The following is a 114,716-nucleotide window of genomic DNA, read 5'->3' as shown; positions in this document are numbered from 1 at the left end:
CGCCTCACCGAGGCGGCGGGCGGATCCGAGCGGCTGCACGCCTGGTTCACCGCGCACTGGGAGGACGGGGAACAGGGGGAGGCGGAATGGCAGGCGTATCTGAGCGGCCAGTACGTCTGTCTGCGCACGGTGACGCCGACGCACATACGGCGCAAGGACGAGCTGACGGCGGAGATCACCGGGGCGCTGGCCTCGGCGAGGGCCGGAACGGCGGACGGAACCGCAGACGGAATCTCGGCCGGATCGGCGGACGGGTCCTGCCCCTCCCCCGGATGGCGTGCCGCGCTCCACGCGCGCGTGGACGAGCTCGACGCGCTGGAGCCGGCGTTCACGGCGTACGACCGGCTTCGTTTCGGCGGCCCCACCTCCCGGGACACCTGCGTGGACGCGCCGCGCGCCCTTTTTCCGCGCGGCGGCCCGGCAGCCTGAGAACACAGGCCGCCGGGCCGCCGTCGGACCTCGCCGTCAGGCTCCCACGTACGCCGCCAGGTGCTCGCCCGTGAGCGTCGACCGCGCGGCCACCAGGTCGGCGGGGGTCCCCTCGAAGACGATCTTGCCGCCGTCGTGACCGGCGCCGGGGCCGAGGTCGATGATCCAGTCGGCGTGGGCCATCACCGCCTGGTGGTGCTCGACGACGATGACCGACTTGCCGGAGTCCACGAGCCGGTCGAGCAGGCCGAGCAGCTGCTCGACATCGGCGAGGTGCAGACCGGTGGTCGGCTCGTCGAGGATGTAGACGCCGCCCTTCTCGCCCATGTTCGTGGCCAGCTTGAGCCGCTGGCGTTCGCCGCCGGACAGCGTGGTGAGCGGCTGGCCGAGGCTGAGGTAGCCGAGACCGACGTCCGCGAGACGCGTGAGGATGCGCTGGGCGGCCGGGGTGCTCGCCTCGCCCGAGCCGAAGAACTCCACGGCCTCGGTCACGGACATCGCGAGCACCTGGCTGATGTCACGGCCGCCGAGGAGGTATTCGAGCACGGCGGCCTGGAACCGCTTGCCCTCGCAGTCCTCGCAGGTCGAGGAGACGCCGGCCATGATGCCGAGGTCGGTGTAGATGACGCCCGCGCCGTTGCAGGTGGGGCAGGCGCCCTCGGAGTTGGCGCTGAACAATGCGGGCTTCACGCCGTTGGCCTTGGCGAAGGCCTTGCGGATCGGGTCGAGCAGTCCGGTGTACGTCGCCGGGTTGCTGCGGCGCGAGCCCCGGATGGGGCTCTGGTCGATGGACACGACGTCGTCGCTCGCGGGAATCGAGCCGTGCACCAGCGAGCTCTTGCCGGAGCCGGCCACGCCGGTGACGACGGCGAGTACCCCGAGCGGGATGTCGACGTCGACGTCGCGCAGGTTGTGGGTCGTCGCCCCGCGGATCTCCAGCATGCCGGTGGGCTCCCGCACGCCGTCCTTGACGGAGGCCCGGTCGTCGAAGTGCCGGCCGGTGACGGTGCCGCCGGTCCGCAGCCCGTCCACGGTGCCCTCGAAACAGACGGTGCCGCCCTCCGTACCGGCGCCGGGGCCGAGGTCGACGACGTGGTCCGCGATCGCGATGGTCTCCGGCTTGTGCTCCACGACGAGGACGGTGTTGCCCTTGTCCCGCAGTTGCAGGAGCAGTTCGTTCATCCGCTGGATGTCGTGCGGGTGCAGTCCGACGGTGGGCTCGTCGAAGACGTACGTGACGTCGGTGAGCGAGGAGCCGAGGTGGCGGATCATCTTGACGCGCTGCGCCTCGCCCCCGGACAGCGTGCCGGCGGGCCGGTCGAGGGAGAGATAGCCGAGACCGATCTCCACGAAGGAGTCCAGGGTCAGCTGGAGCGCGGTGAGCAGCGGCGCGACGGAGGGCTCCTTCAGACCGCGGACCCACTTGGCGAGGTCGCTGATCTGCATGGCGCAGGCGTCGGCGATGCTGATCCGCTTGATCTTCGACGACCTGGCGCCCTCTGCGAGTCGGGTGCCGTCGCACTCGGGGCAGGTGGTGAAGGTGACGGCCCGCTCCACGAAGGCCCGGATGTGGGGCTGCATGCCCTCCTTGTCCTTGGCCAGAAAGGACTTCTGGATCCGCGGGATGAGCCCCTCGTACGTCATGTTGATGCCCGCGATCTTCATGCGGGTGGGCTCGTGGTGGAGGAAGGCCAGGAGTTCCTTCTTCGTGTACTTGCGGATCGGCTTGGCCGGGTCGACGAGGCCGGATTCGCTGTAGAGGCGGTAGTTCCAGCCGCCGGGCGTGTAGCCGGGGATGGTCAGGGCGCCCTCGTCGAGCGACTTGGAGTCGTCGTAGAGCTGGGTGAGGTCGATGTCGGAGACCGCGCCCCGGCCCTCGCAGTGGGGGCACATGCCGCCGGTGCGGTTGAAGGTCGCCTTGACGGTCTTCTTGTCGCCGCGCTCGACCGTGATGGCGCCGCGCGCCGTGACCGAGGGGACGTTGAAGGCGTACGCGCTGGGCGGGCCGATGTGCGGCTTGCCGAGCCGGCTGAAGAGGATTCGGAGCATCGCGTTGGCGTCGGTGGCGGTGCCGACGGTGGAGCGGGGGTCGGCCCCCATCCGCTGCTGGTCGACGATGATCGCGGTCGTCAGGCCGTCGAGCACGTCGACCTCGGGCCGCGCCAGGGTCGGCATGAAGCCCTGGACGAAGGCGCTGTACGTCTCGTTGATCAGCCGCTGGGACTCGGCGGCGATCGTGTCGAAGACGAGCGAGCTCTTGCCCGAGCCGGAGACGCCCGTGAACACCGTGAGCCGGCGCTTCGGGATCTCGATGCTGACGTCCTTGAGGTTGTTCTCCCGCGCGCCGTGCACACGGATCAGATCGTGCCGGTCGGCCGGGTGCGGCTGCTTGTCCGCCCTGGGGGCCTTGCTCATCGTCTCTCCAGCTGTCGCGCGGGGCCGAAAAACGGACCGGCGCGGTGCGTCGTGAGCGACGGCGGCCGTATCGCGAGGTCCATGGCAGCCACGCTAGCGGCGGCCGGATGCGAACGCTTCTCACATCCTGATCGAATGATCCCTGCCGAACGATCATGACCGCCCTGATCGACGGCCCTGCTCGACGGCCCTGATCAGGCTCCCGGGAGGCCCTCAAGGGTCTGCCGCGACGCCGGGCGGGTTCCGGCCACATAGTGCTCGGCCGCCTGGACGGCCTCGCGGGCGGTCCGCTCCCCCATCAGCACGCACAGCGTGTACGCCGTGTCCTCGAAGCGCCGGCGCGCCGACAGGTCGCACGGCCTGGCCAGCACGGTCCGCTCCTGGGCGCGGTAGTGCCGGAGCAGCCGGTCGACCGTGTTCCTGTCGGGCAGCAGCATCGCGTCCTCCTTCTCCTGAGTCGCTCCATACTCCCGGTCGTCGGCCACACTCGCGACCGGCACGGACACGCTGTGTGACGGCCGGGTGATCGGGACGCCTCCGGAGTGCGGTTCCGACGCCGATGGCGGAGGGTCGGAGACATGAACCCGAGCGAGATTTCGCGGGTGGTCGTCACCGGCGCCACCGGCAACGTGGGCACCAGTCTGGTACGGCTCCTGGCGCGCGAGCCGCGCGTCGGCTCGGTCCTGGGTCTCGCCCGGCGCCGGCCGGGACTCGAACTGCCCGGGGTGGAGTGGGCCGAGGTGGACCTGTCCCGGGAGGGGGACGAGCCGCTGCTCGCGCGGCACGTGGCCGACGCGGACGCGGTGGTGCACCTGGCCTGGCGGTTCGGGCCGACCCACGACCCGGTGGAGACGTGGCGGACCAATGTCCTGGGCGCGGTGCGTGTCTTCAAGGCGGTCGCGGCGGCGCGGGTGCCGGTTCTGGTGCACGCCTCCTCGGTGGGGGCGTACTCGCCGGGCCCGGCCGGCGGTGCCCCGGTGTCCGAGGCGTGGCCGACGCACGGCTGGCCGGGTGCGGCGTACACGCGGGAGAAGGCGTATCTGGAGCGGGTCCTTGACACCTTCGAGCGGGACCATCCGCTGATCCGGGTGGTACGGATGCGTCCGGCGTTCCTCTTCAAGGAGGAGTCGGCGAGCGGACAGCGCCGGATCTTCGCGGGGCGCTTCTTCCCCGGGCAGCTGATGCGGCCCGACCTGCTGCCGCTGCTCCCGGAGTTCGACGGGCTCCGCTTCCAGGTCCTGCACACCGAGGACGCGGCGGACGCCTACGGGCAGGCCCTGCTGCGGGACGTCCGTGGCGCGTTCAACCTGGCCGCGGAGCCGGTGATCGACGGCGCGGTCCTGGGCGAACTCCTCGACGCCAAGCCCGTGCGGGTGCCGGCGGGCGCGGTGCGGGGCGCGCTGTCGGCGGCCTGGCGCCTGAGGCTGGCCTCCGCGTCCCCCGGTCTCTTCGACGCGCTGCGGCACATGCCGCTGCTCGCGACGGAGCGGGCCCGGAAGGACCTGGGCTGGGAGCCGTCGAGAAGTTCCCTGGAGGCCCTGGAGGCGTTCCTGCGCGGCGTGCGTACGGGTGCGGGCGACGACACGGGCCCGCTGGCGGGCCATCGCATCGGCTGACCGGGGTGGCCAGGAGACCGCTCCCGGGCCACCCCGTGTCTCATCCGGTGGTCCGCCGCCCGCGCGCCGCCCGTCAGTCGGTCGGGCCGGACCAGTCGACGAGGCGGATGCCCGCGCCCGCGGCCTCGCGGCCCCGGCAGTGGGTGCGGTGGCGGCGCAGGATGCCGTCGATGTCGAGTCGGTGGGCGAACTCGGGGCGCGCGGCGAGACGTCGGGCGTAGGCCCAGAGGGCCGGGTAGCCGGCGACGCGGTCCATCGCGGCGGCGTCCAGGTGCCAGCGGTGGACGGTGTCGAGCTGGACCAGGGTGACCCAGACCTGCACATCGGCCGCGGTGGGCGCGTCGCCGAGCACGTACGGGTGGCGGGCGAGGCGGCGTTCCAGGGAGCCGAGGGCCGCGAAGAGGACCGTGAGGGGATCGTGGTGGGCGGCCTCGCCGTCGAGTCCGAGCTCACCGGCGCGCTGGGCGGCCCGGTTGATGCTCCGCTCGCACAGGTCGGCGATCGCCTCTATCTCGCCGCGGTGCTCCTCCGGCAGCAGCTCGGGGCCTTCGCCGCGGAAGCGGAGGGCGAGGTCCCGCAGGATGTCGGGGACGTGTGTGCTGACGATCCGTCCGGTCCAGCCGTCGCTGAGGACGGGCGCCGCGGCCGGCCCGTCGTAGAGGTGCGCGCTCGCCTCGTACAGCGGGCGGAGGGCGGCGTACCCGCCGTCGGGCGTGTCGGGGCTCTCGGGCAGTACGGAGAGCGGGAGCGTGTCGTCGAGTCCGAGCAGGCTGTGGGTCAGGGCGATGCTCAGACAGCCGGGGTCGTACGGGGCGACGTGGAGGCGGTAGCGGTGCGGTACGGCGTAGTGGCCGCTGTGCACGTCGCGGCCGATCCGGCCCCGGAAGGCGGGCACGGCAGAGGCGGGCAGCAGCGAGGAGGGGACGACGGACATGCTTCTCCCTTGAGGGTGCTCGGTGCTGGGTCCGGGCGGCGCTCGGCGCGGCGCCGGCCGCGGCAGCGCGACCACGGCACCGGCCCCACGAGGCCCGGAGGCAGCAGAGGTACGGGAAGAGGAGGAGAGGGGCGCGGCACTGCGCCCGCGGGGGCGACGCCCCCTCGGCGAACAGACCCTCAGCGGGTGGGCTGAACCACCCGGCGATGCCCGCGACTCGCCGCGCTGCAGACCCGCAGCAGGTCGATGTGGCGGCGGGAGGTGAGGGGCAGGGAGCGCGGGAGGGGTGCGGCGAGTGGCGTGTCGCGTCGACCGCTGCGTCCCATGGTTCCCTACCTGTTCGCTCGGTTTCCCCGTCCTGAGTGTCCGACCGGCCCAGGATGACGTCAAGGGTGCGGTACGGGCCACCTCCGGCAAGCGTGCGGAATAATGCGCGCATGCGCATTTCAGCCAGGGCCGACTACGCGGTGCGTGCCGCCCTCCAGCTCGCCGCCGCCCAGGACGCGGGTCCGCTGAAGGCCGAGGCCATCGCCGAGGGCCAGGGCATCTCGCACAAGTTCCTCGAAGGCATCCTCGGGGACATGCGCAAGGGCGGTCTCGTACAGAGCCAGCGCGGCGGCAACGGCGGTTACTGGCTGGCCAGGCCCGCGGAGTCGATCTCGGTCGCGGAGGTCATCCGCTGCGTGGAGGGACCCCTGGTCTCGGTCCGCGGGGAGCGTCCGCCGGACCTGTCGTACACCGGTCCGGCCGAGTCGTTGCTCACCCTCTGGATCGCGCTCCGGGCGGGCGTCCGCGAGGTGCTCGGGGTGTCGCTCGCGGAGGTGGCGGCGGCCCAGCTGCCCGACACGATCGTCGCGCTCGCGGACGATCCGGAGGCCTGGACCAACCCCTGAGCCCTGGGGTCAACCCCTCGCGACCTGCGCCGAAGTGACTCTTTCTCACTTTTCGAGACGGCCTTGTCCAGCTTACGGACGCCCCTTGGGGCGACGGCCTCCCCTCTGCCACTATCCCTACTATTCCAGTGGGGATACTAGGAACCATGTGAGGTGACGTGAGTACGCCGAGGAAATCGCCGAAGAGACCCGCGATACGCACCACCTCCGCACCGGCCGCCGGCCCTGTCGCACGACCCGCCGAACGGCCCGGCGAAAGCCCGGTCGACCGGCCCGCCGACGATGCGATCTGGCCCCGCGTCACCCGCGAACTCGCCGACGACCTCGCCGTCGACGCCCTCGCCAGGGACCGGGCGGGCAAGGAGCCGTTCGACGAGGTCGCCCGGCTCCAGGAGGCCGGCCTTCCCGCCCTCCTGACGGCCCCGGGCCCGAACCGGCGGGGCGCCGAATGGCAGGCGGCGTGTGCGGTCGTACGGGAGATCTCCGCCGCCGACAGCTCGGTCGGCGAACTCCTCGCCCACCACTACGCCCTGTCCTGGAGCAGCCGCTTCTTCGGCGGCCCCGCACGGGACCCGGGCACCACCCTCGCGAACGGCCACCCCCTCGACGTACGCACCACCGAGGAACGCTGGCTGCTCGCCGGGGGCGTCGAGACACCGCGCCTGGAGACGGGCGCCGGCCTCACGCTGACCCCCGCCGACTCCGGCGGCGGCTGGATCCTCGACGGGACCCGTACCTTCGCGTCCGCCGTGACGGTCGCCGACCGGCTCGTCGTCGGGGCCCGCCCCGGCGGCAGCGGCGACCTCTTCGTCGTCCTGGTGGACCCGGCCGAACCCGGGGTGTTCACCGACGCCGGGACGGAACGGGTCGGCCAGCGGCTCGCCGGCGCGGGCACCGTCACCTTCGACCGGGTCCCCGTGGCGCCCGAGGACGTCCTGGGCGCGCTCCCCCACGACGAGCACGCCGTCGCCCCCTTCTCCACCCTCGCCCCGCTCGTCCTGCGACTGCTCCTGGTCCACGTCGGGCTCGGCATCGCCGAGGGTGCGCTCGCCGAGGCCAGGGACATCAGCCGCGCCGGTCACGCCGGACCGGCACCGGCGGATCGCTCCGGCGGCGCCTCCGACGGCTCCGTACCGGCCGGCGCCGGGGACGACCCGTACCTCCTGCTCGCGTACGGGGAACTGGCGACGGCCGCGCACGCCGCCGCCGCCGTGGTGGAGCGGGCGACCGACGCGCTGACCCACGGCCTGCTCGCCGCCTGGTCGCTCGGCGTGGAGGAGCGCGCCGACATCGCCGTCCTGGTGGCCGCCGCCGAGACCGTCGCCGGCCGCGCGGCCGTGCACATCACCACCCGCATCCTCGAACTCGTCGACGGAACGGCGGGCGCCGACGCACGCGCCGGAGGCCCCGGCTTCGACCGCTTCTGGCGCAACGCCCGCGCGCTCACCGCCCCCACCCAGGCGGCCCACCGGCTCCGCGACATCGGCGACCACTACCTCAACGGCACCCACGCGCGGCTGACCCTGCTGGCCTGACGGAGGGGCCCACCCCGGCCGGATCGACAGGACACCCCCGGGAGGACGAAGGGACGGACGGACCGGCATGTCGGGACGTCCGGCCCTCTCGTGGGGCGGCCGAAGGGCCCAAGCTGGGAGGTGCGGGGTCCGGCCGTCCGGCGGGCCCGACACGGCAACCCACGGAGGCAGCCTGATGAGTCGTGAGATCGTCGCAGGAGTGGACGGATCGCCCGAGAGCCTCGCCGCGGCGGACTGGGCCGCCCGCGAGGCGCTCCACCGGGACCTCCCGCTACGGCTCGCGCACGCGTGGCGCTGGGAACCGCTCGACCTCCCCCTGGTCCAGGACCGCGCGAGCCAGGAACGCGCCGCGGACGCGGTCCTGCGCGAGGCGGAGGCCACGATCGCCCGGCGCCATCCGAAGCTCACCCTCACCGCCGAGGTGCTGGGCGACACGCCGGTCGCCGCGCTCCTCGGCACCGAGGAGCGGGCCGAGATGCTCGTCATCGGCTCGCGCGGGCACGGGGCCGTCGCCGGGTTCCTGCTCGGCTCGTACGGCCAGCAGATCATCGCCGATGCCACCCGCCCCGTGGTGGCCGTCCGCTCCCGCGACGGCGATCCGGCCGAACCGCCCACCGGGCACGTGCTCGTCGGGCAGCTCGGCAGCCCGGAGGACAGCGCCGCCGCCCTGGGCTTCGCCTTCGCGACCGCCGCCGCGCGCGGGGCGTCCCTGCGGGCCGTGCGCGCCTGGAGCCTGCCGGCCCTCTACGCGTACAGCCCGGCCTCGATGCGGCTCGCCGACGAGGCCGGCGGGCTGGTCCCGTACGAGGAGAAGGCGCTGCGCGAGGCCCTCGCGCCCTGGCGCGAGCGCTACCCGGACGTGTCGGTCACCGAGCACGTCGAGTTGGGCAGCGCCGGCCAGGTGCTGCTCTCCGCCTCGGGGGCCGCCCAGCTCCTCGTGGTCGGCCGGCGGGCCAAGCGGGGTGCCGTCGGACCGCGCATCGGGTCCGTGGCGCACGCGGCCCTGCATCTCGCGCCCTGTCCGGTGGCGGTCGTCCCCCAGGGCTGAAAGGGTGCGAAACGGGTTGACGCGCGAGGTTGACGCGTCACGTTGACGAGGAGTGTCGGGATGGCCGGGGCCGGACAGTGTTACCGCCGTCGCCCCGGTGGCTCTCCCCAGCGCCGGACCGTTCGGCGACCACGGCGAGAGAGCGGAGCTCCATGCGGCACCACGACCGTCCCGGTCACCCCGGCAACCCCGAACACACCCCGCACCCGCACGATGCCGTACGGGACTTCACGGCGGATCCCGCAGCGGCGGACGATCCCGCGACGGCGGACGCTCGCGCGGCGGCGGACGTCTCCGCGGCGCGCACGGGCGGGCGGCACCGCAAGGGCGGCGGAGCGAGACCGCGCGCCGCGCGCCGGCCGTCCTTCCGGACCGCCGTCACCGTCGCCGGGTCCGCGGCCGCCGTCCTGACGGTGGCCACCGGGATGTACGTCGCCTCCCTCGGGACCGGTGGCACGACCGCCGCCCCCTCGGTCGCCGAGCCGGTCGTGTCGCTGCGTTCCACCACCACCGGCGGGGGCGCGGCCGCCACGCCGGAGACCGTACGGACGGCAGGGAGCGTACGGGAGGCGGGGAGTGTACGGGAGGTGGAGGCCGTACGGGTGGCCAGGCCGACGCCCTCGGGCCCGTCGGCGCCCTCGACCGCCGCCACGCCCGCACCCCGTGCGGCGGGGACGGCACCGGTCGGCTCCGCACCGGCGGGGCCCCGGCCCGAGACACCTCCGAAGGCGGAGTCGGAGCGGCAGCACGAGCCCCGTCCCGAACAGGCCCCGGACCAGCCGCGACCGGCACGGCCCCAAGGGCGGCAGCAGGGGCAGCCGGGTGCGGCCCCCGTGGCGGAGGCACCGGCGGGAAAGGCCGCGCGGTTCGTCCAGGACGTCATCGCGCTCGCCAACACCGAGCGGGAGAAGGCCGGTTGCGGCCCGCTGCACTCCGAGAGCCATCTGCGGTCCGCCGCCCAGGGCCACGCCGACGACATGGCCGCCCGCGACTACTACGAGCACGACAACCCGGAGGGCGGCGACGCGGGCGACCGGATGACCGGCGCCGGGTACACATGGTCGACCTGGGGGGAGAACATCCACCGCGGGCCGAAGACCCCGGCCCGGGCGATGGAGGACTGGATGGACAGTCCCGGCCACCGGGCGAACATCCTCAACTGCTCGTTCAAGGACATCGGCGTCGGGGTGACGCTGACGGCCAACGGCCCTTGGTGGGTGCAGAACTTCGGTGCGCGGCGCTGAGCCGCCGACCCGGCCGTCAGGAGGCGGGAGCGGCGAGCTTCTGCACCCAGATCGTGCCGCCGGGACCGGGCGCCGACGCCACTCCGGTGTCCCGGTACCGGCAGTCGAGCATGTTCTCCTCGTGCATCGACCCGTCCGTCCAGTCGTCGACCACGGACGCCGGGTCGGCCGTACCCTGGTCCAGGTTCTCCGCCCAGGCGCTCCAGGCGTAACCGGCGGCGGTGATCCGGGTGTCCGCGAACTCGCCCTCGGGACTGGCGTGTCCGAAGTAGCCGCGCGCGGCCATGTCACGGGCGTAGCCGCGGGCCGCCTCGGTGAGCCGGGGGTCGATGCGCAGCGGGGCGCAACCCGCCTCCGCCCGCAGCCGGTTGACGAGGCCGGTCACCCGCTCCTCACCCGTGGGTGCCGGCGTGGGGCGCGGGGTGCGGCGTGGGGTCGGGGGCGTGGTCGTCGGCGTGACGGTGCGGGTGGGGGTCGGCGACGCCGGGGGCGTCGTCGGGGCGGGGGTCGCCGGAGGCGCGGCGACCGGGCTGCCCGGCGCCATGCGCGCGCGTGGCTCCTGGGGTACGAGGAGGACCACGGCGCCGAGGACGGCGACGGCCGCGGCTCCGGCGGCTCCGGCCCGGCGCAGGGGTGTCCACCGGGAGACGCTTTCGGACACGGCCGTGTCCGGAGCGGTCCCGTCCGACCCGGGCGTGTGGGACCCGGCCGGGTCGGAGGCGGCCGGGCTCGGGGCGGCCGTGTCCGGGATGGTTGATTCCGGAACGGCCGTGTCGGACGCCACCGTGTCGAAGGCGACGGGATCGCCGGTGGGACCGTGCGTCAGCCCGATCACCAGCGGCGGTACGAGGCCGAGGCCGACGAGCAGCCCTTCGACGGGGGCGAGGCCACTGCGGCCGGTGACCCTCGCCGTACAGACGGCGCAGGTCCGTACGTGGCGGGCGACGCGTTTGCGCCAGAGCGGGGAGGGGCGGCCGTCCCAGGCCGTGACGGTCTCCGCGAGGTCGGGGCAGATCGGCAGGGCGTCGAGGGCGCGGACGACGGCGCGGCCGGTCTCCAGGCGTTCCTTCATCCGCTGGACGCGGACGGCGGCGTGCTGCGGGGATATCCCGCCGAGGCCCTCGGCGAGCTCGGCGCGGGTCAGCTCGCCCGCGGCCTCCAGCCACCACAGGGCGAGCAGCTCGCGGTCGTCCTCGTCGAGCCAGCGGGTCGCGCGGGCCACGTCGCGGCGCTGCCCCGACAGGCCGAGCCGGATGATGGTGACCTCGGTGAAGTCGCCGGCGGCCGGGTCGGCGAGGCCGGCGGCCCGGTCGAGTCCGGGCACGGGTGCCTGCTGGCGTTCGCGCCAGCGGCGGCGGATCCCGTTCATGGCGATGGCGACGAGCCAGGACCGGAATCGGGCCGGGTCGCGGAGGCCCGTCAGGCCGTCGAGGGCGCGGACCATCGTCTCCTGGACGATGTCGTCGGTGTCGGCATGGCCGTCGAGCGCCCGGCCGACGATGTTGTGGACGAGCGGCAGGTAGGCGCGGACCAGCGCGTCCCTGGCGTGCGCGTCACCGGCCCTGGCGGCCTCCACCAGCGCGGTGGTGCGGCGCTCGTCGCTGTGCATGGATCTGCTCCCTCATCCCTGGTGCGAGTCCCCCGTGGTTCGGAGACCCGTGGGCGAGGGAGGGATAACACTTATCGGTGATCGACGCCGACGTCCATCACACCGGTGGTACGGGCAGGGTCGGGACCGTGGCCCCGTTCCCCTCCCGGACGGCTGCCACGACGGCGTCGTGCAGATCGCGGCTCTCCTCCTCCGACGCGCACGGAACGGGACTGCCCGACATGGTGAACCAGTCGGACGCGCCGCTGTACTGCACGGCCACGCGTGCCTCGTTGTCGGCCCAGGTCGTGTGCACGGTCAGATCGCCCGTGACGACTCCGGCCTCGACGGTCAGCACCCCACCTCGCCCGGTGTAGACACCGGCGGTCGTCCAAGATGCCCAGCTCATCCATCCAGGTTCACACCCGGACGGCGGATGCGCCACCGACGGGACCGCCCCGGTCGGAAGAGTTCCGTCCGGGGCGGCGCCACGCGTGTGCTCGACGGGGCGTGGGAGGCGGGGGCCTCCCGTGCCGCGTCAGGCGAGGGAGGCGACGGCCTCGTTGAAGGTGGCGGACGGGCGCATCACGGCCGCGGCCTTGGCCGGGTCGGGCTGGTAGTAGCCGCCGATCTCGGCCGGGGAGCCCTGGACGGCGACGAGCTCGTCGACGATCTTCTGCTCGTTGGCGGCGAGGGTCTCGGCCAGCGGCGCGAAGGCCTTGGCCAGCTCCGCGTCCTCGGTCTGGGCGGCCAGCTCCTGGGCCCAGTACAGGGCCAGGTAGAAGTGGCTGCCGCGGTTGTCGATACCACCGAGGCGACGGGTCGGCGACTTGTCCTCGTTGAGGAAGGTGCCGGTGGCGCGGTCGAGGGTGTCGGCGAGGACCTGGGCGCGGGAGTTGTCCGTGGAGGTCGCGAGGTGCTCGAAGCTGGCGGCCAGCGCGAAGAACTCGCCGAGGCTGTCCCAGCGGAGGTAGTTCTCCTTGACGAGCTGCTGGACGTGCTTCGGGGCGGAGCCGCCGGCGCCGGTCTCGAAGAGGCCGCCGCCCGCCATCAGCGGGACGACCGACAGCATCTTGGCGCTGGTGCCCAGCTCCAGGATGGGGAAGAGGTCGGTCAGGTAGTCACGGAGGACGTTGCCGGTGACGGAGATGGTGTCCTCGCCGCGGCGGATGCGCTCCAGGGAGAACGTCGTCGCCTCGACCGGGGACAGCACCTTGATGTCCAGGCCCTCGGTGTCGTGCTCCGGCAGGTACTGCTTGACCTTGGCGATCAGCTGGGCGTCGTGGGCGCGGTTCTCGTCCAGCCAGAAGACGGCCGGGGCGCCGGTGGCGCGGGCGCGGGTGACGGCGAGCTTGACCCAGTCCTGGATGGGCAGGTCCTTGGTCTGGCAGGCGCGGAAGATGTCGCCCTCGGCGACCTCCTGCTCCAGGACGACGTTGCCCTCGGAGTCGACGAGGCGGACGGTGCCGGCCTGGGCCATCTCGAAGGTCTTGTCGTGCGAGCCGTACTCCTCGGCCTTCTGCGCCATGAGGCCGACGTTCGGGACGGAGCCCATGGTCGACGGGTCGAAGGCGCCGTTGGCGCGGCAGTCCTCGATGACGGCCTGGTACACGCCGGAGTAGCTGTGGTCCGGGAGGACCGCGAGGGTGTCGGCCTCCTGGCCGTCCGGGCCCCACATGTGGCCGGAGGTGCGGATCATGGCCGGCATCGAGGCGTCGACGATGACGTCGGACGGCACGTGCAGGTTGGTGATGCCCTTGTCGGAGTCGACCATCGCCAGGGCGGGGCCCGCGGCGAGCTCGGCCTCGAAGGAGGCCTTGATCTCGGCGCCCTGCGGGAGGGAGTCCAGGCCCTTCAGGACGCCGCCGAGGCCGTCGTTCGGGGAGAGGCCGGCACCGGCGAGCACCTCGCCGTACGTGGCGAAGGTCTCGGGGAAGAAGGCGCGGACGACGTGGCCGAAGACGATCGGGTCGGAGACCTTCATCATCGTGGCCTTGAGGTGCACGGAGAAGAGCACGTTCTCGGCCTTGGCGCGGGCTACCTGCTCGCCGAGGAAGGTGCGCAGGGCGGCGGCGCGCATGACGGCGGCGTCGACGACCTCGCCGGCGATGACCTTCAGCGGCTCGCGGAGCTCGCTGGTGGTGCCGTCGGCGGCGGTGAACTCGAAGCGGAGGGTGTCGTCCTTGGTGACGACGGCGGACTTCTCCGTGGAGGCGAAGTCGTTCTCACCCATGGTCGCGACATTGGTCTTGGACTCGGGGGTCCAGGCGCCCATGCGGTGGGGGTGGTTCTTGGCGTAGTTCTTGACCGAGCCGGGCGCGCGGCGGTCGGAGTTGCCCTCGCGCAGGACCGGGTTGACGGCCGAGCCCTTGATCTTGTCGTAACGGGCGCGGACGTCCTTGTCCTGGTCCGTCTGCGGGTCGTCCGGGTAGTCCGGGAGGGCGTAGCCCTGCGCCTGGAGCTCGGCGACCGCGGCCTTGAGCTGCGGGATGGACGCCGAGACGTTCGGCAGCTTGATGATGTTGGCGCCCGGCGTCTTGGCCAGGTCACCGAGCTCGGCGAGGGCGTCGGCGATGCGCTGGCCCTCCTCCAGGAACTCGGGGAAGACGGCGATGATGCGGCCCGCGAGGGAGATGTCCCGCGTCTCGACCGTGACGCCGGCCTGCGAGGCATACGCCTGGATCACGGGCAGGAACGAGTACGTCGCCAGGGCAGGCGCCTCGTCAGTGTGGGTGTAGATGATGGTCGAGTCAGTCACCGGGTGCTCCGCTCCACGTCTGCGTATGCGAGATTGCTCGACATCAAGATATCTCGTGATCGAGGTCCTCGGTGAAGGGCCCCATGAGCTCGCCGTCCCCGGGCGCTCCGGCGGCCTCGACGAAGGGCCCGCCGAGCCGGTACGGAGTGGGGGCGCCCTCGACGTCGACGCGGCGCAGCAGACCGAGCAGGGCGAGGCCGACGGCGGCGACCACGCCCGCGGCGAGGGCCTGGCCGCAGCGGTGCGCGAGCCTGAGCTCGGCCGGGTCGTAGGGGGCGGCGCTCGGCAGGGCGAGGGTGTCCCCGAGGAGCCAGAGGCCCACGCCGAGGCCGCCGGCGGCGAGCAGGGCGAGCGGCACGGTCACCGGGAGGCCGGGGAGGGCGGGCCCCCGTCGGGCGCCGGGGCGCACCTTGTCCTTGCGGGCGAGGACGGCGAGGAGGCCGCAGAAGACGGCGAGGACCACCAGGGCGGCGGCGATGGCGTCACCGGGCCGGTGCTGGCCGGCGGCGATGGTGTACGCGCCGACGCCGACGGCCCAGAGCGTGGCGGCGCCGACGGCGACGCTGCGCAGCCGGTAGGGGACGACGAGGGCCAGCCCGAAGGCGATGCCGAGGGCGAGCGTGGTCTGGGCGCTGGGGAAGCCGGTGGACATGAGCCCGCCGGCGTCGGCGAGCCGGGGGCGCGGTGCGTACCGCTGGAGGAGGCCGGTGAGGGCGAGGGCGGTGACGACCGCGCCGGCGGCGAGGCCGGTGAGGGCGTACCGCTTGCGTATCAGGCCGGCGGCGAGCACCAGGACGCAGCCGAGGACCAGGGAGAGGGTGGTGAGTCCGGCGAGCGAGGGGTGCTCGCGGAGCACGGTGGTGGCGGCGGCGTCGGCGCGCCGGCCGGTCATGGCCGCGTCACCCCAGCGACGGCCGGTCGCGGTGAGCACGAGGCCCGCGTAGACGACGGTGAGCAGGAGTACGGCCCCGAGGCAGCCACGCCGGGTCCGGGTGCGGACTCGGGTGCTGAACGATCCGGCGGCCTCGCCTGCCACGGCGGCGTACCACCAGGTGTCACCGGTCTCCAGCGGCCTCGGGGAGCCGCCCGCGCGGGGCCTGTCGTAAGAAGCCATGCCCCGATTCGAACCCACGCGCGGCGGCCCCGCCCGCTGGACGCACCCGAACGAAACGCGTCGGGGACGGTTCGGCGGGGCGGGCCCGGACGGCGGCGCGGGTGGACGGCCGGGGGACCGCTCGGCTCACCGGTCCGGGCTCGGGCGCGGGCAGCCGCTCAGGGGTCCGGGCTCCGGCGCGTCGCGACCGCTCACCGGTCCGGGCTCGGGCGTTGGGCGACGGTCGCGAGGACGAGTCCGCCGAGCAGGGCGAGCACCGTGACGACTCCGAGGACGTAGCGGGCCTCGCGCTCACCGAGGAGCTGTCCGACCGCCTGGGCGCCGAAGGCCACCGCCATCACCAGCTGCGCCCAGCCGAAGAGCTCGGTCCGGTGGACGCGGCGCCGCTGGAACGGCAGGATCCAGCCGGTCCGGATCGCCGCCACGCCTCCGGCGACGAGCAGCACCCCGAGCACGCTCGGCACGAGCAGGAACCACGGCATGTTCCACCCCCTGAACTCCCGGAGGGCGCCCGGTGGCCACCCGGAGTGGCCCGATCATGCCACAGCGAAATGACGGGAACCCGTACGGTCGTGGCGCCTGGTCCCGTACAGCGTGAACGCCGTGTTCACCAGGGCCACGTGACTGAGCGCCTGCGGCATGTTGCCCAACTGACGGCTCGTCACCGGGTCCCATTCCTCGGCGAGCAGGCCGACGTCGTTGCGGACGTCGAGGACCCGCTCGAAGACCCCGCGGGCCTCGTCGGCGCGGCCGGTCATGGCGAGCGCGTCGGCGTACCAGAACGTGCAGGCGACGAAGGCTCCTTCGGTGCCGCCGAGGTCGTCGAGATCATGCGTTCCGCCGTCCCGCACGTCGCCGTAGCGGCGGAGGAATCCATGGTCGTCGAGCCGGGCCATCGCCCGGACGGTGCCGAGTACGCGGGCGTCGTCGGCGGGGAGGAAGCCGAGCCGGGGGATCAACAGGGCGGTGGCGTCGACCTGGTGACTTCCGTAGTACTGGGTGAAGGACTGCTGTTCGTCGCTCCAGCCCCGGGCGCAGACGTCCGCGCGCAGCTCGTTGCGCAGGGCCTGCCAGTGCCTGAGCGAACCGCGGAGTCCGGCGACCCGGGCGAGGCGGACGGCGCGGTCGGCGCCGACCCAGGCCATGACCTTGGAGTGGACGAAGTGGCGGCGCGGGCCCCGGACTTCCCAGATGCCCTCGTCCGGTTCCTGCCAGCGTTTGCCGAGGTACTCCAGGAGCGAGGCGACCAGCGCCCAGTCGGGGGCGTCGAGGGCGACTCCGGCCCGGACGGCCGAGTAGACGGTGTTGAGCACCTCGCCGTAGATGTCGAGCTGGAACTGGTCGACGGCCGCGTTGCCGAATCTGACGGGGCGCGAGTTCTCGTAGCCCGGGAGCCAGTCGGCGTACGTCTCGGGCAACTGCCGCTGGCCCTGTACCCCGTACAGCGGCTGGAGGTCGGCGGGGTCGCCGGCGACGGCGCGGACGAGCCAGTCCTTCCAGGCGAGCGCCTCTCTGCGATAGCCGCCGCGCAGCAGGCAGGAGAGGGTGAACGTGGAGTCACGCAGCCAGCAGAAGCGGTAGTCCCAGTTGCGCTGCCCGCCGAGGGACTCGGGGAGGGAGGCGGTGGCCGCGGCGACGATACCGCCGGTGGGGGCGTAGGTGAGGGCCTTGAGGGTGAGCAGGGAGCGGATGACCGCCTCGCGCGTCGGCCCCTCGTAACGGAGGTCGGCGGCCCAGTCGTTCCAGAGGGCGAGGGTACGGGTGAGGGCGGCGTCGATGTCGGCGGGCGGGGTGGCCGGGGGCGCGGGGGTGTGCGAGGGACGCCAGCCGAGGACGAAGGAGACGCGACGGCCGGCGGTGACGGTGAAGTCGACGGTGGTGCGGTCCGGGGTGACGACGGGCTCGACGCCGGGCTCGCAGGAGAGGTACGCGGCGTCGGGTCCGGCGACCCAGGCGACGGTACGGCGGTCCACCGAGCGGATCCAGGGCACGATGCTGCCGTGGTGGAAGCGGACCCTCAACTCGCTGCGTACGTCGACGCGTCCGGCGATTCCCTCGACCACGCGGACGATGCGCGGGGCGTCCTCGCTCGGGGAGCGCAGGGGCATGAAGTCGGTGACGCGGACGGTTCCGGTGAGGGATTCCCAGATGGTGTCGAGGACGAGGGTGTCGCCCCGGTAACTCCTGCGCGTGCAGCGGGTCCTGCCGACGGGGGCGAGGAGCCAGCGGCCGTGCCCCGGATCGCCCAGCAGGGCCGCCAGGCACGCGGGCGAGTCGAAGCGCGGCGCGCACCACCAGTCGACGGACCCGTCGGTCCCCACGAGCGCCGCGGTCTCCAGGTCACCGACGAGGGCGTAGTCCTCAATTCGCCCTGCCATGACGGGATTGTATGCCTGATCGAATTCCGGCGCAGAGGGGCGAGGAATAGTTTCCTGGAGTTCCGCATATCTTTCCCGAGTTCTTGACGGCATCGTCTCCGGCGCAGGATCCTGAAGTACGCGGGTTTTCCGCGCGGGAGGCCGTACCTATGAGTAGCGATTCGCATCCCCTGCGCCGTTCGACCGACCGCGCACCCGGTTCCGGCACGCGTACGGTGAGCCTCGTCCTCACGGTCCGCCCCGGCGGCGGGGACCCGCGGCCGGCGCTCGATCTGCTCCTCGATCAAGTGCCGTCGAGCGTGGGGGACGTGGTCCTGGTCGGCGGCCCGCCCGGTGAGCGGCGGGCGCGCAAGGGGCTCACCGTGCGCGGGCTCGGCTCCTGGGACTCCTCGCGCGGCGACATTCCGCACGCGGGTCTGCTCGCGGCGACCGGCGATCTGGTCGTGCTGATGAACGCCGACGGGAGCATGTCGCCGCACGAGATCCCGCACTATCTGCACTACCTGGAAAGCGGTTACGACTTCGTCAAGGGATCACGCTTCATCGCGGGCGGGGATTTCGCCGACTATCCGCTCTCGCGACGGCTCGGACATCGCGCGCTGCTGCGGGTCGCGCACCGGATGTACGGCCAGCACCTCACCGATCTCTGGTACGGGTTCTGTGCGTTCCGGCGCTCCTTCGTGGACCTCCTCGACCTGCGCGAGGACGGGGTCGAGCTGGGCGCCGAGCTGGTCACGCACGCCCTGCACTACGGCCTGCGCGTCGCCGAGGTGCCCAGTCTCGAACGGCCGCGGCTCCACGAGCCGGTCCGCCTCCGCACGATCCGCGACGGCACGCGGATCCTCGGCACGCTCCTCGACGAGCGGCCGCACAACGCCCTGTCGCGGCTGGCGCACCGGCGGCGCCCGCGCGCCGCCCGCACCTCCTCCGGTTGACGAACCACCCGCAAGGGTGCTAACGGTGGAAAGAGCACTATTTCAGGACAGACCCTCGGCAGGGTCGGTTGCCGGAAGAGGTACGTCGTGGCCTCCAGCCAGTTCGACCGATCGCCGGTGGCATCCGCACCGCATCCTCTGCGACGGATGACCGACTGGCCGCTCGCCGACGCCCGGCGCCGCTCGCTCTGCCGCCCCGCGCACCGCCCGACCGCCCACCCCGCACGCCGGGCGGCCGACCGGATCACCGCCGCCGCCCCGCCGCCACGGAGCCGGGCGTGCAGGCCGCGAGGAACGGCCCGCCGGCGACGCGCCCGTACGACCCACACCCGCACGCGCACCGCGCGGCGAAGCCGCGGCTCCGACGGTCCGGCCGGGTCGTCCGAACCAGCACCAGCGGGGGCCGGCGAACCCCCACCGGCCGGCGCCTGCGAGCCGCACCGACGACGTGAAGCGCGTCACCCCCGACCCACCCCCGCCCTGATCCCCCGCGCGCCCGTGCGCCCCGCGCCCCGCGCCTTGCCCCGAGGAGGCGAGGCGTGATGGCCACCGCCCGCGCCCACGCACCGCTCCCCCATCGGCTCGTCCGCCCGCCGGTGGAGCTCGAACTGCTCATCCCGGCCTACAACGAGCAGCGCAGGCTGCCCTCGACCGTGGCCGCCACGGTCGACTTCCTGGCCGGACGGCCCTGGTCGTCGGCGGTCGTCGTGGTCGACAACAACAGCGCCGACGGCACCCTCGACGCCCTGGAGCGCTTCGCCGACCCCCCCGTCCCGGTCCACGCCATCGGGTGCAGCGACCAGGGCAAGGGCGCGGCGGTCCGGCGCGGCATCGAGACCTCCTCCGCCCGCTTCATCGGCTTCGCCGACGCCGACAACGCCACCCCCGTCGAGACCCTGGACCGCGTGATGGAGCTGCTCCGGGCGGGCCACGGCGCGGTCATCGCCTCGCGCCACGCACCGGGCGCCCGGCTCGACGTGGAGCAGTCGGCCCTGCGGCGCGGCGGCGGCCTGCTGTTCCGTTCGCTCGCGCATCTGTCGCTGCCCGGGGTCGCCGACACCCAGTGCGGGTTCAAGTTCTTCTGCGGTCCGCTCGCCCGCGCGATCGCGCGTGACTGCCACATCGACGGCTTCGCCTTCGACGTGGAACTGCTCGCCCATGTCGTACGGGCCGGGCGGGACGTCGTGGAGGTGCCGGTGGTCTGGCACGACGTACCCGGCTCGACGTTCTCGGCACGGCGCGACGGACTGCGCTCGATGGCCGATCTCCTGCGCATCTCGCTGGCCCGGTGATGATCATGACCGCACTCGACCGGCTCGCCCGTACCGACCTCGCCTTCCTCAACTGGCGCGACCCCACGCACCCCGACGCGGGCGGGGCCGAGGCGTACTGCTGGGAGATCGCCCGGCGGTTCGCGGCGGCCGGAGCCCACGTCACCCTCGTCTCGTCGCGGTACCCCGGCTCGCGTGCCCGGGAGTACCGCGACGGGATCCGCGTCGTGCGCGCCGGCGGCACGTTCGGCGTGTACGCCGCCGCCGCGGCGCACCTGCTGCGGAACCGTCACGCGTACGACGCCGTGGTCGACTTCCAGAACGGGATCCCGTTCTTCTCACCGCTGTTCACACCCCGGTGGACCGCGGACCTCTGCGTCATCCACCACGTCCACCAGCACCAGTTCGACACCCGGTTCCGGTGGCCGATGAACACCGTCGGCCGGGTCCTGGAGAAGCAGGTCAGCCGACGCGTCTACCGGGGCCGGCCCGTGGTGGTCGTCTCGCCCTCCACCCGCGAGGGCACCCGGCGGGAACTCGGCTTCGGCAATCCGATCTACATCGTGCCCAACGGGCGCCCCCGCCCCCGGCTCACGGGTCCCGCCGGGCGGCGCTCGGCCACCCCGGCGCTCACCGTCGTCAGCCGGCTGGTGCCGCAGAAGCGGGTCGACCTGATCCTCCGGGCCCTGCCGGCGCTGCTGCGCCGCCTGCCGGAGCTGCGCGTCGACCTGTGCGGGGACGGCCCCGAGGGCGATGCGCTGCGCAAGCTCGCCGCCGGTCTCGGCATCGGCTCCGCCGTCGAGTTCCACGGACACGTCTCCGACGAGCGCAAGCAGGAGCTGTTCCACCGGGCGTGGCTGACGGTCGTTCCGTCGGTCGCCGAGGGCTGGGGCCTCGCCGTCATCGAGGCGAACACCGTCGGCACCCCCGCGCTCGCCTTCGACGTGCCGGGGCTGCGGGACGCGATCCGCCCGGGCGTCAACGGGTGGCTGCTCGATCCGGACGCGGATCTGGCGGCCGGTATCGCCGCGGCCTTCGACGCGCTGTCCAGCCCCGAGGCGCGGGCCCGCACCGCGGCCCGCTGCCGTGCCTGGGCCGCCGCCTTCTCCTGGGACGCCAGCGCCGAACGGCTCGCCCAGGTCGTCGTGGAGGACCTCCAGCGCATCCACCGGCACCGGCGCTCGCGCCGCTCGGCCAGCGACCTGTCCGTCATCACGCGCTTCACGTCCCCCGACCCCGAGTCCACCGAACGGGCGGTCCGCCGCGCCCTGCGGCAGACCGACGCCTGGCAGCGGAACGGCGACGCCTTCCGGCTGCTGCTCCACGGCTGCGACGAGGTGCGGGCGTTGAGCGCGCTGCGTCGCCTCGACGTCGCCGAGGCCGACATCGTCCTGGCGAACGGCCACGACGTCCTGCTCGGCGCGGCGGAGCCCGGCGAAGGGTCCGCCCGCGGTCCGGACCCCGGGCGGCCGTCATGATCTCCGCCGCGCGCGTCGCCGAGCGGTCGCACGTCCACCAGGACGAGGTCACCGCCGTCCACGGCGCGCGCTGGATCGCGACCGCGGTGGTCGTGGTCGGCGCGGTGAACTACGCGTACACCCTGATCCTCACCCGGCTCCTCGACGTCTCCGGGTACGCGACCTTCGCCGCCGGTCAGGGACTGGTCGTGTGCACGGCAGCGGTCGCCGTGGTCACCGTGCCCTGGATGCTGGCCCAGGCCCTCGCCCGGGCCGGCTCGGACGCCGAACGCGGTGAGGCGGTCCGCTTCGCCATGGTCACGGCCGTCGTGGGCGGAACCGTCGCCGCGATCGCGGTGGGCTGTGTGGCGATGGAGTTCGCGGGCACCCTGACGACGCTCGCCATCGCGGGCTCGACCCTGGCCATCTACGTCACCCGGGTCAGCGTGGGCTGGCTCCAGGGCACCGAGCGGCTGCGGACCCTCGCGGTCCTCACCGCCGTCGAGGCCCTGCTCAAGTTCGGCGTGGGCCTCTTCTTCGTGTCGGCGCTGGGGCTCGGCGAGACGGGAGCCCTCGCCGCCTTCGGCGTCGCCGTACTGCCGTACGTGTTCTTCTGGCCGAACCGGTTCCGCAACGAGCCGCGCCGGCCGTGGCGCGCGGTCAGCGCCGACCGGGACCTGTGGCGGCGGGCGTCCGGCGTCGCCTCGCTCCAGGGCGTGGTGGCACTGATCGCCTCCGTGGACATCGTCCTCGTCGCGATGCTGCCGACCGACCGTGCGGCGGCGGCCAGTTACCAGGCGGCGGTCATGCTGGGCCGGGTCCCGCTGTTCCTGGCCGGGGCCGTCTCGATCGCCTTCCTGCCCGCGCTCTCGCGACGCCGGGCGGGCGACCCGCTGACCGCGAGCGCGCTGCGGATGTATCTGACCGTGGCGCTGCCCCTGACGGTGGTGGCCGCGACGGTGCCGAACGCGCTCATCACCGAGGTCTTCCCCTCCGGCTACTCGATGGTCTCCACGCTGATGGCCTGCACGGCGACGGCGGGCCTCGCGCTCGGCGCGCTCGCCCTCCTCGTGACCTTCGCCCAGGCCGTCAACGACTATGCGTGCCTGCGCACGCTGCTCGTGGGACTCGGTCTGTACGTGACCGCCCTGGCGTCCGGCTGGGCGACCGGCGGCGTGCTCGGCATGGCGATCGGCGGGCTGTGCGGAACGGTCGCCGCACTGGTCCTGCTGGCCGTGCGGCACTCCCGCCGGCACGGGTTCGGGGTCGCCGATCGGCCGTTCGGCCGGGTGGTGCTGCCCCTGCTCGCACTGGCCGCGGGCCTCGCGCTGCTCCGCCCGTTCACCTACGTGTGGTTCGCCGCAGCGCTGGTGGTCACCACGGTGGCCCTGTGGCGGTTCTTCGGACGGCGGCGGACACCCGTACTCGAGACCGGACCCGCCGGAGGGCCCGGGGACGAACCCGGGGACGGACCCGGGGACGGCCCTGGTGACGGCCCTGGTGACGGCCCTGGTGACGGGCCCGTGGCAAGGCCCGAGAAAGCGCCCCTGAACGGCGGGACCGGTACGGCTCCGGAGGCAGAGCCCGTACCGGAGCGGCGGGAGCCGTCGCCCGCCGAGGCTCGAGGGACCCGGGCCGCGGTCCACGACGAGCGCGCCGTGAACCTTCTCGTCGACGCCGTGTGGCGGGGTCGGGTCCGGCCTGCCGCAGACGAGGAGCTCCTCGGTGCGCTGGCCGCGGCCCGGCGCAACCAGGTCGAGGGCAGGCTGGCCCGCGCGTACCCCCGTCAGCTCGCGGCCACGCTCACCGAGGTGGAGAGCGCGACCGGGCTGTTCCGGCGGAACCTCGTCGAGTCCACGGACCGGCTGCGGGCGGCGGGCATCCCCACTGTCCTGATCAAGGCCGATCTGGCGGGGGACTACGTGTACGGCAACTTCGACCTGGTGGTGCCCCCGGGGCGGCTGCGGGCCGCCCAGGCCGCGCTCGACGGCTGGTACGCGCATCGCACGACGTACTGGCTGGAGCGCTCGACGAAGGTGCTCCTGGAACCCCCGAAGGGCCCGGCGGCCCATCTGCACGGTTCGGTCTCGTGGTTCGGTGTTCCGGTGGTGCCGACCGACCGGCTCTTCGCCCGCGCCGAACACGTCGCGCGGCCCGAAACCGCGAACGGGCACCTGAACGGCTCCCCTGACAGGCACCCGCGCGACGCCGCGGACGGAGGCACCGACGGCTACGCCTGGCTGACCCCGTGTCCCTCCGACCGGCTGCGGATCTGGCTGGCGCACGCCCTCTTCCAGAACCTGACCCTGGACCTCTCCGAACTCCTCGCCCTGCGCTCGCTCCTCCACCCCGACGTCGTGGCGGAGGCCCGTCACGAGGCCGCCCGCGAGGGCTGGTCCGCGGGCGGCCGGCAGGCGCTCACCACCGCCGTCGAGGCGATGGCACGGCTCGACCGGGGCGAGCACGTCCCGCTGCCGCTGCCGCTCCCGGTGGCGACCTCGCTCCGGGTGGGGGCCGAGCACTCGGGCCACCTCCTCGGCGAGGGCCGGCTGCGGGCCGCGACCCGCGAAGCGTCCCTGCGGGTGCCCCTCGTGGTGACCAAGAGACTGCGGAGGCGAGTGCCATGACGAGCTCGCACGGCCCCCTCCTGGTCGCCGTGTCCGGACCGGACGGGGCGGGCAAGTCCTCGCTGGTCGGCCGGCTTGCGGCACTGCTCGACGAGCGCGGGCTCACCGTCGTCACCCTGCACTGCTACGGCTGCTTCCTGTGCCGCGGTTTCCCGGTCCCCCCCAAGGCGAGGGAGACGGGACCGGGCGGGGACGGGTGGGCACGGCGCGCCACGGATCCCAAGCGCCGGGGATCCCGGCTGCGCCGTGCCCACGCGTTCCTGGACGCGGGCGAACTCGCCGCCCGGATCGCGGTCGCCGGAGTGCGGGCCCGCAGGCGCGCACGGGGCGGTGAGTCCGTGGTCCTCACGGACCGGGGGCCGCTCGACGGCCTGGTGAAGTTCGACCTGCCGACCCGCTCGGCCGCGGCGTCCGTGTTCCGCCGGATCGCCGACCGCTACGGACTGACCCTGCTCGTGGAGACCGGGCCCGCCACCCTGCGGAACCGCGGCTGGGAGGAGATCGCCGGTCCCCCGACCGTCTGGTGGGCCCGCTACCGGAGCTGGTCCCAGCGGCTGCCGCGGCTCGCGCGGATCGACGGCGAACGGTCGCAGGCCCTGATCGCCGGTGAGGCGCTCGACCGGATCCTGGACGTCGTTCGGGACCGGGAGCGGATCCGGCGCACGACCCTGCGGCGCCGGCACGTGGTGGTGTCCATCTACGACGATGCGGAGAACCCCGCCTACCGGGGCGGTGGCGCACTGGTCGTCGGCAAGGTGGCCCGCCGGCTCGCCGAGGACTTCCGGGTGACCGTCGTCACGGCCGGCCGCGACGCCGGCAGCGAGGAACGCGACGGCATCCGCTACGTCCGGCTGCCGGTCTGCCGGGCCGGCCCGCGCGCCGGCCAGCTGCTGTTCCTGACGCTGCTGCCGTTCGTCGCCCGCCGCATCCGCCACGACCTGTGGCTGGAGAGCTTCACTCCCCCGTTCTCGACGAGCTTCCTGCCCCTGACGACGGACGCCCCCGTCATCGGCATCGACCAGGGCCGCAGCGCCGAGGCCCTGTGGCGGCGCTACCACATCCCCTTCTTCCTGGTCGAGCGGCTCGGGCTGCGCTGCTACCGGCACATCGTGGTGATGAACGCGGCCGACGGATCGGAGATCCGGCGGCTCAGCCCCAGGGCCGACGTCCAGGTCATCGCCAACGGGGTCGAGCAGCGGGTCCTCGACGAGAACCGGCTGGGCGGCGGGCAGTTCATCCTGTTCCTCGGACGCATCGACACCTGGGTCAAGGGCCTCGACCTGCTCCTCAGCGCGTACGAGAGCGCCGCGCCGCCGCTTGAGCTGCTCATCGCGGGCAGCGGTACCCCGGCCGAGGAACGCCGGCTCGCCGCGCTCGTGGCCGCCCACGGCCGCGGACCGAAGCCCCGGATCCACTGGGTCGGATACGCCGAGGGCGACCGCAAGCGCCAGCTCCTGCGCGACTGCGCCTTCCTGGTGGTGCCGTCCCGCCACGAGACCTTCGGTCTGGTGGCCCTCGAAGGCATGGCGTGCGGCAAGCCCGTCCTCCACTTCGATCTGCCCGCGCTGCGCTGGATGCGCGACGGCGGCGACGTGGCCGTGCCGCCGTTCGACGTGGCGGCCTTCGGCCGGCGGATGAACGAGCTGGCCACGGACGCGGCGCTGCGCCACCGGTTGGGGCGGCGCTCCGGGATCGCCGCCCAGCACTACACGTGGGACGAGATGACGGGCCGCTATCTGGCCCTGGCCCACCGGCTTCTGGACAGTCCCGCCCCCGCACGGCGGCCGAGGAAGAGGGGTGCGTCATGGCAGTCGACCCGCTGACCGGGTTCGTCCGGACGGTCGTCGGTTCGGACGTCCCGATCCTGGTGCTCTCGCCGCACCTGGACGACGCCGTCCTGTCCTGTGGCGGGCTGCTCGGATGGGCCGGGCGCCGGGCACCGGTGACGGTCGCCTCCCTGTTCACGGAGGCCGCGCCGCCGCCGCACACCCTGTCGGCCCGCCAGTACCTGAAGCAGACCGGCGCCGAGGACGCCGCGGAACTCTACGCCGAGCGACGGGCCGAGGACCTGCGGGTCCTGGAGCGGCTCGACGTCGGGTGGCGCCACATCGGACTGGTCGACGGGCTCTTCCGGCGGCTGCCGCGGCCCCGCCCGGGCACCGGTCGGCTGACCGGGCTGCTGCCCGAACTGGCCCATGTGTACCCGACGTACCGGCTGCACCTGTCCCGGGGCCGGGTCTCCCCGTACGACGACGAGACGCTCCGCGCCGTGGGCGAGACGATCGACGCCCTGCTGCCCGGCACCGACGGCGGCCTGGTCCTCGCCCCGCTGGGCGTGGGCGGGCACGCCGACCACGTCCTCGTCCGCACCGCGGCCGAGCGGTGCGGACGCCCGGTCGTGTACTACAGCGACTTCCCGTACAACCAGCACGCCGATCCCGACGCCCGGTTCACCGCCCGGCACGGTCTGGTCGCCCGCGACTGGGAGCGCGGAATCGACCGGAAGGCCGAGCTGATCCGGGGCTACGGGACCCAGGCCGACGCCTTGTTCCCCGAGGGCCGCGTCCCCAGGACACCCGAGGTCTACCTCCTCCCCGAGACGGCGGACGCGACGGTCCGCCCCCGGCCGAAGCACCCGGCACCGACGCGCGAGGTCCGAGGGATCCGTGCCCCGAGGGGTGTGTCGTGACGATCCCGCGCACCGCTCCCTCGTCCGCCCGGACCGACCCGGCCACGGCTGTCGCGCCCTCGCCGGCGCGTCGGCGCATCCGGCTCGGCTCGGTGCCGACCGCGGTGTACGCGGCCGCCGCGGCGCTGCTCACCGTGACCCTCCGACTGGTGGAGATCAGCCGGGCGGGCGACCTGTTCATCGACGAGCCGATCTACCGGCAGCTCGGGGAGAGCGCCGCGGCGGGCGGTTTCCCCCGCACCGACGAGGGCCTGTTCTTCCTGCACCCGCCCGGCTACTTCTACGTGGAGGCCGGCTGGACCAAGCTCGTCGGGGAGCACTCCGACATCATCGCGGGCGTGCACTCCTCACGGGTGCTCAACGCGCTCCTGGCCGGGGTCACCGCGGCCCTCGTCGTCTTCCTGGTCGCCCGGGTGCGGTCGCGCGGCGCCGGCGCGGTCGCCGGTCTGGTGTTCGCCCTGGACCAGTTCTGCATCCGGCAGAACAACCGGGTGCTCCTGGAGACCGGGACGATGGTGTGGATCCTCGCGGGCTATCTGGTCCTGGTGGGTCTCACCCGCGCCGAACCGCCGCCCCGGCCACGGGCCCGGGCACTGCTCGCCGGGGTGTTCTTCGGTCTTGCGATCCTGACGAAGGACCACGCGGTGCTGATCACCGTGCTGCCGCTGCTCGCCGCCCTGCTGCTCGGCTGGGGTCCGCCCCGCAGGCTCGTCGCCCTCACCACCGGGGTGACCGCCCTCTCGTACGTCGTCTACGTGGCGCTCCTGGCCGGGTTCGGGCACTTCGACGAGTTCTGGGAGGCCAAGACGTCCGGCGTCCGCCGGCTCCTCGGAGTCGTCCAGGAGACCGGCTTCAACGCGGAGGGCACGCCCTCGCTCTCTGGCCGGCTCCTCGCCGAACTCCCGGGGTACGCGGGCACGTACCTGCTCCTCGCCCTCACCCCGGTGGCGCTCTTCCTGCTGCTGCGCCGCAAGGAGCCGGTGTACCGGCTGCTCGCGCTCTTCCACGCCTCGGCGATCGTCACCCTCGGGTACGCGCTCGGCGTGGGCACGCTGGAGGAGCAGGCGCTGTACCTGCTGTTCGTGCCCAACCTGGTGGCGCTCGCGGTCACCGTGCCGATGCCGTCCCGGAGCCGGCCCGGACTCCGCCTGGCGGCCTGGGCCGCCCTCGTCGCCGTGGTCGCCGCCCCCGCCGCGGTGTACGCCCGCGACCGATGGACCCCCGACGACGGCTTCGACCGCCTGCGCGCCCATCTGCTCACCCAGGTACCGGCGGGCAGCGGGATCGTCACGGTGGACGGGCAGCGGACGCGCGGTGTCACCAACTGGGCGCTGAACGACACCTACCGGCTCGGGCACTGGGCGACCCCCGAGGAGCAGGCGGTGAACGACGCCCGGTACGTGATCGTGCCGTGGCGGGTCATCGAGCAGGGATACGGGCGGTACTCGCTCGCCGAGGTGGAGCGGCTCACGGAGGGGCTGCGGCCGGTGTTCGCGTTCGACGGTCCCACCTACGGCACGCTCGCCCTGTACCGCCTGCCGCCGCCGCTGCCCGGACCGAGCGTGACCGCGCTCGCGGTGCCCGGATCGACGGTGAACGGCCCGCTGCTGCCGGCCCCGCAAGCGCCTCCGGCGGAGCGTGGCGACGGCACCTCCGTGACGGGAGCGGGCGATGCGCCACGGTGAGCGACGCCCCCGTGTCCTCCTCCTGACCAGCAGCCCGCTGGACGGGGCGGAAGGGTGTGACGTGCGGCTCGCCACCGACGTCCTCGGAGCCCTGCCCGACGTCGACTTCGTCTGGTTCTCCCAGTGGCCGGGCCGCCGGCAGCCCCCGCCGGGGCGCGGCCGGCCTGTCCGCATCCTCTCCCGCGACGGTGTGCCGCACGTTCCCGAGCGGGTGCAGTCCGCCCTCTTCGGCGCGTTCCTGGCCCGCCGGGTCGACCTGGTGCACGCCTTCCTCACCGTCGGCCGTACCTTCCCGGCCTTCTCGTGGCTGCGCCCGCTGCTGCTCGGGAGGCGGCCGGTCGTCCACACCGTGCCCGGAGTGATGGACACCCGCTTCCTGAAGCGCGTCCGGCCGCTGGGGACGACGGTCGCCCTGTCGGAGTCCATGGCACGACGGCTGCGGGCCGCGGACTTCAAGGACGTACGGGTGATCCCGCCCATGATCGGCCTGGACGAGTGGCCGTACCTGCCGCGCCCCAAGGGTTTCCCGGTGGTGCTGTTCGCGGGGCACCACGATCTGCACGGCGGTGCGGAGACGGCGATCGACGCGGCGGCGGAGGCCGTACGGACGGGGGCGAGGTTCCACCTCGTGCTGGCGATGCGCGGGCGGCCGGGGCAGGACAACGCGATGCTCGACGAGGCGCTGCGGGAGCGGGCCGGGGCGGCGGGGCTCACCGACTTCGAGGTGCGCGGGTACGTCGAGGACATGCACACGCTGCTCGCCGGCGTCCATGTGCTGCTGTTCCCGCCGGCCGTCCTCGGCGGCAAGGCCGATATCCCGCTGACCGTCCTGCAGGCGCTCGCCTCGGGGCGGCCGGCGATCCTCAGCGACCTCCCCCAGTTCGCCGACTTCGGGCACGCGGTGCTGCGGGCCCCGGCGGGCGACGCGCGCCGCACCGGGCAGCAGCTGGCCTGGCTGCTCGACCAGCCGCGCTCCTGGGACGTGCTCGCCGACCGGGGCCGGGCGCTCGTGGAGGACCACTTCGGTCCCGAGCGGTTCGCGGCCCGGTACGGGGCCCTGTACCGGGAGCTGCTGTCGTGACGGCACGGTGGTGGACCGGATCCCCCGGTGTGCCGGTCGTGGCGGCGGTGCTCGCGGTCCTCGTGCTGCTCGTCGGGGCGTTCGGTGTGCTGCGGAGCGCGCCGAACGACCCGGAGCCGGAGCCGTACTGGTACGGCACCCTGCAGACCGATCCGGACCGGGCGGTCACGGAGTACGAGCACGGCATCCGGGTCGCCCATCTCCAGATCGACTGGAGCAGGTTGGAGCCCGAGCAGGGGGTGTACGACGAGGAGTACGCGCGCGAGGTGCGGGAGCAGCTCGACGTCTTCCGGGAGGCGGGGCTGCGGGTGGAGGCGGGGCTCGGCCTCAATCATCCGCCGCCGTGGCTGCCGGACTCCTTTCCGGAGTCGGTCTATGTGAACCAGTTCGGCGACCGGTCCACCGGCGTCCCGAACATCGTCTTCAGCGAACCCGTGCGGGAGCACGTCACCGAGTACGCACGCGCGGTGGACCGGCTGATCGGCCTGGAGAACTTCTGGGCGGTCCGGGTCGGCGTCAACGAGACCGGCGAGTTCGCCTATCCGACGCCGCTGTCGGAGAGCGACGGTCCCGCCGAGTTCTGGGCATACGACAGCCACGCCCAGGCGAGCAGCCCGTACCCGGGGTGGCGGCCCGGCGAGGCCACGTACCACGGGAAGCCGTTCACCCGGGAGCAGGTGGCCCGGTGGTTCGACTGGTACGTCGGGGCCCTGGCCGGGGCAGTGAACTGGCAGCTCGACCTGTACACCTCGCTCGGGTACGAGGGGGCGCTCAAGATCCTCGTCCCGGGGGCCGGCTTCTACCCCTCCGACCTGCGGGCGGCCGTCGACGCCCGGCTCGTCGACACCCCGGCGATCAGGCTCGTCGCGCGCGGCGCCGGGTTCTTCCTGACGCTCCCTCTGGTCGAGCACCGGGACTCGGTACGGATCGTCACCACCGCCCTGGTGGACGGGACGGGCGACCCGGACGACAACGGCTGCGCGCCCGCCGACGCGCGGACGGACGTCGCCGCCCCGGACGACGCGCTGGTGCGCGACTGGTCCTCGGCGCGCTGGGTGGTGGCGGTGGCCAGGAGCGCGGGCTTCGACCGGCTGACCGGGGAGAGCGCCGGGCCCCAGGTGTCCCCGTACCGGCCGGGGGTGACGGAGACGGCGTACCGGCAGATGGCGTCCTGCGGTCTCGAGGGCATCATGTGGGCCTTCGACCGGCAGTTGTACGACGGGACACCGGGTTCCTCCCTCGAGGAGTACGCGGAGACGATCCGGCGTCACCCCTGAGACGCCGGTGCGCCGGTCGCGGTGGCGGGCCGCTCCGCGGTGAGGAGCAGGATGCCGGTGTCCCCGTACTCGGGCAGGGTGAGGTCCTTGGCGACCCGGGCGATCCGCAGACCGGTGGTACGAGGCGCGAAGACGGCCCGCAGGGCGGCTTCGTCGACCGGGCAGGCGGGCCAGACCGGTCCCGCGCCGATGCGGTAGCTCGGCATGCGTTCCATGAACGCGGCGAGGAGCCGTCCGCCGGGGCGGACCGCGTGGACGAAGGCGTCGCAGAACAGGGTGAACTCCTCGGCGTCCTCGGTGATGCTCTCGGCGACGAAGTTCATCGAGGCGAGGTCGTACGTGCCGGGCACCAGGTCGTCGACGGTGCCGGGCACGACCCGCACCGGACGCAGCGCCTCCGTAATGCTCTCGGGGAGGGCGGGGTCGAGGGAGCGGCACAGGGCGTAGAAGGGCTGCCAGCTGGCGTCGGGGCTTCGGTCGAGCTGGTGGCGCAGATAGCGGAGGTTGGCGGCGCTGGGTTCGAGCGCGTCGATCCGGCGGCTCGCGGCGCCCGCGAGCATCAGGGGGTAGAGGTTGGGGCCCGCGCCGAGTTCGAGGGTGCGGGCCAGGCTGCCGGGGGCGCAGTGCCGGTAGACGGCGGCGTGGTGGTGGATGACGCCGATGTCGCAGGGGTGGAGCCGGCGGTAGTTCTCGGCGAGGTAGTCGGTGACGGGCCAGGCGTCCCAGTCGGCGTCCCGGTTGCGGCGCACCTGGGTCGTGCCCATCACGGCGGCTCCGGTGTCCGGCCGGCCGTGACGGCGGAGGGGCGTGCGGCGCCGGCCGGTTGCAGGGGGAAGCGTGCGGCGAGCCGGGTGAGCGCCGTGCAGAGTTCCTCGATCTCCTCGTCGGTGTTGGCGGCGGTGATCTGGACGCGGAAGCCGACCCGGTCGCGCGGGACGAGCGGGTAGGAGGCGAGTGTCACGTAGATGCCGTGCTCCCAGAGGAAGGCCGCGACCTGGTCGAGGTCGTCGGCGTCGGCGAGCGGGATCTCGATGATCGGCAGTCCGTCGGTGTTGGGGGTGGCGATGCCGAGCGCACGGACGTGTTCGAGCACGCGGGCCGTCTTGCGGTAGAGACCGGCGCGGATCTCGTCCCCGCGCGCGTCGTTGACGTCGAGTCCGGCCAGGGCGGTGGCGAGCGAGGCCGTCGGCGAGGGGCCGGAGTAGAGGTACGGGGCCGCCGCCACCTTGAGATGGTCCTTGAGCCACTTCGGGACGGCGAGGAAGGCGAGCAGTGAGGAGAACGCCTTGGAGAAGCCGCCGACCAGGACCAGGTCGTCGTAGGTCTCGCCGAGGTGGCGGACGATGCTGTTGCCGCGCGAGCCGTAGGGGCTGGTCTCGCCGGGCCGCCGTTCTCCGATGACCCCGAAGCCGTGGGCGTCGTCGATGTACAGCAGGGCGCCGTTCTCGCGGGAGACCCGGGCCAGGGTGGGGAGGTCGGGGAAGTTGCCGGTCATGCTGTTGACGCCGTCCATGCAGATGAGGCGGTTCGCGTCGGCGGGGGCGCCGCGCAGCAGCGCCTCCAGCTCGTCGGGCCGTTCGGCGTGGAAGCGGTGGATCTCGGCACCCTGGCCGCGGGCGGCGACGCAGCCGTCGTACACGGTGCGGTGGGCCTGTGCCTCGACGAAGACCTGTCCGGTGCCGGCGAGGAGCGGGATCACCGACTGGTGGATGAGGGTGATGGTGGGCAGCAGCAGGGTGTCGGAGGCGCCGAGGAGTTCGGTGAGCCGCTCCTCGATCCGGGGGTAGAGCCGCGGGCTGCCGATGAGCCGGGACCAGCTGGGGTGGGTGCCCCAGCGCCTGACCTCCGGCTCGATCGCCTCGATGACCGTCGGGTCGAGGTCGAGGCCCAGGTAGTTGCAGGAGGCGAAGTCGATGAGCCAGTCATCGCCGACCCGGATGCGGCGGCCGTCGATCTCGTCGATGACTGCGTCGCACATGCGGCTGGTCCGGTGGAGGTGTTCGAGGTCGCGCCAGCGTGACGCGCGCGGGGGGTGTCCCGCCCGGGCCGCGGGGCGGACGGCGGGCCGGGCGGGCGGACGCTCGCCGGACGGCGGGGCGTGGTTCAGATAGGACTCGGCCTGATGGGCGGTCATGGGGCGGGCGAAGAGATAGCCCTGCCCGTAGCGGCAGCCCATGTCGGCGAGGAGCGCCCGCTGTTCCTCGTTCTCGATGCCCTCGGCGACGACCTGGAGGCCGAGGACGTCGGCGATGCGCACGATGCCCTCCACGAGCGCCACCTGCTGGGGGTCGGTCGTGATGCTGTCGATGAAGGACTTGTCGACCTTCAGGACGTCGATGGGGAACTCGCGGAGGTAGCTGAGCGAGGAGAACCCGGTGCCGAAGTCGTCGATGGCGATGGAGACGCCCAGGTCCTTCAGGGCGGCCATGGTGGTCCTGATCTGGGCGTCCCTGCGCATCAGGACGGTCTCGGTGAGCTCCAGGACGAGGGAGCCGGGCGCGAGCCCGGAGGAGCGGAGGGTGCGGCGTACGCCTTCGAGGAATCCCGGGTCGCGGAACTGGCGAGCGGAGACGTTGACGCTGGCGTACAGCGGGGCCTTGCGGGGGCGGGCGCGCTGCCAGCGGGCGATGTCGAGCGCCGCGTGTTCGAGGACCCAGGCGCCGAGCGGCATGATGTGGCCGCTCTCCTCGGCCAGGGCGATGAACTGGTCCGGCGGGACCATGCCGCGGCGGGCGTGCGGCCAGCGGATGAGCGCTTCGAGGCCGGCCGGCGCACCGTCGCGCACCTCGACGATCGGCTGGTAGCGCAGGGCGAACGCCTTGTCGGCGATGGCCGTGTCCATGCCCGCCTGGAGTTCGTGCCGGGCGACGAGCCGGGAGTGGAACTCGGGGTGGAAGAGCCGCCAGCGCTTCTTGCCGGCCGCCTTGGCCGCGTACAGGGCGAGGTCGGCGTGGCCGAGGAGTTCCTCGGCGTGGGCGCTGTCGAGGACGGTCGCGATGCCGACGCTGGTCGACACGGAGACGGCTCCGTCGGTGAGGTGGAAGGGCTGGCTCAGGGTGTGCACGATCTCCGCCGCGAGGGTCTCGGCGTCGCGGGGTTCGCGCGCGCCCTCGATGAGGACGGCGAACTCGTCGCCGCCGAGCCGGGCCGCGGTGTCGGTGAGCCGCAGGACGGAGGTGAGGCGGCGGGCGACGGCGACCAGGAGTTCGTCGCCGACGGAGTGCCCCATGGTGTCGTTGACGACCTTGAAGTCGTCGAGGTCGACGAAGAGCATGCAGGTCAGGGTGGATTCGCGGCGTCCCCTGAGCAGGGCACGCTCGACCCGTTCGAGGAGCAGGACGCGGTTGGGGAGCCCGGTGAGGGAGTCGTGGAAGGCCCGGTGGGTCAGCTCGCGTTCCAGTTTCCGCTGTTCGGTCACGTCGCGGAGGGTGAGGACGAGGCCGTGCACGGTGTGTTCGTCGCGCAGGTTGCTGCAGCGGACCTCCACCTCCAGGTCGGCCTGCCCGCCGTGGAGGAGCTTCCAGTCGTCCCGGGCGTCGACGGCGGCGCGGGTGCGCGCGTCGGCCAGGACGCGCAGGGCGGAGGCCGTGTCGGCGGGGGCGACGAGGTCGGTGAGGGGGGTGCCGGGGAGCAGGGAGCGGCCGAACATGGACTCGGCGGAGGGGCTCGCGTACCGGACGGTGTCGTCGTCGTCGACGATGAGGATGACGTCCGATGTGTTGTGCACGAGGGTACGGAAGTAGGCCTCGCTGGTACGGCGGTTGACCTCCTCGCTGAGGGCGAAGCGTTCGAGGGCGAGGGCCGCCTGGGAGGCGAGGGACTGGGCCGGGCCGGAGATCTCGGCGAGCTTCTTCTCCGGACCGGCGATGAGCAGGACGCCGAGCAGCGGTTCGGGGCCCGCCGGGGCCTGGAGTTCCAGGGGGCAGAGCAGCGCGAAGGTCTCGGGGACGAGCTCCGCGGCGACGGCGGGGTCGAGCCGGGACACGGGGAGGAGCCGGGTGCCGTCGGAGACGGTGTCGGGCCAGGCGGTCCCCGGGGACTGCTGGGTCTCGTCGCCGGCGGGACGGGTCGGATCGGTGGGGGGTCGGGCCGGGCCGGTGGGGGGTGGGGCCGGGCCGGTCGGGGGTCGGGCCGGGCCGGCCTCGGAGGCGGTGGGACGCCCGTTCCCGCCCGACTCGTTCGCGGGCGGGGTGGAGTCGTCCGCCGTCGGCGTCGACGCGTTCGGCGCCCGGGGTGCCGAGGTCGAGGGCCGGGTCAGGTCGTCCGTGCGGCAGCTCCACGGGTGGCCGGCGGTGGCCACGCCGCTCAGGCCGCCCCGGCGGTCCCGGGTGAGCAGGAGGACCCGATGCCCGGTGCCGGGGCCGAAGAGGGTGGCGGACGCCGTCTCCACGGCTCCGGCGACCTCGCGGGGGCTCAGGGCGGCGACGAGGGAGGCGGCGGCGATCCGGAGGCTGCGTTCGCGCGCCTCGGCCTTGCCGTGGTCGTTCATCATGCCCCAGAGCCGGGCGAGGACCAGCAGGAACATCAGCGCCGAGAAGATCGCGATGACGGCGATGTCCTGGTCCCGGTCGTGCCGCAGCGACTGGAACAGCAGCAGGGCGGGGGCGACGAGCGAGGCACCCGCGAGCAGGGCGAGCCGTCGCTCGGCCACGTGCGGCGCGGGTTCGGGCGCGCGCTCGGTGAGCCCGGTCATGGAGGGGTGGAGGGCGGCGAGGCCCCAGGCGGTGAAGAAGACGACCCAGCCGAGGTCCCAGGGGGTGCCGACCTGCCAGGTGCCGCGCAGCTGGAGCGTGCCGTAGATGACGTCGGAGGCGAGGATGCCGCAGGTGCCGAGGGTGAGGAGCTGCACGGACCTGGATCTGAGGCCGCCGGGAACGAGCAGCCGGGCCAGCATGGCGAGCATCAGGACGTCGCCGAGGGGATAGGCGATGGAGATGGCCTTCTCGATCCAGCTCATGTCCTCGCTCCTGGCCAGCGGGGTGATGAGGTTGACCCAGGAGAGCAGGGCGAGGCCCGAGGTGAGGATCAGCGCGTCGAGGACGACGCCGAGGTCGCGGCCGACGGCCCGGTAGCGGATGAAGCCGAACAGGCCGATGGCGAACAGCGGGTACGTGGCCAGGTACAGGGCGTCGGCGACGGAGGGGAACGGCCTGGTCTGACCGAAGAAGGCCTCCAGGGCGTTGTACGCGGTGTCGCCGCCCACGAAGGCGAGGTTGGCGGCGGCCAGCACCAGCCAGGGCCAGCGCCGGGACGGCTTGTGGAGGTGGACGCCGACGAGGATCGCGGCGACGCCGCCGAGACCGATGAGTGCCCACAGCACGGTGTGCCGGGCGGGGAACTGCAGGTAGGCGGCCGTCAGCGCGGCCACGATCACGAGGTACAGCAGGGTCCAACGGCGCAGAGCCCCGGTCGCTGTGAACGGCCGGTTCGGCTGGCGCAGCGACATCGTCGACCGCCCCCTTGCCGGGTCGGACGGACGCCGTCGGGAGCGCCCTGTTCGCGGATGGACCCCGTACGGTGTCCATTCTCCGGGGCGCCCGGGGCACCTGCATCTCGGAGCCGAGCACGTGGGGACCGGAGCGCGGACGGGAGCGGGGTGGCCCGGCGTGAGGAGGAGGCGGGCGGCCGGAGGGACTCCGCGTCAGGAGGAGGCGCGGACCACGAGTTCCGTCGGGAGAATCCGGCGGGGCTGCTCGTCCGGCTCGCTGGGCTCGGCGATCTCCTGGAGCAGCAGCCGGGCCATGGTGCGGCCCATCTCCTCGATGGGCTGCCGGACGCTCGTGAGCGGCGGGTCCATGTGCCGGGCGACGGCCGAGTCGTCGACGCCGACGAGCGCCACGTCCTCGGGGACCCGGCGGCCGGCCTCGCGCAGGACGCCGCGCGCGCCCGCGGCCATGACGTCGGAGGCGGCGAACACGGCGTCCAGGTCCGGCCTGCGGTCCAGGAGTTGACGCATGGCGCGCCGCCCGCCCTCCTCGGTGAAGTCGCCGGTGGCGACGAGCCCGTCGTCGGCGGCGAGTCCGGCCTCCGCCAGGCCCTCCCGGTAGCCGTCGAGACGGCAGCGGGCCACGTACATGTCGAGCGGTCCGGTGATCGTGGCGACGGCGCGGCGGCCGCGCGAGGCGAGATGGGCGGCGGCGGTCCGGCCGGCGCCGGTGTTGTCGGAGTCGACGAAGGCGACGCGCTCGTCCTCGGTGCGACGGCCGTTGAGGACGGCGGGCAGGCCGAGGGCGCGGACCTGGTCGGGCAGGGGGTCGGAGGCGTGCACGGAGACGAGGAGGACGCCGTCGACGCGCTGGGCGGCGAGGTACTGCTCGAAACGCTGCCGCTCCTGCTCGCTGCGGACCAGGGTGAGCAGCAACTGCTTGTCGGCGTCGGCGAGTTCGCTGCTGACGCCGCGGATGATGTCGAGGAAGTACGGCTCCGCGAAGAGCCGGGCCTCGGTCTCGGGGATGACGAGCGCGACGGCGTCGGTCCGGCTGCCCGCCAGGGCGCGGGCGGCCCGGTTGGGTACGTAGCCGAGCTCGGCGACGGCCCGCTCGACGGCGGCCTTGGCCTGTTCGCTCACCCGGGGGGAGCCGTTGATGACCCGGGAGACGGTGCCGCGGCCGACTCCGGCCCTGGCCGCGACCTCCTCAAGGGTGGGCCTGCCGGTCTGCCGCCCGCTCACCGCCATGTGCGCTTCTCCCCTCGGGCCGCCGCCCCGCCTGCGTGTGCACGCGAACCTATCAGGCGGGGCGGGGCCGTCCCGGGGCCGCCGCGGACGGGCTCGGGGCACGCCGCCCCGGGCCGCCGGGAACGGCTCGGCCGGCCGCTCCGGGAAGCGCTCGGGCGGCGGTCGGGGGACGCTCAGGCGCCGCCGGTCGGGGCAAGCTCCGCCATGGCGCCCCAGCCCTGCTGCGGGACCTCGACGTTGATGATCTCGGGGGTGGTGGCGATGGCTCCGGCCATGGCCTCCAGACCGGCCGTGAAGTGCGGGGAGGCGACGTGGGCCGCGCCCGCCGCGGCGTCCGCGAAGGCCTCCAGGAGGACGAAGACGTTCGGGTCGTCGACGCTGCGGGACCAGTCGAAGAAGAGGTTGCCGGGCTCCGCGCGGGTGGCGCGGGTGAAGTCGGCGACCAGGTCGAGCCAGCGGTCGGCGTGGTCGGGGCGGGCGGTGAAACGAACGGCGATGAAGATCATGCGACAAGCCTGCGGCGCCCCGGCCGGCGCGGCCAGTCGGTCCGGTCAGGATTCCGGCAGGGCCGGAAACTCCGGTACGGCGCGGGTGAGCGCCGCCCGGATCTCGCCCTGGCGCCGCCCGAAGTCGGCGGTCGACAGGGAGACGGACAGGGCGTGCACGATGCCGTCGCCGCGCTCGGGCAGCGCCACGGCGAGACAGGTGTACGCGAGGTCCGCCTCGCCCACGGACACGGCGATGCCCTGCCCGCGCACCCGGTCGACCTCGGCCTCGAAGCGCTCGGCGCTGGTGATCGTCCGCTCGGTGAATCGGGCCATCCCGTGCTCCGCGAGATAGCGGCGGCGCAGCGGGCGCGGCAGCGCGGCGAGCAGGGCCTTGCCGTGGGCGGTCGCGTGGGCGCGCTGTTCGGGGCCCGGCGCGAAGGGGTGGGCGGCGTCGGTGACCGGGGCGGTGGTGTCGACGACGGTGATCAGGCCGTCGCGGTAGGCGGTGTGGTACGCCTCCGCGCCCGTGGCCCGCCGCAGCCGGCCGAGGAGCTCGCCGGTGCCGGCGCCGAGCCCGTGGTGCCGCTGGTGAGAGCGGTGCAGGGCCGGGACGCGGGGCCCGGGGGCGTACCCCTCGGCGGTGCGGACGAGGTAGCCGCGCGCGAGCAGGGGCCCGGTGAGGTGGTAGACGGTCGAGAGGGCGCAGCCTAGGTGCCTGGCCAGCGCCTTCGCCCCGACGGGCCGGTCGGCGTCGGCGACGGCGTCGAGGACGGCGAGGGCCCGGTCGACGGACTGGGGCCCGGGGCTCGGGGGCGGGGCAGGCATCGGTCCAGCTTAGGCGGGCGGGGCGGGGTGCGGCTGCCGGGCGCCCCGGCGCGGGACGCTCCGTGCCCGCCCCCCCCGGGGGCTCTCCGCGCCGACTCTCCGTACCGCCTCCGCTCCTCTCCGTATCCCCGCAGGTCAAACCCCCCTTATGTGCATAAGACACTCTTTCGGCGTACCGTCGAGTGTTCCCCTGATCCTCGACGCCACGGGAGAGCGCGTGCCCCGCTCCACGACCCACCATGCCCCGACGCCCCGCGAGGGGCGCCGTCCGCGTCTCCGGACGGCGGCGATCGCGACAGGCGTGGTCGCCGTCGCCGCGGGCGGGCTGTACGTGGCGGGGCTCGTCGCCACCGGCGACGACATATCCGCCGGCACCCGCGTCGGCGGCGTCGACATCGGCGGCATGAGCCGCACCGACGCCGAGGCGAAGCTGGCGGCCGAGGCACCGGTCGCGTGGAGCGCGCCGATACCCGTGCGGGTCGGCGGCAGCGCCTCGACCGTGACACCGGCGACCGCCGGCCTCACCGTGGACCTGGCGAAGACCGCCGAGCTGGCGGCCGATCCCTCCCGCGACCCGTTCACCGTCATCGGGCGGCTCTTCTCGTCCGGCGACCGGGAGATCCAGCCGGTCCTCGCGTACGACGCGGGCAAGGCGAACGCCGCCGTGGCCGAGCTCGCCAAGAAGAACGACCGCACGGTGCGCGAGGGGTCTGTGGCCTTCCGCGAGGGCAAGGCCGTCGCGACCCGTCCCGTCGCCGGCCAGAAGCTGGACACGGGCAAGGCCGTCGAGACCCTGCGCGCCGCCTACCCCGCCGCCACCGGCGCCTCGCCCGTCACGCTCCCCGTCGCCGTGACCGAGCCGAAGCTGGCCGCGGCCGAGGTGACCCGCTTCCTCGACACGTACGCGAAGCCCGCCGTCTCGGGACCCGTGACGCTCACGGCGGGCGCGGACCGGCTGCGGATCTCCGCCGCGACACTCGGCGACCACCTCACCGTGAAGAACGAGAACGGCCGGCTGACCGCCGCCCTCGACGCCGAGGCGCTGCTGCGCGACCCGGACGTGGCGGACCCGATCTCCTCCCTGACGGGCGCGCCCGTCGAGGCGACCCTCGGCGTGCGGGACGGCAGGGTCGTCGTCGAGTCGGAGGGCAGGCCGGGGCACGAGGTGACCGCGAAGGCCCTCGGCGACGCGGTGCGCCCGCTGCTGACCCGGTCGGGAGCCGCCGCGCGTACCGCCGACGTGGCCACGACGGTCACGCAGCCCGAGCTGACGTCCGGCTCCCTGGCGCGTCTCGGGATCACCGAGCAGATGTCGACGTACACGGTGAACTTCCCGGCCGCTCCGTACCGGACGACGAACATCGGCCGGGCCGCCGAGCTCATCAACGGTTCGATCGTGCAGCCGGGCGAGGTGTGGAGCTTCAACAAGACGGTCGGCGAGCGCACCCCGGACAACGGCTTCGTGGACGGCACGATGATCCTGGACGGCCAGTACCGCTCGGCGCCCGGCGGCGGTGTGTCGGCGATGGCCACCACCATGTTCAACGCCATGTTCTTCGCCGGGGTGAAGCCCGTCGAGTACGGCGCCCACTCCTTCTACATCGAGCGCTACCCGGCGGGCCGTGAGGCGACCGTCGCCTGGGGGCAGCTCGACCTGAAGTTCCGCAACGACTCCGGGAAGCCGATCTACATCAAGGCGGGCGCGACGGACTCGTCCGTCACCGTGAGCTTCCTCGGGACGAAGAAGTACGACTCCGTGGAGGCGGTCGCCGGGGAGCGCACCAACCTCACGGAGCCGAAGAAGGCCGAGGGCACCGGCAAGGCCTGTGTGCCGCAGCCGCCGCTGGAGGGTTTCGACATCTCGGTCGACCGGGTCTTCAAGAACGACGGCGCCGAGGTCAAGCGGGAGACCTTCAAGACCCACTACACCCCGCGCGACGAGGTCACCTGCAAGCCGGTCGACGAGCCCGACAAGGAGACGGACGCCAGGTGACCGGCGTACGGCCGGTGGGGAGACGGACGGCCGGAAGGGTGTCTTCCCGTACGTCCGGGGCATGACTCCGGAGCACGGCCCACCAGGCCAGGGCCGCCCTCAACCGTCCGGAGGCCCGCCTTGGCGCAGCGCAGCGACCCCTTCGAGCGGCTCCTCTCTGACGCCGTGCGCGCGGGCGTCTGCCCCGGCATGGCGTGGGCCGTGGGCGACGCCCGTACGACCCTGTCGGCGGGGGCCGTCGGTCTGCTCGACCCGGCGCGGCCGGATGAACCGATGCGCCACGACACGCTGTTCGACGTGGCGAGCCTCACCAAGATCCTGGCCGTCTGGGCCGTGATCGGGACCCTCGTCGACGCCGGGAAGCTCGACCTGACGGCCCCGCTGGGCAGTTACTGGCCCGAGGCGGCGGCGCGGCCGCTCGCCGATGTGACGGCACATCACCTCCTCACCCACACCGCCGGCATGCCGCTCCGTGCCAACCTCCGGCACCTCTACGGCTCCGATCCGCAGGACGTGCGGGACGGCGTCCTCGCCGAACGGCTCCGGCACCGGCCCGGGGAGGCCGTCGCGTACACCGACCGGGCGGCCCTGATCCTCGGCTACCTCGCCGAGCACCTCACCCGCCGTCCGCTCCCCCGGCTCGCCGAGGAGCGGATCTGGACGCCGCTCGGGATGGCGGAGACCCGGTACGGTCCGCTGCCCGCCGCACTCAGGGAGCGGTGCGCGCCCACCGAGTACGACGAGGAGAGCGGCCGGCACCTCAAGGGCACCGTCCACGACTTCTCGGCCAGGCTGCTCGGCGGCGCCTGCGGGATCGCGGGGGTCTTCACGACCACCGGCGACGTCGGACGGTTCCTCCGCCACCTCCTCGCCCCGGTGCCCGACACCTTCTCCGCCGAGTGGACGGCCGGCTCGCTCCGCGTGCACACCGGCGACCTCGAACCACCTCGCGGCCTGTTCTGGCACCCGGCGCCGGGCACGGAACCCGCGGCCGGCGTCTGGTCCCACTTCGGCTTCACCGGCACGGGCATGTGGGTCTCGCCGACCCGGGACCGCTGGGCGGCCCTCCTCACCAATCGCCTCCACCTGACCCGGGACCCCGGTCCCCTGGCCCGCGTCAGGGAGGTGTTCCGGGCCCTCGCCTTCCCGTGACCGCGCCACGCGCCTCGCCACGCGTCCGACCACGCGTCCGGCCGCGCCGTCACCGAGCAGGTCGTGAGCTTCGACACCCCTCTGATGGAGCAAACAGACCGGGGGTTACCATATGAGCGCCGCCTAGCTCGAAAGATAAACTTGTGACTGTCAATGACGACTCGTTCACCAGCTGGAAGAACCGCGAGGAGATCGCGGAGTCGATGATCCCGATCATCGGGAAGCTGCACCGGGAGCAGGACATCACCGTCCTGGTCCACAGCCGCTCCCTGGTGAACAAGTCGGTGGTCAGCATCCTCAAGACCCACCGGTTCGCCCGCCAGATCGCCGGCGAGGAGCTGTCGGTCACCGAGACGCTTCCGTTCCTCCAGACGCTCACCACCCTCGATCTCGGCCCGTCCCAGATCGACATCGGCATGCTGGCCGCCGAGTACAAGACCGACAACCGCGGTCTCACGGTGGAGGAGTTCACCGCCGAGGCCGTCGCCGGCGCCACCGGTGAGAACAAGATCGAGCGCCGCGACGGACGCGACGTCGTCCTCTACGGCTTCGGCCGCATCGGCCGCCTCGTCGCCCGCCTCCTCATCGAGAAGGCCGGCTCGGGCAACGGTCTGCGCCTGCGCGCGATCGTCGTCCGCGGCGGTGGCGAGCAGGACCTGGTGAAGCGTGCGTCGCTGCTGCGCCGCGACTCGATCCACGGCCAGTTCCAGGGCACGATCACCGTCGACGAGGCGAACAGCACCATCGTCGCCAACGGCAACACCATCAAGGTGATCTACGCCAACGACCCCTCCGAGGTCGACTACACGGCGTACGGCATCGAGAACGCCATCCTCATCGACAACACCGGCAAGTGGCGCGACCGCGAGGGCCTGTCGAAGCACCTGCGCCCCGGCATCGACAAGGTCGTCCTGACCGCGCCCGGCAAGGGTGACGTGCCGAACATCGTGCACGGCGTCAACCACGACACGATCAAGCCGGACGAGCAGATCCTCTCCTGCGCCTCCTGCACCACCAACGCGATCGTGCCGCCGCTGAAGGCGATGGACGACGAGTACGGCGTGCTGCGCGGTCACGTGGAGACGGTCCACTCGTTCACGAACGACCAGAACCTCCTGGACAACTACCACAAGGCGGACCGCCGCGGCCGTTCCGCGCCGCTCAACATGGTGATCACCGAGACCGGTGCCGCGTCGGCCGTCGCGAAGGCGCTGCCGGAGCTCAAGGCCCCGATCACGGGCAGCTCGATCCGCGTCCCCGTCCCGGACGTCTCGATCGCCATCCTGAGCCTGCGCCTGGGCCGCGAGACCACCCGCGACGAGGTCCTCGAGTACCTCCGCGACGTCTCGCTGCACTCGCCGCTGAAGCGTCAGATCGACTTCACCACGGCCCCCGACGCGGTCTCGATGGACTTCGTGGGCTCGCGCCACGCGTCGATCGTCGACGCCGGCGCGACCAAGGTCGACGGCGACAACGCGATCCTCTACCTGTGGTACGACAACGAGTTCGGCTACTCGTGCCAGGTCATCCGGGTCGTCCAGCACGTCTCCGGCGTGGAGTACCCGACCTTCCCGGCCCCGGCGGTCTGATCCCCACCCGCCCACCGGCACGGCGGCGCGCCGCACTTCCTCCGGGAGGTGCGGCGCGCCGCCGTCTGCCGTCCCCCTTCCAGCCACGCCGCGCGAACCGACCGCCGCCGCCCGGCGTCCCTCCCCGCATGGACACGTTCACGCACGGGATACGCCAGCTCCTGCGGTTCGCGGTACTGGAGGCGCGGTGCTGCGCCTTCGCGGTCGCGCTCGTCGGGGGGATCGCCGTCTCGTCCCTGCTGCCCGAGCTGCCGGTCGCCCGCTACGACCTGCTGTTGCTGTACGGGATCGGCCTCACCGTCGTGGCCTGGAAGGTCGGGTGGGACACCGGGCGGGACATCGCGGTGATCGCCGCCTGCCACGCCACCGGCCTGCTCTTCGAGTTGGTCAAGGTACGGATGGGCTCGTGGAGTTATCCGGAGGAGGCGCTGACGAAGGTCGGCGGGGTGCCGCTGTACGGCGGATTCCTGTACGCGGCGCTCGGCAGTTACGTCTGCCGGGCCCGGCGCCTGTTCGACCTGCGGCTGACGGGCTACCGGCCGCGCGCGACGGCCGCGCTCGCCGCCGCCGTGTACGTGAACTTCTTCAGCCACCACTGGCTGCCCGACGCCCGCTGGGCCCTGGCGGCACTGCTTCTCGTGGCGACGGCGGGGACCTGGGTGCGGTTCCGGGTGGGCGACCGGGACCACCGGATGCCACTGGCCCTGTCGTTCGTCCTGATCGGTTTCTTCCTCTGGGTCGCGGAGAACGCGGCCACGTACGTCGGCGCCTGGAGCTATCCGGACCAGCTGGACGGCTGGCAGCCGGTGTCCCTCGCCAAGTTCGGGGCATGGGCGCTGCTGATGACGGTCACGTTCGTCCTCGCGATGTCTTCCCGTTCGGCGCGACACGAGAATTGAGGCAATTCCTCGCACGGGCGCAGGGGACGTGGTACAGTCGACAGCAGTTGCAGTCGTGGTTCCCAAAGAAACTTACAAGTGCCTTTGACGATTCGACATCGTCAGGCACTTTCTGTGTTTTCGGTGCAGTTTTCCGGACGGGGCAATCATCACGGCGACTCCGGGTTCCGCACAGTGCGGACCCCTGGGCTACGCCCCGAAGGAGATTTGACATGGCTAACGGCACCGTGAAGTGGTTCAACGCTGAAAAGGGCTTCGGCTTCATCGAGCAGGAGGGTGGCGGCCCGGACGTCTTCGCCCACTACTCCAACATCGCCACCTCTGGCTTCCGTGAGCTCCAGGAAGGCCAGAAGGTGACCTTCGACGTCACGCAGGGCCAGAAGGGCCCCCAGGCGGAGAACATCCTCCCCGCCTGACGTTGACACGTCCGACGCAGCCGGTGTCCTCACCCGTGTGGTGAGGGCTCCGGCTCGTCGCATTTTCCAGGCTTTTTCATATATTCCCGGGCTTTTCACCGGCCGGTCGCCGATTTCATCCCCTCGGCGTGGCCGGATCCGCACGCCCGTGGCATTCGGTACGTTCCAGTAATTCATCGGGCCCGCGGCCCCTCGCGAATTCCTCGAAGCGCACCGTTTCGAGGAGGACCCATGAACAACGCGAACAGCGCACCCCGTACGGACCGACGCGGCGCCCCCGCCAAGGACGAATGGGCGGCACTGCCCGCCGGCACCCCGTCCCTGCCGCCCGCCGCCACCTTCGCCGAGCTCGATCTGCCGGCCGAGGTCCACGACGTCCTCACCGGGCTCGGCGTCGACACGCCGTTCCCGATCCAGTCCGCGACCCTGCCCGACGCCCTCGCGGGCCGTGACGTCCTGGGGCGCGGGCGCACCGGATCCGGCAAGACCCTCGCCTTCGGCCTGCCCCTGCTGGTCCGTATCGCCGGCCGGCGCGCCGATGCCCGTAAGCCGCTCGCGCTCGTCCTCGTGCCCACGCGCGAACTGGCCCAGCAGGTCACGGACGCCCTCGACCCGTTCGCCCGGGCCCTCAAGCTGCGCCTGGCCACCGTCGTCGGCGGCATGTCGATCGGCCGGCAGGCCACGGCGCTGCGCGACGGGGCCGAAGTCCTGATCGCCACGCCGGGCCGGCTCATGGACCTCGTCGAGCGCAAGGACTGCCGACTGGACCGGGTGGGCGCGACCGTCCTCGACGAGGCCGACCAGATGGCCGACATGGGCTTCATGCCGCAGGTCACCGAGCTCCTCGACCTGGTGCCCGCAGGAGGCCAGCGGTTGCTGTTCTCCGCCACGCTCGACCGCAACGTCGACCTCCTGGTCGAGCGGTACCTCTCGGACCCGGTCGTCCACTCCGTCGACCCGTCGGCGGCGACCGTCTCCACGATGGACCACCACGTGCTCCACGTGCACGGCGCCGACAAGTTCGCCACCGCCACGGAGATCGCCGCCCGCGACGGGCGGGTCATCATGTTCCTGGCGACCAAGGCGGCCGTCGACCGCTTCACCAAGCACCTCCTCGGCAGCGGCGTGCGCGCCGCCGCGCTGCACGGCGGCAAGTCCCAGCCGCTGCGGACCCGCACCCTGGACCGCTTCAGGTCCGGCGAGGTCCCGGTCCTCGTCGCCACCAACGTGGCGGCGCGCGGCATCCACGTCGACGAGCTCGACCTCGTCGTCAACGTCGACCCGCCCGCCGACCACAAGGACTATCTGCACCGCGGCGGACGCACCGCGCGCGCCGGCGAGTCCGGGGTCGTCGTCACCCTGGTCACCACCGACGAGCGGCGCGAGGTGGCCCGTCTGATGGCGGACGCGGGCATCCGCCCCAGCGTCACCCAGGTCCGCTCGGGCGAGGCCGCGCTGAGCCGCATCACCGGCGCCCGTACCCCCTCGGGCGTGCCCGTCGACGGCGCCGCGCCCAGCCAGGAGGGCACCAAGCGCGGCGGGGCGGCCTTCCGCGGCATGGGCACCGTCCCCGGCCGACCGGGCCGTGCCAAGAACGAGTCCCGCAAGGCCGCCGACGCCCGCAAGACGGCCGAGGCGAGGCAGGCGGCCCGCATCCGCCGCGGCAAGTAGGCCGTCCCTCGGGGCCTGCGGGCCCCGCGGTGGGGCGGCTACCGTCCGGGTGACACCACCCCGGCGGCCGCGACAGCGACGGCCGCCCGGTGCGCCGCCTCCCGCACACCAGAGGAGACCCCGTGAGGGACAACGACCCGTGGGACACGATCCGTTCGCTCGCCGCGCTGTTCTCGGAGTTCGACGCCGAGCGGGGGCTCGCGGCGGAGGAGCAGTGGACGCTGCAGGTGCTCAAGCTCGCGGAGGAGGTGGGCGAGGCCGCGCAGGCCGTCATCGGGGTCCGGGCGGCGAACCCGCGCAAGGGCCGCAGCCACGACTGGGAGCAGGTGCAGGAGGAGGTGGTCGACGCCGTGATCACCGGCATGGTCGCCCTCGCCCGGATGCGCCCCGACGACGCACCCGAGTTCTTCGCCTCCGTACTCGCCCGGAAGTCGGCCAGGTTCCTGCCGCGTACGGACCCGCACCCGCACGACGGCGACCCCGTGGTCACGTCGCGTTGAGCGCCACCGTCGGGTGGAGGCGCGAGGCGCGGATCGCCGGGTAGAGGCCGGCGATCACCCCGATCAGGAGGGTGGCGGCGAGGCCCCCCGCGAGGGACCAGGGCGGGACGACCGCCGTCCAGTCCTGGACCCGAGCGAAGCCGTACGTCGCCGCCGCCCCGAGCAGCGCGCCCGTCGCCCCGCCCAGGGCGGACAACAGCAGTGACTCGGTGAGGAACTGCAGCCGGATCGCGTTGCGGGTCGCGCCCAGGGAGCGGCGCAGGCCGATCTCCTGACGGCGCTCCAGGACGGAGATGACCATGGTGTTGGCGACGCCGACACCGCCGACCAGGAGCGCCACCGCGCCCAGGCCCAGCATCAGGGTCGTCAGGCCCTTGTCGGTGGCCGCCTTGGCGGCGAGCGCGTCGGAGGGACGGGAGACCTTGACGCCCGCCTCGCCGCCGGGGCTGATCGTGCGGGCCAGGATCGCCCGTACGTCCTCCACCGAGGCGTCCGTGGAGCGCTCGAAGATCGTGGTCGGGTGACCGTCGAAGCCGAAGTGACGCTCGGCGGCGGGGAATCCGACCATCGCCACCCGGTCGAGGTTCGGGACCAGTTCGAGCGGCTTCAGGATGCCGACGACGACCACTCGGGTGTCGTTCATCATGATCGTCTCGCCGGTGCGGGTGATGCCGAGCCGGTCGGCGGCCACCGCTCCGAGGACCGTGACCGGGAGCCGTTCGCCGGCCGGGTCCAGCCAGGCGCCCTTGTCGACCTCGCCGCCGAGCGCGGCCAGGAGGTCGGTGCGGACCGCCTGGGTGGTGACGCCGGCGGTGCGCTCCTCGGGGACCAGATCGCTGCGGCGGATCCGGGCGTCGACATCGCCTGTTCCGGTGGCGTGCCGGACGGGGCCGATGCGCTCGACCATCGCGACCGCGTTCTTGGGGAGTTTGATCTCCTTGCCCAGGGCGTCCTTGCCCGCCTCGGCGGTCAGGAGGTTGGTGCCGAGCCGGTCGAGCCGGGCCATCAGGTCCGCCCGGCTGGACTCGGAGAGGCCGACGACCGCGACCATGGTCGCGATGCCGATGGCGATGCCGAGCGCCGACAGCACCACGCGCGCGCGGCGCGCGCGGAGACCGACCGAGCCGACCCGGAGGACGTCGCCGGCGGACAGACGCGAGGGCTTGAGGGTGCCTTTCACGGCGCGGCTCCTTCTCCGGGAAGGACACGGTGCTCGTCCGAAAGGACACCGTGCTCGTCCGAGACGATCTCGCCGTCCTTGAAGCGGACCCGGCGCGGCAGCGAGTCCGCGATCTCGTTGTCGTGGGTGATGACGCAGATCGTGGTGCCCGCGGCGTTCAGCTCGTGCAGCAGCTCCATGACGATCTCCCCCGAGGCGGTGTCGAGGGCGCCGGTGGGCTCGTCCGCGAGCAGCAGCCGGGGCTCCCCCACCAGCGCGCGGGCGATGGCCACGCGCTGCTTCTCGCCGCCGGACAGCTCGTTCGGCGTGTGGGAGTGGCGGTGACCGAGGCGTACCCGGTCCAGCGCCGCCCGCGCCCGCGCCCGGCGTTCCCGCAGCGGCACGCCCGCGTACAGCAGCCCGTCGGCGACGTTGTCGACGGCGTCACGTCCCGCCGCGAGGTGGAAGTGCTGGAACACGAAGCCGATGTGGCGGGCGCGGAGTGCGGAGAGGCGGTTGTCGGAGAGTGCGGACACGTCGTGGCCGGCGATCCGGACGGTGCCACTGGTGGGCTTGTCGAGGGTGCCCATGACGTGGAGCATCGTGGACTTGCCGGACCCGGAGGGGCCGACGACGGCGAGCAGTTCACCTGCGCCGACGGTGAGGTTCACGCCGCGCAGGGCGTGGACACCCCCGGGGTACGACTTGGTGGCGTCCCGCAGTTCCACGACGGGGGCGGGTGCCGCGGGTTTCCCGGCGGGGGCCGGGGCGGGCCTGGTACGGGCCCGGGCATCCTCGGCGCGGGCTGCGGCGGTCCTGGTGCGGTCCGGGGTCATGAGGCCGCCATTCCGACCTTCAGGCCTTCCTTCACGTCCGGGCCGCTGACCTCGATCTGCCCGTCGGCGGTCATGCCCGTCTCCACCCGTATCGTCCTCGTGGTGGTGCCCTGGACGATCTGGAGGCCGTAACCGCCGTTCTCACCGCGCAGGGCGAGGACCGCCTCGACGGGCACCACGAGGACTCCTCTGCGGGCCTCGCTGACGAACTTCACGGCGGCCGACGCCTTGGCGTCCTCGCCGGACGCCGCACGCGCCCCGTCGTCGAGGACGACCTCGACGACGATGCCCTCCTGCGACACGGCACCGTCCCCGGAACCGGTCTCCTCGGGGCGTACGGTGCCGGCGACCCGCCCGGCCACGGTCTTCCCGCTGGGCAGTGTGACCTCGACCTTGGTGCCGGCGGCGGTGAGCGCGCCGTCGGTCTGGTCCAGGTGGGCCCTGACGACGGGTTTGGTGGAGGCGATGGTCAGGACGGCCTCGCCGGGGCCGACCTGGTCGGCGAGCGCGGCGTCGACGGAGACCACCTTGACCTGGCCGGGCTGGAAGACGACGTCTCCTCTGCCGACCTTTCCGGTGGGCTCGCGGTTCAGGGACTTCTGCCACTGCTTGACCGCTGTCTCGGTGTCCTCGTCGTAGCGGGTGTCGACGTAGACCCCGGCTCCGTACCCCAGGTCGCGCAGGTTGCGCTCCAGTTGGAGTACGTCGCTGCCCCGGTCGCCGGTCTTCATCTCGCGGAACATCGGGACGGGACCGTAGAGGAGGGTGACGGGCTTGTCGTTGAGCTCGTACAGGGCCTGCCCCCGGGTCAGCGTCCTGCCCTCGGTGGCGGCGACCGTGATGGTGCCGTCGACGGCGGACCTGACGGGGCGGCGCTGCGCGAAGTCGAGCCTGCCGTCGACGGTCTTGGACCGGACGAGGTCGGTTCGTACGACGGTCGCGGTGGCGGGCGGCAGATCGCCGCCCTTTCCGGCGGCTCCGGAGCCGCCCGCGCCCTCGTCGAGGAGTCCGAAGTCCCCCAGGAGGACGACTCCCCCGGCGACGGCGGCGGCGACCGCCGCCGCGCCGAGCGTGCGGAGGGCGGTACGGCGCTTCACTGCATGCCGTCCAGACCGTCGAGCAGCTTCGTCTTGCACGCCTCGCGGGCCTGCTTGTACGCCGGTGAGCCGCTGTCGATGACCGGGGACGCCGGGTTGGGGTCGCCCCCCGGCTGGGCGTTGCCGCCGCTCATCGTCGGATTGGTGAACCGGGAGACGCCGTTGTCCCGCATGCACTTGGCGTGCGCCAGCATCGACTCGTAGTCCTTCTGCTGGTCCCGCTTGGGCTCGGCCAGCATGACCTTCTGGAGTTCGTCGACGCAGACGCCGTTCCTGCCGCCCTTGGCGGCCTCCATCTGGCCGGGCCGGGAGGAGATCTCCTCGACCTTCCCCCAGTCGAGATGCCCGCTGAGCTTGGGGTCGGGGAAGTCCTTGTACCCGCCCTTGACGCGCATGCAGCGGACGTAGTCCATCTGGGCGTCGTAGAAGGCGCTCTTCCCGGCGGGCCGGGTGCTCGGGGTGGTGTCGGTCCGCGCGGACGGCGAGGCGGTGGCGGTCTCCGGCAGCGAGGCGATCTCGTCGTTCTTCTTGCCGCCGCCGGCGCTGTCGTCGCCGCTGCCGCACGCCGCGGAGAAGGCGAGGACGGGGAGCACGGCGAGGGCGGTCAGGCACAGCCGGGCGGTCACGCCGGGGACGGCACGGCGGAGGTCACCGGGAAGGGCACGGGCCATGACTCGGGAGCTTGTCTTCGGGGTCATGGCCACCACCCTCGTCACGCCACGTGATGGCGATTCCATGGCGACATGATGAGAACGTAACAATGCCCCCGACCTGCGCATCGAGCCCCTGCCGGGGCACTGGACGGGCCCGCGCGGCACCCATAATCGACGGCATGCCGCATGTACTGCTCATCGAGGACGACGCGTCCGTACGGGACGGAATGGAGCTCGTGCTGCGCCGGCACGGGTACGACGTCGACACGGCGGCCACCGGCGAGGAGGCGCTCGCGCTGCTCGACGCACCGGCCGGCGCGAAGATCGAGCTGGCCGTCCTCGACCTGATGCTGCCGGGGATGGACGGGTTCGAGGTGTGCCGCCGCATCCGCGCCCGTACGACCACGCTTCCGGTCATCATGCTGACCGCGCGCGGGGACGACCACGACATCGTGACGGGTCTGGAGGCCGGTGCCGACGACTACGTGGTCAAGCCGGTCACCGCACCCGTCCTGGAGGCCCGCATCCGGGCCGCGCTGCGCCGCGTGGAGCCGTCGGGGCCTGCGGGGCTGGCGGGACCGGCGGGCGCTCAGACCTCGGCCGGCGCCGAGTTCGCCGGCCTGGCGATCGACCGCGCCGGTCTCACCGTCACCAAGCACGGCGTGCTGATCCCGTTGCCGCCCACCGAGCTGCGGCTGCTCCTCGAACTGTCCGCCTCACCCGGCCGGGTCTTCAGCCGCGAGCAGCTCCTCGCCTCGGTCTGGGACCACTCCTTCCTCGGTGACTCCCGGCTGGTGGACGCGGCGGTCGGCCGCCTGCGGGCGAAGCTGGAGGACGTACCGGCGAAGCCTCGGTACGTCCAGACCGTGCGGGGCTTCGGCTACCGCTTCGGGCCGCTGTGAGCGGGACCGGAGGTACGGGTGGTGCGGGCGGTGCGGGCGGTGCGGGTGGTGCGGGTGGTGCCCACCCCGTCGGAGGCTCCCCGAAGCGACGCTCCCGGCGGCTCGTCGGCGGGCTGCGGACCCGGCTCGTCGTGACCTTCGTCGTCGTCGCGCTCATCAGCGCGGTGACCGCGACCGCGCTCGCCTACCGGGACGCGCGGACCGCCGTCCTCCGGCGTACCCAGGACGCCGCGGTGAACGACGTACGGACGCGCGTCACCGCGGTGGCGGCCGACTTCGACCTGCCGCCCGACCAGCGGTCGCTGGCCCGGTTCGCGGCGAAGGTCTCGGACGGCCTCGGCGCCCGGATCGTCGTCGCCCGCTACCAGGACCTCGTCGCGGTGTCCGACCCGCTCGCCGACACGGAGGGCCGGATCACCGTCGAGCTGCGGAGCGCCGTACGGGCCGGGGACGGGACCCGGTTCCAGCGGGTGATGTGGCGGGACGAGCCGTACCTCGTGGTCGGCATGCCCGTGACGTACGCGGACGGGGACCGCCGTTTCTCCGGCCTCGAGGTCTTCGCGATCACCGATCTCCGCGCCGAACGCGACGACACCGCCGCCCTGTTGGACTCCGTACGGGCCGGCATCCTGCCGGTGGTCGTGCTGGCCGCGATCCTGGCGCTGCTCGCCGCCGGAACGGTCCTGCGTCCCGTACGGAAGCTGGGGCGGGCCACACGTGAGCTCGCGGAGGGCGACCTCGGGAGCCGGGTCGCGGTCAAGGGGCACGACGAACTCGCCGATCTGGCACGGACGTTCAACGAGACGGCGGACGCCCTGCAGGCCTCGGACGCGCGGCTGCGCGAGCAGGAGGCGAAGGCGCGCCGCTTCGTCGCGGACGTGTCGCACGAGCTGCGCACGCCGCTGGCGGCGATGACGATGGTCGCGACCGTCCTGGAGGAGGACGCCGACCAGCTGCCGCCGGACGCGGCGCGGGCGGCGCGCACGGTGGGCGCGGAGACGGCGCGGCTCTCGCGGCTCGTCGAGGACCTGATGGAGATCTCCCGTTTCGACGCGAACGCGATCCGGCTCAACGCGGCCGAGACCGATCTCGCCGACACGGTACGGGCGTCCCTGGCGCTGCGCGGGTGGACCGACCGGGTGGAGGTCCATCTCGACGAAGGCGTACGGGCGGTGGTCGACCGGCGGCGCGTCGATGTGATCGTGGCGAACCTGGTGGGCAACGCGCTGCGGCACGGAGCGCCGCCGGTCATCGTGACCCTCGGCACGAGCACGAGCACGACGCCGAGGACGACGGGGGCGACGAGCACGCCGCCGGGCACGCGCGCCGACGCGGGCGAGGAGTGGGTGACGGTGGAGGTCGCCGACCACGGCCCGGGGCTGCCCCCGGAGGCCCGGGAGCGGGTCTTCGACCGCTTCTACAAGGCGGACGCGGCCCGTACGCGGAGCGCGGCCGACACCGGCGGCCAGGGCAGCGGCCTCGGGACGGCGATCGCCCTGGAGAACGCGCGGCTGCACGGCGGCACGATCGTCGCCGAAGGACCGGAGGGTGGCGCGGTGTTCACCCTGTGGCTGCCCCTGCGGCGTACGGGAGAGGACGCGGAGTGAAGGTAAGGGCACGCGTGCTGGTCTCCCTCCTCGGGACCGTCCTGGTGGGGTGCGGTGTGCAGCCGACGGGGGTGATAGGGGCGGGTGAGCCGGCGACCGGGCCGACGCGCGGGATCCGGCTGTACTACGCGTCGGACAGCGGGCTGCGGGGTGTGCCCGTGCTCGACAGGGAGATCGAGAACCTCGGCTCGGTGGTGAAGCTGCTCGCGAGCGGCCCGCCGCCCGCCGAACAGCGTGACGGCCTCACCAACCTCGTGGAGCTCGGCGGCTACACGGTGACGGGCCGGGGCTCCCAGGTCACGGTGCGCCTGGAGAGCCCGTACGCGGGGACGGGCCGCGACCAGGGAACGGGGCAGCTGGTGTGCACACTGGCCCGCGCCCAGTCCGTACTCGACCCGAAGGTCAGGACGGATGACGTGGAGGTCACGCTGCGCCAGCCGGAGGGCCCGTCCCTCGGCCCCTACCGGTGCGCCGAGTTCCTCAACGGCTAGCACGAGGAACCCGGCCGGGGCAGGCGGTCGCGGGGGCGCGGCAACGAACGAGCCAACGGCGGTCCGGCCGACGGCACCGGTGGACGGACTCGCTCCGTGCGGGGTGAGTGGCGGCACGCTGCGTGGTTGCGGTGTGGGGTGTGACGGGGGTGCGAGGTGCTTCCGCGTCAATCCGGCGGGGCCACGGGGGGAGTTCGCCGTGGAGCAGGCCATTCCGCAGATGTCGGACATTACGTTGACCTTCCGTCAGGCGCCGATCGGCGGCGTCTGGAACCACGGAGGTGTCGTCATGAAGCACATATCGCGCGTTCTCGCCGCCGGTGCGCTGGTCGCCGCCGCTCTCGCGGTGACCGCGCCGTCGGCCAGCGCCGGCGGATCCGGCGCGCTCGACTGCACCGTCAACTTCTCCATCTCCTCCGGAGAGGGCTACGCCAACGGGAAGTGGTGCGACTACAACACACGGATCTCCGGCAACGTGCACGACACCAAGTCGGACGGCCGCTGCCCCTTCGTCCGCGCCTACATGTCCGGGGGCGGCTGGCGGGACAGCGACTGGGCCGGCCCGAAGGGCGACTCTTCACCGGTCAACGTCTCCGCGCCCTCCGGGCAGAGCATCACCAGCATCTCCATGAGCTACATCCGCTGCTGATCGCCCCACGGAGGGCCGCACGGCGCCGGATCCGGAAGGGCCCTCGTCCGAAGTCTTCGGACGAGGGCCCTCAGGAGTCGGCGCCCGGCAGAGGGGCGGCGTCACTCGTCCCGGGGTGGGGCACGGCGCCCGGGTCGGTGCTCCCGGGGTGGGGCACGGCGACGGGGTGGGGCGCGGCGCCCGGGTCGGTGCTCCCGGGATGGGGCGACGGGCCGGCGTCGCCGACCCCGACGCGGGGCACCGGGCGGCCGTCGCCGGGGGCCGCCTTGAGCAGGTCGAGGAGGCCGGTGATCTCGTAGTCGCCCTCCAGCGGATGCCGGAAACGCTTGCCCCGGGCCAGGCGGTAGCGGTTGCGCCGGCCCTCCCGGGCGTGCGTGAGGTATCCGGCGTCCTCCAGGTCGGCGACGATCGCCTGCACCGTTCGCTCGGTCACCCCGCACGCGGCGGCGACATCACGCAGGCGCACGCCGGGATCTCGGGCGATCACCACCAGCACTCGGGCGTGATTCGTCAGGAAGGTCCATGACTGACGATCGCCTGAACTGTCACCCATGGGCCCATTATGTGGCGGATTACTCACGAGTCGCAAGACCCGAAATTTATCTCATGTGATTATTGACGCATTACGCAATGAAAGGGGACTATAGGGACGAAAGACCAGGTTTGGCTGGCCCATGGGAGCACACCATGCATCCCCTTCCAGACCGCTCCGCCGGTCACACCGACATCGAGCCGGACGCGACCGGCCCGGACGCGCAGATGACCGTGAAGGTCACGCCGGACGGCACCGTCGTCGTCAGCGGCGAGATCGACAGCGCCACCGCCCCGCACCTGCGACGGAGCCTCCTCGCCGCGCTGGACGCGCACCCGGAGGGCGTCACGCTCGACCTCACGGCCGTCACCTTCTGCGACTGCGCCGGTCTGCGTGCCTTCCTGACCGCACGAGCCGCATCGGCCGCCCCGCGTCCTCGCCTCGACGGCGAGCGCCGCCCCCCTCCCCTCACCTTCGGCCCCGTGAGCCCACGGATGACCCGCCTGCTTCAGCTGACCGGCACGGGACGACTCTTCGCGCCGCCGAAGACGGGACAGCCTCAATGAAGCGGCAGCCGTACCTCGATCGTCTTGCCGCCCTCCGGCGGCAGGGTCAGCCTGATCTCCAGGGCGAGCAGCCTGACCAGGGGCCATCCGAAGCCGCCCTCCGCCGGGCCGGAGGCGCGTTCCACCCCTCGGCCGTCCGTGAGATGCGGCAGCTCGACGCTCGTGTCCGCGACGGTGATCGTCACCGCGCCCGGGGCGAGTTCCACACTGAACCCCGTGAGGCCTCCCCCATGACGCAGCGCGTTGGTCACCAGCTCGGACGTCACGAGCAGCGCGTCCCCGACGGCGGTGGTGGACGGCGGGCCGCCCGTCCCCGTCGCGGCCATCCGCAGTGCTTCCGCCACCCGGGCGCGCGCCTCGGCCGCGTCATGCGGAACGAGGGGCTGCTTCCCACCCGGCGTGGGACGTCCCGTGCGATGCCGTGTGACCACTGTTCTTCCTACCCGGTCTCCGCTCGTCCCCCGCACACTGTCCGCCCCAGCCCCGTCCCCACCCCCTCCGGGACGATCCCCTTCGGGCGTTCAGCAGGCCCCTGCCCCGACGATCCGTTCGCATGCCCCCGAATATCACAGCATGCCCCTGTATTCCCCTGCCTTCTCCCTTCCTGTCACCCACGGCACACTGCTCGTGTGGGGCGGGAGTGGGTATGAGGCAAGAGGGGGCTCTCACGAGGAGCCTTGATGTCGAACGACCGCACCACCGTCCGGGGCCGCGGCGGGCCCGTCCCCAGTAACCGCCGGTCCGCCCCGAGCGACCGCCGCCCTGTCCGTCACGCTCCCGAGCCCCCGGCCGGGCTTCCGGAGATCGCGGATCCCCTGACGGTGAGCACCGCCGACGCCCGCACGCTCTCGACCTCCCTGTTCGAGCGGCTGCGCTCACTCGAGGAGGGCACGGCGGACTACTCGTACGTACGCAACACCCTCGTCGAGCTGAACCTCAGCCTGGTCAAGTACGCAGCGACCCGCTTCCGCCGCTCCAACGAGTCCTGGGAGGACATCGTCCAGGTCGGCACCGTCGGTCTGATCAAGGCGATCAACCGGTTCGACCCCGAGCGGGGCAACGAGTTCATGTCCTTCGCCCTGCCGACCGTGCTCGGCGAGATACGGCGGCATCTGCGGGACACCTGCTGGAGCGTGCACGTACCGCGCCGCCTGCAGGAACTGCGCCTGAACCTGGCCAAGGCGAACGACGCCCTCGAACAGGAGCTCGGCCGCCCGCCGACGGCCGCCGAGCTCGGCGTCCGCCTCCACATCACCGAGGCCGAACTGCGCGAGGGCCGGATCGCCGCGAACGGATTCACCAGTCGCTCGCTCGACGTTCCCGTCGACGACGAGGACGGTGGTCCCGGCTTGCTCGCGCGCCGCCTCGGCAGCGACGACGACTCCTTCGAGAAGATCGAGAACCTGGAGGCGCTCAAGCCGCTCGTCGCCGACCTCTCCGCGCGCGACCGGACGATCCTGGCGCTGCGGTTCGGCGACGAGCTGACCCAGTCGGAGATAGGCGAGCGCCTCGGCCTCTCCCAGATGCACGTGTCCCGTCTCCTCAGCCGCATCCTGGGCGGTCTGCGTACGGCGCTGACGGCGGAAGAGCCTCCGAAGGCGACCGACACGACCGCGACCGCGACCGCAACGGGCCGATCGGCCCTTGAGCCGCACGGCGACGGCACGTCACAGGCCGCCGCCCGGGGCCGCCCCGCCACGGGTGTGTGAAGGGCCCTCCGGAACCGGCCATGACGAGCCGCCCCGGCCCGACGCCGCCCGCGGTGAATCCGGAGCGGGCGACGGTGGCGTCGCGGGAGGCAGCGGTGGCTGCGGGGCAGCCGGCGGCCCGTACGCCGGGACCGGGGTCGCCACCTCCATCCAGAAGGACTTGCCCGTCTCCCCGGGGACGGCTCCCCACGCGCGCGCGAGCCGGTCGATCACTCGCAGGCCGTTGCCCCCCGGTTGCCCCGGCGCTCCCCGTGGCCGGAACTCGGGAATCCGGCTGCTCCGGTCACCCACCTCGATCCGCAGGTCCCCGGCCGTCCCGGGGGCCGCGCGGGTCGGCGCGCCGCTCTCCGCACCGTTCTCCGCCGGCTCGGCGGGGGCGAGCCGGATGACCAGCTCCGTGGGGCCGCCGGCGTGCAGACAGGCGTTGGTCACGGCCTCCGACACGACCAGGAGCACGTCCTCGATCGCGAGGTCCCGCTCCTCCTCGGTGAGCCCGGTGTCCTCCGGCGAGCCGGGCCAGTCCCAGTCGGTGAGCGCGACCCGACAGAAGTCACGGCACCGCGCGACCACCGACTCGCCGCTCCGCAGGACGAGCCGTCTGATCTGGCCCCTGGACCGGACCGGTTCACTCATCCCTGCCTCCACCGTGCCCGGTGTCGCGCCGCGTTCACGAGTACTCTCCCTCGGCCAGTTCGGCGGGCAGCTCGTCGTACACCGTGAAGACCGCCACGACGCCGGTGACGTCGAAGACCCGGTCGACGGGCGGACGCAGCGCGGCCAGCTCCAGCCGGCTTCCGGCCTCCAGCGCGTCCAGCCTCGTCGTCAGCAGCAGATTGAGTCCGGTCGAGTCACAGAACGTCAGTCGTCCGCAGTCCACGACGATCCGTTCGGGGCCCCCGTCCAGGACCCCGGTCAGCGCCGTGCGCAGGGGCTCCTGGGTGTCGCGGTCGAGCTCCCCCGCCACCGTGACGACGACCGTGGCGCCGTGCCATCGGGCCTCGGCCGTCAGACGTGGGCCGATGAGCCCGGCATCACCCGTCCCCGTCGCATCCCTTGGCATCCGGCACTCCGGTTCCCGTCGGCGCAGAATTCCGAGCTGAGGCCGACGATACGCCGAGGGCTGCCGGAGCGGCGAGCGGAAGTCCTCCGGCCGCGTGGATCACCCGCCCCGGTCGGTCTGACCCGCTCTCGACCGGGTACTCGTGTGATGGGACGAAGAGCCGCGGTGGAACGGCTGCGACCGGGCCGGGCAGGGAAGACGCGGCGTACGGCCTCCGCCCCGCGCGGGCCCCTCGAACCGGAAGGTGAGACGGATGACTGACCGCGAGACCGGGCGGGGACGCGACACCGAGCGACCGGAGGGGCAGGAGGGCGTGCGCGGGGACGGTGCGCTCGCGCGCGGGCGCACCGAGACCGCGGAAGAGCGCGCCGACCGGCAGTGGCAGGACCTCATGCAGGAGATCCGAGTGGTCCAGACCGGCGTCCAGATCCTCCTCGGCTTCCTCCTGACGGTCGTCTTCACTCCCCGGTACGAGAGCCTCGGCTCGGCCGACAAGGGGATCTACATCCTGACGGTGGTCCTCGGCTCGCTGGCCACCGGCGCGCTGATCGGCCCCGTCTCCTTCCACCGCCTCGTGGCGGGCCGGCGGATCAAACCCGAGACGGTCGCGTGGGCGTCCCGGCTGACCTTCATCGGGATCCTGCTCCTGCTCGCCACCCTCACGACCGCGCTCGTCCTCATCCTCCGCGTGGCCACCGACAACGCGATCGTTCCGTGGCTCGTGGCCGGGGTCCTCGCCTGGTACCTGCTGTGCTGGTTCGCCCTGCCGCTGTGGGCCCGCAGCCGGCACACCGCGAAGATGAGGGAGTGAGGGGACTCCGGGGAGCGCTCGGAGACGCCGGCCGGTCAGGCGTCCTGGATGCGCCGGAACGGGCGGTCCGCCTCCAGTGCGTAGGCCACGTCGAGCAGCGTCCGTTCGCTCCCGGGGCGGCCCGAGAACATGACGCCGATGGGCAGCCCGTCCTCCGTCGCGCCGGCGGCGGGAACCGAGATCGACGGTGTCCCGACGACGTTGTTGACCGGCGTGAAGGCGACGTACGCGAGGATCCGCTCGACCAGCGTCGCGTACGGCACGGTCGGGCTGAGGTGACCGATCCGCGGCGTGGTGTGCGCGAGCACGGGGGTGAGGACGAGGTCGAGTCCGCGGAACGCCGCCGCGTACGCCTCCCGCGTCCGCTTCAGCCTCCGCAGCACGCCGGGCGTGCGCCGCCAGCTCTTCAGGTACTCCTCGCGCAACCCCCGGCTGAGGCCGTCCATCCGGTGCCGGTCGAAGTCCGGACCGAAGGTCCGGCCCGTGACGCCGAGAAGGAACGACAGCATGCCCCAGTACGTGAGGAAGTCGTCGGTGAAGCGGGGGTCGAGGTACAGCTCGACCGGCTCCACGGTGTGGCCGAGCCGTTCGAGCGTCGCGACGGTGTCCATGACGGCGGCCCGGGTCGCGGTGTCGGCGTGGACACCGTTCGGCGAGTCGGCCAGGAACCCGATGCGCAGGCGCCGTTCGGAGGGTCCCTCGACCAGACCGAGGGGCGGCAGCTTCGGGTTGCGCCAGTGGGTCTCGGCGGCGGCGAGGAACGCGGCGGTGTCCCGTACCGAACGGCTCACGATGCCGTCGGAGACGATGTCCAGGGGCAGTTGGCGGCTCTGGGCGTTCGTCACGACCCGGCCGCGGGTCGGCTTGAGACCGACCAGCCCGCAGCAGGCGGCGGGTATGCGGATCGATCCGCCGCCGTCGTTGGCGTGGGCGATCGGCACCGCCCCGGCGGCGACGAGCGCGGCGCTGCCGCCCGACGAACCGCCTGCCGAGTAGCCGGTGTTCCAGGGGTTGCGGACCGGTTCGGCCGCCTCGTACTCCGTGGTGGGGCTGAATCCGAACTCGGGCAGCCGGGTCTTGCCGAGGACCGTGACGCCGCTGCTCAGGAGCTGCCGGGCGAAGGGCGCGTGGCGCCGGGCGACACGCGGGGTGAAGGCCGCGCTGCCGTGGCCGGTGGGCAGGCCCAGGTAGTCGGTGTTGTCCTTGACGAAGGTCGGCACTCCGGCGAAGGCGCCGTGGCCCGGCCCGGTGGCGTACGAGGGGGCGTCGATGTGGACCTGGACCGCGTGGAGCCGGTCCTCGACGTCCCGTACGCGCTCGGCCGCGTCCCGTGCGACCTCGGCGGCGCCGACCTCGCCCCGCCGTATCGCCGCGGCGAGCCCGACGGCATCGTGCTCGCCCAGTGCGTCGTCCCGGAAGGCGTGCACCGTGGCCTGTTCCTCGAAAGTCGTCACCGCTACCTCAGCCCCCGGCCGTGTGAATGGTTGGCCGCCAGCATGCCCTACCAACCAGTAACTCGCGAGGGGTCGGGTCCGACAAGGGCTCACCCCTGGTCCGGAAGCAGGGCGGGGCCGCCATCGCCGGCGCAAAAGAAAAAGGCAAGGAGATGAAACATCTCCTCGCCACTCTCAAGGTATAGCGCACAGGGGGCCTTGCGGCAAGGCCCCCGTCGTGGTGCAGAATCTCCAGCCGTAGCCAGTGACCTGCGGAAATCGACTTGTTCGCAAGATCAACACGCTCGTGGGCCGTAGAAATCCCACGACCGGCGGCTGGCTGGATGCAACCTATCGAAACGGGGCGGTTCTCATGTTTGACGTGATCGTTGTGGGCAGCGGTCCGACCGGCTTGATGCTGGCCGGCGAGCTGCGGCTGCACGGCGTCCACGTGCTCGTGCTGGACAAGGAGGCGGAGCCGACCCGGCAGTCGCGTGCCCAGGGTCTGCACGTACGCAGCATCGAGGTGATGGCCCAGCGCGGTCTGCTTGAGCGGTTCCTCGCACTCGGGCAGCAGATCGCGGTCGGCGGCTTCTTCGCCGGGCTCGCCAAGGCGTGGCCCGAGCAGCTGGACACGGCCCACTCGTACGTACTCGCCATTCCGCAGCAGGTCACCGAGCGTCTGCTGACCGAGCACGCGACCGAGGTCGGCACCGAGATCCGCCGCGGCTGCGAAGTGGTCGGTCTGAGCCAGGACGAGAACGGCGTGACCGTCGAACTGGCCGACGGCGAGGAGCTTCGCGCGCGGTACGTCGTCGGCTGCGACGGCGGCCGCAGCGCGGTGCGCAAGCTGCTCGGCGTCGCGTTCCCCGGCGAGCCCTCCCGGGTGGAGACGCTGCTGGGCGAGATGGAGCTGACCGTCGCGCAGGAGGAGCTGACCGCGGTGATGACCGAGGTCCGCAAGACCCAACTGCGGTTCGGCGCCATGCCCCTGGGCGACGGGGTGTTCCGGGTCGTCGTGCCCGCCGAGGGGGTGGCCGAGGACCGCTCGACCGCGCCGACGCTCGACGAGTTCAAGGAGCAGCTGCGGGCGATCGCCGGAACGGACTTCGGCGCGCACTCGCCGCGTTGGCTGTCCCGCTTCGGCGACGCGACCCGGCAGGCCGAGCAGTACCGGGTCGACCGGGTGTTCCTCGCGGGCGACGCGGCGCACATCCACCCGCCGACCGGCGGCCAGGGGCTCAACCTCGGTATCCAGGACGCGTTCAACCTGGGCTGGAAGCTGGCCGCCGCGGTCGCAGGCTGGGCGCCCGAGGGGCTTCTCGACAGCTACCACGCCGAGCGGCACCCGGTGGCCACGGACGTCCTGGACAACACCCGCGCGCAGATCCAGCTGATGTCGACCGAGCCGGGCGCGCAGGCGGTGCGCCGACTGCTCGCGGAACTCGTGGAGTTCGACGACGTCAACCGGTACCTCATCGAGAAGATCACGGCGATCTCGGTGCGCTACGACTTCGGCGAGGGCGACGAACTGCTGGGCAGGCGGATGCGTGACCTGGAGCTCAAGCAGGGACGCCTCTACGAGCGGATGCACGAGGGCCGCGGGCTGCTCCTCGACCGGACCGGCCGGCTCTCGGTCGAGGGCTGGGCGGACCGGGTCGACCATGTCGTCGAGGTCAGCGAGGAACTGGACGTGCCCGCCGTCCTGTTGCGACCGGACGGCCACGTGGCCTGGGTCGGCGAGGACCAGCAGGAGCTGCTCGCGCACCTGCCGAGGTGGTTCGGTCCGGCCACGAGCTGATCACGTGATGCGGTGGTGATTCGGCGCCCGGCGCAGCCCCGGGCCGGGCGTCCGAACTCCCCCGCGGACAGGTCGGTGCAGAATGGTGGCATGACCATGGAGATCACCCCCGTACGGGTGTTGCGCACCGGCGACACGCCGGAGTCGGCCGTACTGCCCGCCGCCGACGGAACGGTGGCGCTCTGGCTGCTGCCCATGGCGGAGGACCCCGGTGCGCCCGCCCTCCTGGACGCCGAGGAACGCCGCCGGTGGAAGGCCTTGATACGGGCGGATCACCGGGCGCGGTACCTCGCCGCGCACGGGGGGCTTCGGCGTCTCCTCGGGCACTACCTGGGGATACGGGCGGACGAGGTGGTGTTCGTCAGGGAGGACTGCCCGGTCTGCGGAGGACCGCACGGCCGGCCGGCGGTGCGGGACGCCGGGTTCCACTTCTCGCTCTCCCACAGCGGGGATCTGGCGCTGGTCGGAATCGCCGCTGCGCCCGTGGGCGTGGACGTCGAGGCGCATCCGGAGGCCGAGGTGTCGGCCCTCGTGGCGGACAGCCTGCACCCGCGGGAGCGGGAGGAGTTCGCGCGGCTGCCCGCGGAGGCTCGGCCGGCCGCGTTCGCGCAGTGCTGGGCGCGCAAGGAGGCGTACCTCAAGGGCACGGGAGAAGGGCTGGCCGGGGGCCTCGACCGTACGTACACGGGCATGGGCGCCGAGCCGGCCGCCGTACCGGGCTGGTCGCTCGCCGACGTACGGGTCGCGCCGTCGTATGCCGCGGCGGTGGCGGTCGCACAGCGGTAGAGCGGCCGCACCACGTCACCGCCACCGGCGTGGCGCCGGGCTTGACCTTGACACGATGACAAGGTCTTGACTGCCGGGCAAGGAGGTGGTCCCGATGACCATGGCGACCCACGACAAGGACACGCCGCGCGCCCTCCAGGGCCTGGCGGACGGCAGCTCGTCGGTACGGCTGCGGGCGGCGCTGGCGGCCGGTACGGCCCCGGATCCGCGGTTCGTCGACGAGCTCGTCGAGCGGTGCGCGATCGAGCCCGACTTCTCCGTGCGCGAGATGCTCACGTGGGCACTCACCCGGCACGCGCCGTCCCTCACCCTTCCGGGTCTTCTCGGCGAGGTCCGCTCCGAGCGGGCGCAGGCTCGGAGTCAGGCGTTGCACACGCTGTCCAAGATCGGGGACCGGCGGGCGTGGCCGGCGATCTCGCGGGAGCTGCTGTCCGACGCCGACGACGAGGTGGCGCGGAGCGCGTGGCGGGCGGCGGTCGTGCTGGTGCCCGAGGAGGAGCGGGCCGAGCTCGCGGAGGTGCTGGCGACACAACTCGGGCGTGGCGGGCGGGAGACGCAGTTGAGCCTCAGCAGGGCGCTGATCGCCCTCGGCGAGGTGATCCTGCCGATGCTCGGCGCCGCGACGACGGACGGCGCCCCCGGCGCGCGCCGGCATGCGATCGCCACGGAACGACTGCTGCACGACCCGGATGCCGGATTCGAGTTCGCGATCGAGGAGGCGAAGCGTGTCGTCGCCCTCGGAACGACCAGCCAGGAGGGGTAGCAACGCATGCCGATCGGTGAGGTGGCACGGCGCTACGGGGTCGGCGCATGCCGATCGGTGAGATGGCACGGCGCTACGGGGTCGGCGCATGCTGATCGGTGAGGTGGCACGACGTTCCGGGGTCAGCGCCCGCATGCTCCGGCATTACGAGTCGCTGGGCCTGGTGCGGCCGACGGGCCGTACCGGGTCCGGCTACCGGGAGTACTCCAGCGAGGACATCCGGCGGATCTTCCACATCGAGAGCCTGAGGTCCCTGGGGCTTTCGCTGCGTGACGTGGGGAGTGCGCTCGACGATCCCGGCTTCGCGCCGACGGAGCTCGTCGAGGACCTCATCCGCGGGACACGGGAGCGCATCGCGGCCGAGACGGCGCTGCTCACACGACTCCGGCGGATCGGCGCCGCGGAACCCGCGGGCTGGGAGGAGGTCCTCCAGATCGTGGCGCTCCTCCACGCGTTGGGGTCGGAGAGCGCGGGCAAGCGGCAGCGCGCGGCGCTGTCCTCGGTCGAGGAGGTCTCCGTACCGGTGGAGGCGCTGGTCGAGGCGGCCTTGAGCGAGACGGACCCGAACGTCGCAGGAGCCCTGCGCTGGGCCTTGGCGCAGTCGGGCGACGGCGGATCGATCGCCCTGCTGGCGGAGGGCCTGCGCTCACCGGCGGCCGAGGTACGGGAACGCGCCGTGCAGGCCGTCGCCGAGATCACGGGCGACGAGGCGACGGCGCTCCTGCGCGAGGCGCTCGCGATCGGCGACACCGCGGTCCGCAGGCACGCGGCGCTCGCGCTGGGGGCGCGCGGAGTGGCCGACGCGATCCCGGCGCTCCTCGACGTGGTCGTGGAGGAGACGAACGACGTCGACGCGGCGGACACGCTGGGCGCACTGGCGGGTCGCCCCGAGTGGGCGGACCGGATCGCCACCGACCTCGTCGCCCGCCTGACGCACGACGCGGTGGACTCGTCGGCGCGCCGCCGGCTGACGCAGGCGCTGGCGGACATCCCGGGAGTCAAGGCGTCACGCGCTCTGGAGAGGCTGTCGCACGACGAGGACCGCGCGGTGGCGCTGACGGCGACGTACGTCCTGACGCTGCGGGAGAAGCGCCGGGGGCCGTCAGGTCCTTGAGGGCATCCTGCTCGAGTTCCGCACCGGCCTGCCCCGGCGGGACCTGCCCGAGCGGTTCGGCCCGTGGCAGCCGCACCGTCGGTCGGGGGCGGAGGTGGGCTGGCTGGTCGCGATCGGCTCCACCGGTGCGGTGACCGGTGCGGTGCTCGACAGGGCGATTCCTAGGCGTGCGCGCGGCAGAAGGTGCGAACCGCCGCCGTGCAGGCCTCCGGCGCCTCCAGGTTGCTCATGTGGCCCACTGCGGGGATCACCACCAGCTCTGCGTGCGGGATGGCGTCCTGGAAGGCGTAGGCGACGTCCAGCGGGGAGCGGGCATCTCGCTCGCCCCACAGGAGCAGGGTCGGCACCGTGATCCGGGGCAGCAGGTCCGTCTCGTCGGCCTCGGCCATCAGGGACAGCTGCACGGCCATGCTCTCCGGCCGGACTTCCCGGCTCATGGCGTCCAGCATCACCGTGAAGCGCTCCGGCGGGCCGGCGGCGAAGAGCCCGGGCAACGTCGGGTCGAACTCCTCCCGGGGCGCCGCGAGCATCCGCTGTGCCCCCTCGACGCGCGCCGCGACCTCCTCCGGCGGCAGCGAGCCCTTCCAGCCGGCGTACGTGTCCACCATCAGCAGCGACCGCACCAGGTCCGGCCGCCACCGGTACAGCTCCAGGACCACCGTCCCGCCCCAGGACAGCCCCGCGACCTGCGCAGGCCCCAGCCCCACGTCCTCGATCACGGCGGCGAGAGCGCGCGCGAAGTCCGCGAGCCCGAAGTCCGCGGGCAGCGCGCCGGACCGCCCGGACCCCGGCTCGTCCCAGGCCACCACCGTGAACTCGTCCGCCAGCGCTTCGACCTGCGGTTGCCACATCCGCCCGTCGAGCCCGGCCCCGTGAGCGAGCACCACGACCGGCCCCCGCCCCTTCCGCGTATAGGCCACGTCGACGCCACCGACCCGCACCACTGCCATGCCTCCAGGCTAGGGGGTGTCTCGCGGATCGGGAGACTCTGGGGCGCCCAGGGCGCCGAGGAACGTCTGCCGGAGAACGTCTGTCAGACGCGTGTGTCAGAGTCTGCGCATGCTCGAGATCGTGGTGAAGACGGAGAACGGGGAGCGGCACGTCCGTGTGTCCGCCGAGGAGCTGGCCGGTCTCGTCCGGCGTGTCGGCGATGAAGGGGACCGCTTCCTGGTGGTCCAGCGGATTCCGGACCTGCCTGATGTCTTCGCCCAGGTCTGGCACAAGACGGGTGGTGACTACACGCTTGAGCACCGGGACGGTGCCGCCACCCGCCACTTCCAGGTGACGACCGACGGGCCCGAGGCCGTGATCGCGGCGATGGCCGGCTGGGCGCACCAGGATGCGGGCTGGGACGCGGGGCTCGACTGGTCGCCGCTGGACATGGGCCCGGCCCGCGAGGTGCCGCCGCTCGACCTGGACGAGGGAGAGGGCGAGGAGCTGGAGCGGCGCGTCCGGGAGGTGCTGGCGGGCGGCTACGCCTCCCGCGCCGAACTGGCCGAGATCGCGGAGTACTACCTGGTCACCGAGGGCCGCCGCCCCGTCTCGCCCGAGCAGGCCGAGGCGCTGGTCGACCGGATGTGGCTGGAGCGGGTCGAGGAGCAGTCGAGCTGGCAGGGCGAGACGGACCCCGAGCGCCTGACCCGCGCGTTCGAGTCCCTGCGGGAGGCCGGCATCACGGCCCGCGAGCACTTCACCTGCTGCCGCACCTGTGGCGAGTCGGAGATCGGTGCCGAGGGCGAGCCCGACGCCCGCGGCTTCGTCTACTTCCACACCCAGTGCACGGACTCCGCCGCGGCGGGCCACGGACTGACGCTCCTGTACGGCGGCTTCGACGGCTCACGCGAGACGACGACGGCCATCGGCCACGAGGTCGTGGCCGCCCTGGAGGCGACCGGCCTCCCCACCGAGTGGGACGGGACCCCCGACCGAGCCATCACCCTCACTCCTCTGAACTGGCGCCGGCGCCTGGTCGGCTAGTCCGTTCCAAGAGGCAGTCCCTGAGCGCCGGCAGACGTTCCCGCCTCGTCGTGTGCCGTCCAGGGCCACCTCGCCTGGAGACCGGATTCGATGAGGGGGATCATGCGGAAGGCCGCGTCCGTCAGGCCGCCGAAGGTGTGGCGGTGGGGGCCCGTGGGGGCGTGGGCGGGGTGGTAGCCCGCCAGGTTCCAGGTGTAGACCGGGATCTCCGGTGGGACCGGTTCGGACGGGCCTCCGGAGTGGTACGGGGCGACCTGTTCGTCGGTGACGATCACTACTCGGTCGTGGTCCCGGTAGCGGTCCCGCAGGGCCTTCGTGGTGTGGGTGCCGCCGAGGCGGTGGAAGCGTTTCTCCACGTCGAGCACCGGTTCGCCCGGCGTGAACGGGACCTCCTTGGTGGACCAGCCGAACTCCACCAGGTCCGCCTGCTCGGCCCGCAGGGCCAGCGCGCAGCCGAAGACGGCCGCCGCTGCCGCCCGGGTCAGTGTGGATCGTTCCGAGACGGTGTCCCAGAACATGGAGTCCGACCGGTCCACCAGGATCAGCGTCCGGCCGGGCAGCGCCGGTACGTTGGCCAGGGAGTGGCCCAGTGCCTGTTCCAGCGCGTCCGCCCAGCACCGCTTCGGCGCGTGCTTGCGCGCGGCCAGATAGCGCATGGGGAACTGCCGGGACCTGGCGACCTCGTCGACGTCCGAGATCCTGGCCGCGACCCTGCCCGTGGCCTCTGCCGAGATCTTCGCGGCGTCGAAGTTCCGCAAATTCCGCAGCAGTGCCATCGGGCCCATCGCGGGGATCACGGCCTCCCACACCGCGGCGTCCAGTGGCCCGTGGAGCCAGCCCGCCAGGGCCTCCCACGTCATGCCGGCCGCGGCCAGCCGCTCGCTGCCGTCCGGCCCGGTCACCACGGACCGCCTCTCGTCCACGGGCAGTTCCATGAGGGCCCGGTGCGCCGTCAGCACGGTGTCGGAGGCCGGCGGAAGCGCCGTCTCCGGGTGGTGACGGCGGTCCAGGGCGTACCGGAAGAGCGCGCCCTGCCACGGCTTGTCCGGGTCGGGGGAAGCGTGCACCAGGTTGAGCACGTCACCGAAGCGGAACTCGTGGGACGCGGTGTCGTACTTCAGCAGGGACCGCGACGAGTACAGCCTGCGTACGGCGTCGGCGATGCCCCGCTTCACGGGTTGCGGCACGTTCCGTCCGTACGTCGCGGTCCAGTGGGCGAGCAACTCGCCGGGCTCGTCGGCCCGTTGGAGCACCGCGTCGATCACGGAACGGTTGGAGGGGCCGTCGGACGCGCCCGCCTCCAGCCGGGCCCGTACGTACGCGGCGGCGCCCACCAGGGACGCCGTACGCATGTTGCCCTCGCCGCGCAGCCAGCGCAGCAGGCCCGCAGTCCATGCGGGGTCCTCGACAGCGAGCCGCCCGACGAGCCGGACGTACCGTTCGTCGCGCTCCGTGCCGCTCTCGTAGAAGGTCCGCTGCGCGACGAAGTTGGCGACGGCCAACAGGAAGAGCTCGTCACGGGGTTCCCGGACGAAGGCCGGTCCGCCCTCGTACGTGTGGAACTGCTGCGGGGTGGGCTGATGGTGGATCTGCGGCTGCTGAGGCATCGCGCGGGCCGCCGCCGAAACGTGCGGGGCCACGAGCATCTCGGACCAGACTTTCGAGACGCGTCGGGTGTAGCGAGGCAGTGAATCCCCCCGGATCCAAAGGAAAGGAAAGGAACGGACGGCCCCGGGAAAGGTCCACCGGGGCCGAGGCGACCACGCCCACCGAGATCAGAGGTGGCGGCGGCGTCACTTGGTTTCGGAAGAAGTAGCCGCAGCCGAGCGCATCGGAGACGCGGTCGCGGGACCAACTTATGCGGGCCGCCCTGCCGGACACCACCGATTTAATGCCGATCGGGCCGTTGATGCCGGCCGATCCGGTCCGCGGTCGGCGTTGGGCCGATCACCGTCGCACCCTGGGGGCCGTCGCGTGGAAGCATGCGGCAATGGTCTTTCGACACCCCGACGGCGACTACGCGATCACCGCGATGTACTCCGTGCCCGATGACGCCTGGTATCTGGAACTGGATCACGTGGCTGGGCAACGGACTCTCGTGATCGCCATCGTCCCTGACGAGGATCCGGCACGGGAGCCGACGGTGTGCCTCAACCCGAATGCAGGGCACGCTGACGTTCCGTACGAGGTCATGCGGTGGTTCATGCATGAGGTCGATGAAGAGATCCGTAGCTCCCGTGCCTGGATGCGGCTGCGACCGGAGCTCGTCGAGATCATCTACCGACTCCGTCAGGAGCACATGGGCGTCATCGACGATGACGACTTTCCCCAGGTTCTGGCGGACGTGCGCACCGCGGTCCCCGAGGAGGACCTCCCCGCCGTTCTAGAGGCCGCCCTTGGGCGGAATCCTGACGGCACCACCATGGAACACCCGCAACTCCCCGGCCTGTAGACGGTCTCTGGCACGGCGCCCTCCCCTGATCACCCAGCGGAGGGCACCACGCCATGATCATGATCATCTCCCGCGCGCTGGCCGCACCCCTCGCCGGAGGCGATTGTGCGACGTCCCGTGAGTTCCCCTGAGCCTCGCTCAGTGACCGAGGCCGTGGCCAGGGGCTTCTCCCTCCTTCGAGTGTTCGCCCGACCAGTGACGTAACAGCCCTGGCCCAAGGAACGGACCCACTTCACCTCGCCGAGGTCCTCGGGCTCGATGAGAAGACCGCCATGTGCTGCGCGGACTCGGCCCGGCACCCCCTGGAAATCAGTGCCGAGTCGTTTCACGCCGTGAAAGCATCGGCAGATGATCAACGCTGAGGACCTTGTCGGCAAACGCCTGCTGAAGGTGACGACGTCCTGGCACCACTACCCGGAGACCGAGCCCTCTCTCCTCCACATGTGGTTGCACATGGACGGCCTCGGTCCCGTGCGGTTCCACACGCCGGGCGACAGGCTGTCCATGGAGATCAACCAGCCCCACGGCCCCTACGACATGGACGAATGCGGCCACACCGCGGTCGAGGACGACCTGCCCGACTTCCCCGTGACCCGGTTCGTCGGCCGGCAGATCCTCGCCGCCCGAGAGATCCGCTACCAGCACGGCACGTACGACTTCGCCGTCGGCATCACCGTCCGGTTTCCTACCGGCACCATCCGCATCCTCAACCTCGCGGACGAGATCGTCCTGGCTCATGACCAGCACCTGGGCCCGGTCGAGACGCATCTCCACGAGGCGACGACGCCCGCGAGTCAGGACGGGGTGTGACCGAGATACGCGCCAAGGGGCAACGAGATGATCTCGACGCCCTGAGCACACCTCGACTGTCACCCATTCGGCACGTGTCGCCAGCGCTGCCGTGGGGACGGGGCTTGTGACGGTTCTTGTGAGCCCTCGCCGTATTTCAGAGGGCTACCCGCTGTTCTGCCAGCGGCAGAACAGCAGCCGGACCGGGCTCGACGATCACTACAGTCCAGTCTCATGACGACCATGACGACGCGTACGGTCGAGTACCCGGCCGACGGTTTGACGATGATCGGGCACCTCGCGCTCCCGGCCGGTGTCGACCGCCGGCCCGCGGTGCTGCTCGGACCAGAGGGCACGGGGCTCAGCGACGTCGAGCGCCGCCGGGCCGACGCTCTCGCCGAACTGGGGTACATAGCGCTGGCCTTCGACCTTCACGGCGGGCGCTATCTGGGCGACCCCGAGGAGATGCTGGCCCGTTGCCTGCCGCTGCTCGCTGATCCCGACCGGATGCGGGGCATCGGCCAAGCGGCGCTCGACGTGTTGCGCGCCGAACCGCGGACCGACCCCGACCGGATCGCCGCCGTCGGCTACGGCACCGGGGGCGCCGTCGGGCTGGAACTCGGGCGCGGCGGCGTCAGCCTGCGCGCGATCGGAACGGTCAACGGACTGACCACGGGCCGACCGGGCGAGGCGGCGCGCATTCGCTGCCCGGTGTGGGCCGGGGTCGGGTCGGAAGACCCGATCATGCCGCCCGCGCAACGGAACGCGTTCACCGCCGAGATGCAGGCCGCGGGCGTCGACTGGCGCCTCACGGTCTACGGCGGCGCCTTGCACGCCTTCCACCACCCGCCGGTCGACCACCCCGTGGTCCCCGGCGTCGGCTACCACCCACGGCACGCGCAGCGAGCCTGGCGCGACGTCGTCGACCTGCTCGCCGAGTGCCTGCCCGTGACGGAGGATCCGGGGGCATGACCCAGGTACGCACGCTGGCGCCGGGCCTCCGTCCGTCCCCTGGAGCGGTACGCCCGCCCCGGCGTCGACGCGGCCGCCCGGCACGTCGCCGAGCGCGACCCTGCCACCCGCCGTCGCAGGCGAGTCCGAGCGCATCAGGACTTCAAGAACATCCCGCTGCCCCTTCGGCGCGCATCTCGGTCACACCCGAGGACGGCTCGCCGTGAGTCGGCACGGAGCTCGAGGGCCGACCCTCGCAGAGCGCAGCATCCGACCCGCGGGCCTGCCGCCGGGGTCCTCCGGCGCGGCTGGGGTCGCCGGGGCCTCGACCCCGGCCAGCCGTGATTCAGCGGTACTGCTCCGGAATCTCCCTCTCGTCTGAGCCGTCGGAGACGTACTCCATCCCCGGGTTCTCGACCTCGGCAACGACGATCCAGGGTCTATGCCCCTCCACCTCGCAGACCGCGTGCAGGCGCAGTTTCGCGTCCCCATACCCGTCCACCCAATCTCCCGGGTCCTGGAACCAGCTCGGCGGCTCGGAGTTGTCCATCTGCCGGTACACGAAGTCGCCGCGCTCCAGGCTCCGGATAGTGCTCTTGCGGCCGGGCGCGGCAACCCCGTCGACCCCGGGGCTGAATCGGGCGGCCCCCCAGATCACCGACGCCAGCTCCGTACGCATTGCTTCGTCGTAGTGCGGTCTGGCTGAGTGATCCCGTCCGGCCTCGTCGCGCACCGTGAGGGTGATCGTGTCGAGGTGATCCAGGCCGACCGGGCCGTCGAGTGTGGTGGTGAGCCTCAGACGGTTGGGGCCCACGCGGATCAGGCTGAAGGTCAGCTCAGGAGTCAACTCGCGGTGCCAGCGGTCGCGTTCGATCTTCGCCACCTCTCGCGCGGTGTCAGCCGAGTCCGCGGCGGCCGCCGCCGCTTTGCGGGTCGTCCAGTACGCCATGACCGCGGTGACCACCACCCCGACCGCGGCAGCAATGGCGCTGAGCGCCGTCCAGTCGTCAGTGTTCATGGCGCTGGACCGTAGCAGCAGCGGCGGCGGCCTCACCCGGTGGCTCAGAACCTCGACGTGACGTCGACAGCCGTCTCCCGGCATGCGGTGAAGGCCGTCGGGGCAAGCCCGAACGTGAATCTGAAGGATCGGAGGCGGTGACCGAGCTGCGGCATATTCACCACACTCGCACGTGGCCCAATCACCGTGAAGTCAAAAAGAGAAGGCCTAGACGTCCTTCACGAACACGATGCCTTCGATGTCGGCCAGGTGCGCCGGGGCGAGCGGCGCGTAGCCGAACCAAGGAGATACCCGCGGCGCGGGCGGGGAGTCGCCGAGGGCGGCGGCCAGACCGCGGGCGTCGATGACCGAGCACCCCTCCGGTCCCGCGTACAGGAGTCCCTCGACGGTGTCCCGCGGCGGGCTGTCCACTCCCTTGTGCCGGATCGTGCCGAGTGCCGTCGCCAGGAAGGCGTACTCCTCGCCCAGTTGGGCGCTCACGATCGCGCCCGCGCTCCACCACTCGACCGGCAGGCCGCCCATCCGCATCGTGCTCTTGTTCCGCTGGAGATGGCCGTTGTGGGCGTGGACCAGTACCGGGGCCCGGTCGACGGGGGCCGCAGGGTCGACGGCCCCGACGGCAGCGGCGTCGGCGTCGGCACCCGCGACAGCCAGGAGGTTGTCGGCCATCATCCGGTCCCGCAGGCTCACCAGCCGCGTCATGCGGCTCGGCGAGGTGTCGGCCATCCAGTAGTGGTAGCGGAGCAGACCGGTGGCCGTGCGGCCGTACAGACGTGCCCGGTCCCCGTCGTCCGGCGAGCTCGTCGCGATCAGGTGCGGCCCCTGCGCGTCGAGCAGCGCCACCAGGTCGTCGGCGAGCAGGCGCAGTTCCGTGGCATCGGCCGACTGCCCCACGGACCGGGACGGGTCCGTCATCGCGGCGGGATTCGTCCACCGGTCGTCGGGGCCGAGCAGGCGGTCGAGCGTGTCCAGGGTGCAGGTGGCGTCGAGCAGGTCCGTTTCCACCCGGGCGGAGAGGTAGCCGTGGAGTGCGGTGAGGGCCTCTCGGGGGCTCTCGGCGCCGGTGATCTCCAGCGGGCCGTCGAAGCCCGCGAAGCGGAGCCGGTCGGCCGCCGGGCGGCCGTCGTTGAAGGTACGCATCCAGCGGACGAGCTCGCGGTTGGCGGCCGACGCGCCCCAACCGTGGCTGAATCCCTGCTCCATGACCTGGTCGAGGGTGCCGGCACCCGTGGTGACGTAGTCGTCCACGAGCAGACCCCGCATGCAGTCGCTCTCGATGGTGATCGTCCGGTAGCCCTCCTGCTCGACGAGCTGCCGGAACAGTTCGTTGCGTACGTCGAGCAGCGCGTCCTCGCCGTGCGTGGGCTCGCCCAGGGCGAGCAGCCTCGGCCTGCCCCGGAGCAGGGCCATGACAGCGGCGGCGTCGACGGCATGGGTGACGTCCTTGATGTCGGTAGCCATGCCTTCAACGGTATCGTTGAACACTCGGTTGAGACTTTTGCGCGAAATCGGCGGCATCATGGGGCGAAACCTTCAAAGCAATGGACAGCTTCGGCCCGTCGATCTGGCGCGCGAGCACGGTCTGTCCACGCAGGCGATCCGGAATTACGAGGAGGCCGGCGCGCTGCCGGCCGCCGCCCGCACCCCCTCCGGATACCGCAGCTACACCTCGCTCCACGCGGGCGCGCTCCGCGCCTTCCTCGCCCTGCTGCCCGGCCACGGCCACCGGACGGCGACGGCGATCATGCGGGCGGTGAACGAGGGCGCGGCCGAGGAGGCGTTCCGTCTCGTCGACGAGAGCCACGCCCTGCTCCTCGACGACCGCCGGACCCTCCGGGCCGTCGAGAACGCCCTCCGCGACCTGGAGCCCACCGCCGCCACCACCGCGACCGAGCCCGGCGGCACGCTCGTCGTGCCGGGCGACACGTTCATCGGCCCCCTCGCGGAGAAGCTCGGCATCCGGCCCGCGACACTGCGCGCCTGGGAGCGCGCCGGGCTGGTGCGCCCGCGCCGCGATCCGCTCACCGGGTACCGCGTCTACGACGAGGCCGACGTGCGGGACGCCCGTCTTGTCCACCAACTCAGGCGTGGCGGCTACCTGTTGGAGCAGATCGCCCCGCTGATCACGCAGGTGCGGGCGGCCGGTGGTCTCCAGCCGCTGGAGGCCGCGCTCGGGGACTGGCGCGACCGGCTGTCCGCGCGCGGCCGGTCGATGCTGGCGGGGGCCGCGGCGCTGGAGGCGTATCTGCGCGAGCGGGAGCGCGGCTGAGACCTCGGCCTCCGAGGACACGGACCACGGGCCACGGGCCCACTCACGCGCCGGTCGCCGTCACCTCGTCCCCCGTGGCGGGGCCGTCGCCGCCCTCGCCGCCGCCCGCCACGTAACGGCGCAGCCCCGCGACCGACACCTCCTCCAGGCTCTCCGCGAAGATCCGCCCCGGTCGTGCCGGCACGGGCAGCATGGACGGGACGACGAGGACCGTGCAGCCCGCCGCGTCGGCCGAGGCCGCCCCGTCCGGGGAGTCCTCGACGGCGACGCACGCCGCGTCCGGTACGCCGAACCGGCGGGCGGCCGCGCGGTACGGGTCGGGATGCGGCTTCGTCCGTACGGTGTCGTCGGCCGAGAGGGTGAACGCGAAGGGGACGTGCGCGAGCGCGCCCCCGATGACCGAGTCCACCACCGACCGCGGCGACGCACTCACCAGGGCGAACGGCACGCCCTCCGCGACGAGTTCGGCCAGGAGCCGGCCCGCGCCTGGACGCAGCGGCGCACCCCGGTCGACCCGCTCCTGGAAGGCGGCGGTGAGTGCCGTCGCCACGCCGTCGGCGTCCGGGTTTCCCGTCACGCGTACGAGGTGGGCGGCGGTGTCCTCGACGGCGCGTCCGACGACCTCGGGGGCGTCCGCGTCCGTCAGCCGGTGGCCGATCCGTGCGGCGATCTCCACCGTGGCCTCCCACCAGAGGACCTCGGTGTCGACCAGGGTGCCGTCCATGTCGAAGAGGACGGCGGCGAGTTCGGTCACCGCTCCGCCCTCGGCGCGACGAGCGCGGGGTGCGGGGCGAGGCCGAGGGTGACGCGCGCGCCGGGGGTGAGCCCGGTCGCCTCCCGGGAGGAGAGGTCCGCCTTGACGCGCGTACCGGCGTGGTCGAGGTGGACGCGGGTGACGGAGCCGAGGAAGGAGGTGGAGACGACGGTGGCGTCGCCGTCGGCGGCCTCGGTCACGGTGACGTTCTCGGGGCGGACCAGGACGTCGACCTCGCGGAGCTTCGGGGCCTCGCCGTCGACGGGCAGGCGGATGCCCGCCACCTCGACCTCGCCGGAGTCCGTCAGGACGCCCGGGAGCCGGTTCATGGTGCCGACGAACTCGGCGACGAAGGGGGTCGCCGGGCGGCGGTAGAGCTCGGCCGGGGCGGCGCACTGCTCCAGCTTTCCGGCGTTGAGGACGGCGACGCGGTCCGCCATGGACAGCGCCTCCTCCTGGTCGTGGGTGACGAAGACCGTGGTGATGCCGAGGGAGAGCTGGAGGCGGCGGATCTCCTCCCGCAGGCTGAGCCGGACCTTGGCGTCGAGCGCGGACAGCGGCTCGTCGAGGAGCAGGACGCGGGGCCGCAGGGCGAGTGCCCGGGCGAGTGCCACGCGCTGCTGCTGGCCGCCCGACATCTGGTGCGGGTAGCGGTCCCCGTGCTGGGGCAGGCCGACGAGGTCGAGGAGTTCGGCGGCCCGGGCGCGCCGTTCGGCCGCCTTCACCTTCCGTACGCGCAGGCCGAAGGCGACGTTGTCGGCGGCCGTGAGGTTGGGGAAGAGGCTGTACGACTGGAACACCATGCCCGCGTCGCGGCGGTTGGCCGGGACCTGGGTGATGTCGGCGCCGTCGACGAGGACTTCGCCCGCGTCGGGTCGCTCGAAGCCGGCGAGGACGCGGAGCGCGGTGGTCTTGCCGCAGCCCGACGGGCCGAGCAGGGCGAGGAGTTTGCCGGGCTCGACGGTCAGGTCGAGTCCGTCGAGTGCGATGGTGGTGCCGAACGTGCGGCGCAGGCCCCGGAATTCGACGCGCGCCCCGCCGACCGCGACCGGCTCGGTCCGCTCCGCTGTTGCTGTGGACGAGGACATGGGTCAGGACTCCTTGGGCGAAGTGCGGGACGGCGTACGGGAACTGCGGGCCTTGCGGGCGGAGCTCGGAGCGCCGGGTGTGCTGGTCGGCGCCGTTCCCGCCCTGGAGAGGGCGAGCAGCAGGACCCAGGTGATGACGAGGCTGAGCAGGGACACGGCCACCGACATCCGGGCGTGGGCTCCGGAGATGGACACGATCCACACCGCGAAGGGCCGGAAGCCGAGCAGCGAGGCGATGGTGAACTCGCCGAGGACCAGGGCCAGGGTGAGGAACGCGGCGCCCGCGAGCGAGGAGCGCAGGTTGGGCAGGATGACGCGGAACATCACGTACGGCCAGCTCGCCCCGCAGCTGCGCGCGGCCTCGACGAGCGTGGGGACGTCGACGGCGCGCAGTCCGGCGTCGAGGGACCGGTACACGAACGGCAGGGCCATCACCGTGTACGCGAGGACCAGGACGAACGGGAAGCTCTCGTTCTGCACCGCGAGGAAGGTCTGGTAGAGCGGGGTCCGCGAGAGGTGGTCGGGGCCCCAGCGCAGGACGGTGCTGATGCCGGTGACGAGCGCGATGGGCGGCACCACCAGCGGCAGCATGCACATCACCTCGACGACCGGCCGCAGCCGGGGCGCCCCGATCCGTACGGCCACCAGGGCGGGTACGGCGAGCAGCAGCGCGAGGACGATCGTCGCGGCCGCCAGGCCCAGGGAGAGCAGCAGGCTCTCGGTGAAGCCGTCGGCGGCGAGCAGCGCGGTGTACGCCTCGAAGGAGACGCCCTGGCCGGGCGTGTGCACGGTGAAGACGAACGAGGCGATCAGCGGGACGAGGAAGTAGGCGCCGCCGAGGCCGAGGACGACTCCGCGCCAGACGCGGGGCCGACGCCGGGTCCGGGTCCGCGTGGGTGCGGCGGGTGGGACCGTGTCCGCGTCGTCCGTGCCGGGCCTCGGTGCGGCCTCCCGGGCGGTGGGGGTCATCGCAGCCATCGGGCGCTCCTGCGCTGGAGGGGGAGGTAGACGGCCATGACGAGTCCGGCGATGAGGATCATGTCGAGGCCGAGGGCGAGGGCGACGTTCTCCTGGCCGACGAGGACGTTCCCGGAGAGGGCGTCCGCGATCTTGAGGGTGACCAGGGGGACGGATCCGCCGACGAGCGCCGCCGCGGTGGCGTGCGCGGCGAAGGCGCTGCCGAAGAGCAGCACGAACCCGCCGAGCAGGGACGGCGCGAGGACGGGGATGCCGACGTGGCGCCAGTACTGCCACCCGCCGGCGCCCGCGTTCTGCGCGGCCTCGCGCCACTGGGGGCGCAGCCCGTCGAGCGCGGGGAGGATCACCAGGACCATGAGCGGGATGAGGAAGTACAGGTAGACCACGGCGAGGCCGGTGAACGAGTACAGGTTCCAGCCGAGGCTGCTCAGGTCGGCGAGCTGGGTGACGACGCCGGAGATGCCGACGGTCGCGATGAACGCGAACGCGAGGGGGACGCCGCCGAAGTTGGCGAGGACTCCGGAGGCGGTGAGTACGGCGTTGCGCAGCGCCTGGGAGCGGGAGGTGACGACGGCCTGGGCGATGAGGACACCGAGGACCGAGGCGATGAGCGCGGTGAGGGCGGAGAGCTGGACGCTGCCGACGAGGGAGCCCAGGTAGGGCCCCTGGAGGGAGCGGCTCAGGTGCTCGCCGGTCAGGGCGGTGGCGCCGGTGCCGGGGTCGGTGCGGGTCACGGCGCCGTACAGGAGGGCGCCGAGCGGCAGGCCGAAGCACAGCCCGGTGAAGGCGATGAGGGGGAGGGCGGCGAGCCACGTGCGCGGGCCGCGCCGCCGGCGGCGGGTGCCGCCGGCGGTTCCCCCGGTGGGGGTGGAGGAGGCGGAGGACATCAGGAGACGGCCTTGTCCCACTTCTCGGCGAGGGTGGCCTTGGCCTTGTCGAGCTCGGCGGAGGCCGGGAAGGCGGGGGTGCCGGTGACGGCGGGCAGCTTGGCGACGAAGGTCTTGTCGGCGGTGCCGTCGGCGGTCATGGCCGGGAGGAGCACCGGGCGGGCGTAGCCCTTGAGCCAGAGGTTCTGGCCCTCGGCGCTGTAGAGGTACTCCATCCACAGGCGGGCGGCCGCGGGGTGCGGGGCGTCCTTGTTGACGGCCTGCGAGTAGAACTGGGCGTAGACGCCGTCGGTGGGCACGGCGACCTGCCAGTCGACGCCCTTGTCCTTGAACTGGTCGGCGTAGCCGGCGTTCAGGTAGTCCCAGTCGATGCTGATGGGCGTCTCGCCCTTCTCGACCGTGGCCGGGGTGGACTCGACGGGGATGAAGTTGCCGCTCTTCTTCAGCTTGCCGAAGAAGTCGATGCCGGGCTGGATGTCGGCGAAGGAGCCCTTGTCGGCGAGGGCCGCCGCGTACACACCGCCGAAGGCGGAGCCGGACTTGGTCGGGTTGCCGTTGAGGGCGACCTTGCCCTTGTACTCCGGCTTGAGCAGGTCGGCGAAGGTCTTCGGGCAGTTGGGGATGCGCTTGGCGTCGCAGCCGATGGAGACGTAGCCGCCGTAGTCGTTGTACCAGCGGCCGGCCTCGTCCTTCTGGGCGGCGGGGATCTTGTCCCAGGCCTCGACCTTGTACGGGGCGAACAGGCCCTCCTCGGCGCCGCTGCGGGCGAAGGCGATGCCGAGGTCGAGGACGTCGGGGGCGCGCTTCTGGCCCTTGCGGGACTTGACGGCGGCGATCTCGTCGGCGCTCGCGGCGTCCGGGTTCTCGCTCTCGATCTTGATGCCGTACCTGGTCTCGAAGGTCTTGATCAGTTCGCCGTAGTTGGCCCAGTCCGGCGGGAGCGCGATGACGTGGAGGGCGCCTTCCTGCTTGGCCGCCTTGACGAGGGCGTCCATGCCGCCGAAGTCCTTGGCCGACGCCGCGGTGGCCGCCTTGGCACCGTCGCCGTTGGCTCCGGCCTCACCCTCGGGTGCGGCGCCACAGGCGGTGACGGTGGTCAGGACGGCGGCGCCGAGCAGCACGGCGGCACCGCGGAGGGGGGTTCTGCGCACGGGTTCTCCCAGAAGCGAGTGAAGGAACTTGTCTGAACAAGCCGCCCTTAGTTCGCCCTTACATCCTGTCCGCAAAATGAACGGAACATGACCGGCTCCGGGCGCCTCCCGGAAGAGCCGGGTGCGGTGAACACCAGGTGAATGCAGTGAACTTGGACCTATCGGGGAACTCACCGCGGGGCCGTCCGGTCGGGTTAGGCTGCCCCCTGCACAACACACGCTGTGACCAGCTGTGCACAGCGATACGCAACCACACGCAAGAAGGGGGATGCCGTGACGGCGCTCTACGTGGAGATCGCGGAGGGACTCCGCCGCTCGATCCTCAGCGGCGAGTACGCCGTCGGTGCCCGCCTGCCCTCCGAGAGCGACCTCGCCACCCGCTGGGCGGCGTCGCGCGGCACGGTACGCCAGGCCGTCGCCCTGCTCACCTCCGAAGGGCTCATCGGCTCACGCCAGGGCGCCCGCCGCATCGTCCTCCGCAGGGAGCGCCGGCACAGCTTCGCCGAGCTCCACAGCTTCGCCCAGTGGGCGCGGGCCATGGGCTACCAGGCGACCAGCCACTTCCTCCACCGGGAACGCCGTACGGCCACCCCCGAGGAGGCACGCCGGCTCGTCCTGCCGGAGGGGGCGGGGGTCCTGGACGTCCTGCGCCTGCGGCTCCTGGACGGCGAACCCGTCATGGTGGAACGTACGGCGTACGCGGGCTGGGTCGCCCCGACGGTCGAGGCGCTGCCCGTCGACTGTGCCTCGATCATGGACAGCATGGCGGAGGAGGCCGGGATCATCGCGCACTACGGCGAGCACCTCATCGACGCCGTCCCGGCCGGCAGCGACGACGCCCGGCTGCTCCGGGTCCGCCGGGGAAGCCCGCTACTGCGCCAGCGGCACCTGACCAGCAATCCGGACGGCCGCCCGATCGAATGGACCGAGGACCGCTACCGCGCGGGCAGCGTGACCTTCAACGTGAGCAACTCGGTGGGGACGGCGCCACTGGTGAGGGATCCGGGCTCGCTGCTGATGTGATCCGGGTGCGGGCTCCGCACCCGGAAACGACGAAGTGGTGGCCGAGATCGCTCTCGACCACCACTTCGTACGACGAGTCGTCGTGTCCGAGGGGGGACTTGAACCCCCACGCCCGATAAAGGGCACTAGCACCTCAAGCTAGCGCGTCTGCCATTCCGCCACCCGGACAAGGTGTGCGTCGCGGTGAGTGATGATCACCCGCAGCGACAAGATGAATATATCAGGGCTCTGACCTGCACTTCACCTCCGTTTCCCCGGAATCCCGCCACACGTACCGCAATGGGTGCTGTACGCAGCGTGATCACCGGTGATTCACTGGCGGCATGCCATTCCAGAACTACGGCGTGCTCGTGGGGACCCTCGACGACCACTTCCGGGACGACGAGGACGACCAGGGGCGCTGGTTCCACGTCAATCTGAAGGTGGACGCGCCCGCCGGGCAGTACCACTGCGCCATCGACGTCGACAGTCACAAGTCCAACGTGGGGGTGCAGTGGAAGACCTTCACCCTGAAGGCCTCCCTCGTCGGGCCCGCCGCCGCCCTCTCCCCCGGCTACCTCGACCTCGCGCCCACCCCCGACTCCGGCGCCATGGACTACCTGCGCCACCCGGAACTGGTGGACCACACCGGGGTCCTCTTCGAACGCCGTCCCCCGTCCTGGCTCCAGGAACTCCTGGACCTGCTGGGCTCGCGACCGTGGCAGGCGGGCTCCAACGAGGACGCCGCAGACGCGCTGGAGCCGATGCTCGTGCGGGGGCGGCACACGCTCGTCTTCGGCGAACCGTTCGTCGACGACGCCGAGGGACGCCTCGGCATGCACAACATCCACCAGAACCAGGGAGACCCGATCGGCTCCCAGTGGTGGCCGGAGAACGGCATCTGGCAGGACGGCGCGACGCTCACCCGGCGCCCGGACGGCCGGTACGACGTCTTCCTGAACAAGTTCTCCAGCCAGGCGGCGCGGACGGACAGCGCGGGGCACCCGGTCGCCTGACCAGGGCCGGTCGCGCACCGAACGGGGCCGGGGCGAGCATGCCCCGGCCCCGTTCGACGGGACCCTACGGTGCCATCTCGTACGTGCCGGACAGCGCCTCGACGCGCTGCCAGACCCGGCCCGAGCGGGCCTCGTCGACGACCGGGCGCCGGACGGCTCCCAGGGCCCACGCCTGCTGCTGCTCGCTGGCGGAGTCCTTGCCGTGCAGCTCGACCGCATGGGCGGAGAAGTCCCGTACGAGCACGGCGAACAGCTCGTCGAGGACGTCCTCGTCGAGTTCCGTCAGGCGGGCCTGCTCCAGGACCAGCTGGCCGTGCACGACGAGCGCGAAGAGCTGGCCGACGGCGAGGAGGAGGTCGAGGTCGCGGCTCTGCTCCTCGTCGGGCGCGGCGGTGCGGACGAACTCGCAGAGTGCGTCGGCCTGTTCGCGGAAGCGGGCGACGTTCGGCACTCCGGCGTACGTGTCGTACGCCGGGCGCCAGTCGTGGAAGCGGACGGAGCCCAGACCGCGGGCCGGTCCCTGACGGAAGAGGAAGGTGTCGTCGGCCGCGTCCAGCCGGGTGGGTACGGGCTCGTAGTCGGCCGGCGCGAGGAGGTGGTTGCGCATGAACTTCAGGATCAGCGCCAGGTTGACGTGGACCGTGCCCTCCAGCTTCGGCAGGCCGCGGATCTCGACGGCCGCCTGGGCGAAGTAGTTGTCCTTCTCGAAGCCCTTGGCGGCGATGACGTCCCACATCAGGTCGATGACCTTCTCGCCCTCCGTGGTCACCTTCATCTTCGTCATCGGGTTGAAGAGGAGGTAGCGGCGGTCGTCGGGACCGGCGGAGCGGAAGTAGTCGACGGCGCGGTCGCTGAACATCTTCATGCCGACGAGACGGACGTACGCGTCGGCGAGCTCGCGCCGCACGTGCGGGAAGGCGGTGACGGGGCGGCCGTAGAGGATGCGGTTCTGGGCGTGGGTGACGGCCTCGTACATCGCGTGCTCGCAGATGCCGATCGAGGCGGTGCACAGGTTGAACTTGCCGACGTTGACGGTGTTGAGGGCGGCGTCGAAGGCGGCGCGGCCGGTGTGCAGGACGTCCTCGGCGGCGACCGGGTAGTCCTCCAGACGGAACTCGCTGACGAACTTCGAGGAGTCGACGACGTTCTTGACGAGGTGGTACGCCGGGTGGCGGCTGTCGGCGGCGAAGAACACGTAGCCGTCGGGGCCCTCGACGTCGGTACGGCGGCCGAAGACGGAGACGAGTCCGGCGGCGTTGCCGTTGCCGATGTAGTACTTGGAACCGGTGGCGCGGAAGCCGCCGTCGGCCTCAGGCTCCAGAAGCATGTCGGTGGAGTAGATGTCGGCGCCGTGGGTCTTCTCGGAGAGACCGAAGGCGAACACCTCGCCCTGGGCGAGGAGTTCGGCGGCGCGGGCGCGGGCGGCGGCGTTGTCGCTCTGCCAGACCGGGCCGAGGCCGAGGATGGTGACCTGCCAGGCGTACCAGTAGTCGAGTCCGTAGAAGCCGAGGATCTCGTTGAGGGCGGCGATACGGGCGGTGTCCCAGCGCTTGTCCTGCCCGCCCTCGGAGGCGTCGCCCCCCGCCTCGGCGGACGGCGTCAGGAAGGTCTCGAACAGGCCCTCCTTGGCGGAGAAGGCGAGGAAGTCGCCCAGCCAGGCCCGGGTGCGGTAGTCCTCGATGATCCGGCGCTTGCCGCGCGCCTCGAACCAGTCGACGGTGGCGCGGAGCAGCCGCCGGGTCTCGGGGTCGAAGTGCGCCGGGTCGTAGGTGTGCGGGTTGAACAGCAGCGAGTCGGCCATGGCTCCGTCTTTCGGTCCGGTGGGGTGCGGTGAAGTGGGGTGGAGTGGTGGAGTGCGGTGGACGCGGTGGTCGTGGCGGTTCGGGGCGCGTCTCAGCGCGCCGCGGCGAGCCGGTGGAGGGTGGCGAGGACGTCGTCGAGCCAGGCCAGCGTCATCCGTTCGTACGCGATGCCCCCGCGCAGTACGACGTGCTGGAGCTCCCGGCCGGCGTCGAGCGGGCCGGCGGCGGGCGAGTCCTCGTCGGCTTCCGGCCCCGGGAAATCGCGTTCCTCGCCCGCGAGGTAGTGGGCGAGGCGCTCGGTGTGCGCGCTCCGGTGCCGCTCGACCTCGTGGATCAGCGCGGCCGGGTCGTCGAAGGCCGCGCCCCGGATCTTCACGGCGAGGTCGTGCCGGATGCTCTCGGGCTCGATGGGTTCGTGGATCCAGCTGGACAGCACGGCCTGACCGAGGTCCGCGACGGTGTACTCCTTCTTGTCCGGACGGCCCTGCTGCGGCACGTCCCGGACGTCGACCCAGCCGTCGCTCTGCATCCGCTTGAGCACGCGGTAGATCTGCTGATGGCTGGCGGTCCAGAAGTACCCGATGGACCGCTCGAAGCGCCGGGCCAGCTCGTAGCCGGATCCGGGCTTCTCAAGGAGGGACACGAGAATCGCGTGTTCGATCGCCACACCCGGAATCCTTCTATGCAACTCGTTGCATAGGCAAGCGCGACCGCCCGGGTGAGACGCGGCTCACCCGCGCGGCGCGGAGACACCCGGGGCCGACGGGGGTACGCCCTCAAGATCCAGGGTGTGCCGAAACGCTCGGCGAGCACGGCCGTCGGGCTCACCTCAGGTCGGCGGCCTTGTCGAGTTCCTCGTCGAGGGCCATCGCGGCGGTGATGAGGGCGAGGTGGGTGAACGCCTGGGGGAAGTTACCGAGTTGCTCACCGGTGCGGCCGATCTCCTCCGCGAAGAGGCCGACGTGGTTGGCGTATGTGAGCATCTTGTCCATCGCGTAGCGGGCCTGGTCGAGGCGGCCGGCCCGGGCGAGGGCCTCCACGTAGAGGAAGCTGCAGAGCGAGAAGGTGCCCTCGGAGCCGCGCAGTCCGTCGGGGGACGCCTCGGGGTTGTAGCGGTAGACGAGGCTGTCGGTGACGAGTTCGCGGTCCATGGCGTCGAGCGTGGAGAGCCACGAGGGCGCCTTCGGCGAGATGAAGCCGACGAGCGGCATGAGCAGCAGGGACGCGTCGAGCACCTCGCTGTCGTAGTGCTGGACGAAGGCCTTGCGCTCCGGATTCCAGCCGCGTTCCATGACCTGGACCAGGATCGCGTCGCGCTGCGCGGTCCAGCGCGAAAGGTCGGCGGGACGGGCGTACTCGTGGGCGAGACGGATGCCGCGGTCCAGGGCCACCCAGCACATCATCCGGCTGTACGTGAAGTCCTTGCGTCCGCCGCGCGTCTCCCAGATGCCCTCGTCGGGTCGGTCCCAGTTGTCGCAGAGCCAGTCGAGGAGCGCGGCGAACCCCTTCCACCCCTCGTAGCCTGCGAGTTCGGCCAGATCCGGCGAGTGGGTCATCGCGTAGGCGAACTCGCCGTAGATGTCGAGCTGGAGCTGGTCGGCGGCGCCGTTCCCGGCCCGTACGGGGTAGGAGTCGCGGTAGCCGGACAGGTGCGGCAGGACCTCCTCGGACAGCCGGGGGTCGCCGTCGACCCGGTACATGATCTGCATCGGCTCGGCGCCCGGCGGGCGGGCGGCGCGGCCGCGGCCGCCGAGCCAGCGACGGAAGGCGTCGGCCTCCTCGATGTATCCGAGGTCGAGCAGGACCCGCACCGAGAACGACGCGTCACGGATCCAGGTGTAGCGGTAGTCCCAGTTCCGCTCCCCGCCGATCTGCTCGGGGAGCCCCATGGTGGGGGCGGCGATCGGGGCGCCGGAGGGAGCGTAGATGAGCAGCTTGAGCGTGATGGCCGAGCGGTTGACCATGCTCTGCCAGCGGCCGCGATAGCGGCACCGGCGCATCCATCCGTGCCAGAAGACGCGGGTCTCCTCCAGCGCCGCCTGGACGGCCTCCTCGGTGATCGGCTCGGGGGCGACGGCTCCCGGGGCGGAGGTCTCCAGGACGATTCCGGCGGTCTGGCCGTGCCGGAGGGTGACGGTGGCGCGCACGTCCTGCCCGTCCGCTTCCAGGGGGACGCTGCTCCGCAGGTGGACGTCGAGGTCGGGGCCGTGGAAGGTGGCGGCGGCGCCGTCGAGCATGAGGGTGTGCGGCGCGCGCCCGTAGTCGAAGCGCGGCCGGCACGCGACGTCGAAGGTGAGGGTGCCGCGCACGACGCGCAGGGCCCGCACGAGGCGGTGCCGGTCGGTGGGTACGTCCGGCCGGTCGCTCACCGGCATGAAGTCGACGACCTCGCCCACCCCCTCCGGGGTGAGGAACCGGGTGATCAGGACGGCCGTGTCGGGCAGGTAGAGCTGGCGGACGGTGACCTCGTCGTGCGCGGGGGCGATGGTGAAGTGGCCGCCGCGCTCCTGGTCGAGCAGTGAGGCGAAGATGCTCGGCGAGTCGAATCGGGGCGCACAGAACCAGTCGACGGCGCCGTCGGCGGAGATCAGGGCGGCGCTCTGCAGGTCGCCGATCAGACCGTGGTTGGCGATCGGGGGGTACTCGGGCACGAGCGACCTCGATTTCTCCCGCGGCTCCGGGCAGCCTTCGGTGCCACCTCGGCGCCACTCCTCGGCGACACCTCGGCGACACCTCGGCGCCGCTGCTCGGTGCCACTCCTCGGGTCCACGCAACCGGTAGCCGGGCGTCCCGGCAACGCGGAGGGACCGACCGGGCGAACCCCGCCGTGTCTCCGGACGCCTCCGTGCGCACTCCCTTCCCTGCTGTCCGACCGGTCGGTATGTTGCCGGTGTCGCTGCTCGCGACTGCCGAGTTCTCGTGGAGGACGCCATGCAAGAGACCCCGTCGACCGAGGGGCACTGCGACCCCCGCTTCGCCGCCGTACGAGAGGCCTTCGAGGACAACTTCCGTACGAGGGACGAGCTCGGGGCCGCCGTGACGGTCCAGGTCCACGGCGAGACCGTGGTCGACCTGTGGGCCGGCTGGGCGGACGCGGCCCGCACGCGCCCGTGGGAACGCGACACCGTGGTGAACGTCTGGTCCACGACCAAGGGCGTGACCGCGCTCTGCGCCCATCTGCTCGCGGACCGGGGACTGCTCGACCTGGACGCGCCTGTCGCCACCTACTGGCCGGAGTTCGCCGCCGCCGGCAAGGAGGGGCTTCCCGTACGCCATCTCCTCTCGCACCGCGCAGGGCTGTCCGGCCTGCGCGAGCCGCTCACGCTCGCCGAGTTCTACGACTGGGAGGTGACGACGGCCCGGCTCGCGGCGACGGAGCCCTGGTGGGAGCCCGGCACCCGGTCCGGCTACCACGCGATGACGTACGGCTTCCTGGTCGGCGAGGTGATCCGGCGCATCACGGGACGGCTGCCGGGAGCCTTCCTCCACGACGAGATCACGGGCCCCCTCGGCATCGACTTCACGATCGGGCTGCCGGAGAAGGAGGCGGGCCGGGCCGCCGAGCTCGTCCACCCCCGCACCTCGTCCGCGAGCGCACAGGCCGCGATCTTCGCCCAGTTGGAGCCCGCGGCGCAGGCCGCCCTGGCCAACCCGCTCGTCGGCGTCACCGAGGCCAACAGCCCCGAGTGGCGCGCCGCCGAGCTGCCCGCGGCCAACGGCCACGGGACGGCGCGCGCGGTCGCCCGGCTATACGGCTTCCTCGCCGGGCACGGCGGGGTCGGCGGGCACGGCGGGGTCGGCGGGGTCGGCGGGGTCGGCGGGGTCGGCGGGGTCGGCGGGGTCGGCGAGCGCAGGATCCTCTCCGCGGCGGCCGTCGAGAGGGCCCGCGAAGGCCAGGGGGCCTGCCGGGACCTGGTCCTTGGCGCGGGCTTCGCCCACGACACGGAGTGCGCCCTCGGCCTGTGGCTGAGCGGCCCCAACGCCTCGTACGGCCCGAATCCACGCGCCTTCGGCCACGACGGCTTCGGCGGGTCCTGCGGCCTGGCGGACCCCGAGTCGGGAGTCTCACTGGGTTACGTGATGAACCGCATGGGTCCGCACATCGCCGACGACCCCCGGAAGATGGCCCTGGTCGAGGCGCTGTACACGGCACTCTGACACCCGGCTACGACGGGAACCGGCCATTCGGCCGGCTGGGACGGAGGGCATGATTCCGGCATTGAGGGGCGTCCACGGCTGGACCACTCACCCGTGGACGCCCGTCTCGCCGCCACCACAGAGCCCGCCGGCACCCTGCCGCCCGGCCGAGAGCGCGGCCGGATCTGTGCGGGTGCTACTCCCCGGGCGAGCGTCCGGCGCTCCGACCACCGGGCCACGATGGCGGCGTAGCGGGAGGCGCCGGATCGAGAGGCTCCGAAGGGGCTGAACTGGGGAATCGGTACCGCCCCTTCCGCTTCCCATGCCGATCCGATCAGGCTCGACTCCCCTCTTGAACAAGGGCCCCTAAAAGAACATCAGTAAATTTCCGTAAGCACTTGCACACCCTCACTCGCCGCTCCCGCCGCCGCGCCCGTCCCGACCCGAGGGACACCCCTCGTCGCTTGAACCACATGGACGCGCGTAGATGGGCCGAAAGGCGTTCTTGCCGCCGGGCCGCCCGGATTCGAGGATTCCCTTGTCGAGATTGACAGGTTCATGGCGAGTCGAACTCCCTCGCCGGGGACCCGCCCGCTCGGCGCCGAAGGGATCGCCCACCCAGCGGTTCCCCCCACTCCCCCACCGGAGGATCCAGTGAACCTCAAGCGTCTGTCCCCCCTCGGCGGCGCGGCCAAGGGCGCACGGCTGATCGCCGTGACCTCCGCCCTGCTCGCCGCCTCAGCGCTTGCCGTCCCCGCCTCGTCCGCCGCCACGACCGGGGAAGGCCGGGCCACCGCCGCCCAGCTCGCCGTCGCCGACCAGGCGGTACGCGGAGCCGACGTTCCCGGCACCGCGTGGTACACCGACCAGGCGACCGGGAAGATCGTCCTCACCGCCGACTCCACGGTCTCCGCCGCCGAGATCGCCGAGATCAAGAAGGCGGCGGGCGACCGCGCCGCCAGCCTGGAGATCAAGCGGACGCCCGGCACGTTCAACAAGCTCATCGCGGGCGGCCAGGCCATCTACGCGGGCGGCGGGCGCTGCTCGCTCGGCTTCAACGTCCGCAGCGGCTCCACCTACTACGCCCTGACCGCCGGTCACTGCACCAACATCGGCAGCACCTGGTACACCAACTCGTCCAGCACCACGGTGCTCGGCACCCGGGCCGGCACCAGCTTCCCGACCAACGACTACGGCATCATCCGGCACTCCAACGCCTCGGCGGCGGACGGCCGCGTCTACCTCTACAACGGCACCTACCGCGACATCACCGGCGCGGGCAACGCCTCCGTCGGTCAGTCCGTGCAGCGCAGCGGCAGCACCACCGGTCTGCACGGCGGAACGGTCACCGGCCTCAACGCGACCGTCAACTACGGCGGCGGCGACATCGTCTACGGCCTGATCCAGACCAACGTCTGCGCCGAGCCCGGCGACAGCGGCGGCGCGCTCTTCTCCGGCACGACGGCGCTCGGCCTCACCTCCGGCGGCAGCGGCAACTGCTCCAGCGGCGGCACGACGTTCTTCCAGCCGGTGACGGAGGCGCTGAGCGCGTACGGCGTCAGCGTCTTCTGACAACGGCGTGAGCGCTTCCGGCAAGGCGTGAAAGTCTTCTGACCTCTCGGTCCGCACCCGCGCACACAGGCCGGCGGCCCCCTCGGGGCCGCCGGCCCCGCCGCGCTCACGGCGCCCGCGCGCGCCGCCCGTCCTCCTCAGCCGATCAGCCGATCAGGCGATCAGGCGATCCATCAGGCGTTCCACCAGCAGGAATCCGCCGATGGCGATCATCATGGCACCGGACACCCGGGTGACGACCCGGGCCGCGGAGGGCCTGGTGCTCAGGACCGTGCGGGCGAGCACCCCGACGGCGAGGTAGACCACTGCGCAGGCCGTCATGTGGAGCGTGCCGAGCAGCCCCGTCTGGGCGGCGACCGGCCAGCCGCCCGCGCTGTCGATGAACTGCGGGAACAACGAGAAGTACAGGATCAACGCCTTGGGATTCAGGCCACTGATCCCCGCGCCCTTCAGCATGATCCGCCCCCGCGAGGAGGCCATGGTCTGCGTGGACGCGGCGAGCACGGCCGGCCGGCGCAGCACGCCCCAGCCCAGCCACATCAGGTAGCCGGCCCCGGCGACGGTCAGCGCGGTGAGGGCGGTCGCCGAGCTCGCCACGATCACCACCAGGCCGGCCACGGCGAGCAGCGTGTACCCGGCGTATCCGGCTATCAGCCCGGCGACCGCCGGAACGACCGACCGGTCCCGCAGCCCGGCCGAGATCGCGTAGGCCCAGTCCGCGCCCGGCGTGAACACCAGCAGCAGATCCACTGCCAGGAATGCCGCCACCGTCGTCGTGTCCATCGATCGATCCCTCTCGCGCTTCGTGCTTCGAGAGGGAAGATTAGGCCTGATATGCCCGAAAGTGTTTGCGCACTTACCCCATGATCGGCGCTGGAGGGGGAGAATATTCTCCATGGATGCCCTGGACCGGAAGATTCTCACCGAGCTGCAGATGGACGGTCGTCTGACCGTGACCGAGCTGGCCGCCCGCGTACAGCTGAGCGTCTCGCCCTGCCACCGGCGGCTGCGCGACCTCGAACGGGAGGGCGCCATCCGCGGCTACCGCGCCGTCGTCGACCCGGCGGCCGTCGGTCTGCACTTCGAAGCGCTCGTCTTCGCCACCCTGCGCTGGGAGGACCGCGACACCGTCACGGCCTTCGAAGAGGCCGTGACGGCCATCCCGCACGTCATCCAGGCCCAGCGCCTCTTCGGCGAGCCCGACTACCTCCTGCGCGTCGCCACCACCGACCTGGTCGCCTACCAGCAGCTCTACGACGAGAAGCTGGCCAAGCTGCCGGGGGTCCAGCGGCTGACGTCGACCCTCGTCATGAAGAACGTCATCGACGACCGTCCGCTGCCGGAGTAGGCCGTAGGCCCCGCACCGCTCGCCACCACCCTCGGACCCGCCCCCGGTGGTCGAGTCCCGCCGTCGTCCGGCCGCCGAGTCAGCGATCCAGTTCCTTGTGGGCGGTCTCCGGAAGCCGGAGGTACACCGCCGAGGAGACGACGCACAGGGCGGCCACGTACCAGGGGAAGAGACCGGGCACGTCCCACTCCTTCAGGAGCGTTCCGACATACGGTGCCGTGCCGCCGAAGAGCGCCACCGTCAGCGAGTACGGGAAGCCGATCCCGGCCGCCCGCACGCGCGCGGGGAACATCTCCGCGTTCACCGCGGCGGAGATCGAGGTGAAGCCGGTCAGCAGCACCATGCCCGCGCACTGCACCAGGAGGAGGGAGAGGAACGAGCCGTCGAGCGCGCGCAGCAGCGGCACGGCGAGCACCGCGAAACCGATGCCGAAGAACAGCAGGGACGGCTTGCGGCCGAAGCGGTCGGAGAGCAGTCCGCCGACCGGTTGCAGCAGCGCGAAGAACGCCAGGGAGAGGGTTCCGGCCAGCAGCGCGTCCGCCTTGTCGATGCCGGTGTTGAGCTCCGCGTACGTCGGGAGGTAGGAGGTCCACGTGTAGTACGCGAGGGTGCCGCCGGCCGTGATGCCGCCGATCAGCAGCGAGGCGCGGGGGTGGTGGCGCAGGGCCTCGAAGAGCCCCGGGCGGGGAGCCTCGCGCTGGGCGACGCTCCGGGTCTCCTCGGCGCCCCGGCGGATCCAGAAGCCGGCGAGGCTGAACACCGCACCGAGCAGGAAGGGGATCCGCCAGCCCCAGCCGTTCATCCGGTCCTCACCGAGCAGGCTGACCAGCAGGGCGGCGATGCCGGAGGCGGCGAGCTGTCCGGCGGAGGTGGAGACGTACTGGAAGGAGGAGAACAGACCGCGTCGGCCGGGTCCCGCCGACTCGACGAGGAAGGTCGTCGAGGCCGCGAACTCGCCTCCCACGGACAGCCCTTGAAGGAGTCGGGCGATCACGAGCACGACGGGGGCGAGGACGCCGGCCGCGGCGTACGTCGGGGTGAGTCCGACCAGCAGGCTGCTGCCGCCCATGAGCAGGATCGTCGCGGTGAGGGCGGTCCGCCGTCCGCGCCGGTCGGCCAGTGCGCCCATGAGGAGTCCGCCGACGGGGCGCATGAAGAAGCCGACGGCGAAGACGGCGAAGGTCGACAGGAGGGGGACGAGGGAGTTCCCCGAGCTCTTGGGGAAGACCTGGTTCGCGAGGTAGGCGGCCAGGAAGGTGTACGCGTACCAGTCGTACCACTCCACCGCGTTGCCGACGGACGCCGCGAGGAGCTGACGTAACGGACGGCGGGAGGAGGGAGGTTGTGGCGGGGCCGCGGGATCGAAGGAGGTTGTCGTGGTGGCACGGGAGGTCGCGTCGTGGCGCCCGGGAGGCGGCGTGTCGGTCATGATCACGCCCCTGCCCCGACTCACCCCGCCATACGCTTCAGTCGACCGGCCAGGTGTGGGCCGGCGCGTTCAGATGCATGTACTCGATGTACTGCTGTGTCATCCGCCGCAGCGCCTGATGCCGGCCCGCGTGGTCGATGTCATGGATGTGATGGAACATCTCGGACTGCCACTGCGCGCCGTTGCGACCGCTGACGCACCGCTGCTCGATGACTCCGAGGAGCGGCTCCCGCCGGGACGCCTCCAGGCCCATCCGTTCGAGGCCTCGGTCCGCGAGCGGCAGCAGCCGCCGCAGGACCAGTTCGGTCACCGGGACCTCGCCCATCCCGGGCCAGTACACCTGCGCGTCGATGCCGTGGCGGGCGGCGGTGTGCAGGTTGTCCTCGGCGGCCGCGAAGGACATCCGTGACCAGACGGGCCGGTCCTCGTCGACCAGGGCCCGGATCAGCCCGTAGTAGAACGCGCCGTTCGCCAGCGTGTCGGCGACGGTGGGGCCCGCGGGGAGCACCCTGTTCTCCACGCGGAGGTGCGGGACGCCGTCGGCCACGTCGTAGACGGGGCGGTTCCAGCGGTAGACGGTGCCGTTGTGGAGGGTGAGCTCGGACAGTCCCGGCGTTGCGCCGCGGCCGAGCGTCTCCTCCGGGTCCTCGTCGTCGCACAGGGGCAGCAGGGCCGGGAAGTAGCGCGCGTTCTCCTCGAAGAGGTCGAAGACGGAGGTGATCCACCGCTCGCCGAACCAGACCCGCGGCCGCACGCCCTGCACCTTCAGCTCGTCGGGCCGGGTGTCGGTGGCCTGCTCGAAGAGGGGGATGCGCGTCTCGCGCCACAGCTCCTTGGAGAACAGGAACGGCGAGTTCGCCGCCAGTGCCACCTGCACGCCCGCCACGGCCTGCGCGGCGTTCCAGTAGTCCGCGAACTCGTCCGGCGACACCTGGAGGTGGAACTGGGTGCTGGTGCACGCCGCCTCCGGCGTGATCGTCTCCGCGTGGGTACGCAGCCGTTCCACGCCGTCCACGGAGATCAGCAGGTCCTCGCCGCGGGCGGCGAAGATCTGCTCGTTCAGGAGGTGGTAGCGGGGGTTCTCGGAGAGCGACTCGGGGCCCGCGTCCTTGAGTTCGAGGGTCGGCAGGATGCCGATCATGACCAGATGCGCGCCGATCCCCGCCGCCTGCTGCTCGGCGTGGTTGAGCGCGTCTCGGATCTCCTGCTCCCAGGAGTCGGGACCGCCGCCCGCGCTGAGCCGCCTCGGTTCGAGGTTGATCTCCAGGTTGAACCGGCCCAGCTCGGTCGACCAGGCGGGATCCGCGATCGCCTCCAGCACGTCGGTGCTGCGCATGGCCGGTTCGCCGGTGGCGTCCACGAGGTTCAGCTCGATCTCCAGACCGACCTGCGGCCGTTCGAAGTCGAACCGCGACTCGCGCAGCATCCGCGCGAACACGTCGAGGCACGTGTGCACCTTGTTCCGGAACCGGCGACGGTCTTCACGGGTGAACTCCAGCGCCGGAACGTCACGTCCCATCGGGCCCTCCCGAGTCTCGTCGGCACGGACCTCCACCCTCCAGCGTCCCACTCCCGGGGCCGGCCAACCACCGAAGCGGATCGGAAGCCCTCCCCGGGCGCACGCGCGCACCCGACCGGCGGTACTCCGGAAAGCCCTCGGTGCGTGTCAGTGCCCGGGCGTAGGCTTCGTCACGCCGCTGACGGAGCAGGACAGCGTGACAGGACGGGGGCGGGGGCGCATGACGGCTGACGCAGCTGGAACGACGACCGGGGTGGCCGGGACGAGCGGGTCGACCGGGGTGGCCGGGGTGGCCGGGACGACTGGGTCGACCGGCACGAGCGGGACGGCATCGACGTGGGGATCGGCCCTCGACTCGGTCGTCGTGTACGCGCAGGGGGCGCTCTGCCGCCGCCTGGCCCGGGGGCCCGTGCCCTCGGACGGCCGGGTCCGCGTCACGGGGCTGCCGCGTTCGCTGGACCCCGGCTCGCTGCGGGCCCGGGTCCTCGGCGCCTCCGGGATACGGGTCACCGAGGCCCGGGTGGAGGTCGAGGCCGAGCCGCTGGGCACCGCCTCCGGCGTGCCGGAGGGGCTGCGACGCGAGGTCGAGCGGCTGCGCGACGCGTACGCGGCGGCGGAGGGACGCCGGGACCGGCAGCAGCGACTGATCGCGGAGGTCGGTGGGCTGCGCCCGGTGCCGCCGGCCCGCAAGCGCGACGACCCGCACCGCCGTACCCCTGTCGACGCGTGGCTGGAGCTCGCCGACTTCGTGGACGCCCGGCTCACCGGACTGCACGCCCGGCTCGCCGAGCTGGAGGAGGAGCTGCTCCGGGCCGAGCACGAGCTGTCCGTCGCCACGGACCGGCTCGCCCGTGCTTCCAGCGCCACTCCGTCGACGCACGTGGAGACCACGGTGTCCGCGGTCCTGACCCTGGTGGAAGCGGACGGTGACGCCGAGGTGGAGGGCGGGGCGCAGGGCGAGGCGGCGCCGCGTCCCGAAGTGGAGCTGGAGCTGGAGTACGGGGTGCCCGGCGCCGTCTGGGTGCCGGCCTACCGCCTCACCCACCGTCAGGGCGACGGCACCGGCCGCCTGGTGCTGCGCGCCTCGGTCGCCCAGCGCACCGGCGAGGACTGGACCGGGGTACGGATCGCCCTGGCCACCGCCGATCTGCGGCGCCGTACCGACCTGCCGAAGCTCCGCTCGATCCGGATCGGACGCCGTCAGGCGGCCCCCGCTCCTTCCGGCTGGCGCGAGCCTCCGGCGGGGCTCGCCGACCTGTTCGCCGGCTACGCGGCGGCGGGCCCGCGACCTCTCGCGCCCCGCGCACCCGGGGCCGCGGCACCCGCGGCCGGGAGCGGCTCCCCCCTGCCCGTCGCGGCCGGGGGAGGCTTCGTACCCGATCCCGTACCGCTGCCGGCGCCACTGACCTCCGGTGGGCCGCCGATCCCCCCGCCGGCACCACAGGCCTACGGCGCACCGCCGCCGCCACCGGCGCCGGGAGGCGGATACGGCTCCGCCCCCGAGGCCTTCCGCCGCGAGGCTTCCCCCGACTTCGCCCGGCGGTCGCCGGCTCAGCCCGGCGGCATGCCACGCGGCGGCGGTCAGTCCTTCGCGGGCGCTCCCGCCCCCGCCGCGATGGCCCCCGCTGCTCCGGCACCGCTCGGCGCTGCCCCGGCACCGCCGCCTCCTCCCCCACCGCCCGGGCCGCCGCGGCCGAGCGGCGACGAGCTCGACTACGCCGCCCTGGTGCTGTCCGGCCCGGACGAGCCGAGTGCGCGCAGAGGCCGGCTGTTCCCCGCCTCGCCCTTCGACGCGGTGGCGGCCGAACACCGGCGTCGCGCCGATGCCGTGGCCTCGCTGCCGCTGCCCGGGCATGCCGTTCGGCCCCGCGAGTCGGCCGGTTCCTTCGACCACCGCTTCGATGCCGCCGCCCGCGCCGACGTGCCGTCGGACGGCACCTGGCACACCGTCACCGTCGGGGAGATTCCGGTCGGTCTGCGCACCGAGTACCTCTGCGTGCCGTCCGTGGAGCAGACCGTGTACGCGACGCTGGTCCTCTCCAACGCCACGGACCAGGCGCTGCTCGCCGGCCCGGTGGAGGTCACCGTCGACGACGACTTCCTGCTGACCACCGCACTGCCCACCCTCGCCCCCGGCGGCGTACGCCGGGTGGGACTCGGGCCGGCCGAGGGCATCCGGGTCACGCGCCGCACGCACCTGAACGAGTCGACCGCAGGCCTGCGCAACAACATCACCGTGCTCGACCACCGCGTCCACGTCGAGCTGGCCAACGGGCTCGCGAGGCCCGCCACGGTCGAGATCCGCGAGCGCGTGCCGGTCACCTCCGAGGCCGACGTGCGCATCGAGGAGCGGGCCGGCTGGACGGCGCCCGAGGACGGCGGAACGTCCGAGCAGCACGCCCCGGGCACCCGCGTCTGGCGGGTGGACCTGCCCGCCGGTGGCACCGCCGCCCTCGACGGCGGTTACGAGATTCGCATCCCGGCCGGCAAAGCCCTGGTCGGCGGCAACCGCAGGAGCTGAGACACACCATGTCCACCGCCTCGAAGACGAGCGCCGGCGACGGCACGGCCGTGCCGTCGACCCGCGTGCCCGCGGCCCCCGTCCCCGTCACCCCCGCCCCTGTCACCGCCGTCACCTGCCTGGAGGACCGCGCCCACATCGATCGCGCCGTCGAGCTGGACCTGGCGGGCGGGGTCCAGCGGCTGCGGCTCGGACCGGTCAGCGCGCTGGCCGTCGACCGTACCCTCCATGCCGAGTTGACCTCCGGTCACCCGGCCACCGTGCTCGACGTGCGCGTCGTCCGCAGCTGGGAGCCGCGCGCGCCTCGGCGGCCGGCCGCCGACGACTCCGCGCTGCGCCACCGCGTCCACGCCCTCGACGAGGAGCGACGGGCCATGGAGCAGCGGCGCGACCGGCTCCGGACCCGCCTCGACGTGCTCGGCCGCCTCGCCACCGATGTCCTGCGGGACATCGGTGAGGGAGCCGGCTCGGGGGAGGCCGAAGGGCCCCGCTGGATCCGCGAACTGGACCGGGTGGACGCCGAGCGCGACAGGTACGGCGAGCAGCTCCGTACCGCTGACGCCCGGTTGTCCGCGCTGGCCGCCGAACTCGGCGAGGTCCGGTGGGCCATGGACGCCACCGAGGAGGAACCCGCCGAGCTGGTGGCCCATGTCGAGCTGACCGTGGAGGCCACGGCCGCCGGTCCGGTCGGGCTGCGCCTGAGCCACCTCGTCCCGTGCGCGCTGTGGCGGCCCGCCTACCGGGCCGTGCTCGACGGCGGCTCCGTGACCCTCGAGACCGACGCGATGGTCTGGCAGCGCACGGGCGAGGACTGGACCGGCGTCGAGCTGACGCTGTCGACCGCCAGGTCGGCGCTGGCCACCGACCCGCCGTCGCTGGGCGAGGACCGGCTGACGCTCAAGGACCGTACGGCGGCGGAGCGGCGCACGGTCGACGTCGAGCTCCGCGAGGAGGACATCAGCGACCTGGGGCCCGTTCCGGTCCTCGGGCTGCCCGGTGTGGACGACGGCGGCGAGACGCGGGTGCTGCACTCCCCCACGCCGGTCTCCGTGCCCTCGGACGGCCGCGCGCACCGGGTGCCGCTCTCCGTCTTCAGTACGGCGGCCGGCAGCGAGTACGCCAGCTCGCCCGAGGTGTCTCCGCTGGTCACCCAGGTGGTGCGGTTCGACAACCGGTCCGGGCACGTGCTGCTCGCCGGACCCGTCGACCTGATCCGCGGCAGCGGCTTCGGCGGCCGGGGCACTCTCGAGTTCACCACCCCCGGCGCCCCGGTCGAACTCGCCTTCGGCAGCCGTGACGACCACCGGGTGGTGCGGGAGACGGAGGAGACCCGGGACACCACCGGGCTCACCCAGCGGACGGTGGTCACCCGCACGGTCCGGCTGCACGTCTCCCGGTTCTCGGCTCCCGGGGAGACGGACGACCGGGTGGTCGTGCTCCGGGAGCGGATCCCGGTCTCGGAGGTCTCGGCGGTGGAGGTGCGGCTCCGCAAGGAGGCCTGCTCCCCGGCGCCCGACGCGGTCGACGCCGAGGGCATCGCCCGCTGGGACGTCCCGCTGCCGCCCGGCGGCCGGCGCACGGTCACGCTGGTCTACGAGCTGTCGGCGAGCTCCAAGGTCGCCGGGCTCTGACGGAGGGCCGACGACGAAGGGTCGAGGGCCGAGGATCGAAGCCGAAGGCCGAGGTCACCGTGGGGGGTTCGGCGCGCCCGGTGCCCGGAGCGGAGCGCACTCCGGGCACAGCCCCCAGTAGGTGACCTCCGCCTCGGCCACCGTGAAGCCGAACCGGTCCTCGGCCGGGAGGGCGGCCAGCGCGGCCACCGGGTCGCCGGTCGGGTGGACGTCCCGGACGGTGCCGCAGACGGAGCACACCAGGTGCTGGTGCGGGTGGCGCGCGTTCGGGTCGTACCTCTTCGCGCGGCCGTGGACGGAGACCTCCACGACCTCGCCGAGCCGGCCCAGTTCACCCAGGATGTTGTAGACGGTCGCCCGGGAGATCTCCGGCAGCCGCTCCGCCGCGCGGGAGTGCACCTCGTCGGCCGTGAGGTGGACGTGCTCGCCGTCGAGGACCTCGGCGACGACACGCCGCTGGGAGGTCATCCGCCAGCCACGCCCGCGCAGCCGCTCCAACAGGTCGCTCATAGGATTTCACCTTTCTCGCATGAATTCCGGTCCGGGAATGTCGCCGGCCGCCCGAACCGGGCCGCCGGCGCCTTTTCGGATTCCGCCCGCTTGTTACGCGGTGGCGCCCTGCGTGTTCTCTTAGCAGTGCGGTCCCCAGTGCGCGACCATACGGACGCCGAGTCGCCGTGCTCGACACCTGAAAAGCAGACGACGTCACGAGCATGCGGCCGGCAGACGGAAACATCGCGACAGGAAGAAGGACGTACGTGTCCGGCAGCGACAGCGAGAACCCGGCAATCCCCTCCCCGACCCCGAAGGAGACGCCCCCCAGGACGAACCGGGACTGGTGGCCGAACCAGCTGGACCTCACGGTCCTCCACCAGCACTCGCCCCAGGCCAGTCCGATGGACGAGGACTTCGACTACGCGGCGGAGTTCGCGACCCTGGACGTCGACGCGCTGAAGCAGGACGTCTTCGAGGTGATGACGGCCTCGCAGGACTGGTGGCCGGCCGACTACGGCCACTACGGGCCGCTCTTCATCCGGATGAGCTGGCACGCGGCGGGGACGTACCGCATCGAGGACGGCCGGGGCGGTGGCGGCTCCGGAGCGCAGCGTTTCGCGCCGCTCAACAGCTGGCCGGACAACGCGAGCCTCGACAAGGCACGCCGGCTCCTTTGGCCGGTCAAGCAGAAGTACGGCCGGAAGATCTCCTGGGCCGATCTGCTGGTTTTCGCCGGTAACTGCGCCATGGAATCCATGGGATTCAAGACGTTCGGATTCGGCTTCGGCCGTGCGGACATCTGGGAGCCCGAGGAGGTCTTCTGGGGCCCCGAGGACACCTGGCTCGGCGATGAGCGCTACCGCGGCGACCGGGAACTCACCGGTCCTTTCGGCGCCGTGCAGATGGGCCTGATCTACGTCAATCCCGAAGGCCCCAACGGAAATCCGGATCCGATCGCCGCGGCCCGGGACATTCGCGAGACGTTCAGCCGCATGGCGATGAACGACGAGGAGACGGCCGCGCTGATCATCGGCGGCCACACCTTCGGCAAGTGTCACGGCGCGGTCGATCCCTCGTGCATCGGTCCGGAGCCGGAGGCCGCCCCCGTCGAGCAGCAGGGCATCGGCTGGCGCAACACGTGCGGCAGCGGCAAGGGCGCCGACGCGCTCACCAGCGGCCTGGAGGGCGCGTGGACCACCGCGCCGACGAAGTGGGACAACGGCTTCCTGGACAACCTCTTCCGGTACGACTGGGAGCTGACGACGAGCCCGGCCGGCGCCCAGCAGTGGACCCCCACGGATCCCGCGGCCCAGGACACGGTGCCCGACGCCCACGATCCGTCGAAGCGGCACGCTCCGATCATGCTGACGACGGACCTCTCGCTGAAGCTCGATCCGGTCTACGGGCCGATCGCGAAGCGCTTCCACGAGAACCCGGACCAGCTCGCGGACGCCTTCGCCCGCGCCTGGTACAAGCTCCTGCACCGCGACATGGGGCCCGTCTCGCGGTACCTCGGCCCGTGGATCCCCGAGCAGCAGCTGTGGCAGGACCCCGTCCCCGCGGCCGGGCACGCCCTGGTCACCGACGCGGACGTCGCCGGCCTCAAGCGCCGGATCCTCGACTCGGGTCTCTCCGTCTCCCGGCTGGCCACCACCGCGTGGGCGTCGGCTGCGAGCTTCCGCGGCACGGACAAGCGGGGCGGCGCCAACGGCGCGCGGATCCGGCTCGCACCGCAGAAGGACTGGGAGTCCAACGCCCTTCCCGAGGTGACCGAGACGGTGGCGGCCCTCGACCGGATCGGGCAGGAGTTCAACGACGCCCAGTCCGGCGGGGTGCGGATCTCGCTCGCCGACATGATCGTCCTGGGTGGCTGCGCGGCCGTCGAACAGGCCGCGAAGAACGCGGGGCACGACATCACGGTCCCGTTCTCGCCGGGGCGCACGGACGCCTCGCAGGAGCAGACCGACGTGGAGTCGTTCGCCGTGCTCGAACCGCGGGCGGACGGGTTCCGCAACTACCTCCGGGCGGGCGAGAAGCTGTCGCCGGAGACCCTCCTCCTCGACCGCGCCAGCCTGTTGACGCTGACGGCGCCCGAGATGACGGTCCTCGTCGGCGGCATGCGGGCGCTGAACACCGGCTTCCGCACGTCCAGGCACGGGGTGTTCACCGACCGGCCGGAGTCCCTGACCAACGACTTCTTCGTGAACCTGCTCGACATGGGCACGGAGTGGAAGCCGTCGACGGCCACCGAGAACGTCTACGAGGGGCGGGCCCGCGGGACGGGCGAGGTCACATGGACGGCCACCGCCGCCGACCTCGTCTTCGGCTCGAACTCCCAGCTCCGCGCGTTGTCGGAGGTCTACGGGTCCCGGGACGCGGGCGAGAAGTTCGTCCGTGACTTCGTGGCGGCGTGGAACAAGGTGATGAACCTGGACCGGTTCGACCTCTCCTGACCCGCACCCGGCCTGCCCCGGCCGCCCGACGACCGGCCCGGGCAGGCCGGGGCAGGCCGGGGCATCTCTGGGTACCTCTGGGTGTCTCGGGTCCTCACTCCTCCAGGAGACGGCGGGCCTCCGCGAGGAGGCGCAGGAGTTCGGCCCGCGCGGGGTCCTCGGGGGCGGCGGGTTCCGCCCCGCGAGGTGCGTGGGTGGTGAGGACGTGCAGGGCGACGGCGGCCTGCCGGGCGAAGAGGCTCAGCAGGTCGAGCTCGGACAGGCTGGACCGGGCCTGCGGAGACGGGTCGAGGACCTCGAGTACGCCGAGGACACGGTCTCCGTGCACGAGCGGCGCGGCCATCAGGGCGTTCGGCACGAAGCCGGTGGACCGGGCGACGTCCCGGTCGAAGGACGTGCTGTCGTGCAGGTCGTCGACGACCATCGGCTCGCCCGAGGCGGCGACCCAGCCGGCGATCCCCCGGCCCGCCGGGAAGCGCCGGCCCACCAGGAACTCCTGCCCCTGTCCGGAGACGGCCTCGAAGACGAGCTCGTCCGCTGCCTCCTCCAGGAGCAGGATGGAGCTCGCCTCGGCGCCGAAGATGGCGCGCGCGGTGTCCACGACCGACTGCAGAAGCTCCGCCATGGCCGGATCGGGCCGGGGCGCGGAGGGGACGGCGGGGGCGATCGTCTGAGCCATGGGGGTTCCCTTCCGGCGCCGGTCGTTACCGGCTGCCGTGGACACGGACGTTGGCGGCGGACAGGTACAGGGCGTTCTTCAGCTGGAACGGCGTCAGCCGCGGTCGGCTCGACAGGATCCGCGCGCAGAGGCCGGCGACGAACGGGGTGGCGAAGCTGTTGCCGGAGGTACGGATCGACGTACCGCCGAGCCAGGCCACCTGCACCCGCTGGCCGGGGGCGAAGAACTCCACCGGTGGCTCGGGGTTGTAGAGGTGGAGGTCGGGGTCGTCCTCCTGGTGGCTGCCGACCGAGATCACCGAGGAGAAACGCCAGGGGAAGCTCTCCACGTGGGTGTTGTGCGCGGAGGCGACGATCACGGTCTGCTGGAAGTACGCCTCGTCGGCCAGCCGGCGCAGTTCCTCCACGAAGCGGTCGCGGCTGGTGGAGAGGCTGAGGTTCACGACGTCGAAGCGCTGGCGGACGGCCCAGCGGATCCCTTCGAGGAGGATGTCGCCGCTGCCGGAGAACCGCTCGCCGAGCACGCGGACGCTGGACAGCTCGCAGTCCGGGGCGGTGCGGCGGATGATCCCGGCGCAGGCGGTGCCGTGACCGCAGGCGTCGCCCTCGTCGGTCTCCTCGACGTGGACACCGTCGTCGTCCTTGAAGACGCGCCAGGACTGGTCGACGGGGCCGACCATGGGGTGGTCGCGTTCGACCCCGGAGTCGACCACGCAGACGCGAACGCCGCGCCCGGTCCCACCGAGCAGACCGCCCTCGGGCGGCTCCGGCGGATGGTCGGCCTCCACGGGTACGTCGTCGGGGCCACGGCCTCGGAGGCCCCAGGTGAGTCCGGGGGCCGAAGTCCGGGCCGAGGTCCGGGTCCGGGTCTCGGCCCCGTCGGGTCGGCCTGTCGGCGCCGGGCCCGGCGTGGTGGGGGTGGAGGCCTTGTCCGGCCTCCGGCCGGTGGTCATCGCTGGGCGTCCTTTCCGGTTCCGCTGACCGCCGGGCCGACGGAGCCGGGCCCGAAGGCCCGGCGGCCCCGGCAGCGCAGGGCGACGGCCTCGGCCTCGCGTGCCGCGGGGAGGTGGCCCTTGGCGGCGAAGCTCCACCGGGCGCGCACCGCCGCCTCGGCCGCGTCCTTCGTGTGTCCCAACGCCAGAGCGGTGCGGGCAGCGTCGAGTGCGGCGAGACCCTGGACGATGGGCGAGTCGGTACGGACGGCGGTGGCGAGCGCCCGGTCGGCCAGGCGGGTGGCGGTCGCGGCCTCCCCTCGTACCGCGGCGATCCGGGCGCGCAGACCGTCGAGGTCGGCCGATTCGGCGCGTGGCCGGGCCGCCTCGGACCGCCCTCCCGGCGGTTCGAGTTCGGCGAGGGTGTCGTGTGCGGTACGCCAGTCGCCGAGGTCGAGGCGGATGCGGGTGGCGTCCAGGAGGGCGCTGCGCAGGAGCCCGGTGGCGCCGAGCGCCCGCGCGGCGGCGGCGGCCCGCTCCAGGTTGAGGAGGGCCTCCTCGCGGCGGCCGGCCAGGTCGTCGACGGTGGCGGTGAAGAGGGGCAGGAAGGCGTCGGTCTCGGCGTAGCCGAGCCGCTGGGCGAGTTGTCCGGCCTCCGCGAGGCAGGCCAGCGCGCCGTCCCTGTCGTCGTGCAGGGCGAGAACAACGGCCAGCGGGCAGTTGAGCGTCAGCCGCACGGCGCGGCGGCCGGCCCCCTGCTCGGCGAGCAGGGCGCGGCAGCGGGTCACGGCGTCCACGACGGGGAGAGGCCCGCGCCAGAGGGACACCCCCATGGCCCCGAGGGCGGCGGCCCGCTCGGGCTCGGCATCGGCCCGTACGGCATGTCCGAGGGCCCGGTCGAGCAGGCGCTCGGCTTCCCGGTGCCGGCCCTGCTCCTGGGCCTGCTGGGCGAGCCGCAGACAGGCCCGGGCCTGGCCGAACTCGTCACCGGCGGCGGCAAAGACGGGCAGGGTGACGGCTGCGGCCTCGGCCGGCGACTCACCGCCGGGGGCGATACGGCGCACGGCCGGGCGCGTGGGGAACCGAGCGTGGGCACCGGGGGCGGCAGCGAACCGACTGCCCCCGGACGGGCTGTCGTCGTCGGTCCGCGGCTCCCCGGTCGACGTACCGTCCGCCGCCGGACTCGCCTCGGGGAGGCTGTCCTCGGACCGGGCGTCCCCGGCGCCGCACGCTTCCTCCGTACGGCTCGTCGTCCCGGCCCGGCGGCTGTCCGACCGGCCGGCTGCCGACCGGCCTGCGGACGCCAGGCCGGCGGACGCCAGGCCCAGTCGGGCGTGCGCGGCCTCCACCGCATCGGTCCCGCAGCCGTCCGCCGGAACCTCCGCCAGGACCTCTTCGAGCAGTGCCCGGCCTTCCGTCACGCGGCCGAGGTCGAGCAGCGTCTGGCCGAGCCGCCGTCGCGTGGCCGCACGGCCCGGCTCGCCCGCCGCGTACCGGTCCGTGGCCCTGCCCAGCAGGTCGGCGGCCCATACGGGGTCGGCGTGGGCCAGCGCGAGACGACCGCCCTCCGCCAGGGCGTCGGCGGCGCGTCGCCGGAGCCCGTCGGTGTGCGCGTCCTGGGCGCCGAGCTCGACGCGATAGCGGTACGCCTGCTCCAGATGCGCCCCGACCGCGGCACTGCCGCGGTGCCGGACCGTGTCGAGGCGTGCCGCGCGTTCGTGCCGGTCGGCGCGGTCCTGCTTGGACTGGCTGGTGTGGACGACCTCCTGGATCAGCCCTCCGGCGAAGCGGAACGCCCTGCCGTCCGGCCTGATGAGACGGTGACGGACGAGCCGGTGGAGGGTGGTCCGGAGCTCGGACTCGGTCCACGTCTCGGCGGGAGGTCCGGCGAGCTCCGTGAGTTCGTCGGCGGTGAAGTCGCCGCCGAGGACGGACGCCAGGCCGAGGGCCCGCTGTTCGGGCGGTTCGAGCGCGTCGATCCGAGCCCCGATCAGGGCCTGGAGGGGCAGCGGGACGCTGTCCGCGTCGACGGGGTTCCCCGCCACGAGCAGCTGCTCCAGGTGCAGCGGATTCCCGCCGACCCGCGCCAGGACCTGCGGTGCGAGCGGCGCGCCGTCGGCCGCCTGCCCCGTCAGCTCGGCCGCGAGGAGCTGCGCCTCGGCATCGGAGAGGCCGCCGAGCAGGACGGCGCCCGGGGCGAGTTCGGGCCGCACGTCGAACAGTTGGGGTCGGGTGAGCAGGACGATCAGGACGGCCGCGTCGGTGAGGGCGCGCAGGAGCCGGTCGAGGGCGTCGAAGAGCGGCTGCGCCGCCCAGTGACAGTCGTCGATCACCAGCACGAGGGGCTGTTCCTCGGACAGCTCGGCGAGAACCTTGGCGAGCGCGGCACAGGTGTCCGCCGGGGACGGATGGGGAGTCCCGTCGAGGAGCAGGCCCTGACGGAGCAGGTCCAGTTCGGGCGAAGGCACGACCGCGCCAAGGCTCTTCAGCAGCCCGGCCACCGCATCGGCAAGCGGCCCGAGACTGGGCTGCTCACCCCGAGCCCGACAACGCCCGACGCCGTGACGGGGGGCGGGACCCGGGAGCGGGGCGGGCCCTGAGGCCGGGTCCGGGCCCTTCGCCGGCGCGTGGGGCGTGGGGAGCGGCGGCGTGCGTCCGTCCCTCCGGCCCGTGGCTGTCGCGTGGTGCAGCCACTCCCGTATCAGGCGGGTCTTTCCCTGGCCCGCCTCTCCGACCACCACCAGGCGGTCGGCGCTTCCCCTTCGCACCACCCGGGTCAACACCTCGTTCATCAGCGTCAGTTCGTGCATACGGCCGACGAAGCCGACGTCGAAGCGGCGTAGGGCTTCCGGGCCGTCCTCCTCGTCCAGCGCCACCAGACGGTGCGCCGCCACCCGGTCGCTCTTGCCCTTGAGGAGCAGGGGGCCCGTCTCCGTCGTCCGGATGCCCGGCCCGGCGGCCGCGAGGGTGCCGGGACCGAGCAGGATCTCGCCGGCCGCCGCGTTCTGTTCCAGGCGGGCGGCCACGTTCACCACCTCGCCCGAGACCATCGCCTGCCGCTGCGTGGCCGAACCCGTCACCGCCTGACCGGTGTTGATTCCGATCCTCATCTCGAGCCGTACCCCCACGGCCTCCTCAAGGCGCGCGTTGAACCCGGCGAGCGCCTCCCTCATCGCCAGGGCCGCGGAGGCCGCCCTCCGTGCGTCGTCCTCCCGGACCGTCGGCACACCGAACACCGCCATCACCGCGTCCCCGATGAACTTCTCCACCGTGCCGCCCTGCTCCTCGATCCGCAGCCGCATCAGGTCGAACCAGCGGAGCGTGACCGACCGCAGCGTCTCCGCGTCCAGCGCCCCGGAGAGCGCGGTGGAGCCCACCAGGTCGCAGAAGAGGACCGTCACCACCTTGCGGCCCGTCGGCCTGGCCGTGACCGGCCCGGGAGCGCACGGGCTGCCGCAGGACGGGCAGAACCGGGCTCCGGGCGGCAGAGCACTCCCGCACGAAGCGCAGGGCATGGATTCCTCCGGTGGACGGGGGGACGGGGGGTTCGACGGGGACCACTCGACTGCCGGGGCGGCGGTGCGCCCCGCGTCAGAACAGCGCGCCGCCCGCCACGTCCGCGTGGGCCTGGACCTCGGGGGCCGCCGCGTCGAGACGCCCCCTGATGTCGACCAGCAGAGCCAGCTCGTCCGGCGTCAACGCCCGTACGACGTCCTGCTGTTCATCACTCAGCGCGTCCACGTCGAAGCCCGCGGCGGCGAGTGCCTCCAGGGTGGGCTCCGTGCCGTGCGGGGCGGCGTTGTCGGTCATGGGTGTCCTCCGTTGTCCTCGGCGAGGGAAAGGAACAGGCGGGTGAGCAGGTTCGCCGTGTGGAGCGCGCTGACGGAGACGGCCGTCTGCCGGGCCGGGCTCGGCGCGAGCGCGTCGTACACCCGGTAGAGGTCGTCCAGGTGCCCGCCGTCGAGCTCCGCATGCTCCCTGAGCGTGCGGAACGCGCCGCCCGGCAGCCCGGTGACCTCGGCGAGGCGGTCCGCGAGCCGCGGCCCGGGGGCGTTGCCCTCCAGGACCGCGATGTAGCCGAGCAGGGCCACGGGGTGCTCGTGTTCGATCCGGTAGTACTGCGCCCCGGCCAGTTCCACGACGATCGGGTGCGCCACGGCCGCCGGACCTGCACCGGCGGCGGCCAGGTCGTCGAGCAGCCAGACGTCGTGGTCCCGCTCCTCCTCGGCATGGCGGAGGTAGTACGCGGCCAGGCGGCGCGCGGCCGGGTCGTGGCGCTCGGCGGCGCACCGCTCGGCCGCCCGTACGAGAAGCGGCACCGAGGCCCGTACGAGCGGATGCATGGCGGCCAGATAGCGCACGTACCGCTGCCGCAGTCCGTCCGGTCGCCAGAGCGCGGCGGTCGCGGCCCTCAGGACGGGTGCGGTGGGCGTGAGTTTGGTGCGGAGCGCCAGGGATGCCGTGACCGTGGCGGCGCCGGTGGCGGTGCTTGCCGCTGCGGCTGCGGCGGTCGGGGCTGTGACGGTGGGCGCTGTGGTTGTGGCGTTCATCGGCTGCTCCTCGCCTCTGCGGTTGGCGACGCCTGGTTGGGTCGGGGCTCGTTCGTGGACACGCGTTCCTCTCCGGACGTCGGCTCGACCAGGTGCGCATAGCGCGCGCAGCCCATGCGCCGCACCAGGGCGGCGGGTCCTGCCGCGCGCTGCTGCGCCGTGGTGAGCCGGTCGAGGAGTTCGCCGACGCGACCGCCGGCGTCCCTGGCCGCGCCCTCCAGGACGCTCGGGCGGTCGGCGAGCGCGTGACAGCTGCGGCAGTAGCCGGCCGGGGCTTGCTCGGTCTCGTACCGGGCGTGCAGCCGCCTTGGGCCGACCGCGCGCAGCATCCGCAGCACCGGGGAGCCGAGGGAACGCTCGCGGACGGTCGGCCAGTCGTCCTCGGCGATGTGTCCGAGCCGCAGGTGCGGGGGAACGGGGCGCCGGTCGACCGTCCACTGGTTGCAGCAGGCCGCCACCGTCCCGTCGAAGGCGACCACGGGCCAGGCCGCGAGGGCGCAGGGCGCCGCCAGGCCGTCGTCCGGTCCCGGCGGCGTCGGCCGGACGAGGCCGGCGGCGCGGCCGAGCGGCCGCACCTCGTTGACCAGCATGGGCATCCCGGCTCCGAAGACACGGCGCACGTCCGCGACGACGTCGACCAGGTACGGGTCGTCGACGTCCGCGCCAGTGCCTGTACCGGGACCTGCGCCGGAGCCGGTACCGGTGCCCGTGAGGTGGATGCTGGCGGGGACCCCGGCGTCGAGTACGGCGCGGAGGGCGCGCAGGACGTCCGCGCGCGGGACCTCTCGCTCGTGGTGGACGTCCAGGCTCGCCGAGAAGTGGTCCAGGGCGGTGATCGTCCGCATGATCCGGTCGGGGACGCGTCCCCCACGGGCGAAGAACATCCCGCTGAGCAGTGCCACCCGGGACCCCTTGGCCTGTGCGATTCCGGCCACGCGGGCGGCCAGCTCGGGGAGCAGCAGCGGTTCGCCGCCGGTCAGCATGACCACCTCTGGGCGGTCCTCGGCACCGAACGAGCCGATGAAGTCGAGGAGTTGCCGCTGGTCGGGCTCCTCCGAGGCCGCCATGGACGAGCCCGTGGAGCAGTGCGCGCAGCTCATGGGGCAGCGGCGGGTGAGTGCCACGAGGAGACCACCGCAGGGCACCGGCCGCAGGCCGATGAGCTCCGCCAGGTCCATGTCCGTCTCCTCCTCCTTGAGTTCGCGCCGCGCCCGGTCCCCCGGCGAGTTCTCCCGGAGGTCGCTGCCGGCTCGCCGTCAGGACGCCGTCGGCCGCACTCGTACCGCGCGCGGAGCATTCCTGGATGGTGGCCCCGGGCGGCAGACTTCCGGTTCACGAACGCCTGGTGAACGGTTAAGTCCCAGGTCCGGAGGGGTGCGGAAGGCTTCGGAACGGGCCTGGGGGAGCGTGCGGGCGTCCTGCGGACGGCCGGGCGCCGCTGCCCGGCGCGGGCATCGGCCCACGTCACGGAGTCGTACCGGGTCCGTCCCTTCGACGCATACCGGCGTCGAACCGACGACCAGGCGTTCCCATACCCGTCGTTCGTACGTTCTTCTCAGCCGGCGCAGCGACGCCGTCAAACGAGGAGGACGAACATGCCCGAGAACACGAACCCGAAGCCGGTCGAGGACGAGGACATCGAGGTCGTGGCGCACGGGGAGGCCGAGGAGGACGAGGCCGGCTGCATCATCAACAACTCCAGCGACATCTCCTGACGCGACTCGTCTCGTCCTGAGTACCTCGCGGGCCGCCCGGTTCTCGGCGCATCACGCCAGGAACCGGGGGGCCCGCGGCCACTCACGGTCCGACCGCCATCACCCTCCGCCCTTCCACCACCCGCCCGACCCCGAGGGAGCGCGCACGTCGTGAAGATCCTGCTCTGCCCGCTCAGCGACGGCGGCTACCTCTACCCGGCGCTCGCGGCCGGCCGCGAGCTGCGTCGCCGCGGCCACCACGTCAGCGTCCTCGCCAGGTCCTCCGCCGGCCCCGTCGTCGCCGAGGCCGGGCTGCCGTGCGCGGTGGCCGAGGACTTCGGCGGTCACCGGGCGTTCTCCGCCACGTGGTGGGGGAAGACGGGTGCCGCGCAGTACCGGGCGATCCTGCGCGCGGCCCGGGCGGCGCGGGCCGATCTTCTCGTCACCTCGGTGCTGTGCAACGGCGCCCTGCTCGCCGCCGAGACCCTGGACATTCCGGTGGTCGTGGTCGGGCTCTCGGTTCATCTGTGGGACTACCGGAGCGGCGGCGACGGGGAGCCGCACCTGGGCAGGACCCGGGAGAGCCGGACCCGCGACAGCCTGGAGCTCCACGCCGCCACGCGGGAGGAGGTCGGCCTGGCCGGGCGCGCCTCCCGTTGGGAAGACGATCCCCTTCTCGGTGACGCGCTGCTGCTCCGCGGGGACAGGGCACTCGAGTACCCGGACGCGGAACTCCCCGAGCGGGTGCGGTACGTGGGACCACTGGCCTGGGAACCAGCTCCCGAGCAGGGCGAGTGGGAGGCCGTCGAGGACCACCTGGAGCGGACGGGCACGGGGAAGCCCGTCGTCTACGTCCACCTCGGCCGCTTCTTCGGCGGCCGGACCCTCTGGCCGCGGCTCAACGAGGCGTTCACCGGCGGACCGTTCCAGGCGGTGGTCGAGCAGGGCAGGTCCACCGACCCCAGGCCCGCTCCGGAGGCCGACATCCTGCTCGTACGGAAGCCCTGGATGGGACCGTTCGTCGACGCGGCCGACCTGGTGCTGGCCAACGGCACCTCGGCACCGGTCCTGTCGGCCCTCCTGCGCGGCCGCCCCCTGGTGCTCTCGCCCAACGGGTCCGAACAGCCGCTGCTCACCGGCGCCTGCGTACGGGCCGGCGTGGCCGTGCGCGACCCGAAGACCCCGTCCGTGGACCTGTCGGCGCTGCTGGAGTGCGTGTCGCGCGACGAAGGACTGCGGACCCGAGCCCGCGCGCTCGGCGACAGGCTGGCCGCGGTGGACGGCGCGGCCCGCGCGGCCGACATCGTCAAGCGGGCGGCTCAGGCATCCGCGACCCCGAAGGAGAACCATGAGTACGCGATCAGTCGGCCTCGATGAGGCCGTGGCGAGTCTGTCCATGGGTACGCGGCACTGGATCGCGCGACACGCGGGGTACCTCGACTCCCCCGCCGGACACGCCGAACTGCCGGTGACACCCCGCGTCAAGGCCCTCCTGCAGCTCGCGCTGCTCTGCCGCTACTGGGGAGAGTCCGCGCCGGCGGAGACCGCCCTGCGCGAGGCGACCTCGATCGTCGAACAGGCGTGGCAGCGCCCGGACTTCCCGCGACTCCTCACCCTCGACGGCAGGTACGCCCGGCAGTTCGAGCTGATGTACGCGGCACTGGCACCCGCCGGGACCGTCACCGACGCCCCCCGCGCCGTCCTGGCCCGGCTGAAGGACGTCGGTTACCTCGCGCCGCGGCGCAAGGCCCCCTACCTCCACCTGGAGGCGAGGTTCTACGCCGATCTCGCGGGCGCCGACCACGAGTTCGCCTCGTACGACGAGCTGTACGCGGCCAGCCTGCCGGCCCGGGCCGCCACTCTGCCCGTGGCCGACCTGGACGCCTGCGTGGTCACCCACACCGTCTTCTACCTCAGCGACTTCGGCCTCCGCGATCCCGGACTGACCGACGAGGCCCGCGAGCAGGCCCTCCAGGTCGTGGAGCGGCTCACCCACCACTGCCTGGGCCTCGGCGAATGGGACCTCGTCGGCAAGCTCGTGCTCGCGCAGTACTGCCTCGGCGCGGATCCCCTCGGCACGCCCTCCGGGGCGGCCGGCATCCGGATGCTCGCCGAGGTCCAGGCGCCGGACGGAGCGATCCCCGGGAAGTCCGTCGTCAGGCGTGCCCCGGCGGACGCGACGCCCGTGCAGTACTTCCGGAAGTCGTACCAGGCGACCCTCGTCACCGCGCTCACGACGCTGATCGTCGGCAACGGCCGGCAGGCCGCACCCGTCGGTCGCTCCACCACAGAAGCCACTGGAGCCGCGGGAGCCGCAGGAGCAACGGCCGTACAGGAGGCGACACGGTGAGCATCGACCAAGCGACGAGTGTCGACCGGCAGACGGCGCACTCCGCCCCGCCGGCCGGCACCGACCTGGCCTCCTCCGGCGCCCGTCTCCTCCGGGGCGAGCGCACCTGGTGGTTTCTCGGTCCGGGCGGCGTCGCCCGGCTCGCCGACCGCCATGTCGCCCCCGGCGGAGGCCTGCGTCCCGAGGCCGAGCAACGGCTGCGCGAGAGCGGCATGTTCACCCCCGCCACGGTCCGCGCCTACGCCCTGACCGTCCTCACCAGCACCCACTGCAACCTGGGCTGCGGCTACTGCTTCCAGAACACCGCGCAGGACCTGGCGGGCGGGAGCCGGCCGCCGCGGATCGCGCGGACCCGGCTCACCTCGGAGACGATCACCTCGATCCTCGGGTTCACCGAGCGCCAGATGGCCGCCGTGGGTTTGGAGAAGCTCAGGATTCTCCTCTTCGGCGGCGAGCCCCTCCTCAACCCGCGCGGGTGTCTCGAACTCCTGGAGCGGGCCGCGGACATCGCTCCCACCTCGGCCTGGATGATCTCCAACGCCACCCTGCTCACCCCGTCCCTCGCCCGTCGGCTCCACGACCGCGGCCTGACCTCCGTCCAGGTCACCTTCGACGGCGACCGCGACGACCACGACCGGATCCGGGTCGGCAGGGCGGACGGCAGCGGCACGTTCGACAGGATCGTCCGCAATATCGTCAAGGCCTCCGAGGTCACGCCGCTGCGGTGGACCCTGCGGGTCAACGTCTCCCAGGAGACCTTCCACGGCGTCGACGCGCTGATCGACCGGCTGGGGGCCGCGCTCGACCCCACGCGCTGCACGCTGTACTTCGCCCGCATCGGCGATGTCGGCGTCGGATACGCCAACAGCCTCCTGCACACCGGGGAGCTCTCCGCCGCCTTCACCCGGTGGCAGCGCAGGGCCCTCGACCTCGGCTTCACCGTGAACCGCCCCGGCGGCCGGAAGACCTGCGTCACCTGCGGTCACACCAACGGCCGGTACGGCGCGGTCGTGAGCGCGGACGGAACCCTGGCCAGTTGCTGGGAGACCGCAGGCAAACCCGACTGGGAGGTCGGCACGGTCGCCGACGGCTACCTGCCCAGCGCGGAGACCGGTGACCGGTGGATCGCCTGCCAGGACCTCTACAGCTACGACGAGGACGCCCGTACGCTCGCCAGGTTCCGCGACACCGTCGACACGGCCCTGCTCGACCATCTGCACGAGACGGGGCGCCTGTAGCCATGCCGCCCTCACTCCTGGAGCAGCTCTCCGCCGGCGCGCTGGACTGGCTGGGCGGGCACCTCGACCACTTCGACCCCTTCTCCGCGACCACCGGGTCGAGAACCCGGTCGGCAGCCCGATCGACAGCGCACGGAAAGGCCAAGGCCGCACTGGAGTTGGGGCTGCTCTGTCACCGCGCGGCGCGGCCGGACGACACCGCCCCGGACCCCTTGAGCGGGGCGACCGCACTCGTGCGGAAGCTCTGGCAGGACCCGGACTTCCCGCGGCTCTTCGACGACAGTCCCGCGTACGCCTCCACGTACCGGCTGGTCTACGCCGCGCTCGCCCCCGCCGGAATCGACGACACGCAGTGCCGGGAGGCGCTCGCGCGGCTGGACCCCGAGTTCCTGTCACCGGGCGGGAAGTCACCGTACCGACGCATCGAGATCCGCTACTACGCGGACAAGGCGGGTGTCCGCCACGACATCGAGTCGTACGCAGAACTCCTCCCGCAGAGCCCGCTCGTCGCCCTCCGAGCCGCCGGCCCCGCGGCCGCGAACGCGGCCGCTCGGAGCACGGTGGAGCCGCTCACCGTCCCGCAGGGGTACGCGCTGACCCACACCGCCTTCTACCTCGGCGACTTCGGCCGCACCGACCCCCGGATCACCGGGGCCGACCTGGATCACGCGCGGGACCTCACCCACAGGATGCTGCTCCACTGCGTCGCGCACGATCTCTGGGACCTGGCGGCGGAGCTCGTCCTCACCCAGTTCGTCCTGCGGCAGGATCCGCTCGGCACGCCCTCGGGAGCGGCGGCCGTGGAGTGCCTGGCGCGCGCCCAGCGGCCCGACGGGGCGATCCCCGGGAGGTCGGCGGAGCTCAAGGCCGCGCCGCGGGCCACGGCCGTGGAGTTCTTCCGCAAGGCGTACCACACGACCCTGGTGACGGCCCTCATGGCGTCGATCGTCTCGTCGGCGAGGTGGGCCTCATGACACCGCGCCTCACGCTGATCAACCGCGACTACACCCGCCTCTGGTTCGGCCAGGCCGTCTCGTCCGTCGGGGACGCCGTCTTCAGCACGACGCTGGTGCTGTGGGTGGCGACCGTACTGGCGAAGGGCGAGTCGTGGGCGCCGATGGCGGTCAGCGGCGTACTGATGGCGTCCAGCGTCGCCGTCCTGGTCATCGGCCCCCTCGCGGGCGTGTTCGTCGACCGCTGGGACAAGCTCGCCACTCTGCTCCGCACCGAGGTGGTGCGCGGAGTGCTCGTGGTGGTCCTGACCGCCGTCTCCTTCCTGCCGACCGACGCGCTCCCGGCAGGCGTCTGGCTCGCCCTCGTCTATGTGACCGTGCTCCTGCTGCACGCGGCCGGCCAGTTCTTCTCACCGGCGCGCTTCGCGATCCTGGCGGACCTCGTGAAGGGGGACGCCAACCGCGCCCGGGCCGCCGGCATCGGTCAGGCGACCGGCGAGACCGCCTGGATCATCGGCCCTCCGCTCGCGGCGCCGCTGCTGTTCGCCGCCGGCATCCAATGGGCGCTGCTCTTCAACGCGTTGTCCTACGCGGTGTCGTACGTGGCGATCCGGTCGATCGAGGTACCCGCGACGGCAGCGACGTCGGAGAGCCGGAAGCCCACTCCCCAGCCGACTCCGAACGACTCGAAACCGGCGGGCCAAAAGCCCAGCCTGGGCCGTGAGTTCGCGGACGGCGTGCGGTTCTTCGCCCGCAGCAGGTTCCTGGTCGTGCTTCTTCTGCTGGCCGTCATCGGGCAGTTCGGGATCGGGGCGCTCAGCACCCTCAACGTCTTCTTCACCACCGACAACCTCAACGCCGACGCCCATCTGTACGGATACATCGGCATGGCGATGGGAGTGGGCGGCATCACGGGCGCGCTGAGCGGGGGCCGGGTCGTGCAGTGGCTCGGGGCACGCCGGAGCACCTGGATCAGCCTGCTGGTGAGCGGTGTTCTGCTGATCGCCTACTCCCGGCAGACCACCTTCCTCGGCGGCATCGCGCTGCTCTTCGTCTTCACTGTTCCGCTGACCGTCCTCAACACCGCGATGGCGCCGCTGCTGCTCGCGGCGGCGCCCCCGGACTTCCGGGGTCGGGTGATGGCCGTGTTCTATCCGGTGACGAAGCTGGCGTCGATGCTCGCCGCGGTCCTGTCCGGCTGGCTCGCCGGCTCGGTGCTGACGGACGTCGCGGGCTCGGTCGCCGGTGTCCGGTTCGGACCCATCGACACGGTCTTCGCGGTGTCCGGGGTGATCGTCGTCCTGTCGGGCGTCTTCGCGTGGCTTGCCCTGCCGGGCACGGAGAACGCGGGGAAGGGCGCGGGGGAGGACGTCGCCGGGGGCCCCGGGGAGGCTGCTGCGAAGGGCGCTGCGGAGACCGATGCGGAGCGCACCGGGGAGGCCGCGGGGACGGGTGCCGGGCCGGATGCCCGAACGGGGCCCGAGAAGGCCGCTGGGAAGACCGCGGAGAAGGCCGGCGCGCTCACGGTCGACGTCACCTCTCCGGCCGGATCCCACGGCCACCGTCCGCCCGACCACGAACGAGGGAGACCGGAGTGACCACCGACGCCCGACGGACACGGCGCCCGTACCCGCACGCCGAGCGGCAGGACGTCGTCCAGGAACTCCACGGGGTGCGCGTCCCGGACCCGTACCGCTGGCTCGAGAACGCCGAGACCGCCGAGACGCGCCGCTGGAGCGCCGGGCAGGACGCCCTGTACGCGGCGGAGCGGGCGGCCTGGCCCGGTCTGGAGCAGTGGGAGGCGGAGGTGTCGGCGCTCGGCGCCGGCGATCGTGTCCGGTCGCCCAAGGTCCGCGGCGGCAGGGTGTTCTGGCTGCGGCAGGAGGCCGGCCAGGAGCATCCGGTCCTGGTGGTGGCCGATGCCGGGACG

The 114,716-nt window shown here is 72.7% G+C and carries 96 protein-coding genes, 1 tRNA gene and 1 pseudogene (1 of these 98 running past the window's edge); 52 read left to right on the top strand and 46 right to left on the bottom strand.

The window, feature by feature from the left end:
- Window positions 1-429, top strand: the 3' portion of a protein-coding gene (locus E0F75_RS22150) for a DUF6058 family natural product biosynthesis protein (RefSeq protein WP_187624284.1). 240 nt of this gene lie to the left of the window's left edge; only the last 429 of its 669 coding nucleotides appear in the window; the start codon falls outside the window, past its left edge; the stop codon is at window positions 427-429.
- A gap of 36 nt (window positions 430-465) precedes the next feature.
- On the opposite strand, the gene E0F75_RS22145 is transcribed toward E0F75_RS22150, so the two are convergent.
- The gene (locus tag E0F75_RS22145) at window positions 466-2,844 is read right to left on the bottom strand and encodes an excinuclease ABC subunit UvrA (RefSeq protein ID WP_187624283.1); all 2,379 of its coding nucleotides are present in this window, start codon (window positions 2,842-2,844) and stop codon (window positions 466-468) included.
- A 194-nt stretch (window positions 2,845-3,038) separates the two neighbouring features.
- Window positions 3,039-3,344, bottom strand: a complete 306-nt coding sequence (locus E0F75_RS22140; protein ID WP_308189595.1) for a DUF5133 domain-containing protein — start codon at window positions 3,342-3,344, stop codon at window positions 3,039-3,041.
- 78 nt (window positions 3,345-3,422) lie between these two features.
- Between E0F75_RS22140 and E0F75_RS22135 the strand changes: the two genes are divergently transcribed.
- Window positions 3,423-4,460, top strand: a complete 1,038-nt coding sequence (locus tag E0F75_RS22135; RefSeq protein WP_187624282.1) for an NAD-dependent epimerase/dehydratase family protein — start codon at window positions 3,423-3,425, stop codon at window positions 4,458-4,460.
- Window positions 4,461-4,533: 73 nt separating this feature from the next.
- Here E0F75_RS22135 and E0F75_RS22130 read toward each other — a convergent pair whose 3' ends face one another.
- Window positions 4,534-5,394, bottom strand: coding sequence for a glutathione S-transferase C-terminal domain-containing protein (locus E0F75_RS22130; RefSeq protein ID WP_187624281.1), 861 nt, complete (start codon window positions 5,392-5,394; stop codon window positions 4,534-4,536).
- 437 nt (window positions 5,395-5,831) lie between these two features.
- On the opposite strand from E0F75_RS22130, the gene E0F75_RS22125 reads away from it, so the two are divergent.
- From E0F75_RS22125 to E0F75_RS22110, 4 genes are all read left to right on the top strand, one after another.
- Complete coding sequence (locus tag E0F75_RS22125; protein WP_187624280.1) at window positions 5,832-6,287, top strand: Rrf2 family transcriptional regulator; 456 nt, start codon at window positions 5,832-5,834, stop codon at window positions 6,285-6,287.
- A 158-nt stretch (window positions 6,288-6,445) separates the two neighbouring features.
- The gene (locus E0F75_RS22120; RefSeq protein WP_187624279.1) at window positions 6,446-7,822 is read left to right on the top strand and encodes an acyl-CoA dehydrogenase; all 1,377 of its coding nucleotides are present in this window, start codon (window positions 6,446-6,448) and stop codon (window positions 7,820-7,822) included.
- A gap of 175 nt (window positions 7,823-7,997) precedes the next feature.
- Complete coding sequence (locus E0F75_RS22115) at window positions 7,998-8,870, top strand: universal stress protein (protein WP_187624278.1); 873 nt, start codon at window positions 7,998-8,000, stop codon at window positions 8,868-8,870.
- 152 nt (window positions 8,871-9,022) lie between these two features.
- Window positions 9,023-10,114 carry a CAP domain-containing protein gene (locus E0F75_RS22110; protein ID WP_206706132.1) on the top strand — a complete coding sequence of 364 codons (1,092 nt, stop codon included), beginning with the start codon at window positions 9,023-9,025 and terminating at the stop codon, window positions 10,112-10,114.
- A gap of 16 nt (window positions 10,115-10,130) precedes the next feature.
- On the opposite strand, the gene E0F75_RS22105 is transcribed toward E0F75_RS22110, so the two are convergent.
- The 6 genes from E0F75_RS22105 to E0F75_RS22080 all read right to left on the bottom strand — a co-directional run bounded on the left by E0F75_RS22105 (window position 10,131) and on the right by E0F75_RS22080 (window position 17,952).
- Complete coding sequence (locus tag E0F75_RS22105) at window positions 10,131-11,723, bottom strand: sigma-70 family RNA polymerase sigma factor (protein ID WP_187624277.1); 1,593 nt, start codon at window positions 11,721-11,723, stop codon at window positions 10,131-10,133.
- Between the two features lie 97 nt (window positions 11,724-11,820).
- Window positions 11,821-12,111 (bottom strand): hypothetical protein, encoded by a 291-nt coding sequence (locus E0F75_RS22100; RefSeq protein ID WP_187624276.1) that lies wholly within the window; start codon window positions 12,109-12,111, stop codon window positions 11,821-11,823.
- Between the two features lie 129 nt (window positions 12,112-12,240).
- Window positions 12,241-14,460: an NADP-dependent isocitrate dehydrogenase gene (locus tag E0F75_RS22095; RefSeq protein WP_187624275.1), complete on the bottom strand. Its 2,220-nt coding sequence runs from the start codon at window positions 14,458-14,460 to the stop codon at window positions 12,241-12,243.
- A 43-nt stretch (window positions 14,461-14,503) separates the two neighbouring features.
- On the bottom strand, window positions 14,504-15,574 hold the full coding sequence (locus E0F75_RS22090) for a phosphatase PAP2 family protein (RefSeq protein ID WP_187624274.1): 1,071 nt from the start codon (window positions 15,572-15,574) through the stop codon (window positions 14,504-14,506).
- Between the two features lie 191 nt (window positions 15,575-15,765).
- Window positions 15,766-16,056 (bottom strand): hypothetical protein, encoded by a 291-nt coding sequence (locus E0F75_RS22085; RefSeq protein WP_187624273.1) that lies wholly within the window; start codon window positions 16,054-16,056, stop codon window positions 15,766-15,768.
- 54 nt (window positions 16,057-16,110) lie between these two features.
- Window positions 16,111-17,952, bottom strand: a complete 1,842-nt coding sequence (locus E0F75_RS22080; RefSeq protein WP_187624272.1) for a glycoside hydrolase family 15 protein — start codon at window positions 17,950-17,952, stop codon at window positions 16,111-16,113.
- A 149-nt stretch (window positions 17,953-18,101) separates the two neighbouring features.
- Between E0F75_RS22080 and E0F75_RS22075 the strand changes: the two genes are divergently transcribed.
- The 9 genes from E0F75_RS22075 (at window position 18,102) to E0F75_RS22035 (ending at window position 30,974) form a co-directional block, all read left to right on the top strand.
- The gene (locus tag E0F75_RS22075) at window positions 18,102-18,887 is read left to right on the top strand and encodes a glycosyltransferase family 2 protein (protein ID WP_187624271.1); all 786 of its coding nucleotides are present in this window, start codon (window positions 18,102-18,104) and stop codon (window positions 18,885-18,887) included.
- Between the two features lie 542 nt (window positions 18,888-19,429).
- Window positions 19,430-20,179 (top strand): glycosyltransferase, encoded by a 750-nt coding sequence (locus E0F75_RS22070; protein WP_187624386.1) that lies wholly within the window; start codon window positions 19,430-19,432, stop codon window positions 20,177-20,179.
- A gap of 5 nt (window positions 20,180-20,184) precedes the next feature.
- Window positions 20,185-21,636, top strand: coding sequence for a glycosyltransferase family 4 protein (locus tag E0F75_RS22065; RefSeq protein ID WP_187624270.1), 1,452 nt, complete (start codon window positions 20,185-20,187; stop codon window positions 21,634-21,636).
- Window positions 21,633-24,242 (top strand): lipopolysaccharide biosynthesis protein, encoded by a 2,610-nt coding sequence (locus E0F75_RS22060; protein ID WP_187624269.1) that lies wholly within the window; start codon window positions 21,633-21,635, stop codon window positions 24,240-24,242. Before E0F75_RS22065 ends, E0F75_RS22060 begins: the two co-directional genes overlap by 4 nt.
- On the top strand, window positions 24,239-26,065 hold the full coding sequence (locus E0F75_RS22055; RefSeq protein WP_187624268.1) for a glycosyltransferase family 4 protein: 1,827 nt from the start codon (window positions 24,239-24,241) through the stop codon (window positions 26,063-26,065). Before E0F75_RS22060 ends, E0F75_RS22055 begins: the two co-directional genes overlap by 4 nt.
- On the top strand, window positions 26,047-26,931 hold the full coding sequence (locus tag E0F75_RS22050; RefSeq protein ID WP_187624267.1) for a PIG-L deacetylase family protein: 885 nt from the start codon (window positions 26,047-26,049) through the stop codon (window positions 26,929-26,931). Before E0F75_RS22055 ends, E0F75_RS22050 begins: the two co-directional genes overlap by 19 nt.
- Window positions 26,928-28,616, top strand: coding sequence for a glycosyltransferase family 39 protein (locus E0F75_RS22045; RefSeq protein WP_187624266.1), 1,689 nt, complete (start codon window positions 26,928-26,930; stop codon window positions 28,614-28,616). The genes E0F75_RS22050 and E0F75_RS22045 overlap by 4 nt, the downstream gene beginning before the upstream one ends.
- On the top strand, window positions 28,603-29,697 hold the full coding sequence (locus tag E0F75_RS22040) for a glycosyltransferase family 4 protein (protein ID WP_187624265.1): 1,095 nt from the start codon (window positions 28,603-28,605) through the stop codon (window positions 29,695-29,697). The genes E0F75_RS22045 and E0F75_RS22040 overlap by 14 nt, the downstream gene beginning before the upstream one ends.
- Window positions 29,694-30,974, top strand: a complete 1,281-nt coding sequence (locus E0F75_RS22035; RefSeq protein WP_187624264.1) for a beta-galactosidase — start codon at window positions 29,694-29,696, stop codon at window positions 30,972-30,974. The genes E0F75_RS22040 and E0F75_RS22035 overlap by 4 nt, the downstream gene beginning before the upstream one ends.
- Here E0F75_RS22035 and E0F75_RS22030 read toward each other — a convergent pair.
- From E0F75_RS22030 to E0F75_RS22010, 5 genes are all read right to left on the bottom strand, one after another.
- Window positions 30,965-31,738: a class I SAM-dependent methyltransferase gene (locus E0F75_RS22030; protein ID WP_187624263.1), complete on the bottom strand. Its 774-nt coding sequence runs from the start codon at window positions 31,736-31,738 to the stop codon at window positions 30,965-30,967. The genes E0F75_RS22035 and E0F75_RS22030 overlap by 10 nt on opposite strands.
- The gene (locus tag E0F75_RS22025) at window positions 31,738-36,420 is read right to left on the bottom strand and encodes an aminotransferase class I/II-fold pyridoxal phosphate-dependent enzyme (RefSeq protein WP_229312784.1); all 4,683 of its coding nucleotides are present in this window, start codon (window positions 36,418-36,420) and stop codon (window positions 31,738-31,740) included. Before E0F75_RS22025 ends, E0F75_RS22030 begins: the two co-directional genes overlap by 1 nt.
- Window positions 36,421-36,615: 195 nt before the next feature.
- Window positions 36,616-37,650, bottom strand: coding sequence for a LacI family DNA-binding transcriptional regulator (locus tag E0F75_RS22020; protein WP_187624262.1), 1,035 nt, complete (start codon window positions 37,648-37,650; stop codon window positions 36,616-36,618).
- 173 nt (window positions 37,651-37,823) lie between these two features.
- A complete protein-coding gene (locus E0F75_RS22015; protein WP_187624261.1) occupies window positions 37,824-38,156 on the bottom strand; it encodes a putative quinol monooxygenase in 333 nt (110 codons plus the stop codon).
- Window positions 38,157-38,201: 45 nt separating this feature from the next.
- Window positions 38,202-38,963, bottom strand: coding sequence for an IclR family transcriptional regulator (locus E0F75_RS22010; protein WP_187624260.1), 762 nt, complete (start codon window positions 38,961-38,963; stop codon window positions 38,202-38,204).
- Between the two features lie 217 nt (window positions 38,964-39,180).
- Here E0F75_RS22010 and E0F75_RS22005 point away from each other — a divergent pair, with 217 nt between their 5' ends.
- The 7 genes from E0F75_RS22005 to E0F75_RS21975 all read left to right on the top strand — a co-directional run bounded on the left by E0F75_RS22005 (window position 39,181) and on the right by E0F75_RS21975 (window position 47,183).
- Window positions 39,181-40,956 carry a VanW family protein gene (locus E0F75_RS22005; RefSeq protein ID WP_187624259.1) on the top strand — a complete coding sequence of 592 codons (1,776 nt, stop codon included), beginning with the start codon at window positions 39,181-39,183 and terminating at the stop codon, window positions 40,954-40,956.
- A gap of 120 nt (window positions 40,957-41,076) precedes the next feature.
- On the top strand, window positions 41,077-42,108 hold the full coding sequence (locus E0F75_RS22000; RefSeq protein ID WP_187624258.1) for a serine hydrolase: 1,032 nt from the start codon (window positions 41,077-41,079) through the stop codon (window positions 42,106-42,108).
- A gap of 143 nt (window positions 42,109-42,251) precedes the next feature.
- Window positions 42,252-43,697: a glyceraldehyde-3-phosphate dehydrogenase gene (locus E0F75_RS21995; protein ID WP_187624257.1), complete on the top strand. Its 1,446-nt coding sequence runs from the start codon at window positions 42,252-42,254 to the stop codon at window positions 43,695-43,697.
- A gap of 128 nt (window positions 43,698-43,825) precedes the next feature.
- Window positions 43,826-44,596 (top strand): DUF817 domain-containing protein, encoded by a 771-nt coding sequence (locus tag E0F75_RS21990; RefSeq protein WP_187624256.1) that lies wholly within the window; start codon window positions 43,826-43,828, stop codon window positions 44,594-44,596.
- 212 nt (window positions 44,597-44,808) lie between these two features.
- Window positions 44,809-45,012: a cold-shock protein gene (locus tag E0F75_RS21985; RefSeq protein ID WP_030218719.1), complete on the top strand. Its 204-nt coding sequence runs from the start codon at window positions 44,809-44,811 to the stop codon at window positions 45,010-45,012.
- 231 nt (window positions 45,013-45,243) lie between these two features.
- Window positions 45,244-46,683, top strand: coding sequence for a DEAD/DEAH box helicase (locus tag E0F75_RS21980; RefSeq protein ID WP_187624255.1), 1,440 nt, complete (start codon window positions 45,244-45,246; stop codon window positions 46,681-46,683).
- 122 nt (window positions 46,684-46,805) lie between these two features.
- On the top strand, window positions 46,806-47,183 hold the full coding sequence (locus E0F75_RS21975; RefSeq protein WP_187624254.1) for a MazG-like family protein: 378 nt from the start codon (window positions 46,806-46,808) through the stop codon (window positions 47,181-47,183).
- Here E0F75_RS21975 and E0F75_RS21970 read toward each other — a convergent pair.
- The 4 genes from E0F75_RS21970 to E0F75_RS21955 are packed head-to-tail and all read right to left on the bottom strand — an operon-like array spanning window position 47,170 to window position 50,946.
- Window positions 47,170-48,363, bottom strand: coding sequence for an ABC transporter permease (locus E0F75_RS21970; protein ID WP_187624253.1), 1,194 nt, complete (start codon window positions 48,361-48,363; stop codon window positions 47,170-47,172). The two genes, E0F75_RS21975 and E0F75_RS21970, sit on opposite strands and share 14 nt — an antisense overlap.
- The gene (locus E0F75_RS21965; protein WP_229312783.1) at window positions 48,360-49,178 is read right to left on the bottom strand and encodes an ABC transporter ATP-binding protein; all 819 of its coding nucleotides are present in this window, start codon (window positions 49,176-49,178) and stop codon (window positions 48,360-48,362) included. The genes E0F75_RS21970 and E0F75_RS21965 overlap by 4 nt, the downstream gene beginning before the upstream one ends.
- On the bottom strand, window positions 49,175-50,275 hold the full coding sequence (locus tag E0F75_RS21960; protein WP_187624252.1) for a peptidoglycan-binding protein: 1,101 nt from the start codon (window positions 50,273-50,275) through the stop codon (window positions 49,175-49,177). The genes E0F75_RS21965 and E0F75_RS21960 overlap by 4 nt, the downstream gene beginning before the upstream one ends.
- Entirely contained in the window at window positions 50,272-50,946 is a 675-nt protein-coding gene (locus tag E0F75_RS21955) for a hypothetical protein (protein ID WP_187624383.1), read from the bottom strand. Before E0F75_RS21955 ends, E0F75_RS21960 begins: the two co-directional genes overlap by 4 nt.
- 161 nt (window positions 50,947-51,107) lie before the next feature.
- On the opposite strand from E0F75_RS21955, the gene E0F75_RS21950 reads away from it, so the two are divergent.
- From E0F75_RS21950 to E0F75_RS21935, 4 genes are all read left to right on the top strand, one after another.
- On the top strand, window positions 51,108-51,830 hold the full coding sequence (locus tag E0F75_RS21950) for a response regulator transcription factor (protein WP_187624251.1): 723 nt from the start codon (window positions 51,108-51,110) through the stop codon (window positions 51,828-51,830).
- A 113-nt stretch (window positions 51,831-51,943) separates the two neighbouring features.
- On the top strand, window positions 51,944-53,437 hold the full coding sequence (locus tag E0F75_RS21945) for a HAMP domain-containing sensor histidine kinase (protein ID WP_187624382.1): 1,494 nt from the start codon (window positions 51,944-51,946) through the stop codon (window positions 53,435-53,437).
- Window positions 53,438-53,451: 14 nt separating this feature from the next.
- Window positions 53,452-53,928, top strand: coding sequence for a hypothetical protein (locus E0F75_RS21940; protein WP_229312782.1), 477 nt, complete (start codon window positions 53,452-53,454; stop codon window positions 53,926-53,928).
- A gap of 289 nt (window positions 53,929-54,217) precedes the next feature.
- A complete protein-coding gene (locus tag E0F75_RS21935; protein WP_187624249.1) occupies window positions 54,218-54,577 on the top strand; it encodes a hypothetical protein in 360 nt (119 codons plus the stop codon).
- Between the two features lie 70 nt (window positions 54,578-54,647).
- Here E0F75_RS21935 and E0F75_RS40740 read toward each other — a convergent pair whose 3' ends face one another.
- Entirely contained in the window at window positions 54,648-55,130 is a 483-nt protein-coding gene (locus tag E0F75_RS40740) for a helix-turn-helix transcriptional regulator (protein WP_374115420.1), read from the bottom strand.
- A 134-nt stretch (window positions 55,131-55,264) separates the two neighbouring features.
- Between E0F75_RS40740 and E0F75_RS21920 the strand changes: the two genes are divergently transcribed.
- Window positions 55,265-55,675 (top strand): STAS domain-containing protein, encoded by a 411-nt coding sequence (locus tag E0F75_RS21920; RefSeq protein ID WP_187624248.1) that lies wholly within the window; start codon window positions 55,265-55,267, stop codon window positions 55,673-55,675.
- On the opposite strand, the gene E0F75_RS21915 is transcribed toward E0F75_RS21920, so the two are convergent.
- Window positions 55,669-56,019, bottom strand: a complete 351-nt coding sequence (locus E0F75_RS21915; RefSeq protein ID WP_187624247.1) for an ATP-binding protein — start codon at window positions 56,017-56,019, stop codon at window positions 55,669-55,671. The genes E0F75_RS21920 and E0F75_RS21915 overlap by 7 nt on opposite strands.
- Before the next feature lie 336 nt (window positions 56,020-56,355).
- Between E0F75_RS21915 and E0F75_RS21910 the strand changes: the two genes are divergently transcribed.
- Entirely contained in the window at window positions 56,356-57,384 is a 1,029-nt protein-coding gene (locus E0F75_RS21910; RefSeq protein ID WP_187624246.1) for a SigB/SigF/SigG family RNA polymerase sigma factor, read from the top strand.
- On the opposite strand, the gene E0F75_RS21905 is transcribed toward E0F75_RS21910, so the two are convergent.
- On the bottom strand, window positions 57,343-58,017 hold the full coding sequence (locus tag E0F75_RS21905) for an ATP-binding protein (protein WP_229312781.1): 675 nt from the start codon (window positions 58,015-58,017) through the stop codon (window positions 57,343-57,345). The genes E0F75_RS21910 and E0F75_RS21905 overlap by 42 nt on opposite strands.
- Before the next feature lie 34 nt (window positions 58,018-58,051).
- Window positions 58,052-58,444 carry an STAS domain-containing protein gene (locus E0F75_RS21900; protein ID WP_187624245.1) on the bottom strand — a complete coding sequence of 131 codons (393 nt, stop codon included), beginning with the start codon at window positions 58,442-58,444 and terminating at the stop codon, window positions 58,052-58,054.
- A 253-nt stretch (window positions 58,445-58,697) separates the two neighbouring features.
- Between E0F75_RS21900 and E0F75_RS21895 the strand changes: the two genes are divergently transcribed.
- On the top strand, window positions 58,698-59,255 hold the full coding sequence (locus E0F75_RS21895; protein ID WP_267499499.1) for a DUF6328 family protein: 558 nt from the start codon (window positions 58,698-58,700) through the stop codon (window positions 59,253-59,255).
- A gap of 35 nt (window positions 59,256-59,290) precedes the next feature.
- Here the strand turns inward: E0F75_RS21895 and E0F75_RS21890 are convergent, their stop codons facing one another.
- Window positions 59,291-60,709 (bottom strand): amidase, encoded by a 1,419-nt coding sequence (locus E0F75_RS21890; protein ID WP_187624244.1) that lies wholly within the window; start codon window positions 60,707-60,709, stop codon window positions 59,291-59,293.
- Between the two features lie 244 nt (window positions 60,710-60,953).
- Between E0F75_RS21890 and rox the strand changes: the two genes are divergently transcribed.
- From rox to E0F75_RS21870, 4 genes are all read left to right on the top strand, one after another.
- Window positions 60,954-62,489: a rifampin monooxygenase gene (gene rox, locus E0F75_RS21885; protein ID WP_374115419.1), complete on the top strand. Its 1,536-nt coding sequence runs from the start codon at window positions 60,954-60,956 to the stop codon at window positions 62,487-62,489.
- 90 nt (window positions 62,490-62,579) lie between these two features.
- Window positions 62,580-63,275 (top strand): 4'-phosphopantetheinyl transferase superfamily protein, encoded by a 696-nt coding sequence (locus E0F75_RS21880; protein WP_187624242.1) that lies wholly within the window; start codon window positions 62,580-62,582, stop codon window positions 63,273-63,275.
- A gap of 94 nt (window positions 63,276-63,369) precedes the next feature.
- Complete coding sequence (locus E0F75_RS21875; RefSeq protein WP_187624241.1) at window positions 63,370-64,038, top strand: HEAT repeat domain-containing protein; 669 nt, start codon at window positions 63,370-63,372, stop codon at window positions 64,036-64,038.
- An 88-nt stretch (window positions 64,039-64,126) separates the two neighbouring features.
- The gene (locus E0F75_RS21870) at window positions 64,127-65,152 is read left to right on the top strand and encodes a MerR family transcriptional regulator (protein ID WP_187624240.1); all 1,026 of its coding nucleotides are present in this window, start codon (window positions 64,127-64,129) and stop codon (window positions 65,150-65,152) included.
- A 161-nt stretch (window positions 65,153-65,313) separates the two neighbouring features.
- Here the strand turns inward: E0F75_RS21870 and E0F75_RS21865 are convergent, their stop codons facing one another.
- The gene (locus E0F75_RS21865; RefSeq protein ID WP_187624239.1) at window positions 65,314-66,102 is read right to left on the bottom strand and encodes an alpha/beta fold hydrolase; all 789 of its coding nucleotides are present in this window, start codon (window positions 66,100-66,102) and stop codon (window positions 65,314-65,316) included.
- Between the two features lie 109 nt (window positions 66,103-66,211).
- Between E0F75_RS21865 and E0F75_RS21860 the strand changes: the two genes are divergently transcribed.
- On the top strand, window positions 66,212-67,129 hold the full coding sequence (locus E0F75_RS21860) for a hypothetical protein (RefSeq protein ID WP_187624238.1): 918 nt from the start codon (window positions 66,212-66,214) through the stop codon (window positions 67,127-67,129).
- Here the strand turns inward: E0F75_RS21860 and E0F75_RS21855 are convergent.
- Window positions 67,126-68,736 (bottom strand): TROVE domain-containing protein, encoded by a 1,611-nt coding sequence (locus E0F75_RS21855; protein WP_229312780.1) that lies wholly within the window; start codon window positions 68,734-68,736, stop codon window positions 67,126-67,128. The two genes, E0F75_RS21860 and E0F75_RS21855, sit on opposite strands and share 4 nt — an antisense overlap.
- 383 nt (window positions 68,737-69,119) lie before the next feature.
- Between E0F75_RS21855 and E0F75_RS21850 the strand changes: the two genes are divergently transcribed.
- The 3 genes from E0F75_RS21850 to E0F75_RS21840 all read left to right on the top strand — a co-directional run bounded on the left by E0F75_RS21850 (window position 69,120) and on the right by E0F75_RS21840 (window position 71,342).
- Complete coding sequence (locus E0F75_RS21850) at window positions 69,120-69,581, top strand: hypothetical protein (RefSeq protein ID WP_187624380.1); 462 nt, start codon at window positions 69,120-69,122, stop codon at window positions 69,579-69,581.
- Between the two features lie 348 nt (window positions 69,582-69,929).
- On the top strand, window positions 69,930-70,391 hold the full coding sequence (locus E0F75_RS21845) for a hypothetical protein (protein ID WP_187624236.1): 462 nt from the start codon (window positions 69,930-69,932) through the stop codon (window positions 70,389-70,391).
- 213 nt (window positions 70,392-70,604) lie between these two features.
- On the top strand, window positions 70,605-71,342 hold the full coding sequence (locus E0F75_RS21840) for a dienelactone hydrolase family protein (RefSeq protein ID WP_187624235.1): 738 nt from the start codon (window positions 70,605-70,607) through the stop codon (window positions 71,340-71,342).
- 325 nt (window positions 71,343-71,667) lie between these two features.
- On the opposite strand, the gene E0F75_RS21835 is transcribed toward E0F75_RS21840, so the two are convergent.
- On the bottom strand, window positions 71,668-72,339 hold the full coding sequence (locus E0F75_RS21835; protein WP_187624234.1) for a hypothetical protein: 672 nt from the start codon (window positions 72,337-72,339) through the stop codon (window positions 71,668-71,670).
- A 207-nt stretch (window positions 72,340-72,546) separates the two neighbouring features.
- Window positions 72,547-73,800, bottom strand: coding sequence for an erythromycin esterase family protein (locus E0F75_RS21830; RefSeq protein WP_187624233.1), 1,254 nt, complete (start codon window positions 73,798-73,800; stop codon window positions 72,547-72,549).
- A 58-nt stretch (window positions 73,801-73,858) separates the two neighbouring features.
- Here E0F75_RS21830 and E0F75_RS21825 point away from each other — a divergent pair, with 58 nt between their 5' ends.
- Window positions 73,859-74,608 (top strand): TioE family transcriptional regulator, encoded by a 750-nt coding sequence (locus tag E0F75_RS21825; RefSeq protein ID WP_187624232.1) that lies wholly within the window; start codon window positions 73,859-73,861, stop codon window positions 74,606-74,608.
- Window positions 74,609-74,651: 43 nt separating this feature from the next.
- Here the strand turns inward: E0F75_RS21825 and E0F75_RS21820 are convergent, their stop codons facing one another.
- The 5 genes from E0F75_RS21820 to E0F75_RS21800 are packed head-to-tail and all read right to left on the bottom strand — an operon-like array spanning window position 74,652 to window position 79,433.
- Complete coding sequence (locus tag E0F75_RS21820; protein WP_308189594.1) at window positions 74,652-75,362, bottom strand: HAD family phosphatase; 711 nt, start codon at window positions 75,360-75,362, stop codon at window positions 74,652-74,654.
- On the bottom strand, window positions 75,359-76,450 hold the full coding sequence (locus tag E0F75_RS21815; RefSeq protein WP_187624231.1) for an ABC transporter ATP-binding protein: 1,092 nt from the start codon (window positions 76,448-76,450) through the stop codon (window positions 75,359-75,361). Before E0F75_RS21815 ends, E0F75_RS21820 begins: the two co-directional genes overlap by 4 nt.
- A gap of 3 nt (window positions 76,451-76,453) precedes the next feature.
- Window positions 76,454-77,428 (bottom strand): ABC transporter permease, encoded by a 975-nt coding sequence (locus E0F75_RS21810; protein WP_187624230.1) that lies wholly within the window; start codon window positions 77,426-77,428, stop codon window positions 76,454-76,456.
- On the bottom strand, window positions 77,416-78,315 hold the full coding sequence (locus E0F75_RS21805) for an ABC transporter permease subunit (RefSeq protein ID WP_187624229.1): 900 nt from the start codon (window positions 78,313-78,315) through the stop codon (window positions 77,416-77,418). Before E0F75_RS21805 ends, E0F75_RS21810 begins: the two co-directional genes overlap by 13 nt.
- Entirely contained in the window at window positions 78,315-79,433 is a 1,119-nt protein-coding gene (locus E0F75_RS21800; RefSeq protein ID WP_187624378.1) for an ABC transporter substrate-binding protein, read from the bottom strand. Before E0F75_RS21800 ends, E0F75_RS21805 begins: the two co-directional genes overlap by 1 nt.
- 306 nt (window positions 79,434-79,739) lie before the next feature.
- On the opposite strand from E0F75_RS21800, the gene E0F75_RS21795 reads away from it, so the two are divergent.
- The gene (locus E0F75_RS21795; protein ID WP_187624228.1) at window positions 79,740-80,489 is read left to right on the top strand and encodes a GntR family transcriptional regulator; all 750 of its coding nucleotides are present in this window, start codon (window positions 79,740-79,742) and stop codon (window positions 80,487-80,489) included.
- A gap of 83 nt (window positions 80,490-80,572) precedes the next feature.
- On the opposite strand, the gene E0F75_RS21790 is transcribed toward E0F75_RS21795, so the two are convergent.
- Window positions 80,573-80,657 (bottom strand) — tRNA-Leu (locus E0F75_RS21790).
- 155 nt (window positions 80,658-80,812) lie between these two features.
- Between E0F75_RS21790 and E0F75_RS21785 the strand changes: the two genes are divergently transcribed.
- Window positions 80,813-81,484, top strand: coding sequence for a DUF2278 family protein (locus E0F75_RS21785; RefSeq protein WP_187624227.1), 672 nt, complete (start codon window positions 80,813-80,815; stop codon window positions 81,482-81,484).
- A gap of 64 nt (window positions 81,485-81,548) precedes the next feature.
- Here E0F75_RS21785 and E0F75_RS21780 read toward each other — a convergent pair whose 3' ends face one another.
- The 3 genes from E0F75_RS21780 to E0F75_RS21770 all read right to left on the bottom strand — a co-directional run bounded on the left by E0F75_RS21780 (window position 81,549) and on the right by E0F75_RS21770 (window position 85,937).
- Window positions 81,549-83,285: an acyl-CoA dehydrogenase family protein gene (locus E0F75_RS21780; RefSeq protein WP_187624226.1), complete on the bottom strand. Its 1,737-nt coding sequence runs from the start codon at window positions 83,283-83,285 to the stop codon at window positions 81,549-81,551.
- 92 nt (window positions 83,286-83,377) lie between these two features.
- Entirely contained in the window at window positions 83,378-83,953 is a 576-nt protein-coding gene (locus tag E0F75_RS21775) for a PadR family transcriptional regulator (RefSeq protein ID WP_187624225.1), read from the bottom strand.
- 157 nt (window positions 83,954-84,110) lie between these two features.
- Window positions 84,111-85,937 carry a glycoside hydrolase family 15 protein gene (locus E0F75_RS21770; RefSeq protein WP_187624224.1) on the bottom strand — a complete coding sequence of 609 codons (1,827 nt, stop codon included), beginning with the start codon at window positions 85,935-85,937 and terminating at the stop codon, window positions 84,111-84,113.
- A 280-nt stretch (window positions 85,938-86,217) separates the two neighbouring features.
- Between E0F75_RS21770 and E0F75_RS21765 the strand changes: the two genes are divergently transcribed.
- Both E0F75_RS21765 and E0F75_RS21760 read left to right on the top strand, forming a co-directional pair.
- Entirely contained in the window at window positions 86,218-87,444 is a 1,227-nt protein-coding gene (locus tag E0F75_RS21765; RefSeq protein ID WP_187624223.1) for a serine hydrolase domain-containing protein, read from the top strand.
- Between the two features lie 633 nt (window positions 87,445-88,077).
- Window positions 88,078-88,995, top strand: coding sequence for a S1 family peptidase (locus tag E0F75_RS21760; protein ID WP_187624222.1), 918 nt, complete (start codon window positions 88,078-88,080; stop codon window positions 88,993-88,995).
- Window positions 88,996-89,148: 153 nt separating this feature from the next.
- On the opposite strand, the gene E0F75_RS21755 is transcribed toward E0F75_RS21760, so the two are convergent.
- Window positions 89,149-89,778, bottom strand: a complete 630-nt coding sequence (locus E0F75_RS21755; RefSeq protein ID WP_187624221.1) for a LysE family translocator — start codon at window positions 89,776-89,778, stop codon at window positions 89,149-89,151.
- 112 nt (window positions 89,779-89,890) lie between these two features.
- On the opposite strand from E0F75_RS21755, the gene E0F75_RS21750 reads away from it, so the two are divergent.
- The gene (locus E0F75_RS21750; protein ID WP_187624220.1) at window positions 89,891-90,343 is read left to right on the top strand and encodes an Lrp/AsnC family transcriptional regulator; all 453 of its coding nucleotides are present in this window, start codon (window positions 89,891-89,893) and stop codon (window positions 90,341-90,343) included.
- 79 nt (window positions 90,344-90,422) lie between these two features.
- Here E0F75_RS21750 and E0F75_RS21745 read toward each other — a convergent pair whose 3' ends face one another.
- Window positions 90,423-91,772, bottom strand: coding sequence for an MFS transporter (locus E0F75_RS21745; RefSeq protein ID WP_229312779.1), 1,350 nt, complete (start codon window positions 91,770-91,772; stop codon window positions 90,423-90,425).
- Window positions 91,773-91,809: 37 nt separating this feature from the next.
- A complete protein-coding gene (locus E0F75_RS21740; RefSeq protein ID WP_187624219.1) occupies window positions 91,810-93,291 on the bottom strand; it encodes a glutamate--cysteine ligase in 1,482 nt (493 codons plus the stop codon).
- Window positions 93,292-93,511: 220 nt separating this feature from the next.
- Here E0F75_RS21740 and E0F75_RS21735 point away from each other — a divergent pair, with 220 nt between their 5' ends.
- Both E0F75_RS21735 and E0F75_RS21730 read left to right on the top strand, forming a co-directional pair.
- Window positions 93,512-95,812 (top strand): DUF4139 domain-containing protein, encoded by a 2,301-nt coding sequence (locus E0F75_RS21735; protein ID WP_187624218.1) that lies wholly within the window; start codon window positions 93,512-93,514, stop codon window positions 95,810-95,812.
- 8 nt (window positions 95,813-95,820) lie between these two features.
- The gene (locus tag E0F75_RS21730) at window positions 95,821-97,443 is read left to right on the top strand and encodes a mucoidy inhibitor MuiA family protein (protein ID WP_187624217.1); all 1,623 of its coding nucleotides are present in this window, start codon (window positions 95,821-95,823) and stop codon (window positions 97,441-97,443) included.
- 54 nt (window positions 97,444-97,497) lie between these two features.
- Here E0F75_RS21730 and E0F75_RS21725 read toward each other — a convergent pair whose 3' ends face one another.
- Entirely contained in the window at window positions 97,498-97,953 is a 456-nt protein-coding gene (locus tag E0F75_RS21725) for a Fur family transcriptional regulator (protein ID WP_187624216.1), read from the bottom strand.
- 248 nt (window positions 97,954-98,201) lie between these two features.
- Between E0F75_RS21725 and katG the strand changes: the two genes are divergently transcribed.
- Window positions 98,202-100,391 carry a catalase/peroxidase HPI gene (gene katG, locus E0F75_RS21720; RefSeq protein WP_229312778.1) on the top strand — a complete coding sequence of 730 codons (2,190 nt, stop codon included), beginning with the start codon at window positions 98,202-98,204 and terminating at the stop codon, window positions 100,389-100,391.
- A gap of 94 nt (window positions 100,392-100,485) precedes the next feature.
- Here katG and E0F75_RS21715 read toward each other — a convergent pair whose 3' ends face one another.
- The 6 genes from E0F75_RS21715 to E0F75_RS21690 form a co-directional block, all read right to left on the bottom strand.
- The gene (locus E0F75_RS21715) at window positions 100,486-101,070 is read right to left on the bottom strand and encodes a GAF domain-containing protein (protein ID WP_187624214.1); all 585 of its coding nucleotides are present in this window, start codon (window positions 101,068-101,070) and stop codon (window positions 100,486-100,488) included.
- A gap of 25 nt (window positions 101,071-101,095) precedes the next feature.
- Complete coding sequence (locus tag E0F75_RS21710) at window positions 101,096-102,022, bottom strand: S8 family serine peptidase (protein WP_229312777.1); 927 nt, start codon at window positions 102,020-102,022, stop codon at window positions 101,096-101,098.
- Window positions 102,019-105,402 (bottom strand): adenylate/guanylate cyclase domain-containing protein, encoded by a 3,384-nt coding sequence (locus tag E0F75_RS21705; RefSeq protein WP_206706130.1) that lies wholly within the window; start codon window positions 105,400-105,402, stop codon window positions 102,019-102,021. Before E0F75_RS21705 ends, E0F75_RS21710 begins: the two co-directional genes overlap by 4 nt.
- A gap of 190 nt (window positions 105,403-105,592) precedes the next feature.
- Window positions 105,593-105,811, bottom strand: coding sequence for an aroma-sacti cluster domain-containing protein (locus E0F75_RS21700; RefSeq protein WP_187624213.1), 219 nt, complete (start codon window positions 105,809-105,811; stop codon window positions 105,593-105,595).
- Window positions 105,808-106,551: an iron-containing redox enzyme family protein gene (locus tag E0F75_RS21695; protein WP_187624212.1), complete on the bottom strand. Its 744-nt coding sequence runs from the start codon at window positions 106,549-106,551 to the stop codon at window positions 105,808-105,810. The genes E0F75_RS21700 and E0F75_RS21695 overlap by 4 nt, the downstream gene beginning before the upstream one ends.
- On the bottom strand, window positions 106,548-107,729 hold the full coding sequence (locus tag E0F75_RS21690) for a radical SAM protein (RefSeq protein WP_187624211.1): 1,182 nt from the start codon (window positions 107,727-107,729) through the stop codon (window positions 106,548-106,550). The genes E0F75_RS21695 and E0F75_RS21690 overlap by 4 nt, the downstream gene beginning before the upstream one ends.
- Window positions 107,730-108,416: 687 nt before the next feature.
- Between E0F75_RS21690 and E0F75_RS21685 the strand changes: the two genes are divergently transcribed.
- The 6 genes and pseudogenes from E0F75_RS21685 to E0F75_RS21660 form a co-directional block, all read left to right on the top strand.
- Window positions 108,417-109,622, top strand: a complete 1,206-nt coding sequence (locus tag E0F75_RS21685; RefSeq protein ID WP_187624210.1) for a glycosyltransferase — start codon at window positions 108,417-108,419, stop codon at window positions 109,620-109,622.
- Complete coding sequence (locus E0F75_RS21680; protein WP_187624209.1) at window positions 109,594-110,595, top strand: hypothetical protein; 1,002 nt, start codon at window positions 109,594-109,596, stop codon at window positions 110,593-110,595. Before E0F75_RS21685 ends, E0F75_RS21680 begins: the two co-directional genes overlap by 29 nt.
- A gap of 65 nt (window positions 110,596-110,660) precedes the next feature.
- Window positions 110,661-111,833: a radical SAM protein gene (locus E0F75_RS21675; protein WP_187624376.1), complete on the top strand. Its 1,173-nt coding sequence runs from the start codon at window positions 110,661-110,663 to the stop codon at window positions 111,831-111,833.
- A gap of 2 nt (window positions 111,834-111,835) precedes the next feature.
- On the top strand, window positions 111,836-112,807 hold the full coding sequence (locus E0F75_RS21670; RefSeq protein WP_187624208.1) for a hypothetical protein: 972 nt from the start codon (window positions 111,836-111,838) through the stop codon (window positions 112,805-112,807).
- Window positions 112,804-114,384, top strand: a complete 1,581-nt coding sequence (locus E0F75_RS21665; RefSeq protein WP_229312775.1) for an MFS transporter — start codon at window positions 112,804-112,806, stop codon at window positions 114,382-114,384. The genes E0F75_RS21670 and E0F75_RS21665 overlap by 4 nt, the downstream gene beginning before the upstream one ends.
- A pseudogene (locus E0F75_RS21660) lies at window positions 114,381-114,716 on the top strand (S9 family peptidase); the annotation flags it as partial. The gene E0F75_RS21665 and the pseudogene E0F75_RS21660, both read left to right, overlap by 4 nt.

The sequence above is a fragment of the Streptomyces sp. CB02980 genome, assembly GCF_014451325.2.
Lineage (GTDB): Bacteria > Actinomycetota > Actinomycetes > Streptomycetales > Streptomycetaceae > Streptomyces.
This window is presented reverse-complemented; position numbering and strand designations above follow the sequence as displayed.

Bases quoted from the DNA above. Each gene is read 5' to 3' on its own strand.
- E0F75_RS21715 (WP_187624214.1), bottom strand. From the start codon at position 101,070: ATGGCTCAGACGATCGCCCCCGCCGTCCCCTCCGCGCCCCGGCCCGAT.
- E0F75_RS22090 (WP_187624274.1), bottom strand. From the start codon at position 15,574: ATGGCTTCTTACGACAGGCCCCGCGCGGGCGGCTCCCCGAGGCCGCTG.
- E0F75_RS21700 (WP_187624213.1), bottom strand. From the start codon at position 105,811: ATGACCGACAACGCCGCCCCGCACGGCACGGAGCCCACCCTGGAGGCA.
- E0F75_RS21745 (WP_229312779.1), bottom strand. From the start codon at position 91,772: ATGACCGACACGCCGCCTCCCGGGCGCCACGACGCGACCTCCCGTGCC.
- E0F75_RS21950 (WP_187624251.1), top strand. From the start codon at position 51,108: ATGCCGCATGTACTGCTCATCGAGGACGACGCGTCCGTACGGGACGGA.
- E0F75_RS21725 (WP_187624216.1), bottom strand. From the start codon at position 97,953: ATGAGCGACCTGTTGGAGCGGCTGCGCGGGCGTGGCTGGCGGATGACC.
- E0F75_RS21810 (WP_187624230.1), bottom strand. From the start codon at position 77,428: ATGGCTGCGATGACCCCCACCGCCCGGGAGGCCGCACCGAGGCCCGGC.
- E0F75_RS22030 (WP_187624263.1), bottom strand. From the start codon at position 31,738: ATGGGCACGACCCAGGTGCGCCGCAACCGGGACGCCGACTGGGACGCC.
- E0F75_RS22055 (WP_187624268.1), top strand. From the start codon at position 24,239: ATGACGAGCTCGCACGGCCCCCTCCTGGTCGCCGTGTCCGGACCGGAC.
- E0F75_RS21905 (WP_229312781.1), bottom strand. From the start codon at position 58,017: ATGAGTGAACCGGTCCGGTCCAGGGGCCAGATCAGACGGCTCGTCCTG.
- E0F75_RS21695 (WP_187624212.1), bottom strand. From the start codon at position 106,551: ATGAACGCCACAACCACAGCGCCCACCGTCACAGCCCCGACCGCCGCA.
- E0F75_RS21780 (WP_187624226.1), bottom strand. From the start codon at position 83,285: ATGGCCGACTCGCTGCTGTTCAACCCGCACACCTACGACCCGGCGCAC.
- E0F75_RS21865 (WP_187624239.1), bottom strand. From the start codon at position 66,102: ATGGCAGTGGTGCGGGTCGGTGGCGTCGACGTGGCCTATACGCGGAAG.
- E0F75_RS22025 (WP_229312784.1), bottom strand. From the start codon at position 36,420: ATGTCGCTGCGCCAGCCGAACCGGCCGTTCACAGCGACCGGGGCTCTG.
- E0F75_RS21935 (WP_187624249.1), top strand. From the start codon at position 54,218: ATGAAGCACATATCGCGCGTTCTCGCCGCCGGTGCGCTGGTCGCCGCC.
- E0F75_RS21900 (WP_187624245.1), bottom strand. From the start codon at position 58,444: ATGCCAAGGGATGCGACGGGGACGGGTGATGCCGGGCTCATCGGCCCA.
- E0F75_RS21850 (WP_187624380.1), top strand. From the start codon at position 69,120: ATGGTCTTTCGACACCCCGACGGCGACTACGCGATCACCGCGATGTAC.
- E0F75_RS21750 (WP_187624220.1), top strand. From the start codon at position 89,891: ATGGATGCCCTGGACCGGAAGATTCTCACCGAGCTGCAGATGGACGGT.
- E0F75_RS21740 (WP_187624219.1), bottom strand. From the start codon at position 93,291: ATGGGACGTGACGTTCCGGCGCTGGAGTTCACCCGTGAAGACCGTCGC.
- E0F75_RS22145 (WP_187624283.1), bottom strand. From the start codon at position 2,844: ATGAGCAAGGCCCCCAGGGCGGACAAGCAGCCGCACCCGGCCGACCGG.
- E0F75_RS22130 (WP_187624281.1), bottom strand. From the start codon at position 5,394: ATGTCCGTCGTCCCCTCCTCGCTGCTGCCCGCCTCTGCCGTGCCCGCC.
- E0F75_RS22105 (WP_187624277.1), bottom strand. From the start codon at position 11,723: ATGCACAGCGACGAGCGCCGCACCACCGCGCTGGTGGAGGCCGCCAGG.
- E0F75_RS21875 (WP_187624241.1), top strand. From the start codon at position 63,370: ATGACCATGGCGACCCACGACAAGGACACGCCGCGCGCCCTCCAGGGC.
- E0F75_RS21680 (WP_187624209.1), top strand. From the start codon at position 109,594: ATGAGTACGCGATCAGTCGGCCTCGATGAGGCCGTGGCGAGTCTGTCC.
- E0F75_RS22070 (WP_187624386.1), top strand. From the start codon at position 19,430: ATGGCCACCGCCCGCGCCCACGCACCGCTCCCCCATCGGCTCGTCCGC.
- E0F75_RS21730 (WP_187624217.1), top strand. From the start codon at position 95,821: ATGTCCACCGCCTCGAAGACGAGCGCCGGCGACGGCACGGCCGTGCCG.
- E0F75_RS21845 (WP_187624236.1), top strand. From the start codon at position 69,930: ATGATCAACGCTGAGGACCTTGTCGGCAAACGCCTGCTGAAGGTGACG.
- E0F75_RS21910 (WP_187624246.1), top strand. From the start codon at position 56,356: ATGTCGAACGACCGCACCACCGTCCGGGGCCGCGGCGGGCCCGTCCCC.
- E0F75_RS21830 (WP_187624233.1), bottom strand. From the start codon at position 73,800: ATGGCTACCGACATCAAGGACGTCACCCATGCCGTCGACGCCGCCGCT.
- E0F75_RS21870 (WP_187624240.1), top strand. From the start codon at position 64,127: ATGCTGATCGGTGAGGTGGCACGACGTTCCGGGGTCAGCGCCCGCATG.
- E0F75_RS21835 (WP_187624234.1), bottom strand. From the start codon at position 72,339: ATGAACACTGACGACTGGACGGCGCTCAGCGCCATTGCTGCCGCGGTC.
- E0F75_RS22125 (WP_187624280.1), top strand. From the start codon at position 5,832: ATGCGCATTTCAGCCAGGGCCGACTACGCGGTGCGTGCCGCCCTCCAG.
- E0F75_RS21665 (WP_229312775.1), top strand. From the start codon at position 112,804: ATGACACCGCGCCTCACGCTGATCAACCGCGACTACACCCGCCTCTGG.
- E0F75_RS21765 (WP_187624223.1), top strand. From the start codon at position 86,218: ATGCAAGAGACCCCGTCGACCGAGGGGCACTGCGACCCCCGCTTCGCC.
- E0F75_RS21755 (WP_187624221.1), bottom strand. From the start codon at position 89,778: ATGGACACGACGACGGTGGCGGCATTCCTGGCAGTGGATCTGCTGCTG.
- E0F75_RS21825 (WP_187624232.1), top strand. From the start codon at position 73,859: ATGGGGCGAAACCTTCAAAGCAATGGACAGCTTCGGCCCGTCGATCTG.
- E0F75_RS40740 (WP_374115420.1), bottom strand. From the start codon at position 55,130: ATGGGTGACAGTTCAGGCGATCGTCAGTCATGGACCTTCCTGACGAAT.
- E0F75_RS21980 (WP_187624255.1), top strand. From the start codon at position 45,244: ATGAACAACGCGAACAGCGCACCCCGTACGGACCGACGCGGCGCCCCC.
- E0F75_RS22060 (WP_187624269.1), top strand. From the start codon at position 21,633: ATGATCTCCGCCGCGCGCGTCGCCGAGCGGTCGCACGTCCACCAGGAC.
- E0F75_RS22040 (WP_187624265.1), top strand. From the start codon at position 28,603: ATGCGCCACGGTGAGCGACGCCCCCGTGTCCTCCTCCTGACCAGCAGC.
- E0F75_RS21985 (WP_030218719.1), top strand. From the start codon at position 44,809: ATGGCTAACGGCACCGTGAAGTGGTTCAACGCTGAAAAGGGCTTCGGC.
- E0F75_RS22075 (WP_187624271.1), top strand. From the start codon at position 18,102: ATGAGTAGCGATTCGCATCCCCTGCGCCGTTCGACCGACCGCGCACCC.
- E0F75_RS21815 (WP_187624231.1), bottom strand. From the start codon at position 76,450: ATGTCCTCGTCCACAGCAACAGCGGAGCGGACCGAGCCGGTCGCGGTC.
- E0F75_RS21895 (WP_267499499.1), top strand. From the start codon at position 58,698: ATGACTGACCGCGAGACCGGGCGGGGACGCGACACCGAGCGACCGGAG.
- E0F75_RS21990 (WP_187624256.1), top strand. From the start codon at position 43,826: ATGGACACGTTCACGCACGGGATACGCCAGCTCCTGCGGTTCGCGGTA.
- E0F75_RS21920 (WP_187624248.1), top strand. From the start codon at position 55,265: ATGCATCCCCTTCCAGACCGCTCCGCCGGTCACACCGACATCGAGCCG.
- E0F75_RS21785 (WP_187624227.1), top strand. From the start codon at position 80,813: ATGCCATTCCAGAACTACGGCGTGCTCGTGGGGACCCTCGACGACCAC.
- E0F75_RS22080 (WP_187624272.1), bottom strand. From the start codon at position 17,952: ATGGCAGGGCGAATTGAGGACTACGCCCTCGTCGGTGACCTGGAGACC.
- E0F75_RS22100 (WP_187624276.1), bottom strand. From the start codon at position 12,111: ATGAGCTGGGCATCTTGGACGACCGCCGGTGTCTACACCGGGCGAGGT.
- E0F75_RS21690 (WP_187624211.1), bottom strand. From the start codon at position 107,729: ATGGACCTGGCGGAGCTCATCGGCCTGCGGCCGGTGCCCTGCGGTGGT.
- E0F75_RS22110 (WP_206706132.1), top strand. From the start codon at position 9,023: ATGCGGCACCACGACCGTCCCGGTCACCCCGGCAACCCCGAACACACC.
- E0F75_RS21955 (WP_187624383.1), bottom strand. From the start codon at position 50,946: ATGGCCCGTGCCCTTCCCGGTGACCTCCGCCGTGCCGTCCCCGGCGTG.
- E0F75_RS22050 (WP_187624267.1), top strand. From the start codon at position 26,047: ATGGCAGTCGACCCGCTGACCGGGTTCGTCCGGACGGTCGTCGGTTCG.
- E0F75_RS21805 (WP_187624229.1), bottom strand. From the start codon at position 78,315: ATGTCCTCCGCCTCCTCCACCCCCACCGGGGGAACCGCCGGCGGCACC.
- E0F75_RS21710 (WP_229312777.1), bottom strand. From the start codon at position 102,022: ATGACCACCGGCCGGAGGCCGGACAAGGCCTCCACCCCCACCACGCCG.
- E0F75_RS21735 (WP_187624218.1), top strand. From the start codon at position 93,512: ATGACGGCTGACGCAGCTGGAACGACGACCGGGGTGGCCGGGACGAGC.
- E0F75_RS22015 (WP_187624261.1), bottom strand. From the start codon at position 38,156: ATGATCTTCATCGCCGTTCGTTTCACCGCCCGCCCCGACCACGCCGAC.
- E0F75_RS22065 (WP_187624270.1), top strand. From the start codon at position 20,185: ATGACCGCACTCGACCGGCTCGCCCGTACCGACCTCGCCTTCCTCAAC.
- E0F75_RS22020 (WP_187624262.1), bottom strand. From the start codon at position 37,650: ATGGCGGTGAGCGGGCGGCAGACCGGCAGGCCCACCCTTGAGGAGGTC.
- E0F75_RS21855 (WP_229312780.1), bottom strand. From the start codon at position 68,736: ATGCCTCAGCAGCCGCAGATCCACCATCAGCCCACCCCGCAGCAGTTC.
- E0F75_RS22115 (WP_187624278.1), top strand. From the start codon at position 7,998: ATGAGTCGTGAGATCGTCGCAGGAGTGGACGGATCGCCCGAGAGCCTC.
- E0F75_RS22135 (WP_187624282.1), top strand. From the start codon at position 3,423: ATGAACCCGAGCGAGATTTCGCGGGTGGTCGTCACCGGCGCCACCGGC.
- E0F75_RS21965 (WP_229312783.1), bottom strand. From the start codon at position 49,178: ATGACCCCGGACCGCACCAGGACCGCCGCAGCCCGCGCCGAGGATGCC.
- E0F75_RS21840 (WP_187624235.1), top strand. From the start codon at position 70,605: ATGACGACCATGACGACGCGTACGGTCGAGTACCCGGCCGACGGTTTG.
- E0F75_RS22085 (WP_187624273.1), bottom strand. From the start codon at position 16,056: ATGCCGTGGTTCCTGCTCGTGCCGAGCGTGCTCGGGGTGCTGCTCGTC.
- E0F75_RS21670 (WP_187624208.1), top strand. From the start codon at position 111,836: ATGCCGCCCTCACTCCTGGAGCAGCTCTCCGCCGGCGCGCTGGACTGG.
- E0F75_RS21880 (WP_187624242.1), top strand. From the start codon at position 62,580: ATGACCATGGAGATCACCCCCGTACGGGTGTTGCGCACCGGCGACACG.
- E0F75_RS21860 (WP_187624238.1), top strand. From the start codon at position 66,212: ATGCTCGAGATCGTGGTGAAGACGGAGAACGGGGAGCGGCACGTCCGT.
- E0F75_RS22010 (WP_187624260.1), bottom strand. From the start codon at position 38,963: ATGCCTGCCCCGCCCCCGAGCCCCGGGCCCCAGTCCGTCGACCGGGCC.